Here is a 115,343-nt window from a genome sequence, read left to right as displayed (position 1 = left end):
CATATCTTTACCGAAGTCACCGCCATAAGCATAATATTCTTTTCCATTCTCATCTTTTACAAGAATACCCTGGTCTACCCAGTCCCAGATCCAGCCCCCCTGAAGGTTCGGATATTTGTAGATAGCTTTCCACTGTCCCCAAAGGTTACCTGTCGAGTTACCCATTGCGTGAGCATATTCGGACGGAGCAACCGGACGGTCGCTGCCTTTTGCACCGATCTCTTCCAGCCATCCGGCACTCGGATACTGAGGAACATACATATCCGTATTCCATTCCCAAAGGGCACGTTCGTAGTTGACCGGACGGTCCATCAAACCTTTTTCTTTGTTTTTCAGGTAAAGGTAAGTCTGATAGAAGTTATATCCGTTACCGGCTTCGTTACCCAGTGACCAAATGGTTACTGACGGGTAGTTCTTGTTGCGTTCATACATATTCATTGTACGATCCATGTGCGGCAACAACCATTCCGGGTTGTTACCCAGTGAACCGCCTTTGCTCAGGCTGTAATACATACCGTGTGATTCCACGTTTGCTTCATCATACACATATAACCCGTATTCGTCGCAAAGTTCATAGAACCGACGGTCCTGCGGGTAGTGGCACAAACGAACCGAGTTGATGTTGTTCTTTTTCATCAGTTCGAAGTCTTTACGCATCAGTTCCTCTGTCACATAATGACCAGTCAGGGGATTGTGTTCGTGGATATTCACCCCTTTGAACTTGATCGGCTGTCCGTTGAACAACAGTACGGTGTACGGTTTGCCGTTACCAGCGATCTGGTCGATCGGTTTGATCTCGATACGGCGGAAACCGACGTTGTACGGGATGACTTCTGTTACTTTGCCATCTTCCTTTACAGTCATCAATAACTTGTAAAGGTTCGGATGTTCGGCACTCCAGGTAGCTACGTCATTTAGATTTTTTTCAAAAGAGGCTGTCTTGATGCTGTTGGCTCCGACCCACAGCTTATTATCTGCTGTAGCAACAGTCTGACCTTTTGTATCCAGCAGTTCATAAGATACGGTGATGTCTTTCGCTTCTTTCGTATGGTTTTTGATGTCTACAGCCAGATTGAAGATACCATTCTTGTACGTATCGTCCAGGGTAGAGATCACGCGGAAATCGTTTACCGCAATCTTGGGCTGTGACCACAGGAATACGTCACGTTCAATTCCGCTGATGCGCCAGAAGTCCTGGCATTCCAAATAAGAACCGGTACTCCATCTGAATATCTTCAGTGTCAATACATTTTTTCCCGGTTGCAGATAGTTATTGATCAGGAACTCCGCCGGGTTCTTGGAATCTTCGCTGTAGCCGACTTCTTTCCCGTTGACATATACATAAACTCCCGATTTAGCACCGGAGATATGCAGATACACATCGCGTCCGTCCCAGTTTGCCGGGATTTCGAAGTCGCGGCGGTAAACACCTACCGGATTTGCTTCAGGCAATAGCGGAGGTTGCGGATTACGTGGTTTGAACTCATAGCCATGATTGGTATAGATGGCTGTGCCGTGTCCCTGAAGTTCCCAGTTTCCCGGTACGGTGATATCATCCCAGGATGCAGTGCTGGTGGATGGGTCAGTGATATTTGCCGGAAGATCCTTGTATGAATCGACATAATAGAATTTCCAGGTTCCGTTCAGTAATGAATAGTAGGGACTCTTTTCAAAACTGGAAGTGAGAGCTGTCGAACGGTCGCCATACGTCATGAACGAGCTGCGCGGCAGTTCTTTGTTTACGGCAACGACCTGAACGTCCTGCCAGTACGGCTTCGTATCCGGTGAGTCTGTCGCATGAGCGGCAAAAGCAGAACCCAGAAGGAAGCAACCGAATGCTCCGGTGAGCATTGCTTTCTTAATAGAGTGTTTCATTTGTATTTATTTAGGTTGGTAGTATCTTATTGAAAAATGGGAGGCAGGTAATTATGTGCATATACCAATTACCAGTCTCCCATTTTAAGTGTTGTTTTTTATTTAGCAGCGTAGAAAGAGTAGCCTTCAACTACCTGACGGAATGCCAGAACGCCTGCCTGATTCAATTCAACGTTCATTTCCTTACCGTCCGGCAAATACATGACAACTTCGTCATTGTCGGTGAACTTTAACAGCTTAGTTGCTTCACCGTCAGCTTCTACGCTCCAACTCTTGTCTGTCTCGTCGAATACAAGGTCGATTGCTTTTTCTTCACCTTCTTTTTGGATATGATATCCGTCTTTCTTGGTTTCAACAGTGTATACACCGTCTTTTCCATTGATTGTCTTTACGGTTCCTGCATCTGCAACAGGATTGTTTCCGCTCCAAAATTCGATAGAGTTCAGAACCAGTATATCTGCAAGAGCAGAGATTTCATAAACGGGGACAATCCAAAAAGCGACAAATACCAATTCGTTGACGAACTTACTGTCGATATTTCTGTTCCAGTCCAGGAGTTTGTTTGTCAGTCCGAATGATCCGATGCAAGATGAAAATAGAACACTGCTGGCCAAGGTTGTAGCCACTAATAATGTTAAACTTTTTTTCTTCATGAGTGATATAATGTTAATAGTTATTTGGCTACGAAGATAATAATAATTTGTTTATTTGCTTACTGTTCTTTTATTATTTCGGCTTGCGGTAATCAGCTCATCCCCGTTTTTTACAGGTGCGGTGAGCAGTTCGGGCAAGTTGAATGTACGGGTGAAAGTGAGGTAAAAATCCGGGTCTTGCTGAGGCAGGACGAACGGCTTGCCGGCTGTACCCGTTTGAGAGTCGAACTTCGCGATATAGGGATGTGCCCACAGACCGTCCATCCGCTTGCTGCTGAACACGAACCATTCGCCGGTAGACGACCAGGTGTGGAAGCTCTCTACATCCGCACTGTTTACCTCTTTCATATTGCGTATTTCGTTGCTTTCCAGGTTTAACAGATACAGTTCGCTTTCCGGATGCCAAATGGAAAAATTTCCATAATTGGAACAGGTGAACATCAGATATTTGCCGTCCGGCGAAATCCGGGGGAAGGAGACGCTTTTCCCTTTTTCGGAAGCCGGATAGATGCATTCCGGCGTGCCGAAAGTGGCTTTTTCCGGGTCAAAGGCAATGCGGTAAAGATCATATCTGATACTGTCCAGAGGCGTTTGCGGATCGACTGCCTTACTTCGGCAGAAATAGAGCATATTACCATCGGGGTTCCAGGAGGGGAATGTCTCCATCCATTCTTCTCCATAGATGGCGGGTGAGGTGAGCAACCGGTTGGTTTCCGTGTCCAGCACGATTATATCCGATTCCAGGTCGGATACTTCAACAGCTTTGGGACCGGTTGAGTGGATGAATTGTTGGATTTCGTTGACGGAGAAGGCTAGATAGCGTCCTGTCGGATGCCAGGCGGCATATGTCCCGCCGTTTTTCATGTCCGGTGTCTTGATGTCCAGTCGGCTGGTCTGTCCCTGGCGGTGTATCAGCGTGCCGCCTACTGCTCCTCGGATATGTATCATCATGGTCTCCGGATTGTTTTGGCAGAAGGTATGGCAGTTCAGGCAACCCTTTTCGACCGACTGGTTTTCAATTAGCGGAGTTTCCTTGTAAGTGGTCAGGTCGCGCTGGTAGATACCCATTTCGTTCCAAAGCTCATAGCCCGGATAGATAAGTCGGTACATCAGATAAGGATCGATGGGAGAGGAGGATATAATGTTTGTAATCTCCGGAAATTGTATCCATTTTCCGTTCTGAAGGATACAAATGCGAATATAGATGCTACTGCCGGCAGCCTGTTTGAGCAGCTTTTCCCATTTGTCGGGCGGAAGGATGACGGAAGAGGCCTGGCTACGGACGGTGATGAATGTCCGGTTGCCGCTCCCGATTTCGGTGTAATAGGCTTCTCCCTCTTCCATGATTCTGAAATTGGGCGGTGCGATGTTGCATGGGAAGGTGACTCCGGTATAGTCGGGAAATAGTGCCACCGGTTTGTTGGATTGTGCATTCGGCGTGATAGCTGAATGGCTGCAACTACACATCATACTTTGCAGCAGGATGGCAATCAGCAGATAATGTATAGATTGTATAAGGCTCATCTTGTTCATTTGTCTATTATTTTATTACCATGCGGGCTGATATAGTGGAGGTAATACCAATAAGTATTGCCAAACTGTCTTTTCAGTTCTTTCAGATCGTTCCGCTGGTGGAGTGAGTAATATCTTTTGAATTTTTCTTCCGTCTCCGGACGTATGGTGAATCCGCATTTTTGGAAAGTTTCTTCATCCGTTCCCAAGCGATAGATATAAAGAGCCTCTTCGTATATACGCGGTAGGTCGGGATAGTTGAAAGCGTGTATCTTGTCCAGGTTTTCTACGAAACGTATCAACCGGTTACTGAGCAGCAGGTTGCTCATCAGGTATTCGAAAGCCATCCGGTTGGTCGAATCGCGGTAGCTTAAATAATAGAGTTCAGGCAGGATATTGAATACGTTGGAGAAGCGTACCGGCTCGTTCGTGTCATGAGGCAATGCTTTGAGTCCCGCTAGTTTGCCGGATGAAACCTGCTGTTCCAGTTCTTCTGCCTGCTTGCGGTAGAAGAGCGACTGTCGGAGTTGGCGGATAAACTTCATGGCTACCTTGGGGCGTTGGTTCACAATGTTATAGCGGGTCAGGTTGATCAGATGAGGGGCTGTCTCACCGAATACGACCATCGCTTCAAACTCCCAGCGGTGTGCCTCGTTGATATGTCCCAGTTGCTCATACAGATAATGGCCGTATTCACTTTGGCGGCTGTCGCTTTTCCAGGGTAGATAAAGGGATTCCGCTCCCAGGGTCTGTTGTATTTCGAACAGGTCGTATGGCATTCTGCCGGTATGATAGAGTGCCATATTATAGAAGTACAGGACGAGCTGGTTATTCCCCCGATAGCGGCGGCAGCAGTCCATCACCTTTTCCCATTCTCCGGCTTTCAGATATATTTCAGCTTCGATAATGCGTCGTTCGCGCATATTGTAAGAGGTCACGAAGAAATAAAATGTCGTGCCGGCATAGATGATCAGGCAAACGGTCATGACCGACAGTTGCATGATTTTCTTTGCTATATAACGATCGGTCAATAAGGCGAATGCCGACGAAACAGCCAGATAGCCCAATGCTACGACCGGATATTTCCATCCGCAAATGAAATACAACACGATGACGGCCATCGCCACCCATAAATATCTCCACCGCCGGTTGCGAATCAGACTGACCGGATAGAAAAGCAATAGGCAAAATACCAGACCGACCGAATGCGTCAGTGGAAAATCAATCGACACATGCCGCACCAATAAATAAAGCGGCAACAGAAGTCCGGAGAAGAACAAATCTTGTTTTTGTATTAGATTTTTAACAGTAAGCGTATTTAACAGGAAAGGAAGGGATAATAGTAGCGCAAAGACCAGTTTGCCGATATGAGTCAGGTAAAAGAATTGAATACAAAAATCGGTCAGATAGTCCAACAGCTGACCTGGATGGGAGAGGTGTTTTTCCAGATAAGCCTGGCTAAAAAGAAATAGATGATGCTGTTCATGATAATAAGGAATATGAAACATAGGCCCTTCCAGTAAAAGGAAACAGATAAAAAGCAACAGGCTGAAAATGATATATTGGATATACTTCATTTTATACGAGGTTATTTAAAGGAAGGAAAGAGGTTGTGTCAAACCCAAGGGGAGAGTTTGACACACCTCTTGCAGATGTATTATAGATCTAAAATAGGGATCACTTTGTCGGATAACCCGGATTCTGGGTCAACGCTTTGTTCAAGTCGATTTCGCTCTGAGGTATCGGATACAGATAGTTATGCTCTTCATACTTACTGCCGGTCAACTTGATGTTTTCGCCTTGATATAAGATACATCTCTTGCCTTCATCTTCTGCCGGAGCATTCGGATCGTCAACAATTTTGTATTTCATACCCAGGAACGGAGCGTTCAGCACTTCGCTGGCGATGTCCCAGCGGCGGATGTCCCACTGACGTTTTCCACCTTCCATAGCAAACTCAACACGCCATTCGTTGCGGATACGCTGACGCAGTGCATCCTGTGTGCCGCAATAAGTCGGCTTGCTGGCATCCGTGTTTTGCAGATCCGGCATACCGACACGGCGGCGTACCTGGTTGACAGCGTCGAAGGCAGAAGCATCCAGTCCTGTCACTTCATTTTTAGCTTCGGCGTATGTCAGCAATACTTCCGCATAGCGGATGACATGCCAGTCTTTTCCCATATCCCAACCATCAGATGACGGGTCGATGCTCGGATCCAGATATTTCTGGTTATAATAACCGGTTGCCGTAGCGTCATTATGCTGTGCGACACCTGTATTACCGCTTGATTTCATCGGAGCAGTCTTGATGGTTACGCCATACATCTCTTCGCCGTCGTGCAATACGCAAACTTCCAGACGCGGGTCACGATTTGTAAATGGATCTGTTTCGTCATACAAAGGAGAAGTGGTGATAGGCGCTCCGTCTGTACATTCGAAAGCATCTACCAGGCTCTGAGTCGGGTTGATACCGCCCCATCCCTTTGTCGGGAAACATCCCCAACCAATGATGTAGTTAGTCAGTGTAGGTGCGTTGAACTGGCGAACTAAAATGGCTTCTTTGCAAGCTTCCTGTTCTTCCCAGAATAATTTGGCATACTGTCCGGTATTAGCCGCGTCAAACAGTTCATATTCTCCGGAATCCATTACCGCTTTAGCAGCATCGGCTGCTGTGTCATAATGTTTGAAATAAAGGGCTGCACGTGCTTTCATGGCATTGGCTGCTCCTTTAGTAGCACGTCCGTAGTCGCTGCTGCCCCATTGTGCAGGCAGATGGGCGATAGCGTAATCGAAGTCTTCCATGACTTTGTCATACACTTCTTCCACCGGTGTGCGGGTGATTTCACCCATTTCTTTCAGATCGAGCGGCTGGTCCACGTAGGGAACTCCACCGTAACTCTGAATCAGTCCGAAGTAAAGATACCCACGCAGGAAACGGGCTTCCCCAATGGTTGCTTCTTTGTCTGCCTGGTCGTAATCGGGAATATCTTCGATTTTATTAATCAAGACGTTGCAGGCGCGAATAGCCTTGTAGTCGCCACTCCATCCCATATCGGCCGGGTCGTAGATACCTTTGGATACGTTACCGGCTGCCCATTTGATACCATGAACGGCGTTGTCGGAGTTGATGTCGCTATCAATATCTCCTGTATCACCTCCGGGCAATGTCTGACGATACACATCGGCGATAAACATTTTAGCATCTTCCGGTGTTTTCCAGAAGCTGCCGTCAGACAATTCGTCATCCGGAATACGATCCAGGAAGTCGCTACAAGAACTGAAACTCAAAAGTGTTGTAGCCAGAATTGCTGTTATATAGATAAATTTCTTTTTCATATTTCTGATTTATAATCTGTTATTTAAAAACCAACTTTAAGACCGATTGATATTTTGCGAACGTTAGAGTAAAGTCCGCCGCGTGAGTTGCTTGGTGCCGATTCCGGGTCGAGTGTTGTCATACCGGTAATAGTAAATAGGTTTTCACCTGTCAGGAAGATCTTTACACGATCCAGATTCACCTTGCTCAACAGGGCTTTCGGAACATTGTAACCAATCGTCAGGTTCTTTAGACGTACGTAAGAAGCATCTTCCAGCCAGTAGGACGAGAACTCGTAGTTTGTCTGGTCGGCAATCGTGATACGTGGATAAGAAGCATCGTGGTTAGTCGGTGTCCAACGATCCAGATGGCGTTCCAATACTTTACCACCATTGAAGAAAGCATAAGCTGCTTCACCATTTACGTATGCATCCACATCGAATGCACCCTGGAAGAAGAAAGATAAGTCGAAATCTTTGTAATACAGGTTCGCGCCTAAACCGGCTGTCCAGCTCGGGAACTCTTTACCGATAACGGTACGGTCGTTGGCAGCATCGATTTTGCCGTCTCCATTCAAATCCTTGTATTTGATGTCACCCAACTTTTCTGTTCCCAAACGTTTCGGACCCTTCAGGTCTTCTTCTGTATTATAGAAACCATCAGCTACATATCCGTAGTAAGAACCGATAGGATGACCTTCCAGGAACCAGAAATTGCCACGTCCGTCGCCAGGTTCTTTACCTTCCGTACCTTTCAAGTCAGTCAGCTCGTTATGAACGTACGCAACGTTGAAATTGATGTCGTAACGGAAATCTTTGCTGACTGTATTGTTGTGGAAGATGTTCAAGTCAAAACCTGTGTTTTGAACTTGTCCGGCATTCTGACGCGGAGCATCCATACCTAAAACACCCTGCACCGGCAGATACAGCAACATGTCATTGGTTGTCTTTTTATAACCGGCCAGTTCGAATCCGACTTTATTATTCAGGAAAGAGGCTTCGATAGCACCTTCAATACTGTTTACAGTCGCCCATTTCAAATCGGTGTTTGCATAACGGCTTTCGTAAGCAGTTGAATAGAGCGTATTGTTAAACATATAGCTTTCGTATGCATACGAAGGGATGTATAGGTAAGCTTCGCTTTCGCTCAACTCCTCATTACCGGTTTGTCCCCATCCGGCACGCAGTTTCAAGTTGCTCAACCAAGTAATATCTGCATTCTTCATAAATTCTTCTTCTGTAATTCTCCAACCCACAGATACAGCCGGGAAAGCCCCCCAACGATTGTCTGAAGAGAAGCGAGAAGAACCGTCGATACGCACATTAGCTTCAAGCAGATATTTATCGGCAAAGCCATATTGAGCGCGGGCGAAATAAGAACGGTGAGCTATTTCATATCTGGATTCTTTATTGGTTTGAGAAGAGGCATCCAATGTGCTGAGTGATTCCTGCAACTCATTATTGCCACCGCCTTTACGTTCTGCTTCCAGATGTTTGTAACGGTAGTCGATCTGTTCGAAACCACCTAACAATCCTAAATCATGCTTGCCCCATGTTTCGTTGTAGTTGATCAATACCTGTGTAGTGTACCAGTTCCACCAAGTCTGTTTTTCGAATGCTTCACGCAGATTAGCACCACTATTTCCATATTCGACTTGTGCTTTGAATCCTTCTTCACTTCTTTCGTCATTACGTACGGAGAATAAGGCTTTTGCTGTCAAATTAGGCAATATATTTACCTGTCCATACAACGTTCCGTTTACCTGTTGATCCATGGTTCTTCTGAATCCGTCGCGTCCTAACAAGGCTACGGGATTGTCTTTACCATGATACAGGAAGTCGCCGTTTTCATCGCGGACACCTTCTATTGGCGTTGCACGATTGGTAAATTGTGTCATGCTTGCCACAGTGTTCCAACCATCCATCAGAGTTCCTCTGTAGCCAGATACGTTCAAACCGGCAGAGAACCATTTGTTGATCTGTGAATCAATGCTTGTACGGGCATTGAAACGTTTATAGTCGTTCGCATCGATCAAACCGTTCTGTTGTGTGTAACCGACAGAAGCGCTGTAACTGGTCTTTTCAGAACCACCGCTGATTGAAAGGTGATGCATGGTTTCAATCGCATTCTTATTCATAGTTTCTTCATACCAGTCGGTATTGGGATGACCGTAAGGATCGGTACCATTGCGGTACAGTTCGATATCGTTGTCTGAGAAACGAACCGGGTTATTGGGGTTATCATTCAGGGTTGCTTCATTATATAATATAGCATAATCAGCAGAGCCCAGGAATTTAGGACGCATTGTTGGAGTAGACCAACCCACACTTCCTGAATAGTTTACGCGTGTGCGGTCTCCTTTTTTACCCTTTTTAGTTGTAATCAAGATAACACCGTTGGCAGCCTGTACACCATAGATAGCGGCTGAAGAAGCATCTTTCAATACAGAAAGCGTTTCAATATCAGACGGGTCGATTGTATTCATACTACCCGGCACACCGTCAACGATTACCAGTGGGCTGGCTGCATTCACAGAGTTCTTACCGCGGATTGTAATCGTACCAGTCTGGCTACCCGGACGTCCGGAACTTTGAATACTGGTAACACCCGGCATCTGTCCGGCCAATGCTGCCGATACACTGGATACGGGTCTTGATTCCAATGCTTCAGCTTTAACTGTAGATACGGAACCGGTCAGGTTGACTTTCTTTTGTACACCGTAACCTACTACAACCACTTCATCGAGTGCTTGTGAATCTTCTTTCAGAACGATTTTTCCATTTGCCGCTTCCGAGGCTTTAATTTCAAGTGTTTTGAAACCAATACTACTGATGACCAGAATGTCGTTAGGATTAGCATCTAAGGTGAATTTACCATCCAGATCTGTAACTGTTCCGTTTGTCGTTCCTTTCACGACAACGTTGGCGCCGATAAGTGGCTCATTCAAACCACCGTCAAAGACTACTCCACTTATGGCTTTTGTCTGTTGTGTAATAGATACTTCTGTTGCGTTGGCGTACAAGGCAGAAGTGGTTACCGAAACAGGAAAAGCAAGTGCAATTAAAAGCAAAGGGAATCTGTTTTGCTTCAAAAAAGACCTGTAATTCATGCGTTTTTTAATTATGATTAATATTAATACTGCGTAATTAGTATGGAGTTCCTGCAGAACTATATCCTTTATGTGTTGGTTAAATTATTGTTATTTAGTGGTTTAATGTTTTTGGTACGTTCTTTAGTTAAAGCAGGTTAAGTTAAATGATGCGTGGTTATTTAACGTTTGAATATGTTTTTCTGAAGAAAGAATCTAAATTTTAAATATTTATAGCATATATATTAAAAAAGCGCTATATTTGCAACGTAATTATTAAATAGTTCTGCAGGAACTAAGTCAATTACTGGACTTCCTTTTTATTTCTCGTCGATTTGAAAAAACAATAGTATTTCAAAACATCCGATTATCAAAATGTCACTAGCATGCCATGTATTTGAGATTAATATACCGAGTAATTTGAATTAGTATACCGGGTAATATATTTTAACAAATCAATTTGAGGAAAAGAGCATTGATTGGTTAACATATTGTCAAAATAGAAATTGTATCTTTGTGCCCGTAATACAAAATAAATATGATTTCGGTTGAAGGACTAACAGTTGAGTTTGGCGGATTTACGCTTTTTGATGACGTATCGTTTGTAGTAAATAAGAAGGATCGTATCGCGCTGGTCGGAAAGAACGGGGCGGGGAAATCTACGATGTTGAAGATTTTTGCAGGTTTGCAGACTCCGACATCCGGTACGGTGAGTGTTCCTAAAGAAACAACGATCGGTTATTTGCCACAGCAGATGCAGTTGACAGATAGCCGTACGGTTCGCGAAGAAGCGGAACAGGCTTTTGGTCATATTCAGGAAATGGAAAAAGAGATCGAACGGCTGAATCTGGAACTGGCTGAACGGACCGATTATGAGACTGAATCATATCAAAAACTGATAGACAAAGTAACGCATCTTTCCGAACATTTTCAGCTGATGGGAGGAAGCAACTATCATGCGGAACTGGAGCGGACATTGATCGGGTTGGGATTTAAGCGTACTGACTTCGACCGTCCGACATCCGAATTTAGCGGTGGATGGCGTATGCGTATCGAGTTGGCGAAGTTATTGCTTCGTCGGCCGGATGTCTTGTTGCTCGATGAGCCGACCAACCACCTGGATATTGAATCTATCCAATGGTTGGAGAATTTTATAGCTACCCGTGCCAATGCGGTGATCCTGGTTTCACACGACCGTGCCTTTATCGATAACACAACTTTCCGGACGATCGAGATCGAACTGGGAAGCATCTACGATTATAAAGTCAAATATTCAGAATACGTGGAGCTCCGTAAGGAACGCCGCGAACAACAGCTTCGTGCTTTTGAGAACCAGCAGAAGAAACTGGCAGATACGGAAGCCTTTATTGAACGGTTTCGCTACAAGGCTACAAAATCCGTTCAGGTACAGTCGCGTATCAAGCAGTTGGAAAAGGTAGAACGTATCGAAGTCGATGAGGTCGATACGGCGATGTTAAGCCTGAAGTTCCCGCCTGCTCCCCGGTCAGGTTCTTATCCGGTAATCATGGAGAATGTGGCAAAACGCTACGGTGATCATCTGATATTTAAAGATGTGACATTGACTATAAACAGAGGGGACAAGGTTGCTTTCGTCGGTAAGAACGGAGAAGGTAAATCTACGCTTGTGAAATGTATCATGGATCAGATCGACTATGAGGGTAAGTTGCAGTTGGGACATAATGTGAAGATCGGTTACTTTGCACAGAACCAGGCACAGTTGCTGGACGATAACCTGACGGTATTCGATACGATTGACTATGTGGCAGAAGGAGATATACGTACGAAGATTCGCGATATACTCGGGGCTTTCATGTTCGGTGGTGAAGCATCTGATAAGAAAGTGAAGGTATTGTCCGGTGGAGAGCGGAGTCGTTTGGCTATGATCCGTCTTTTGCTGGAACCTGTCAATCTCCTGATTCTCGATGAGCCGACCAACCATTTGGATATGCGTTCGAAAGATGTGTTGAAGGATGCACTGCGTGAGTTCGACGGGACTGTGATCGTCGTTTCCCATGACCGTGAATTTCTGGATGGCCTGGTAGATAAGGTTTATGAATTCGGAAACCAGCGTGTCGTAGAACATCTGGGCGGCATCTACGAGTTCCTGGAAAGAAAGAAGATGGATAGCTTGCGTGAACTGGAACGCACAGCACAGGTTGCTTCTTCTACAGCGGATACGGAAGCCCAGCCTACGCAGAACAAGTTATCGTATGAAGCCCGTAAGGAGCAGAGTAAAGCGATCAAGAAGGTAGAAAAGGCTGTCGCTGAAGCCGAAAATAAAATAACTGAACTGGAAAACTCCATTGCTGCTATCGAAGCCAGGCTGGCTACTCCGGAAGGTGCATCCGATACCTCTTTATATAATGATTATTCTTCATTGAAAAAAGAGTTGTCCGACACGATGGATACATGGACAGAGTTGACCATAGAGTTGGAAGAATTGAATGAGAAAGCGTCCCGGTAATCCGGTGGCGCTTTTTTTTGAAATATATTGATTAAAGAGGGATAGCATTAAATAAAAAGTATTTACTTTTGTCAGTGGCAAACTTTGGCTTATTATACCATGAGTTAGAGCCGATCGATAAATAACAAACGCCTAATTTATATAGACAAAATATTATGCTGACTCAAATTATTAACGGTCGTATCCTGACACCACAGGGCTGGATGAAAGATGGCTCTGTTCTGATTAGCGATAACAAGATTCTGGAAGTGACTAACTGTGACCTGGCCATAGTTGGTGCAAACCTGATTGACGCCAAGGGAATGTATATCGTTCCCGGTGGAGTGGAAATCCATGTTCACGGTGGTGGTGGACGTGACTTTATGGAAGGAACGGAAGAGGCATTCCGTGCTGCTGTAGCAACTCACATGCAACACGGGACTACCAGTATATTCCCCACATTATCTTCTTCAACAATCCCGATGATCCGTGAAGCGGCAGCTACAACCGAAAAGCTGATGGCTGAAAAAGACAGTCCTGTTCTGGGGCTGCATCTAGAAGGGCATTACTTCAATATGAAGATGGCGGGCGGTCAGCTTCCGGAAAATATCAAGAATCCGGATCCGGAGGAATACATCCCTCTTTTGGAAGAAACGAATTGTATCAAGCGCTGGGATGCTGCACCGGAATTGCCGGGAGCCATGCAGTTCGGTAAATATATCACTTCTAAAGGCGTACTGGCTGCTGTCGGTCATACACAGGCTGAGTATGAAGATATCCAGACTGCTTACGAAGCCGGCTATACGCATGCTACACACTTCTATAACGCAATGCCCGGTTTTCATAAACGTCGGGAGTATAAATATGAAGGTACAGTAGAAAGTATCTATCTGATCGACGATATGACAGTGGAAGTGGTGGCCGACGGTATTCATGTTCCTCCGACGATCCTCCGACTGGTATATAAAGTAAAAGGTGTGGAACGTACTTGTCTGATCACGGATGCACTGGCTTGTGCGGCAAGTGACAGCCAGGTGGCTTTCGATCCGCGTGTAATTATTGAAGACGGAGTTTGTAAACTGGCTGACCGTTCGGCATTGGCCGGTAGTGTAGCTACTATGGACCGTTTGATCCGTACTGTAGTGCAGAAAGCTGAAATTCCTTTGGAGGATGCTGTCCGTATGGCTTCTGAAACGCCTGCCCGTATCATGGGGGTTTATGATCGGAAAGGTTCTTTGCAACGTGGTAAGGATGCCGACCTGATGGTATTGGACAAAGACTTGAATGTACGTGCCGTTTGGGCAATGGGTAAATTGGTTGAAGGAACGAATAAACTGTTTTGATTATGCTGACACAAATAATAAACGGACAGATACTGACACCGCAAGGCTGGTTAAAAGACGGTTCAGTCCTGATCAGTGATGGTAAAATACTGGAAGTAACAAATAGCGACCTGGCTGTGATAGGGGCTACTGTGGTGGATGCCAAAGGTATGTATATTATTCCGGGTTTCGTTGCTATGAACGTACATGGTGGCGGTGGATATGATTTTAAAGAATGTACAGAAGAAGCTTTCAACGGGGCAGTGAACTCCCACATGAAATATGGTGCAACTTCTATTTTTCCGACGTTGTCTCCGCTCCCAATGACAGAAATTCAGAAAGCTGTAGCCTTATGCGAAAGCGTAATGGCTAAAAAAAATAGTCCTGTTATGGGATTGCAACTGGAAGGACCGTACCTGAATCCGAAGATGGCGGGTAGCTTATTGACGGATGCGTTGAAAAATCCGGATCCGGATGAATATAAATCATTACTGGAAAGTACGACTTGTATTAAACGTTGGGATGCGAGTCCTGAATTGCCGGGGGCATTGGATTTTGCCCGTTATGTCCGTTCAAAAGGTCTTTTGGCAGCCGTATCTCATACGGAAGCTGAATTTGACGATATTAAAGCGGCTTATGAAGCAGGTTTCACTCATGCGGCCCATTTCTATAATGCGATGCCCGGTTTCCACAAGCGTCGTGAATATAAATATGAAGGAACGGTAGAAAGTGTATTCCTGGAAGATGATATGACGGTAGAAGTGATAGCCGATGGTCGTCACTTGCCTTCAACGATCTTGCGTCTGGTTTATAAGTTGAAAGGTGTGGAACGTACTTGTTTGTCTACCGATGCATTGGCTTATGCTGCTAACGAAGGAAAGCCGGTAGATGATCCCCGTATTATCATCGAAGACGGCGTTTGTAAGTTGGCCGACCATTCTTCATTGGTGGGAAGTATTGCCACGATGGATGTTCTGGTTCGTACGATGGCGCAGAAAGCCGGAGTACCTTTGGCTGACGCAGTCCGTATGGCTTCCGAAACCCCTGCCCGCCTGATGGGTGTAGACGATCGTAAGGGTTCTTTGCAGCGTGGTAAAGATGCCGATATTGTTATTCTGGACCGTAAGTTGAATGTCCGCTCTGTTTGGTCGATGGGACATTTGGTGGAAGGAACGAATACGCTGGCATAATAGGAGTTTTTTTTCTTCCGAATGAAACTTTAGTTTCTTCCGAATGAAATGGAAATTTCTCTCGGAAGGAACTAAAGTTTTTCTTTTTTTATACCTACCTATAGGTAAATAGATATTTTTGATAGGGTTCTTTAATCTTTATTTGACGAAGAATTGTTATATTTGTAATTCAAGTAAAAAAGTTGTACTAAATCGTAATTAAACATGAAGACGAACCTTAGTTCTCAAATTACCCTGACGCGCATACCGACCCGGTATTATCGTCCGGAAAACGCTTATGAGCAATCTGTTTTAACCCGTTTGGAAAAGATTCCGACAAACATCTACGAATCGGCAAATGAAGGCTCCTTCGCGATAGCAAAGGAACTGGCATCACAAATACGTAAGAAACAGGAAGCCGGAGAGCCTTTTGTTCTTGCTTTGTCCGGAGGCCGTTCTCCTCAGAGTGTTTTTAAAGAATTGATCCGTATGCACAAGGAAGAGCAACTGAGCTTCCGTAATGTGATTGTATTTAATGTATATGAATTTTATCCGCTAAGTGCTTCAACAAACAGCAATCTCGCTTATCTGAAAGAGTCGTTGCTGGATCATGTGGATATCGATCCGAAGAACATCTATTCTCCTGACGGTTCTATGCCGAAGGATGATATATTCGAATTCTGCAGACAATATGAACAACATATCCAGAGTTTTGGTGGCATCGATTATATCCTGTTGGGTGTAGGTCATGCAAGTAATATCGGCTTTAACGGTCCGGGTTCTTCTGTAAATGTAGGTACCCGTCTTGTATTACTGGATAACGATGCCCGTAAAGAAGCTGCCCGTACATTCAAATCAATTGAAAATGTTCCGGCAAGTGTGATCACGATGGGTATATCAACCATCATGAAAGCCAAGAATGTAATTCTGATGGCTTGGGGTGAAGATAAAGCGCGTATCATAGCCAATACGGTTGAAGGCAAAGTGAGCGAAACAGTTCCTTCTACTTACCTTCAGAATCATATGAATGCAAAAGTGGTTATCGACTTGTCTGCTGCTTATGAACTGACAAGAATCAGTCATCCTTGGTTGGTTACCAACTGCGATTGGGATAACAAGCTGATCCGCCGTGCTATCGTATGGTTGTGCCAGTTGACGGGTAAACCGATCTTGAAACTGACAAACAAGGATTATTGCGAACATGGCCTGGGCGAACTCTTGGCTCTGTACGGTTCTGCTTATAATGTAAATATCAAGATTTTCAACGATATTCAGCACACCATTACCGGCTGGCCGGGTGGTAAACCGAATGCCGATGATTCCAACCGTCCGGAACGTGCTACTCCGTATCCAAAGAAAGTGATTGTTTTCAGCCCGCATCCGGATGATGACGTGATTTCTATGGGTGGAACATTGCGTCGTTTGTGCGACCAGCATCATGACGTGCATGTGGCTTATGAAACTTCCGGTAACATCGCTGTCGGTGATGACGAAGTAATCCGTTACTGCGAATACCTGCGTGATGTTTGTGACAAATATTCTCCGAATGATACAGCCGTTAAGGATAAGGCGGAAGAGATCATCAAATACCTGCGTTTCGAGAAAGTGGAAAACGGGGAGCCGGAAAAGAGAGACGTTCTGTTTATGAAGGGGACTATCCGTCGTGAAGAAGCTCGTCATGGTTGCCGTTATTCGGGTGTGAAAGATGAAAATGTTCACTTCCTGGATCTGCCGTTCTACGAAACAGGTCTTGTGAAGAAGAACGATCTGGGAGATGCCGATGTAGCTATCGTTAAGAAATTGCTGCAAGATATCCAGCCGGATCAGATGTTTGTAGCCGGTGACTTGGCTGACCCGCACGGAACACATAAGGTTTGCCTGGATGCCGTATTGGCTGCTATCGACGAATTGAAAGACGAAGAATGGCTGAAACATTGCCGCGTTTGGATGTATCGCGGAGCATGGGCAGAATGGGAAATGGACCACATCGAAATGGCAGTTCCTATCAGTCCGGAAGAATTACGCTTCAAACGTAATGCGATCCTGAAACACCAGTCACAGGCAGAAAGCGCACCGTTCCTGGGTGACGACGAACGTTTGTTCTGGCAACGTGCCGAAGACCGTAACCGTGCTACAGCCGAGCTGTACAAGGAACTTGGTTTGGCTTCTTATGAAGCGATCGAAGCATTCGTTCAGTATATGATCCCATTTGATAAATAAGAATAGTATTCTAAAAATAGAGAAGGTATCCTGAAAAGGATACCTTCTTTTTCAATTAATAGGTTGTTCCCTGGAAAATGTTTGATTGAGAATATGGGAGCAATGTGCCTGTCATTGTCAAGTCTCTTCCTGAGAAGTTCGGGTCTACCGTTACGGTTGCTCTGTTGCTGCCGTTCATCAGTGTCAGATTTACTGTGGCAGAGATGAAGATACCCTGAACACTCATAGACAGATAGACATTCCCGTCTTTATCCTGCTTGGTCTGAATGTTTGATGCGCTACCCTGAACTGTTACGCCACCTAAGCCGTTAGGACCTGGATACGGAGAGTTGGATGCGATCTGTACCATTGCCTGGCCATTGTTTAAAGAGACGAAGTTGGTGTTTGAGTTCACATAGTAAACCATTCCGTTCATAGGTTGTACGGAGTTGGCTTCCAAAACAAAAGACTGGTCGCTGATAGCTTGCATGGCTGTGTTGAACTCCTGCTCATCCATGATAGCATCCTTAGCTTCTCTGGCTTCTCTTTTAGCTTCTCTTTCTAACTTTTTCTCTGCTTTTTCTGCGGCTTTACTCTGAGCCTGTACATGTGTCATTCCCCCTATAACAAGAGTGAAAACGACGATAAAAGATACAATTCTTTTCATACGATTTAGTTTAAAACGTTTTCAAAATGTAGTAAAAAAACAAGCGGATGATGAAAAGGTTTCTAATAAATAGACGATTGTAGATACTATAACATTTTATCAGGGTAATTTGGTTAATCCTCATTTTTATTATAGAATCTTTTATATTATAGGTAGTTGCAGAGTATTCGAATTAGGTATTCAGCGAATTATCCAGTACTTTTGTGAATGATATAGGATGATAAAAACGAAATGATTATGAATATTGATGTTTGTTTTTCGCCGGCGCTGTATCCGGTATATCATAACCCGGAGGCGATCGTTGTCGTGGTGGATGTATTCCGTGCAACGACGACGATGGCAGCGGCTTTTCAGAATGGAATAAGTAGTATCCGCCCGGTTGCCTCCGTGGAGGAAGCGATGGAATATAAGAGAAAAGGCTGGTTGGTCGGAGCCGAACGCAATGTGAAACGATGTGATTTTGCCGACTTCGGAAATTCACCGTTCGACTATACGCCGGAGAAAGTGGTCGGAAAGGATGTAATCTTTACGACGACCAACGGAACCAAAGCGATAACGATCGCTAAATCGGCTTATCGTGTTATCACCGGAGCATTTATCAATTTGCAGGCAGTGGCGGACTTTTGCCGGAAGCATGGGCGGGATGTTGTCGTATTGTGTTCCGGCTGGCAGGATAAGGTGAATATAGAAGATACTTTGTTCGGAGGTGCTTTGGTCGATGCCCTTGTCGCTACCGGTGAATATGAACCGGCTACCGATGCGGCGATCATTGCCCGCGATATGTGGACGAATAACCGGGATAACTTACTGGCTTATATCGATCCGACGGATCATATGGCTCGTTTGAAAGCAAATCATTTGGCAGATTCGGTTCCGTATTGCCTGACTTTGAACAGTGCGGCGGTAGTGCCGGAGTTGACGATAGAAGGAGGTGTTTTAGTTTTGAGAACCAAAGAATACTGATATTGATAAACGATTGAAAGATAAGAACAATGACAACGAATAACAAGATACGTTTCGGTGTAGTCGGAACGAATTTTATAACAGACTGGGTGATTGCCGGGGCACGGCAGGATGAACGTTTTGAGTTGGCGGCCGTTTATTCACGAACACAGGAGCGGGCGGATGAATTTGCTGCCAAACATCAGATTCCTTATACTTTTACCTCTTTGGAGGAAATGGCACAAAGTCCGCTGATCGATGCTGTTTATATTGCATCTCCTAATTTCTTGCATGCGGTACAGAGTATCCTTTGCATGAAATACGGCAAGCATGTCTTGTGTGAAAAACCTTTTGCCTCGAATGCGCTGGAAGCGAAAAAGATGATCGAGGCTTCCCATACATATAACGTAACGTTGATGGAGGCGATGAAGCCGACATTGACCCCGAACTTCCGTGCCGTCCGTGATAATCTGAGCCGTTTGGGAACGATACGCCGTTATTTCTCTTGCTATTGCCAGTATTCCTCGCGTTATGATAAGTATAAGGAAGGGATTGTATTGAATGCCTTTAAGCCGGAATTGTCGAACGGGGCGATGATGGATATAGGTATCTATACGCTTTACCCGATGGTGGTCCTGTTCGGACGACCGAAGAAAGTGGAAGCAACGGGTATTGTACTTTCCTCCGGAGCAGACGGACAAGGGGCGGTGAATTTCCTGTATGATGAGATGAATGCGACTATCCTTTATTCAAAGATTGCTAATTCCTATCTGCCTACGGAGATACAGGGTGAGGAGGGAAATATCAATCTGGATCGTATAAATATAATAGGAAAGGTTACTTATACCCCCCGCATCCCGGCGGGTGCAGGAAAGACAGCTGTTTCTGAACCGGTAGATATAAGTGCGGTGACAGATAAAAATGAATATTATTATGAAGTGGCAGAGTTTTTGAATCTTATACAGGCCGGAGAACGCGAGTCGTCTATTAATAGCCATGACAATTCATTGATTACCCTGGAGATTATCGACGAGATACGGAGGCAGTTGGGGATTGTTTATCCGGCTGACAAGTAGTGGAGGGGGATTCACTATTTGTCAATTTTGAACCTATTCAGATCGTATTAGGGGACGCAGATGACACAGAATACGCAGATGCTCGCAGACTTTTTATTTTCTTTAAAACAATATATTATCTGCGTTTATCTGCGCTCGTCTGCGTCATCTGCGTTCCTTAATACAAACTGGATAGATAGCTCATATCTTGCTAATAATTATTCTTACACCTCTCTTATAAAATACTTCGCCAGGAACTCCCAGTTCCCATGAATAATCTCTTTTCCGCGTTCCGGGCTGTACAGGCTCTTCGTCTGTGCATCTGCCAGCATACCACGTTCTTCTAGGGCTTTCAGCAAGTCCATGCTACAATGTTTGACGATGAAGAAAGCAAGTGCCTGTTCGGATGCCTTTTTCTCATTGTAGAAAGGATTCTGTTCGTCTTTGATGTATTCGATACCATCCACAACTAATTGCAAACCCTCTTTCGGAGATGCATATATGGCAAATTTGTCGAATTCGATACAGTTTGCCAACGGAGTATATTCGCTATCTTCCAGTTTCAACTGCTGAGAGGCGAAATCGATGAACTCCTGCTTGCTCTTCATGTAGAATAACAACTTACCGTCGGCAACTGCGGTGAATTTGTCGTAGGCAGCCTTGTTGCTTTCTTCCCTTTCCTTGATGGCCGGGTCGATGAAGTTTTCTGCTTGCTCTGCCTGTTCAGCGAAGAAAGCGTGAGCAGGATGCGTTTCCGGCAGGATGAGTGACAGCCATTTGGGTGAAGTATAAGCCAGGAGTGCCGTACGATCAATATGGGCCAGAGAATTATGGATCGTCATGATTGCCTCCGTATTCTCCTTATTGCCCGGGTTCTGACGCCAGAACTCCTTGATCGTTTCGCTCAGGTTATATTTCGTGTCCGTGAATAAATACGAATCGTAATGGAACCAGTGCAATAATATTTCATATTCTTCCGCTGTCTCATAGGACGTTTCCGAGGCGAATAAAGCCTGCATCTTACTGTTTTCCGGGGCGGTAGTCCACTCCTGGCAGAATAGCTGGTAGATCAAGCGGCCTGTCTCTTCGTTCGTCGGGTTATCCGGGTTGACGAAAGTTCCTTTCTTGGCTCCGTGATACTGCTGGGTGTAGTGCCAGAGTAGGAAACGGACATCTTCGAGGTTAGCTTCGTCATCGTAATAATGGTCACTGACGGTATAGAAAGGGAGATAGTTGCCTGTCTGTTTCTTATATTCCGTGATGAAAGAATGCCATATGTTGAGGCCGGAGATTACATCCTCGAAATAAGCCGCCATACGCATACTGATCTGGATAACATCTTCTTTGTCGAACGAGTTTGCCAGATCGGTATGTAACATTATATCGTGTATCTGATTGGCGATACGGGTATAATAAAGGTCGGTTGGTCCGGATTGTTTATATGGATGCAGTTGCAACCAGTCTTTTGGGAAAATCTTTGTGTTCTTCATCTTATAATCGTCATTTACGCTTTTGATTAATAAAGATGCAAATGTAGTAAATTTATTTGTCAACAAATCGTAACACTCGTTACCGTATTGTCATCCCTTCTAAATTTAACTGAAATATTTCGCCTCTACTTTTGCGGCAAATAAATGTAACAACAAGTAAAAGAATGAGAAATAAGCGTGAAAAGAGAGGGCTGTTGATGCTGGTCCTCCTGCTGTTCGGAAGTTTTCTTGCGCTGACGGCCCAGGCACAGACAGGCGTTATCTGCGGGACTGTAACGGATGCTAAATTTAAAGAACCATTGATCGGGGCAACCGTATCCATTGAAGGAACGACTATCGGAGCTATTACAGATATAGACGGGAATTTCCGTATTGAAAAGGTACAGCCGGGTAAGTATACGCTGGTTGCATCTTACGTATCTTATAAAACGCAAAATATAAAAGATGTGGCGGTAGTAGCCCATCAGGAAGCAGTCGTACGCATCGAACTGTCGGATGCCGACCTCCAACTACAAAATGTCGTGGTAGTTGCCCAGCGGAAACTGGGGACGGAGACGGCGGTATTGAATACAGTCCGCAAAAGCCTTCCCGTCGTAAGCGGAATATCCGCCCAGCAGATCAGTAAGACGCAGGATAGCGATGCTGCCGAGGTACTTCGCCGTATTCCCGGTATCACGATCGTGGACGACCGTTTCATCGTAGTCCGCGGTCTGGCACAGCGTTATAATAATGTCTGGCTGAACAATGCCACCACCCCGTCGAGTGAGACGGATAGCCGTGCCTTTTCCTTCGATGTATTGCCTTCTTCGCTGATCGATAATATGATGGTCTATAAAAGTCCGTCGGCTGAACTGCCTGCCGATTTCTCAGGTGGTTTCGTACGATTGATGACGAAGAATGTCCCTGAGGGGAATACCTTCAATGTCTCTTACCAACTGGGCTTTAATACGAATGCTACTTTCCGTGATTTCCAGTTGACGAAAGGACATGCGATCGACTATCTGGGTTTCGGTGCCGGTAAACGTGCGCTGCCTTCCGGTACGCCTGCCCACCTGAACGATGTAAGCACTTTGGATGCCGCCGCCTTTACCCGCCGGGTGAATACGGGCTGGGACATCAGCCATTTCACCGCACTGCCGGAACAGAAGCTGACCTTTACCATGAACCGCCTGTTCAATATCGGCGATTGGAAGATCGGAAATATCACCAACGTAAATTATAGTACGGGATACGATTATTACGAACTGAAGAACAATAACTACCTGTCGTATGATATGACGAACGACCAGTCGTCTTACCGTTATAAATACGACGACGTGCAATATAAGAATACGACTAAGCTGGGCGCTTTGTTCAATTGGTCTTTCCTGAAAGGGAACACGAAATATGAGTTCCGTAACTTCTTTAACCAGCGCGGTTCGTCTTCCCTGACGCAACGCCAGGGTACGGACTATTATTCGGAAGAAAATATCCGCAAATGGGAATCGCTCTACACCGGACGTACTACCTATGCCGGTCAGCTGGCCGGTGAGCACCGCTGGAATGACGACGTCGATAAGGTGGACTGGACGGCCGGTTATGCCTATGCTGCCTACAATGAACCCGACCGCAAAGTGGTGAAGTCGATGGAACGCAAACAGGACGGTGAACTGAAGTATTACGTATCCGACCCCACCCGTTACTATCAGGATCTGAAGGATAACAGCTTTTCCCTGGCAACCAACTATGAGCATATCTTTACCGTGTCCGATCTGTTCAAACCGACCTTGAATGCCGGTGTATACGGTGAATATAAGAAACGTAATTTCGATGCCCGTCGTTTTGTCTACAACCTGTTGGGTAACGGTTACAACCGCTTTGCCGAATGGGATTACAGTTCGATCTTCTCGGACGAGAATATCTCTGCCGACCGTATTTATATGAAAGAGAGTACTAACAAAAGCGACTCTTATACCTCCGATAATCTGTTGGGATCGGCTTATGTGTCTGCGAAGTTGAATTACGGGGAGAAATTGAATGCAAATGTCGGTGTCCGTATGGAGTACTACCAGTTGAAGCTGGACGGTTACGAGTCGGATGGCATTAAACCGGTGCACCTCGACCAGAATTCGACCGAGTTCTTCCCTTCCCTGAATGTGGCTTACAGCCTGACGGACAAGCAGCAGGTGAGGGTGGCGTATGGCCGTTCGGTGAACCGTCCCGAGTTTCGCGAGGTTGTTCCCTATGTGTATTACGACTTTGCTCTCGATGCCAATATCACCGGAAATGTAGATTTGAAGAATGCTTATACCAATAGTGTGGATCTGCGTTACGAGCTGTATCCTTCCCCGGGCGAGACGGTGACGATAGGCGGTTTCTATAAATATTTTGCCGATCCGATCGAACAGACCTACCGTGAGGCGGGTTCGGGTTTGCAGTATACCTATCACAATGCCGATCATGCCAAAGCGTTCGGAGTGGAAGTGGATATTAAGAAGCACCTGGACTTTATCGGGCTGAAAGACCTGAGCTTCGTGTTCAACGGTGCTTATATCCATAGTAAGGTCTATTTCCCTGAAGGTTCTTTCGAACGCGACCGGGCTATGCAGGGACAGTCGCCTTACCTGATCAACACAGGGCTTTTCTATCAGAATGACACGAAAGGGTTGTCGGCCTCGGTTCTCTACAACCGGATCGGCAAGCGTATCGAAACGGTGGGTGTACCGGCGCAGAACCCGAACGACGATATCCCCGATATCTATGAGATGCCCCGCAACTCGCTGGACCTGAGTTTCTCGAAGAAGCTGGGTAACTATGTGGAACTGAAAGCCGGTGTCAAAGACCTGTTGAACTCGAAGATCGAGTATAAACAATTCCTGGAGCTGACAGATGCAGCCGGAGCGAAACGCGAAGTGGAGCAGTTGGTCCGCAGCTATCGCCCGGGAGTGACGGTCAACGTGGGAGTATCCGTTAAGTTTTAATTGAAATCACTTATACAAACTAAATTAGTTTTATTATGAACAAGTTTTTATTGAAAGGTGTGGCTGCCATGTTGTGTATGGCCACGATGTTTGGAAACGTAGCTTGTAGCGACGATGATCCTGTACAAGGAGGTGAAACTCCGGAAGAAAGCAAGGACGTTGTACTGGAAAACGAAATTACTTCGGATATGACTTTGAAAGCAACAGATAACAATCTGTTGAGAGGCTTTGTTTATGTAACGAAAGGAGTAACCCTGACTATCGAACCGGGTACGGTGATCAAAGGAGAGAAAGCAACGAAGGGTTCATTGATCGTTGAACCGGGTGGTAAGATCATTGCCGAAGGTACGGCAGAAAAGCCTATCGTCTTTACTTCCGACCAGGCTGCCGGTTCGCGTGATTATGGCGATTGGGGTGGTTTGATCCTCTGTGGTAACGCTCCTGTGAATGCCAACGAGCCGCAGATTGAAGGTGGCCCACGTACAGTCTATGGTGGTGACAATCCCGAAGATAATTCTGGTATTGTGAAGTATGTACGTATCGAGTTTGCCGGCTATCCGCTGGAACCGAACAAGGAAATCAACGGTCTGACTTGTGGCGGTGTGGGTCGTGGTACGACACTTGAATATATCCAGGTAGCTTTCTGTGGTGACGACTCTTTCGAATGGTTCGGTGGTACGGTGAATGCAAAGCACCTGATTGCTTACAAAGGTTGGGATGATGAGTTCGATACGGATTATGGTTATAGCGGTAAGTTGCAGTTCCTGTTGGGCGTACGTGACCCGAAGGTGGCCGATACTTCCAAGTCTAACGGCTTTGAGTCGGATAACGATGCGAATGGTTCAGGTAATGAGCCGCTGACCAACCCGATCTTCTCGAATGTAACGTTGATCGGCCCGTTCTATGGCGAGTCGGCCGGAAAGGCGGAAAGCGAAATTCTTTATACAACGGAAGATGCTGCCAACGGTGCGAAGGGGGGCCAGTTCCAGGCTGCTATGCATATCCGTCGTAACTCTGCCCTGAATGTATATAACTCTGTATTCACCGGCTGGCCTTATGGTTTGTATCTTCAGGGTGCAAATGCTGGTGCTACGGTGAAGAACGTGATCTTTGCCGGTATGTGGGAAAACTTCAAGGATGATGCAAGCAAGAGTTATTTCGAAACAACAGGCCTGAACAATCAGGTGTATGCTTCCAGCAACGATCTGATAGCGAAAAATGCCGATTACTCTTCCGTTGTAGTGGATAAGATCGGTGGTGCAGATTTCTCCGATTCAGTTTTATCCGACAGCTTCTTCGATAAGGTCACTTACAAGGGGGCTTTCGACGGGACAAACGACTGGACGAAAGGTTGGGCAAACTGGGATCCGCAAAACACAGCTTATTAATTTACTTCTGTTGCTTATCGTAATTTTAAAATAATGGAGGAGGGGCCGGAATATGTAACAGTTTCCGGTACCCTTCCTATGTATTAGGATGGTAACAATAATAAATACATGCAAATGATAAAGAAATTATTACTGACCTCTACACTGGTTGCCGGTTCTGCTCTGGCTATTCATGCACAGGATCTCGTCCTCAGCGAAGGACAATATTATACGGATGCCACACAAACCACCCCATACACCGGACGTTACACCGAATTCTACGATGACGGTATGTTGAAGATGGAGCTGTTTTTGAAAGATGGCCGTCCCGAAGGCACATACGTCATTTATTATCCGGACGGAAAGATTGCCGAAGTACGTTCTTATTACCATGGTGTCTTCCACGGGGAATGGCGTACTTATAACGAAAACGGGCAGTTAGTGGGGCTGGCCAGTTATAAAGATGGTCAGAAAGACGGTCCTTGGCGTATCTGGAATGAAAAGGGTGTTTTGCGCTTTGAAATGTTCTACACCAAAGGCAAGAAAAGCGGTATCTGGCGTACCTGGAATGATGAGGGAAACTTGTTGACAGAAGAGAAGCAATAACTGTCATACTATCATTTTTGACTTTCTGGGAATTGAAATACAACGGTTACGGACTATGATAGTTCGTGTGATAGTTCCATTTTCAACCATCATACTATCATAAAATAGCCCAGCAAAACCGATTGGGTATATGACTTATTTTCAGCAAAGTAGGGACTTCTCTTTTTTGAGACCCGGGTGTAAAGGGTATTGGGACCCGGGTCTTAGCATCGTTCAAACCCGGGTGTAAAAAGGCCTGAAAAGGGGATCTCAAGGAGAAGGATAAGTAGTTTTCGTGAAAATAACAGCCATATTTGAGCAAAAGATGTAGGGTATTATCGGAAAACAGTAGGCATCTGATCTTTTTTAATCCCCTTTTTTGCGCTGCATTACCTCAGACAGGTCGTTTTATGATAGTTCATGATAGTTGAATTTTGTCCTTTATTTTCATTCTTCATCATTCGAATCAAAATCGAAATCAAAGTCGAAGCCGTCGTCCATTACTCCCGGATCAGTGAACTGTTCCAGTTCGCGACGGTCTTTCTTTGTCGGGCGGCCCAGGCCACGGGCGCGGTCTACGAAGCCGGAGATTTTGTTCATTTCCAGTATTTCATATTGGTCTGGTGTCGTGACATTTTCCAGGTAGTCCGGAACCAGTTTGGCTCCCATCCGGCGTTCCGTCAGTGCCAGTACTTTGAAAGAGAAGGTTACAGGCGGCTTGCGCACCTGAATCACTTCGCCGACTTTGATCATGCGGGACGGTTTTACGGTGACATTGTTTATCATGACCCGGCTTTTCTTGCAGGCTTCCGCTGCGATTGTCCGAGTTTTAAAGATGCGGGTTGCCCACATCCATTTGTCTATTCTTACTTCGTTCATAACTTTTTACTTGTTATTAAACTGGTTCATCGTGATCTGTACTCCCGCCAGGCAGAAGCTCTTGACGATCTCGATGGCCCGTTTCAATTTTTCCGGCATCAGTTCCAGTTCTTCAGGCGGAAACTTGCCTAAAACGTAATCTATTTGTCCGCCGCGGGGAAAGTCGCTGCCTATACCGAACCGCAGGCGGCTGTATTCCTGTGTGCCCAGGAGCTGCTGGATGTTTTTCAGTCCGTTGTGACCAGCGTCGCTGCCCTTCGGTTTCAGGCGTAAAGTACCGAAGGGGAGAGCCAGGTCGTCTACTACGACCAACAGATTCTCTACAGGAATGTTCTCTTTTTGTAACCAGTAGCGGACAGCATTTCCGCTCAGGTTCATAAATGTATTCGGTTTGAGCAGGATCAGCTCGCAGTTCTTTACCCGCATCCGGGCAACTGCTCCGTAACGCTCTTCCGTGAAAGGCACTCCGGCTTCTTCAGCCAAAGCATTCACGACACGGAAACCGATATTATGCCGCGTACCCCAGTATTCAGAACCTATATTACCAAGTCCGGTTATCAGATATTTCATGATTTTTGCATTATTATATAATATAAGAAAGGGAAGAACATTCTCCTGAACATTCCTCCCTCACGTTATTTGGTATTCTCTTTTTCAGATTACTTACCAGCAGTAGCTTGAGCACCACGAGCGGCACGAGTCAACTGAACGGCGCAAACAACAGCGTTCTTTGCATTGGTCAGTTCCAGACCTTCGAAGTGTAAAGCACCCACCTGCATAGACTTACCTAAGCCCAGGTGATCAACGTTGATAGTCAGTTTTTCAGGGATCTGAGTGTAAACAGCTTTTACTTTCAGCTTTCTCATACGTAATGTCAGCTTACCACCGGCCTTAACACCTTCGGCGTGACCAGTCAGAACAACAGGAACTTCCATTGTTACCGGTTTGTTTTCTGAAACTTCCATGAAGTCCATGTGTATGATAGCATCGGTTACTGCCTGGAACTGGATATCTTTAACGATAGCCATAGTCTTTTTTCCGTCGATGTTCAGTTCAACAGCGAAGATTTCCGGAGTATAAACCAGTTTACGTACACTGTCGACAGTTACTGTAAAGTGAGTTACTTTTTCGCCACCGTATAATACAGCAGGGATTTCCTGATTTTTACGCATAGCTTTCAAAGCTCTTTTCTGATCAGAAGAAGTAGCAGCTACTTCTCTTCCTTTTCCTTCTAATTGGAATGTCTTCATTTCTTTAATTTTTTGTGTTACTCAAAATTAGTATTTATGCTTCCTAATTTTCCCATCACACGTACGGGGGTTAAAAGCGGTGCAAAGGTATGTTTTTTATTAATACGTTCCAACTGTCCCGTGTATATTTTTTTAATCCAGTAGATTACGGGAACGAAGCAATGTCTCCGTATCGTCCCAGAGCTTGACTTGTGCCGGATGGTTTCGGATACGTTCCGACAGCTTTTTCTCTTTGCTGTTGGCGTAGCATGCACCACTTTTATCGTTCACATCTTCCGACAGAGCAAGGTGTATGGCTGTTGCCGCTCCTTGCAGCGGTGTTTTGATGAAAGGACGGAACAGGATATCTGTCAGCGGGTCGAACCAGGCATTCATCGTGATCATATTCGTACTGACGATACCTGGGTCGGAGGCGTTGACGGTAATTCCTTTTTCTTTTACCCTTTCTGCTAGTTCGCGTGTAAAGAGCAATAAGGCGAGTTTGGTATTTCCGTACACCGATATCCGGTTGAAGCGTCCGTTCTTCCCTTTGGTGAAGAAGTCGGATTCTATTTTACCGATGGCATACGTGCAGGATACTGTATTAACGATACGGGTTCCCTTATGCATCAGGGGAAGCAGTAACCGGGTGAGCAGATACGGACCGACGTAATTAACGCTGACAATCGTTTCCAATCCGTCTACTGTAGGACGGATATGGGTGGTCAGAACTCCGGCATTGTTCATTAACCGGCTGACCGGGCGTCCTTCCGCCAGTATCTTTTGTGCGAAAGCATGGACGGATGATAAAGAGGAGAGGTCTATCCCGCGGACCTCTATTTGCTTATTCCCGCTTTCTTGTTTTATACGTTCGCAGACCTGATATGCTTTCTCCGGTTCTTTACATGCCATGATGATCTGAAAACCGTCTTTGGCCAGTGCCAGGGTGATCTCTTGTCCCATGCCCCCGTCGGCACCGGTTATAATGGCTATTCCTTTTTCCATTATTATTTATACTCCAGTTTTTCTATTTCTTTGACAATACTTTTAGGTAGATTCTGTATATGTTTATGGCAAGCCATTTCCAGTGAATACATACGGGCAATGCAATAGTTGCTGTGACCGCAGTCGCAACGGGCCTGTTCGTCTTCTTTCATATGGTTGACGAAAGCCGGGTCGTTGAGCAGTGCACGTGCCATGCTGACAAACTCGAATCCGTGGCCGAGCACTTCCTCTATCTTTTCACGGGAGATAAGGCCGCCGACATATACAAGGGGCATTTTCAGGGCTGCCCGGAACTTCAGTGCATCTTCCAGGAAATAGGCTTCCTTGAACGGTTCGGTAGGTATCATCAGGTGACCTGCCATCCGAACGCCAATGGGCAACCAGCCGTTTGGCATGTAATGGGTCATTGTACGGATAGGCATGGCTCCCCGCATGACGTACATAGGAGCACGGCTTACAAATCCCCCGCTCAGTATCAGGGCATGTACGCCGCATTGGTTTTGCAGGGTACGGGCGACTTCCAACGTCTCGTCGAGTTCCATGCCGCCTTTAAAGCCGTCGCGCATATTCATCTTTACCAGGACTGCCATATCCGAACCGGCAGCTTTCATTACCTCTTCCATACACATCTTCATGAAACGCATCCGGTTTTCCAGGCTTCCGCCATATTCGTCTTTCCGGCGGTTGGTATAAGGAGAGAGGAACTGGCTGATCAGATAACCGTGTCCGGCATGTACTTCGACGGCATCCATTCCTGCTTCGCGGGCGAGGTGAACTGCCTGGCCGAAGGCTTTTGCTATGGCTGCTATCTCTGATTGTTTCATCCCACGAACGAAAGTCGGAGAATAGATGTTGAATCCCGTAGAGGCGGAAATAGGAGTGCATCCGCAGATATTTTTGTGGGACATATTCCCGCAATGTCCGATCTGTATGGAAGCGGCAGCACCCTCTTTATGGATGGCATCTGTGATCTTCTTCAGACCGGGTATAATTTCAGGGCGTAACCACAACTGACGTTCGAATGAAAGTCCGCTTTGCGTTACGGCGGCATAGGCTAAAGTAGTCATGCCGATTCCGCCGGCAGCCACAGAGGTATGGTAGTTATATAACATTTCCGACGGAGCGTTCCCCGGGCACATACTTTCGAAAGCGGCCGCTCTGATCGTACGATTTCTGAGCGTGAGCGGGCCGATAGATGCCGGGGTGAATAGCATAGATTCTTTATTCATATTAATAACCAGTTATTTGTTGTCGTATTTTGTATAATCACATCAGTAAATAAATGGGATAATTCGTTTCCGGTTCCCGACTTCTTTGCCGAACATGGCTTTGTACTTGTGCCAGATCGTATTGGCACGCGGAACCAGGTTGGCAAATGTCCACCAAGCGAACAATGCTCCGCTGGCGCTCCAGGTTAGGATGGCAAAACCACACCATTCCACCAGTTCGCCAAAATAGTTGGCGGAGGTTACGTAGTTGAACATACCTCCTTTGGGAAGATAATGATTGGTGTCGCCCGGCTTGCGGAGATGGCGGACGATATAGTCAGACCGCCAGTTGATCCACATGCCGCTGAAGAACATCAGTGTTCCGATAATGAATTGCGGAGTGGTCAGCCATTGGCTCGAATACATATTTTCGGGGGCGAGGTAAAATATCCACATGCCTTGTATGTAACCGTTCAGCAGGTTGAAGACAATCCCCATTGTCATAATGCCCACAGGCATTTTGCTCTTACCTTTGATCAGTAAGGGGAATATAAATGCCCGTTGCAGGTAATGCAGTTCGAAGAAGAGGAAGAAGAGTAGGGGAACGGTTTCAAGTTGCCGTTCGGACTGGCTCCAGAGGAAGAGCATCACCCCAAAGACTGGTGCTTCCATACAGATCCAGGCTATTTTGTTTGGAATAGGGATACCCCATTTTTTGTCGAATAACATGCCGTATCCGGCTTCTACGAAGTAAAGGGTAACAAAAACAATGGCGGCAATGACCGCCATTATAATCAGCAATATATTAAACTCATCAAGGGTCATTTTAAATCGAGTAATAAGATTATGCTTCTTTATGTAATGTTTTATAGTGGTTGTATTTCTCGAATACAGCCTTTTCGAGTTCCTTAAATGTACAATCCAACGCACGGTCGGAGATACAAATAGGCGATCCGTAGTATTGAAGCTTCAGTTCCAGGGAACGCTTCTTGCTACGTGTGGGCTCCCGGTCAATATATTCGTTCGGATTTTTTACCTTCAGCACGATATATTTACGTTTCAGGTTGCTAAGGTCGTCCATTATTTTGATATTGTCAACATCTTTCCACAAAATTGTGCCTATCCGGTTGCCTGTCGATATATCATTGATCCCCTCGTCGGAGATATAGATCGCCTTGAAACTTTCGCGGGTTAGGAATGAATAGCTGATTAAGCAGAAGAATGTCGTGAGTAAAGCAAAGACACCGATGAAGATAAAGACAAAACGTCCTTCCCCGTATTTGAGGTCATGAGCAGCATACAAAGCTCCGGCACCGATCAGGGCAGAGAGGAGCGTTGTCAGGAACAATCCTCTCTTTTTATGCCTGCTCAATTTGAATGTGATTGTAGAAGGTGCTTCCATAACCGTCAAATTGATTTTTCAATGTTCCATACGAATGCACGTAGTCCCTGGGCTTCTGTCTGCATATCCATTTTGTGGAGCAGGTCCAGGAAAGGATCGACTTTTTCGTCGTCTACCATTGCCAGTATGGCTGAGTTGAGGGTTGGCCAGGCATGGCTACCGTAATGAGGTTCGCCTTTTTGGCTGCCGCGTCCCTGCACTGTTTCCCAGAAAGTAAATCCGCGAATGTTGCTGCGATCCATAATACTGAGGATCATTTCGTAGTAAGCCTGATTGAATGATATGAATATAGCTTTCATTGTTCTTGTATTTTAATGTTATATTCGGGAATAACCGGTTCCCAGCTTAGGGAGTGGCTGTCTCTCTTATCTGGGAAATACCTATTCCCTGATAAGGGAGATTGTCACTCCCGGTTCTGTTATTTTATAATTGTTCCAGATGATTCAACCTGGCGATCTTACGGCGGCGGCGTTTTACACCGTTTCCGGCAAATACGCAATATACCGTCGGTACGATAACCAGTGTGATCAAAGTGGATACTGAAAGTCCCCATGCAACCGTCATACCCATCGAGCGCCACATTTCAGCACCTTCACCTGTACCGATAGCCATCGGGATCATACCGAGTACGGTAGTCAGGGTGGTCATCAATACCGGACGGAGACGGGATTTACCGGCAGCAACTGCAGCAGTAAGAATACTCATTCCGCGTTCGCGGCACAGGATCGTGTAGTCGATCAGCACGATACCGTTCTTTACAACGATACCCATCAACATGATTACACCGATCAAAGCCATCACCCCGAGTGGCGTCTGTGTGATTGCCAATCCCAGAATTACACCGGTAAAGGCGAACGGGATGGAGAACATGATCACGAACGGGTCGGTCAACGACTCGAACTGGGCTGCCATCACAATAAATACCAGGATGATGATCAATACCATCAATATACCCAGGTCGGTAAAGGTATCCTGCTGGTCTTCGAATGTACCTCCCAGCTGCCAGCTTACATCAGACGGGATATCCATCTTCTTCAGCTCGGATTGAACGGCAGACACCAGGTCGCTTAATGCAGCACCCTGACCGACAACGGCAGATACTGTGATAAGACGTTCACGGTTCTTACGCTCGATAGTCGGCGGTGTCATACGTTCTACAACTTTACCTACATCGCGGATACGAACCCCTTGTCCGGCATTGTTATAGATCATGATATTTTCGATATCTTCGATAGACTGGCGGAATTCGGGAGCATAACGTACTTTGATATCATACTCGTCACCGTCTTCACGATACTTGGATGCGGTGGAACCGTTGATACGGTTACGCAGATACAAAGAGGCTGTCGTAACGTTCAGGCCGTTCATTGCCAGTTTTTCGCGGTCGAAGTCTACCTGGTATTCCGGGATATAATCTTTACGGCTGATGTTAACCTGTGAACATCCCTTCAATCCTTCCAGACGTCTTGACAGATCTGCAGCAACAGCATCGGTCTTGGCAAAGTCGAAACCGTAGATTTCTATATCCACAGCGTTCTCACCACCCATAGAACCGGACTGGCCGCCAGCCAAAACCTTGTACTCTTTAATCTCGGAGTATTCAGCCAGGTCCTGACGCATCATATCACAAATCTCGATCAAACCTCTTTCACGGTCGCCGACACTGCTCAGGTTGACATTCATTTCTATGATGTGCGAACCGTTGTCGCTCAACTGGGCAAATGTGTTATCCGTATCAGCCTGTCCTTCGGTGAAGTTCAGTACCAGAATTTCCGGGTATTTCTCACGGAACTGTTTGTCGATACGCAAAGCTAGATCGCGTGTGATCTCCTGGCGGGTACCGATGGGCATTTCGATCGTGATACCGATACGGGCATTATCCTGGGTCGGGAAGAACTCAGTCTTAATCATAGGGATCATCATCATGCTGCCAGCAAAGATCAGGAAGGCACCGGCAATAACAGTTTTACGATGACGTACTGCCCAGTCCAGGAAACGTGCATAAGCAACATCCAGTGCATTCAGTGCTTTTTCAATAGGAGTGAAGAACAAAACGTACAAACGTCCTTTCTTCGGATCGAGACGTAACAACTGCGAACAAAGCATCGGTGTTAAAGTCAAAGCTCCGACTGTCGATACGATCATGATGATACTAACGATCCAGCCTAACTGTTTGAAAAGGATACCGGCCATACCGGTCACCATTGTCAATGGCAGGAATACTGCCAACATAGTCAATGTGGAAGCAATTACGGATATAGCCACCTCGTTGGTTGCGTGTACGGCTGCCTGCTTCGGCTTACTACCTCTTTCAATATGCGTCGTGACATTCTCCAATACCACAATGGCGTCATCCACCACCATACCGATTGCAATAGACAATGAACTTAACGAGATAATGTTCAGTGTATTGCCGGATGCCAGCAAGTAGGCGAATGCGGCGATCAGTGAGATCGGGATCGTCAGGATAATGATAAATGTCGCTCTCCAGCGTCCCAGGAAGATGAATACCACCAACATAACGACAATGAAAGTGATCATGATCGTTTCCTGCAAACTGTCGATTGTATTCAGGATGTTGGTCGAGGTATCGACGATCACACCCAGTTGTACGTCGGATGGCAAACTGGCCTGTATTTCCGGCAGTTTTTCGTGAACTTTCTTAGCGATATTCACCGAGTTTGCTCCGGACTGCTTCTGGATAACGATCATACCCCCCTTACCTCCGTTGTTGAAGGTTTCCTGGGCACGTTCTTCGATATAGTCTTTTACCTGTGCAACGTCGCGCAGATACACATTTTTACCGTTGTTGCTTCCTACCACCAGGTCCAGCATTTGGTTGGCATTGGTAAATTCACCTTGTACACGGAGCGTATAGGTGTTTGAACCGATATCTATGCTACCACCCGGCGTATTGCGGTTCTCCTGTGCAATGATAGAGGAGATTCCCTCGATGGTCAGCCCGTAAGCTTCCAATTTGTAAGGGTCGCAATATACCTGTACTTCACGGATTGGAGCACCGGAAATAGATACGGCACCTACTCCGCTGATACGTGCCAGCGGGTTGGATACTTTATCGTCCAGGATTTTGTAAAGGGCGTTGGTACTTTCCTCTGCTGTTACCGAAAGCAACAGGATTGGAATATCGTCGGTACCGAACTTAAAGATGATCGGGTTTTCCACGTCATCCGGCAGAGACGATTCTACGATGTCCAGTTTATCCCGGACGTCGTTGGTCGCGACATCGATATCGGTACCGTATTCAAATTCCAGTGTAACGATAGAGATGTTTTCGCGGGATTGTGAGGTGATATGTTTCAAGTCACTCACACTGTTCAATACGTTCTCCAATGGTTTGGATACGTTCATTTCAATATCGGTGGCGCTGGCTCCGGGGTAAGCCGTCATGACCATGATCATGTTGGTCTCGATCTCCGGGAGCAAGTCGACTGATAATCGGGTTAAGGAAAAAAGTCCCATAATCACCACAGCCACGAATACGAGGGCGGTGGTTACTGGCTTTTTTACCGCTGTTGCATATAAACTCATATAGTATTATTTCTTACTTGTCAATTTCTACTTCCATTCCATTACTCAAACGGTTCTGACCGGTTATTACTACCTGGTCGCCATTTTCTACGCCGGATACGATCTCATATTTGTTTCCCATGCGGCGTCCCAGTTCTACCTTCTGGTAGGATACTTTTCCATCTTTGTAAACATAGATGTAGCGGTCACCCGATCCGGATTGTTTTACAATGGACTGGTCCGGTGCAACAACATGGTTACGTGTACCGAAATTCATCGTTGTACGTGCAAACATTCCTGGACGTACGCGTTCGTCGGTGTTGGCAATCTTAATCTCTACCGGGAAAGTACGGGTGGAAGAGTCGATGGTCGGGTAGACCAAGCTTACTTTACCTTTGAATACTTCGTCGCCATATACATCCAGCTTGATATCTACTTCATTGCCTTTCTTCACTTGTGTGAAATAACTTTCGGAAACGTTCACGAACAGTTTGACCGGGCGGATCTGTTCTACTGTATATATAGGATCACCACCGCTGTACATATCGCCGCTGTCGTAATTACGGGCAGTGATGATACCGCTGATCGGACTTAGCAACTGAGTGTTATCCTGCAGGTTCTTATAACTTGCGCGGCTTACGTCCAACTGTGTTTTTTGGGCATCCCAGGCCGATTTGGAAGCTCCGCCGACTTTATACAATTCGTCGATGCGCTTGAATTCAATTTCCTGATTGTCCAATTGTATTTTGGCCTGTTTCAGGTTTGTTTCGTCCATCTTGACAAGTACCTGGCCTTCTTTTACATGGTCACCCACTTCTGCGAACAGCTTCTCAATACGAACCGGAGACTGAGGCGCAATGTTGTTCTTTATGTTTGCCTCTACGGTTGCAGTAAATTCCGCCAGCTGGTCTACATCCTGAGCCGATACCTGCTCAATCTTCACTTTTACTTTTTCATCATGGGTATCTGCCTCAGAGTCTTTCTTTTCACCTGTACATGACATCAGCAGGGCTAATGTTACGAGCGGTACAACTTTCAGCATTTCACGTGTTTTCATATTGTAAACTGTTTTTATTTTTGTTCTCATTCTTGTTTCTTAATTCGTTTGTTCCTGACCTAAGACTTTTTCCATATCCGATTTAGCTACCATATAATTGTAGATGGACTGGTTCAGATTCAGTTTCGCTTGTGTCAGTGCCAGTTCCGCATCGTTCATTTCAAGCAATGTACCGGCTCCTGTGTCATAGCGTTTCTGGGCGATCTTATATCCTTTGTTTGCCTGTTCGACACCTTTCTGGGCGGCATCGAATTGTTTTACGCAGGTTTTCATATTATCCAGATATTGTTTGATAGCCAACTGCAGGTTGCGTTTCGTATCGTCGCGCTGCAAATCCATCTGATGCATGGATACCTGCGTCTGCTTGATCTTATGATATTTGCTGCCTCCGGAAAAGATAGGGACCGTAAGCGATACACCGACAATCGAGTAAGGAGTCCAGTTATAGTTCTTGAACTTGAAATCATTGTTCATGGCATTCCACTGGTACATACCTGTGAGCGATAATGTAGGCAGATAGTCGAACTTCTGCATGGTCAAAGTCTTTTTCAACTGTTGCATCTGCAGATCGATCTGTTTCAAATCGGTGTTGCCTGCCAATGTCGTATCGGTTGCCATATAGTCCGCAAACAGGACTGATTCGAAATCGGCCAGTTCTCCTTCGCAGTCGATAGCCATTTCCAGATCCATTCCCAGGAGTGCCTTTAATTGCCATTTAGCCAATGTGAGCGAGTTTTCTGCCTGGAGCATATTCGGTTCACTGTTCTTTACGGTCACGTCTGCACGGATCAGATCGTATTCGGCTACCGTTCCCTGGTCATATTTCTTTTTGATATCCAGATAGTTTTCCATCGCGTTGTCATAGCTTTCCTTGAAAACACGATAAGAATCGTTTGCCAGTAAAACGGCATAGAAACCTTTCTTTACCTGGTTTACCATCGATATTTTGGATGACCGTGCCTGCTCTATAGACAGTTCCACGTCGAGGGCGGATATGCTGAGGCTTTTCCATAATGTAGCGTTGACAAGGGGCATCGATAGATTGAAGCCGGTAGTCCAGTTGTTATCACGGCCAACCTCAATACCTTTGCTCATATCGATACCTTCCATACCGGGCGTCGATTCGTCACTGCCGCCACCCATATCGAAACCATCCATATACATCACCTGCTTTTTCAATGTGCGGGTATAATCGGCTGTAAAATTAATCTGAGGGAACAGAGCGGCATAGGTGCCTTTCTGTGCATACTTTTTCTTTTCGATCTCTTTGTCAGCGACTTTTACGGTCGGGCTTTCACTTAACGCTATCTCCAATGCTTTTTCCAGGTCGAGCTTCAGGACATCCTGTGCTTTCACCGTAGAAAAGACCAGAGAAGGCAGCAACATCATGACTACCCACATCATCTTCTTAGTAATTAATACTCGTTTCATTTAAACTAGATTTGATTTTGAATAAAATTCCTATTACTCTTCACTTAATAATATATCCTGCGAGTGTTTCAAAGCATAACGCTCCAAAATCGTCAGGCCTTTCTCTGTGCATATACCCCGGAGGAAGGTAAACAATACCGTCTGGAATACTTCTGCCACCGAATGGTTCAGAAATGTTTTCGACGGGCGGATCATTTTCAATTGTTCTTTTGCCACCAAAGCTAATATTTCGATATTTACATCTTTCTGAAAAACACCTTCTTTAGCTCCCCGATTGAGTAACTTGATACATCTTTTAGTGAAATCCGCTTTGTCTTTCTCGGCTTGTTCCAATGCTTTCGGATAACGTTTCAGATCATCATAATATTTTTTATTGTACCAACGGGGGCGTTTCATAAAATCTTCGTAGAACAGGACGAAAACATCGAGAGCCGTGTATGGACCTTTTTCCAGTTCGGCAAGTGTGCTTCGCATGCTATTATTATAGGATTTAATAGCTTCCTGTAATAATGTTTCCTTGTCTTCGAAGAATTCATAGATCGTACGTTTTGAAATACCGATATTCCGGGCAATATCGTCCATGCTCACACTCTTGATACCGTATTGTGAGAACAGATCCAATGCCGTCGTCATAACTTGTTCTTTTGTCATATTTATTTTTTTGAATCACTTGCCATTATGCTCGGTGACAAAGATCTGCCTAATTTAGAAAACTCAAAAGGTTTATTCTGTTACAGGATTGGTTTGAAACGAAAGGAGTATTTTCTGTTTTGGGCTATATAGGGAGGAAAACTGTGTGAATTGGTGAAAAATGAAACAAACTTCTTTGATCGAATATAAAAATGTCTATCTTTGTGCAGACTATAATGATGAGTAAAATATAAAATTATGGAAAATCTCCCTTTGATAAAGTTTGCTGAGTTAAATAAGGGTATAATAATCCGCGATAGTTTCCAGGATATTTTTCTGATAGCCGATATTGATGGCAATCAGGGTGTGGACGACCAGGAAGTGTATGAACATACTATGCCGATGCGGTTGGATGCATTATTGATGGTCTTAGTGCTGGAAGGATCTTCTGAAATAGCGCTGGACTATGTACCTTATACTATAGAAAGCAATAGTTTTACTATTATTATGCCGACGCATACGATACAGCTTAGTAAGATTAGTAAGGATTTTAAAGGGAAATTACTGGTTATTTCACGTGAGTTTCTCGATGAGTGCAATACGGCGAAACGTAGTCCATCGATGGCTAATTATATGCAATTGAGGAAAAATCCATGCACTACTTTTGAACCACAGGAAACTGAGTTGGTAGACAATTACATCGAGTTGTTAAGGAGTAAAATAAAGAACCGGGCTCATTTTTTTCAGAAAGAAGTGATGCAGAACTCTTTTGTCGGATTCCTTCTGGAGATAGCCAATATATTTATGGGGAAAAAAGATGGTCTGTTAATGCCGGCTCTTTCCCGCAAAGAAGAACTTTTCGAACAGTTCCTTCAATTGCTGTTTGAACATTGTAAGGAGCAGCATGTGGTTACTTTCTATGCAGAGAAGCTTTTTATCACTCCGCAATATCTATCTTTGATCTTAAAGGAACTGACCGGAAAATCTGCTAATAAATGGATTGACGATGCTTTGATCGTTGAGGCGAAGATCTTGTTGAAAGCTCCGCAGGCAACGGTACAGCAAGTCGCAGACATTCTTCATTTTTCCGATCAGTCTACGTTTGGTAAATTCTTTAAAAAGCATATGGGTATTTCTCCGATGGAATACCGCAAGTCTTAATATTTTCCTCTTTTATCTTTGGCGGAATTTATACCAGTTGATCAATTCTATAACTCCATAGAAGATACTGGCTACGCCAAAGATTACAAATGTGTTCGCCGCAGCTCCGAACGGATAGGCGATGATCATAATACCTGTCAATAAAATCAATGCAGGCATGATGTAGAATCCAAACGGCACTGTACTCCATTTGCGGGCAGATACCAGCATAGCTATTTGCTGAATTCCGGCAATAACCAGTAACGCTCCCAGGATATACATTAATATATTGACGAAAAACTCCGGCATGATCACAAGCCATGCTCCGAATAAAATACTTCCGGCGCCGTCGATAGGGAACATAGGAGAGGGTTCACCTTCCACTTTCTCCCGTGTGAAATAGTTCAACAAAGAAAACAGGCCGGGTATGATGAAGCAGATACCTATGGCAATAACCAAATAGGTAATGGCAGCTTCCGGCCATAAGACCAGTACAAATCCTAAAATCATAGCAAATGCACTTCGTAAAACTGAGTTGTTAATTTTTTTCATCTGAATATCTTTTAGTAGTTCTTTTTATATATAACAACGAAGATACCTCATTTTCTTTTTACGATAAAATAGTATTCGCTTTATTCTTCTGGAAACTTCATTTTGGGATGTTTTTATTTTGACAATCTGTTTCTCTTTTTAGTCCTTCCGTAATCAAATAGATATGTTAAAATATATTACCTGGTCAGGTAATCTTAGTACATGACAAAATTTTGAGTGCGATCCAAAATAACTTCGACTTGTTAGGATTCATAAGTGTCTGTCCAATAAACTCAAGTCCGTATTTAAAGAAAGACTTAACCCTTCTACCATGTTTCATAATCTTGATCTCTTTCTGGTGCTCACTACGATAAGCTCCTGTAATATAAGCCCATGTAAAAACGATCATGACAATTGCAAGTAGCTTTTCCACTCTACGAATATCTCTTAAATGAGTCGCCTCAATATTAAATCCACTGGATTTAAATCTTCTGAACATTGTTTCTATTTGCCAACAGTCTCTATAGAGTTCCAGGCTGTTATGATTATTTTCAAGGGAGATTATTACCAATAAATCCTTTTGTCCTTTATCGTTTATAAAGCAAAGAGCAGACAAATAACATTCATTTCCGTGTATAATGAAAGATTCAGGGATGAATTGTACATGATTCACTGCCAGTCGATTAAATATCCCCCTAATATGTATTCTTTTTCCATTTCTGCTATTTATCGTTACTGATTTATCCTTTATACGAATAAAATATTTTATTTTTTCCACATGAAGAAAACTAAGCCAGGATTCACCGGTAAATTTCCTGTCGGCCATTAAATGTAATATCGTTTGTTTTCCAAATAAGTTAATATATCGTTCGATTAAAAGAATCCTTTGCTCTGATGAAGATGCTCCTTTTCCGGGCAATAAAGAAAAAAGAATAGGGAAACTGATACCTTGGTAAGCTATAGAAAGCATTAAAACATTAATTTCTGTCGATCCTCCTGACTCCAATTTGTTCGATCCAACAGTAGACTATAAGGAGGCCTGTGGGGTAATAAGGTAAAAATAAGCCGGGTTAAGAGATCGACAGATAAAGCGTATTGGGAGATGAAACGCTGGATCCTTGAAAAATTTATGTAAAGAGGAATATAAAAACTCTTTATAAGTAGTTTCTTTCAATTATCAAAATGACACTACCCTACCGGCAAAATCGGATTAATATACCGGGTAAAATGAAATACCCGACCAAGTAATATATTTTAACATATCAATCCGACTGCTAAACACTTGAATAATGAACATTCTGTTATTTAACAAAATATGATAGACAGATTCATTGTGTTGATTTACAAGAAATCGATAAATAATTTCTTCCTTTTTTTACCTGTGAAATTTTATACTATATATTTTTGTCATGTACTGTGTTGGGGAATTTGAATTATTCGGTATAGTAACCGTAAATATATGGTAGGATAGTTACATTTTGATAGATGGCTAGTTCTGTCTAAATAGTTATTGCATTTCTGACTAATAAAAATTAGTTTGAATTGCATAAGTATGTGTTTGATGTGAAATAATGATAATGAAAAATTAAAATATGTATTATTGTTGTTTTGTATTAAAATAATGCAGTTATTTGTCATACAAATAGTATAAATAGTATTTAATCTTATAATATAATGCATATGGATAAGCTTAAAATATACAATCAGAATATAACTTTGGTAGATCAGGTAGAAGATAAACTACTTAATTATTTTAAAGAGAATGATTTACGTACAGGCGATTCTATCCCTAATGAGCTAGAGTTAGCAGCAGCATTGGGTGTTGCCCGAAATGTTTTAAGAGAAGCGCTTAGTCGTTTGAAAATGATGGGAATGGTAGAATCACGTACGCGGCGAGGTATGATTTTAACAGAACCTTCCATTTTGGGAGGAATGAAAAGAGTTGTAGACCCGCGTATATTGAGTGAAGAATCCCTGTTCGATATATTAGGATTTAGAATAGCTTTGGAAATTGGTATTTGTAGTGATCTTTTCAGAAATATAACACCAGAAGATATTGCAGAACTTGAAGAGATTGTGAAAATGGGAGTTATGTTTGAAAATAATGAATATGCGCCAGTGAGTGAATTTACTTTCCACGCAAAGCTTTATGAAATAACTGGGAATAGAACTATTTCTGAATTTCAGGGAATCATTCATCCTGTAATGGTCTTTGTAAAAAATAAATTTAAAGACTTGTTAGAGCCGATCAATATTGAGATGAAAGAAAAAGGTGAGATTGTTACGCATGAAGATTTACTCGTGTTGATTAAGAAAAGAGATGAAGAAGGATTTAGGAAAGCCTTAGAAAAACATTTTGCAGTATATAAAATATTTATGAATAACAGAATTTGATACTTAAGGAGGATTTATTAACCTGTTATCTAATATTTTGTCAATATAATCTATCTTTTGTTCATTCTATTTTTCTCTCTGCTATAAGGGAGAGAAATTTCAAAAATAATAACTTTAAATATAGACAAATGAAAAATTACCAACGTTTCAAAGGGTTGATTGCCGCATCTTTTACTCCTATGGATGTATTTGGAAAAATCAATTTATCCGTGATAGACAGGTATGCCGATTTAATGGCAGAGTCCGGTTTATCCGGAGTTTTTGTGTGCGGAACAACAGGTGAATCTCATTCGTTAACAACGGATGAAAGAAAAAAAGTACTCGAACGATGGGTGGAGTCTTCCCAAGGGAGGTTTAAGGTAATTGCCCATGTAGGAAGTGATTCGCAAATAGAAGCTATGGATTTGGCTTCTCATGCTTATGAGGTTGGTGCTGACGCTTTTGCGGCTATGGCTCCGTGTTTTTTTAAACCAAGCACTGTAAAAGATCTGATTACTTTTTTTGAACCGATAGCTCGAAGTGCGGAAGAACTGCCTTTTTACTATTACAATATGCCCTCTATGACTGGGGTATATTTATCCGTCCCGGAATTTTTGAAAGAAGGGAAACAAGTTATGCCTAATCTGGTTGGAACAAAATTTACTCATAACAATTTAATGGAAATGGGAGAATGTTTGTTCTTGAATAATGGCGAATTTGAAGTTCTTCACGGTTATGATGAAATCTTGATTTCCGGTTTGGTTTTTGGTGCCGTAGCGGGTGTTGGTAGTACATATAATTATATCCCGAATATTTATCATGGGATAATAGCTGCAATAGAGGTTGGCGATATGTGGACTGCAAAACAACTGCAAATGAAGTCTATCGAAGTCGTTAACATTATTATAAAATATGGCGGTGGAGTTCGTGGTGGAAAAGCTATTATGAAATTGATCGGGTGCGATTGTGGAAATTGTAGACCTCCCATATCTTCATTTACAAATGAAGAATATGCTTCTCTAAAAAATGATTTATTAAGAATCGGTGTATTAAAATAATATGGTAAAGGCAAGCGTACTTTGCTGAGAAACTTGCCAATACCATATATCTTAAAATTGTTCTAAAAACATACAAAGATGAGATTTTTTTATAAAACGATCACCATTTTTGCGTTACTATTTTGTGTCGCAATAGTTTTTGCACAGGAAATGTCAGTTTCAGGTGTTGTAGAAGATGAGACTGGAGAACCCCTTCCCGGAGTATCGATAACAATAAAAGGAACAGCACTGGGAGTGATTACTGATGCGGATGGGAACTTTACTATTCATGTTCCAAAAGGAGCTATTTTATCTTTTTCTTATGTCGGTTTTGCTTCTAAAGAGGTAAAGATTGAGACAGCGATAGTTAAAGTTGTTCTGAATTCATCTTCTGTAGAATTGGATGATGTTGTTGTGGTTGCTTATGGAACACAGTCTAGAAGAACATTGACCTCTTCTGTATCAAAAGTGAATACAAAAGATTTGGAGAATATGTCTGTCACAAATGTTATGGATGCTTTGAAAGGGAAAGTGGCTGGAGCTCGTATCTATAGTAATTCAGGACAACCGGGAGAAGCTCCTAGTATTATAATACGTGGAGGATCTTCAATTAATAAAAGTAATTCTCCATTGATTTTGGTTGACGGTTTTGAAAGGGGATATAATGAGATTAATCCTGCGGATATTGAGTCTGTTCAGATATTAAAAGATGCTGCATCAACGGCACTGTACGGTTCACGAGCATCTAACGGTATTGTACTGATAACAACAAAAAGTGGATCTATGTCTTCAAAGCCACGAGTTACATTCCAGACAGACTTTTCTTTACAGAATATTGAACGATATTATGATTTGTGTAATGCGGAAGAATACCTCTCAATTATTCGCCCTAGTGTGGCTAAAGGGCCGAATCCCAAATGGAATGAGCAGAATAATTATGGGTTTAGTTCTGGTAATACTGAAACGTCTCCTTTTACAACGCATTATTTGCAGCCCGGTGAGACGGTTCCTGTTGGTTGGAAGACAATGCCGGATCCCTTAGATCCTTCCAAAACTCTTGTGTTTCAGGATAATGATATGGTTGATGTTGCTTTTAGCCCTGCATTACGTCAAAATTATTATTTAAGTGTAGATGGGGGAGATTCAAAATTGAAATATTCGGCATCTGTTGGATTTACTGATGATGAAGGGGTTGGTATGTCTACTAGCTGGAGTCGTTTTTCTGCACGTGGAATGGCCGATTATAGTATAAGGAAAAATTTGAGATTGTTTTCAAATATCAATTATCAACGGAGTACGACTGAAGATTATAGCAGCCAGGCTAATGCCATATCCCGATCTTTATATTTGCCTCCGACTCAAAGAGTCTATAATGATGACGGAACTCCTTCGAAAGGTTATAATGCAACTGCTGCTCCATTACCGTGGTGGGTAAATGCGCATCAAAGGGAGACGGTATTGCGTCAAACAACTATCTCTGGAGGTTTGGATTGGGGTATTACCGATTATTTGATAGCAACGGCAACTGCTACTTCTTATTTCTCAACAACAGAGTTTGATGGATTTCAAAGAGCAAATGAATATAATAGTTTGCGTCCAGCTTCCTCTACTTTGGATAATACGGAAAGAGTACAATATGAAGGGTTATTGAAGTATGACAATAAATTTGGTAACCATAATTTATCAGGTTTATTGGGGCTGTCGTATATGAATACTCAGATAAAGGCTCTTACTGCTGCTGCTCAAGGGGCAAGTTCAGATAAAATAGAAACGCTGAATGCTGCACCTGAGAAAACTGATGCAACGACGACGAAGACAGAAGAAGTTTTAGCAAGTGTTTTTGCAAAAGTTTCTTATAATTATGCCAACAAATATCTTGTGTCTGCTTCTCTAAGACGCGATGGATCTTCCCGCTTTGGAACTAATCATAAATGGGCGTATTTTCCCGGTGTATCCGTCGGATGGGTTATTTCAGAAGAGAATTTTCTAAAGAGGAATCAAACATTATCTTTTTTGAAATTACGTTCAAGCATTGGGCAAACTGGTAATAATGCAGCTGGAATTTATACGGCACAAGGAGCTTATGATGCTTCTTATAAATACAATAGCCTGGCTGGTATTGTAAATACTTTGATGCCTAATCCAAACTTGACATGGGAGACAACTACTCAGATTGATTTAGGTATTGATGCAGGTTTTCTTAAAGACAAAATATTGTTGAATATAGACTTGTTCAACAAAAGGACTGATGATTTGATTTTCAGTAAACCTTTACCGAATACCTCCGGATTTTCTTCAATAGAAACAAATGTTGGATCAGTTCGATTTTATGGTTTTGATATTGAGTTAACTTCGAAGAATATTCAGTCAAAAGACTTTTCATGGGAAACTAGTTTCTCTTGGGGATTTGTTAAAAATAAGGTCGTTTCATTACCGGATAACGGTCAGGTGAAAAATAGAATAGGAGGAACTTACTTGCCTGATGGAAAGAGTTTTGGAGGTATAGCAGAAGGAGAACCTCTTTATCGGTTATATGGATATAAAGTAGACTATCTGATTGATACGGAAGAACAGGCAGCAAATGCAAGATATGATGAATTGGCTAAAGGATGGGATTATAAAACCCAGACTTTTACAAAAGGTAAAAAATTTGCTGGGGATTATGAATGGAAAGATAGGAATGGAGATGGCAAAATCACAGAGGTTGACCAATTTGAATTAGGAGTTACTGTACCTCATTCTACAGGTGGATTGACAAATACATTTACTTATAAAGACTTTTCATTAAGAATATATCTAGATTGGGCAATAGGGCATACATTGATAGATACAGATTTCAAATATCATATGATGTCGACATTTAGTGGAAATACGAATCTTTCTCGTGAAGCCCTTGACGCATGGATGCGACCGGGTGATGCTGCAAACACAAAATGGGCTCGTATAGCTGCACATGATAGTAATGAAAACTGGAACTATCGTCGGGATAGTGACATTGTAACATTTAAAGGTGATTATCTCTGTATAAGGGATGTCTCTTTAGGATATAATCTGCCAACTGATTTGACAAAGCGAATAGGGATGCAAAGTGCTACAGTTTTTGTTTCTGGAAATAATCTTCATTATTTCACGGCTGTTCAGGCGACTCCTCCGGAAGTCGGTAATATTAATAGTTCCAGTACAGGTTATCCACCTATCCGGCGTTTTTCTTTAGGTTTCAAGGTTCAGTTTTAATCATAAATAAATAGAAGTATGAAAAAGATATTAGTATATGGTTTTCTGTCATTTTTGATGATTTTCTTCGTCTCTTGTGATAGTTGGCTTGATCTGAATCCCAAGAGCTCGATAACTGTAAGTTCTATGTGGAAAAATTCAAGTGATGCGAAAGCTGCATTAAATGGAGCTTTTAATCGTTTTCGTTCCGCTTTCCAGACAAATTATATTGTTTGGGGAGATTATAGAACCGGATTTTATGGGAATGGGATTGATAATGGCTCTGTGGACAGAGGTAATGTTTGGAATAATTTATTGATACCAAGTACAGTTGGAACCAATTGGGCTGGTTTATATACTGCTATTAATGATTGTAATTTAATACTTAAACATACTCCGGATATAATTTTTGAAAAAGAAAGTGACAAAGATTATATTTTAGGTAGTGCTTATTACCTGAGGGCTTTTATGTATTACTATATAGTTCGCATTTGGGGAGATGCTCCTGTGTTAACAGAGGGATTTGAATCTGATAATCAAGAAGGATTGTTCCCTACAAGAGATGTGGCTTCTAAGATTTACGAACAAATAGAAAAAGATCTGCAAAATGCTTACGATCTGATTTCTTCCAGTGGGGGAGGAAGTTCTCCTTATGGCATTTCTAAAGCTGCAGTAAATATGCTTCAGACTGATTTTTATTTATGGGAGGCAAAAGTAAATAAAAAAAAGGATGCTTTAGGTAAAGCAGAAAACGCTATTACTTACGTCTTAAATTCCGGATTACAACTTTCGGATAGTTATGAGAGTGTTTTTAGAGACGATATTAATAAGGAAATCATTTTTTCTATAGCTTTCGTTGAGGCTGAAAATACAAGTTCGTTTGCTGGGGATTTTCTGCTAAAAGTAAGTAATGTCCCTGTAGAATATCAAAATAATCCGGTTCAAATAGGTAGTAGTGCACAATGGGTTTCAATGACATCGGAACATAAGAACTTTTTGTGGGGAGTCGAAAATGATACTCGGGCTAGTGTAAATATTTTAGATTATACGACTCCTGATGATCAATATTATTCATGGATTAATAAGTATTTAGGCACTTGGAAAGAAGGTACCCGTATCTTTGATTCTGATGTTCGTGTATATCGTTTTGCGGAGGCTCTATTGTTTAAAGCTGAGATCGAAATAGCTCACAACAATAACTCTGAAGCGTTGAAGTATATCAATCAGGTTGCAAAGCGTGCTTATGGAAAGGATAATTATTATGCAGGATCTTATACCCGACAGGAAATTGAGAATATTTTGTTGGATGAAAGGCTGAAAGAGCTGGCTTCTGAAGGAAAATCTTGGTTTGACCTGATACGCTTAGGGCAGGTTTTCAATAGAGTTAAGAGTCTTCATGGGCGAGAAAATGAATTAAATATTTTACTGTGGCCTGTAAATAATGCTTCAATAAATACTAATCCTGCAATTACTCAAACTCCGGGATATGAATAAATGATTTTAGGAACCTGTTTCTATTTTAATAAAAACAGGTTCCTGTAAATATTCTAACATTAAAATACTGATATGAAACCAATAGTTTTAATAAAGATCTTATGGCTATTTTTTACATGGTCTTTATTGTCTTGTTCTTCATCTCAACCGCCTGAATTCTCTAAAACAGTAGTTTGGGAATCAGGAGAGGGGAATGTTGAAGGGTATAGAATTCCTGGGATTGTTGTGACAGGAAAGGGGACAGTGCTTGCTTTTGCTGAAGCACGTGTTGATTATAGAGATGAAACTCCTAATCACTTAGTTCTGAAAAGAAGTGAGGATGGAGGGAAAACATGGTCTAATACTATTTATATAGAAAAAAGTGATGGCTCTTATTGGGCTGAGCACAAAGATGAAATAGCATCTGTTGATAATGTTTTAAAAAAAGAAGTTTGGACAAATGTTGCTCCGATTGTAGATAAAGTTACTAACCGTATTTTCTTCTTTTATGCTCTTAATGAGGGGAGTATTAATGGTAAAAACTTACAGAGATATACGAAAGTATTTTATAAATATAGCGATGACGACGGTTGTACATGGTCTGTTCGTAAAGAAATAACGGATCTTTTAAATGTAAACGAGCTGGGTAAATCGAACCTGGATGAAAATGGAAACCCAGTTTTGGATATGAATGGATTCCCTTGCGATTATAGAGGTCGTGCATTTCACATGCCGGGACCGGGACATGGCATTCAGTTGTCATCAGGTCGTTTGTTATTACAAGTTTGGAGTAGGACTGCTTTAGGAAAAGTAGATGAAGCAGGTGTATTCCAGTCTATCCCCATAGAAGAAAGAAGGTATGGAATGTCAACTTTGTATAGTGATGACCATGGTGAAACCTGGCAATATGGTTCTTCTTTTGGTGAAAATGTACGTATGGGAGAAGCTCGAATGGTCGAACTGGATAATGGTGATGTTTATATGAATAGCCGTTATACGAGTGAAGAAAAAAATAACTATCGGGCAACGGCGATCAGTCATGATGGCGGGAAAAAATGGACCGATATAAGCATCGATAAGAACTTTCCTTTATCTAACCAGTGTGACGCGGGATTAATAGAGTTAAAGATTAAAGAGACTTCTTATCTTTTATATTGTAAAAATGAATCGACAGAGGGACGAAAAAACTTAGTACTGAAATATAGTTCAGATAATGGTAAGTCATGGAGTACGGGTAAATCTATTGATCAGGGATCTGTTTCATATAGCGATTTGGCTGTTTTGCCGGATAATACAATTCTGATATTGTATGAAACTGGGAAACAGAAACCTATGTATTGTGCAAGAGTAAATATGAGTACGATTATCCAACAGTCTCCAAAAGTCATTTGTAATACAGGGGATATACCTGATATTCCGTTAGTATCAGGATTGGGTGGTGCATTTTCGGGAGTGCATAATGATGTTTTGATAGTAGCCGGAGGCTCCTTTTTTGATAAACCTGTATGGGAAGGAGGTAAAAAGATATATACGGACTCAATTTACGTATGCGTAAAAGAGAAGAATAAATATGTGTGGACGGGAGTTGGTAAATTACCTCATTCTGTTGCTCATGGAGTATCGGTACAGACTGAAAATGGTTTACTTTGTATAGGAGGAAAGACGGATAAACAATTTTTTTCTGATGTTTGGTTGTTACAATGGGATGTTGTTGGTAAAGATATAGTAATTAATAAATTGCCTTCTTTGCCTGAAGCATGCGCATTTCCTGCCGGGGCAATGATGAATGGCTATGTTTATGTTACGGGTGGTTGTTCTGAAACTCCTATGAAAAATTTTTGGCGATTGGATATTAAATGTGAACATGGAAAATGCTGGGAGACATTGGATCCTGTTCCGTGGGCTGAACGATACGGAGCTATTTTAGTAGAACAGTCGAATGGGGAGAATAACTGTCTTTATTTACTGGGCGGACAAAATATATCTACATATCTAACGGATATGTATTGTTATAATCCAAGTAAACCATCCTCTTTACGTTGGGAAAAAATGCCTGAAATCCCTCGCCCTGTTTTTGGAGCTCCTGCAATAAGCTATAAAACATCAAGTTTCTTTGTTTTCAGTGGATCAGATGGGCATGATACTGATAAAGTGAATGACCTAAAGGACCACTATCAGTTTATCTCTGATATCTTGTCTTTTAATACTATAACCAAACAGTGGTATGTTGCAGGAAATTTACCTTACGGAATAGTAAATACTACCCCCGTTTTTTGGCAAGATAAAATTTATTTACCGGCTGGAGAATTACGACCTAGTGTACGGACTTCAAGTATTATCTCTGTTTTGGTGCAGGATAGAGAAAAAGCTATCTTTACGTTTGCAGATTATGTTTCTTTAATAACGTATTTAATATTGATAGTTTGGCTGGGGTACTATTTCTCTTCCAAGAATAAGTCTTCCAAAGATTTCTTTTTGGGCGGACAGAAAATCCCATTTTGGGCTGCGGGTTTGAGTATGATGGCTGCTCAGGTTAGTGCAATTGGATTCATGTCTATACCAGCAAAATCATTTGTCACCAATTGGAGCTACTTTGCTGGGGTATTGACCTGGTTTATTGTTGTTCCTTTGGTTATTTATGCTTTCGTACCTTTTTACCGTAGATTGAATGTGACCAGTGCATATGAGTATTTGGAAAAGCGATTTAATGTTTTCATCCGAAAGTTCATCGCAGCATTGTATTTGTTGTTCCAATTGTTAGGGCGTTTAGGGGCAGTTATATTTTTACCGGCTTTGGCCCTGTCTGCTGTTACTGGTATGAATACAATAGTATGTATTGTTATTATTGGAGGTTTGTCAACTCTATATACGGTAATGGGTGGAATGCATGCTGTTATCTGGATTGATGTTATTCAGGCCTTAGTTTTGTTTGGTGCTATTTTTTTATGTATCGGTTGTGTTGTGCTTAATATAGAAGGTGGTGTTGGTGAAATTATTAGAATAGCAGCATCTGACGGTAAGTTCAGTTTTGGACGTATGGATATGGATTTAACTGCGGCTGTTTTTTGGGTAATTGTCATAGGTAATATATTTAATAGGCTGGGAAGTATGGCAACAGACCAATCTGTTGTGCAGCGATATTTGACAACCCGAAATGAAAAGGAAACAGCAAAGGCTTTATGGACAGATGCTCTTGTTTCTATCCCATGGGCTTTATGTGTATTTGGATTAGGTACAGCACTGTATGTATTTTATAAGGTTCATCCTGATTTATTGAATCCTTCCATTACCAATGATGAAATAGTTCCATTTTTCATTGGACAGAATCTACCAGTAGGAATCAGTGGTATTGTGATTGCCGGAATATTTGCGGCATCCATGTCCAGTGTAGATAGCTCTATTCATAGTTCTACTACTGTTATTATGAGGGACTTTATGCAAGGGTGTTTAACTTGTATGACTGAAAAACAGAATGTTTACACAGCTCGTTGGATAACAGCGGGAATAGGTATAATGGGGACATTGATTGCATTGATAATGACATTTTTTGATATAAATTCCGTTTGGGATATCATATTGGAATTTGCCGGATTATTTACAGGTGCAATGACTGGAGTTTTTATTCTGGGAATATTCTCGACCAAGGCGAACGGTGGAGGTGCTGTTATCGGAACTTTGGCAAGTGCAATACTTTTGTTGGCTATTAAAACTTTTACAGCATTAAACTTCTTCCTTTATAGTGGAATAGGTATTGTTAGTTGTATTGTGATCGGATATTTAGCAAGTTTTATGTTTAAATCCCGTAAATCAATTGAAGGGCTGACAATCTATAGTGTCGAATTTAATAAGAAAAATTAAAAACAAAGGAATTATGATTTTTAATAAAGAGATAGAAATTACAGATAGTTATGATGTCGTTGTGTGCGGCGGTGGACCTGCCGGATGTACGGCAGCTCTTTCTGCGAGAAGATCAGGAATAAGAGTACTGCTGATTGAAGGAATGGGACAATTGGGGGGGATGGCTGTTTCCGGTCATGTATCTCACTGGTTAGGCGGAAGAACTCAGGAAGGAGAATGGGTTGTTGGAGGGCTATTTCGGGCATTGGCTGAAGAAGCGGCAGAAAGAGGGTTTGCGGTGATACCTTTTTTGGATCCTCTTCATAAATATCATCCTTACGGATGGTTTAATTGGTTCATTCATGGTATACCATTGGATCCTTTTTCTATTGATTATTTTTTTGATGAGAAAATGGAACAGGCTGGTATCGATGTTCTTTTACATACGAATTTTGTAGATACAGTTGTTGAAAATAACCGTATAACTCAGGTTGTCTTGCATAACCGTAGTGGATTATTTGCTGTACAGACAAAAGTTGTCATCGATGCAACAGGTAATGCTGAAATTGCTTATAAAAGTAATTGTGAGACAGTTAAAGGACGGCCGGAAGATGGGAAAATGGCACCGTCATCATTAATATTCCATGTATATAATGTGGATACGGAAGAGTTGATGTCTGCAATAGAAGGGAGCAGGGATCCGAAATTCAGAGATTTGATATCACAGTTGAAGCAGAATGGCGAATGGAATTTTCCATATGATATTTTTATTTGTACACAATTGCCGGAAAAAGGAGAGTTTTATATCAATACTTGTCGTCTGATCGGTATTGATGGTACTGATGGTAAATCGATTTCTGATGGCATGAGGCAGGGACGCAAAGAAATGTTTTCTTTGATGGCTATTTTCCGGAAATATTTTCCGGGTTTTAAACATGCTAAAATTAAGTCTGTAGCGACTCAATTGGGAATTCGTGAGACACGAAGAATCATAGGTGATTATATAATGACTGTTGATGATCTGCGTAAAAACAAGAAATTTAACGATTGTATAGGATTCAGTATGTATGGATGGGATTTGCCTGATCCGGATAAACCGAGTATACAACCATTTGCTGATGATAAAAAAAGTGGATTTAAACCTAAAATAGAGAAAGGATTGACTACTCCTTTACCATATAGAATCATGGTACCCAAAGGTCTTGATAATTTAATTTGTCCGGGACGTGCAGTCAGTGTAGAAGGGCAAGTGTTGGGACCGGTTAGGGTAATGGCTCCCTGTATGGCTATGGGAGAGGCTGCCGGGATAGCGGCTTGCCAGGTTGTTTCATCTAATATTTCTTTTTCCAATGTAAATATACAACAATTACGGTCTGAATTAGTGCGATGGGGAGCTATCATAGAAGAGGAAATGCTACCTCCCGTATATCCAAGGATCGATCAAATATAGGAGAATATATATATGAAAAATATTGTAAGTATAATTTTTGTGATTTTATTATTATTTTGGAATAGTATATCAGCTCAACAGGTTGTTCCGACGATTGATATTTCGGGGCAAAAAGAACGTCAGGTTATAATTGCTTCCGGAGCGGAGGATATTTATCAGGGACATCCGACAACAGTATTAATGCCGGATGAAAAAACTATATATTGCGTCTGGACTTTTGGACATGGTGGTGTATGTGGTCCGATGGCTAAGAGTTCAGATGGAGGAAAAAGTTGGACACAGATTGTAACACCAAAAGATTGGAGTACAATGAAAAATTGTCCAAGTCTTTATTTAATGGCAGATCATACAGGCAAACAAAGACTGATGATTTATGCTTCTGAGCCGCTGATGGCCCAGGTTTGTAGTGAAGATTATGGTGAGACATGGACATCTGTAAAAAGTTTGGGAATACCGTGTGTGATGGCTTTTACCAGTATGGTTCGTTTAAAGAATGGAAATTACCTGGCAATGTATAATTGTCGTCCTGAAGGAATAACCGGGCCTCCTCAAAATGAAGTATGGCAAGCAATTTCAGAAGATGGAGGTTTATCTTGGGGTAAAACTAAATTAATTATACCTAATACTATGGATAATATTCCGTGTGAACCATGTGTTTTTGATTCTCCGGACAGAAAAGAACTAGCGTGTTTGATTAGAGATAACAAACGTGACGGGCATTCTTTGTTGATTTTTTCTTTAGATGAGGGTGAGACGTGGTCTGAGGTTAAAGAAGCGCCGTGGGGACTAACAGGAGACAGACATGTTGTGAAGTATGCCCCCGATGGACGTATGGTTGTGGCTTTTAGAGATATGGCTCCATTCAGTCCGACAAGAGGGCATTTTGTTATTTGGGTAGGGAATTATAATGATTTGAAAAAGCAGTCGGGAGGACAATATAAAGTAAAGTTATTGCATAGTTATGCGGGTTCAGACTGTGGTTATCCGGGATTGGAAGTTTTACCGGATGGAACTTTTGTTGCAACGACTTATATTAAATATGAAGAAGGGAATAAAAAGCATTCGGTGGTATCAGTCCGGTTCAAATTGGAAGAAACAGATAAAATATTGGGGTATGCAAAGTAGATATTTATTATTTGTTTTGTTAATAATATTGGGAGCATGTAATCCGTATTCGGAGCATATTGAGGTTACTATAAAGCAGCCTGTTATCCCTGTCCTGATCATGAAAGAAACAAATCCGGTATTAATGATAAGATTAATAAAAGATATGTCTTATGATTGTAATGTGGAGAAAATTGTTTTATCGCTGGAGGGTACATCGAACTTGGATGACATAGAGTCTGTTTCTTTGTATGGTTTGGATAAACAATATAGAATACGGGATACAATGTTATTGGGAAGCCCACAGCGTCCAGCCAATGAGATTCTATTTCAGGATAATTTTTTATTGAGCCGGGATACTACAACATTGGGGGTATCTGTTAAATTAAAAAGAAATGCAGGACTTTCTCATCGTATAAATGTAGTATGTAAAAGTATACAGACAACAGATGGAAAAGTTAAAGTACCGTTATTACCTCCATCCTCCGGTTTACGGGTAGGAGTAGCTGTCCGTCAACATAAACAAGATGGTGTGGACACCTATCGTATTCCGGGATTAACCACATCGAAGAAAGGTACTTTATTGGCTATTTATGATGCTCGTAGGGATAACTCCAGAGATTTACAGGGAAATATAGATATTTGTCTGAATCGAAGTTTAGATGGTGGTCAAACATGGGAACCCTTGCAAACTGTTTTGGATATGAAAGAATGGGGTGGATTACCGGAAAAATATAACGGAGTTAGTGATGCTGATATTCTAGTGGATGAAAAGACTGGAGATATCTATGTGGCAGGTCTTTGGATGCATGGTGTTTTGGACGGGAATACAGGTAAGTGGGTACAAGGATTGACACAAGACAGTACCCGTTGGATTCACCAATGGAGAGAAAAAGGTTCTCAACCTGGATTGGGAGTGAAAGAAACTTGCCAGTTTCTGATCACTAAAAGTATGGATGACGGCTTGACGTGGAGTGCCCCCGTTAATATAACAGCACAAACTAAGCAAAAAGATTGGTGGCTTTATGCTCCGGCTCCCGGACATGGAATTACTTTAAAAGATGGAACTTTGGTTTTTCCGACTCAAGGACGTGATTTGAATGGACTACCTTTTTCTAATATAACTTGGAGTAAAGACGGTGGTAAAACTTGGAGAGCAAGTAATCCGGCTTTCAGTGATGTAACAGAATGCATGGCTGTGCAACTATCGGATGGTCGTGTTATGTTAAATATGCGTGACAATCGTAATCGTATAGAGAAAGAAAATGGACGCCGTATTTGCGTAACCTCTGATTTGGGAGAGAGTTGGATGGAACATCCGACATCCCGTAATGCATTGATAGAACCAGTTTGTATGGGTTGCATTCATAGGCATGCTTATAAAGAGAACGGAATGGAAAAGAGTCTTTTACTCTTTTCTAATCCTGATTCAAAGACAGACCGTAATCATATGTCGGTTAAAGTCAGTTTTGATGATGGTAACACATGGCCTGAAGAACATAAAATAGTATTGGATGAATATAATAGTTTTGGATATTCCTGTATTACTTCCGTTAACGATTCTGTTATCGGAATCCTTTATGAAAGTAGTCAGGCGCAAATGGTTTTCCAACAGATTCAATTGAAAGAACTTTTACCTAGATAAATTTCATGTTAATTTATTTGATATAATCTTAACAACTTTCCCTTTATTTTGTTTTATAAGAAAATGGTCGTAAGACATACTACAAAATAGGAAGTTGAAATTTATATCATAAACAAATATGAGCTTGAAAGAATCGTACTGGAAATATTCCCTGATAATTATTATTCTGGTAATGGGGATAATACTTTTTATTGAATTTATCCCGTTCTTGGGAGGGATACTGGGAGCTTTTACCATTTATATCTTATTGCGGAAGCAATTACAATACCTGACAGAAAAGAAGCGGCTGAACCGAAGTCTGGTCGCTATCCTGTTATTGCTGGAAACCATTCTTTGTTTTCTTATTCCGTTGTCGCTGGCAGTCTGGCTGTTCGTTAATAAATTGCAGAATATAAACCTGAACCCATCCGAACTGGTGAGTTCCTTTGAGCATATTGCCGACCTGATCCGTGAGAAGACCGGGTTTGATGTACTTGAAAAAGATAATATAGCCTCCATTGTATCTGTATTGCCTAAGGTAGGTCAGGCTTTGATGGGAGGGATCAGCGGTTTTGCCGTAAATGTGGCAGTTCTTGTCCTTATTCTTTATTTTATGTTGATTGGAGGAAGTAAGATGGAAACATATCTCTATGAGATCCTCCCTTTCAGTAAGGAGAACAAACGTGAAGTGTTGAAAGAGATCAACATGATCGTAACTTCCAATGCTATCGGTATTCCTTTACTGGCAATTATTCAAGGAGCTATTGCGATGGTAGGATATTGGATATTTAATGCCCCGAGTCCGTTCCTGTTCGGTTTTCTAACCTGTTTTGCTACGATTATCCCGGTTGTTGGAACTGCTTTGGTTTGGTTGCCGCTGGTGGTGTATATGGCGCTGACCGGTGATTGGGTGAATGGGCTGGCTCTGATGGCTTATGCATTGATCGTTATTACCAATGTGGATAATTTGATACGTTTCGTTCTGCAGAAGAAAATGGCGGATACCCATCCATTGATCACTATCTTTGGAGTAATTATCGGCTTGTCCCTGTTTGGTTTTATGGGGATAATATTCGGACCGTTACTGATCTCTGTCTTTATACTTTGCTTTAGCATGTTTAAGAAAGAGTATCTGGATAAGGACAGATAATAGTTGACAGTTTGCGTACAGAATGAATTGCATTAAAGGCGATGCATCGAAAGTCTGTATTAAAGAACGCAGAATACGCAGACAAGGCGCAGAGCAGCGCAGACAATATTGATTTTAATAAACATAGTCTGCGGAACTCTGCGTATTCTGCGTTGTCTGCGTTCAGTAATTGCTATTTTGATACAGCCTCTTTGATACTAATAACTGAACGGTGTCATTTTAGCATACGCTTTATAGTCTTTGATCATGCCGGGATAACCTTCTTCGGCACGCGGCAGATAACGGAATCCGGAGATAGTTACATTTTCACGCAGGTCTATGACTACCTGGTGAGGATATTTCGCCTTTCTCGCCGTACTCCAGTAAGTAGATTCCTGCAGGTCGAATATTTTATCGGCTGTGAAATTACCACCATAAGTTTCTTCACTGTCTGCATAAACTATTTTCCAATGTTGACGGGAGAGAGGTTTGCCGTTTTCGTCCAGCAGATAGAATTCAGCAAGAGCAGCAATGTCTTTACCATCCTGTGCATTGAGTGCTTCCAGACAGAAATGACGAGCCTGTACAGGTGTATCGAATTTTACTTCCTGCCAACCGTTACCAGGCTTTAAGGAACCTTGTCCGACCGGTTTTTCATTTTTCAGGTTCAGGTTTTGTCCTTCCTTCCGGTTTGTCAGCGGAGCTTCCGGTCGCAACATATCGAGGATAGGGGTCTTTAAACCTTTGACAGATGCCTTTTCCGGTCCTTTCAGGTCGAGAACAATAATTTCATTTTCTCCTTTTTTGAGCCAGCAGCCCGGCATGAACAACGTCTGTTGAGGACCGATTTCCCAAAAACGTCCCATTGCCTTTCCGTTCACCCATACCATACCTTTTCCCCATGTCTGCATATCCAGGAATACATCGCCGGGAGTTTCCAGATTGAAAGTTGCCCGGTAATAAGCCGGTCCGTCTACTTTTGTTCCGGGTGCATATTTTTTATCTTTAACGAATGAATAGTCTACAGGCAAGTTGTAAACCGTCCAGTCTTTCAGTTCCTCTGCAGAGTTCTCGGTGATCAGCGCTACTTTATTCGTAATACCTTTCCGGTCATGGATTGCCTTGTCAAAGTTGACGCGTCCCATCGCTTCGATAAGGATATCCAACTGAGCTCCGGCTGCAGAGGCTGGCAGTTTGATCGTGTTTTCTCCGCGGCGCCGATCCAGGCGACCGACCAGTTTACCGTTAATGAAAACCTGTGCCCAGTCGTGCACCTCGTCTATTAACAGGGTTGTTCCGGCTTTGACTGCCGGTAAGGTCGTGCGATACAGGATTGAACCCCAACCTTGGTCGAACTCTTCCATAGGCTTGATGTCGTGAGTCTTTTTGGGTTCCGGCAGGTTGTCGAATAACAAAGCTGTCTCTTTCATTTCAAACTCAGGGATTTCAATGACAGGAAATGCTTCCGGTACTTCCGATTGAACTTCACCCGGTTCCATATATTTGGCCAGAAGCTCACGCAATTTGTAGTATTTCGGAGTTGTCCATCCGGCTTCGCTGATCGGTGCATCATAATCATACGAGCTGCACATCGCTGAATAGGCAGGACTGTTTGCACCTCCCCAATGTCCGAAAGTGGTACCTCCATGAGTCATATATAGAGAGAAAGAGATATTCCGGTCCAGCATATCTTTCAATCCGGCAATCATTGTTTCCGCGTCACGTGTTTCGTGTTTCCTTCCCCAATGGTCGAACCATCCGCTCCAAAATTCACTACACATGAGCGGAGTGTTCGGACGTACTTCTTTCAGTTTTTTGAATTGTTCTTCTATATTGGCTCCGGTTCCGAAATTGACGGTCCATACCAGGTCGTCGAGTGCATTGTTCTGGAAGTTGGAACTCCAGTCGCATTGGAAAAGCGGAACATCGGTAAATCCGGCTTCACGCAGAATATCCCGGTTTTTGGCAATATAGGCTTTGTCGGTAGCATATGCACCATATTCATTTTCAACCTGCACCATGATGATATTACCACCGCGGCTGATTTGCATGTCAGCCAGCTGTTTCCCTATTTCATTCATGTATAAACGCACGCGTTCAATGAAATACGGATCGTTGGTACGCAGTTGTATGTCTTCTTTCTTCAGCAACCACCAGGGGAGACCGCCCATTTCCCATTCCGAGCAAACATACGGACCGGGACGTAGCATGATATACATACCGTGTTTTTGAGCCAGACGGCAGAATGCCGCGATATCATTTTGTCCGGTAAAATCGAACTCTCCGGGTTTCTGTTCATGGATGTTCCAAAAGGCATAGATACAAATCGTGTTCATGCCTAAAGCCTTACACATCTGAATTCGGTGTTCCCAGTATTCGACTGGTATACGGGTGTAGTGAATCTCGGCAGCCTTGATGGTGAAAGGCTTGTCGTTCAGGAGAAAAGTCTTGTCTCCAATCTCGAATTTTCCTTTTTCTCCGGAGCTGCTGTTGCAACCGGCTAACAGAAAAAGGAGTAAGGTCATCAGAATTGTCATGTTCTTCATAAGGTGATTCTTGATAAAATTAAGTTTATAAATACTTTCGGATGGTAAAAGTAGATAAATTTGTGAATATTATCGGTATAATAATAGTTCATATTGGACTAAAATCGGTTCTATTCTTCTGAATTTATGTACCTTTGCGGCATAATTCAAGTAAACGTTGAACAAAAATGAAGAAGTTAATAGTAATTCCGTTGGTAGCCGTCGGCATGATGGCAATGGCGGGGTGCAGTAAATCACCTGTGAAGGAAACTGCAAAAGTGGACGCCATCAATCTGGCAAATTTAGACACAACAGTCGCTCCCGGCACTGATTTTTATGAATATGCTTGCGGGGGATGGATCAAGAGTAATCCTCTGAAACCGGAATATTCACGTTTCGGAACATTCGATCAGTTGCGTGAAAACAACCAGGAGCAATTACGTACGCTTATCAATGAGCTGGGAACTACTTCGCAGGAAGCAGGAAGTGTAGCCCAGAAAATCGGAATGTTGTATGAAATGGGTATGGATAGCGTCAAGCTGAATAAGGATGGCCTGTCTCCTGTAAAAGAACAACTGGATGCTATCCAGCGTCTGGGTACAAAAGCTGATGTTGCTAAAATGGTCGCCGTTTTGCACAAAGAAGGAATGGCTCCATTCTTCGCTTTGTTTGTCGATGCGGATGAGAAGAACAGCTCGATGAATATCGTTCAATTGTATCAGGCTGGTTTAGGTATGGGTGACCGCGATTATTACCTGCTGGACGATGATGCGACGCTAAAAGTGCGTGATGCTTACAAACAATTTATCGGACAACTGTTTACATTGACCGGAGCATCTCCGGAGCAAGCCGATGCTGCTGTAAATGCAGTGATGAAGATCGAAACCGGTATTGCTGAAATCTCTTTCAGCCGTGAGGATTTACGCGATACGCAGAAAAACTATAATAAGATCAAACTGGATGAATTCAAGGCGAAGAATAATCCTTTGGACTGGGATGTCTATTTTGAGAGCATGGGTCTGATGGAAATAGAATATCTGGATGCCAAACAGCTTCCGTTCTATGAAGCATTGGGTGAATTCCTGAAAAACGTATCTATCGACGAACAAAAATATTATCTGGCATTTAACCTTCTGAATGCGGCAGCCCCTTATCTGAGTGATGATTTTGTAGCTGCTGAATTTGATTTTTACGGAAAGACAATGTCAGGAAAGCAGGAACAGCAACCTCGTTGGAAACGCTCCCTGTCTACAGTCAACGGTGCTTTGGGTGAAGCTGTCGGTCAGATGTATGTTGCCAAATATTTCCCGGCTTCGTCTAAAGAAAAGATGTTGGAGTTGGTCGGTAACTTGCAGAAAGCATTGTCCGAACGTATTGCCGGCCTTGAATGGATGAGTGATGAGACAAAGGCTAAAGCACAGGAAAAATTGTCTGCCTTTATCGTAAAGATCGGTTATCCGGATAAATGGCGTGATTATACGGCTCTGGAAATCAAAGACGACTCTTACTGGGCAAATGTTTGCCGTTCGAATATCTTCGAGATGGACTATATGTTGCAACAGGCAGGCAAGCCGGTTGACAAAGCCCGTTGGGGAATGACACCGCAGACAGTGAATGCCTATTACAACCCGACTACAAACGAAATCTGTTTCCCGGCAGCGATCCTTCAACCTCCTTTCTTTAATCCGGATGCTGACGATGCTGTCAATTATGGTGCTATCGGTGTCGTGATCGGTCATGAAATGACTCACGGATTCGATGACCAGGGACGTAACTATGATAAGGACGGTAACCTGACTGACTGGTGGACTGCCGAAGATGCCGTTCGTTTTACAGAACGTGCCGACCGTTTGGTACAGCAATATGATAATATCATTGTCATCGACAGCGTTCATGCCAATGGCCGCTATACCTTAGGTGAAAACATTGCCGACCAGGGTGGTTTGTTGGTATCTCATCTGGCTTATCTGAACTCATTGAAAGGAAAGGAAACTCCGGCTCCGATCGACGGGTTTACGAATGAACAGCGTTTCTACCTGGGATATGCAACCCTGTGGGGACAGAATATCCGTCCGGAAGAAATCCTGCGTCTGACGAAGATAGACCCGCACTCTTTGGGTAAATGGCGTGTGAATGCTGCTTTGCGTAATATCGATACATTCTATTCGGCTTTCGATATTAAAGAAGGTGATCCGATGTATATGATGCCGGCTGAACGCGTAGTGATTTGGTAATGCTGGAATACAGATAGTATATATATAATGTATAAAGCGGGATAGTCGTTACGATTATCCCGCTTTTTTATACCTGAAACAGTTGTTCAGGCAAATATAAATTTCAAAAGGAACAGAGCTGCCAGTATATACATGGTAATACTTATATCCCTGTGTTTTCCGCAAAACAACTTGACCAGTACATAGCAAAGTAATCCCAATACCATTCCGTCTGCGATAGAGTAGGTGAGTACCATCATGATAATGGTAATGAAAGCCGGGAGTGCTTCGGATATATCATCCATATCGATCTTTGATACCGAGTCCATCATAAATACCCCGACAAGCACTAAAGCTCCGCTTGTTGCTGCACTGGGAATAAGCAGGAACAACGGAGCAAAGAACAAAGCCAGGATAAACAGCAATCCTGTTACCAAGGAGGTAAAACCGGAACGTCCTCCTTCAGCAATGCCCGAAGCACTTTCCACATAAGTGGTAATGGTCGAACTACCCATCATCGCCCCGATCGTTGTACCTATTGCATCAGACATCATCGCCTCTTTCACATGTGGAATATGTCCGTCTTTCCCCATGATCCCGGTTTTGGAAGCCAGACCGACCAGTGTCCCTACCGTATCGAATATATTCATAAACAATAAGGTGAAAATAACGATCGCCATATCCAAAGTAAAGAACTCGGTGAAATCAAATTTGCAGAAAGTCGGCTCTATCGAATGAGGCATGGAGACTGGAAGAAAACCTTCCGGTATTTCCGTCACTCCCAGCGGTATCCCGGCCAACGTACAAATCAGGATACTGTAAAATAAAGCACCCTTCACCTTCTTTACAACCAGGATTCCGCTCAGTAGGATACCCGTCATTGCCAGGACGGAAGACGGCGTGAACTCCCCGAACATAACGAACGTTGCCGGGTTCGGGGCAATGATCCCTGCATTTTTTAACCCTATAAAAGCGATAAACATACCGATCCCGGCCGAGATGGCATATCGCAGGTTCATCGGGATGCTGTTGAGAATAATCTCCCGGATGTTCAGGAAAGTGATCAGGATAAATATCACCCCTTCGACAAACATCGCCGTCATTGCTGTTTGCCAGGAATACCCCATTCCCTGCACCAGGGTAAAAGCGAAAAAAGCGTTTAACGCCATACTCGGCGCCTGTGCAAACGGAAGTTTGGCCATAAAAGCCAATAGGAAAGTCGCAATAGCGGAAGCCAGTGCCGTTGCTGTGAAGACAGCCCCTTTGTCCATTCCGGTAGTGCCCAGGATAGAAGGGTTGACGGCCAGGATATAACTCATTGTCAGGAAGGTCGTTATTCCTGCGATCACTTCCGTACGGATTGTCATGGTCTGTTTGTCAAACCCCAATAGTTTTTGTATCATATATTTTGGATTAATCGAATGTCCACTTTATCGCCAGTGTCGGAATGGTATAAAAACCGTTGCGACCGCCGAAGTTATGACTCAGTTCCACTTCACTTCCGACACTCAGCTTGAACTTATCATCAACACCTTTCAGCTTGTTTAAGTTCACCCATATCTGCGGTTCGGAAAGGAAAATAAAGTTCCCGTGGTCGTTCTTCTCCCGCCACCAGTCGGCAAACCCGCTGAATGTGCACAACCCGTTTTTAGCAAAATGAATATACCAGGTACCCGTCAATTGGAAATTGTTCGGGCTACGGTGTTTCTGGATATATTTGTACATAGGAGTAAAAGTAAACCCTTTGGAGAAGTCCTTATTATTATATGTATAGGTGAAACCTCCTAGGTAGGCATTATTATAGGAAGCCCCTTTCATCAAACCTCCGTTATACTCTATATGGACGGAGAAAGGCGGTTGCCAGAAACTCAGTTCGCGGGCAATCTCCCAGTATGCCGAAGCAACTCCGCTGCTTTTGTAATCCATATCTACAAAAAAATAGGTGCTTCCCCATTTGTCAGGCTTGAACATTTCCACGGTGGAAGTCAGTGCCGGGCGACCGTCCAGATCCTTGTCATAGAGAGCACCTCCGAAATCATAGTGTAACTGAATGTTTTGCGCTTTCCCACAGAAAACGGCGAGCAATAAAATCGCCAGAGTAAAAAACTTTCTCATGCTGATCGTTTAAAATAAATATGTATGGAAGCCACAAAGGTATAAAAAAAGCAAGACCTTCAAAAAGTCCTGCTTTGACATTCTCAGATCAGATCCCTGAGCAACCAGGCGAGGTAACAGAGGTACACCACAATCAGTGCCCACCCTTCGGCACGCGATATTTTCTGTCCGCTTTTTACCAGCGGTAGCAGAAGCAGTGTTAACCCCAGCATGACCAGTAGGTCGACATAGTTTACGTTCTTTGCAACGATCGGTTTGACCATTGAACTGGTTCCTGCAATTGCCAGGATATTGAACAGGTTGGAACCAACGATATTTCCGATGGCAATATCCGGATTTTTCTTGAGTGCGGATACGACCGATGTTGCCAGTTCCGGCAGGCTTGTCCCGGCTGCAACGATAGTCAATCCGATCACCGCTTCGCTGACACCCAGTTCCTGGGCTATCGATACGGCATTATTGACCAGCAGGTTGGAAGCGAATATCAGAATAACCAGGCCACCTACGATATACATTACATCTTTATACCAGGCTTCAGGCTGTTTTTCCAGCTCTCCCGCCAGTTCTTCCACTTTCTTTTCATGCTTGCGTGAGTAATACAGACTGAAAATCGTATAAAGAATGATGCCGGCTAAGAACAGGCAACCTTCCAATCTTCCAAGCGTTCCGTTCCAGAACAGCAGGGTGAAAACAACAGTGGCTACGATCAGGATAGGAATGTCCAGGCGTGTAAGCTGGCGTTTGGCCTGCAATGGCTGGATAACGGCAGAAATACCGAGAATAGCTGCTATATTGAAAATGTTGGAGCCGATGATGTTACCGACTGATATATCCCCCTGGCCCGATAAGGTGGCATTCAGGCTGACCACCAGTTCCGGTGCGCTTGTTCCGAATGCAACGATCGTAAGACCGATCACCAGGTTTGATATCTTTGCTTTCAGGGCTAACTCAGAACTCCCTTTAACCAACCAGCCCGCTCCGATATAGAGAGCAAACAGTGAAAGAATTAATAATGTAACGCTTGTTATCATGGTCGCAAATTTACTAATCTTTTATTACAATGTCTGGCTTCCTGTTGTCCGATAATCAAAAGATTATCGTAACCAAGTAAACAGCAAGTTATTTTTTAGGCAGAAAAACGTACCTTGGATAACCCCGGATCACTACGGAGTAACAGCAGGAAGCTACTAGACATTTTAGTTAGGGTTGTTAGGAATATTCGTATTAGTGATTTAATATTCGTATTCTTCCTTTGGCTCTTTAGCCGCTTGTCTCAACTGTATGCCTCGAAGTACGACCATACAGATTGTTACAAACCCCAGTACTCCCATTGTTACATCTTTAGTGACTGCATTGTCAAAATCGGTTGTACCGATTAATACCAATATGATAAACGATACCATCATGACAGCGTCTACCAGGTCCTTATTTATCTTCATTTTATTAACTTATTAAAGGTTACTTTTGTTCAATTATTTTTACTTTTTTTCTTCGACAGCTGTTTCTTCAGTAGAATCGGTGCCGCTCAGGCCTTTCATAATACCGAACAAACCATATCCCAAAGCAAACATTACAACCAATAACTTAATATAGTCATTAGGAATGATGGAGCTACAAGCTAATACGCAACCAATGATTGTGATAATAACCGACAGATAAATACGTGTTTTATTTGATTTTTTAGTAGACATAATATTTTAATTTTTAAATGGATAAATAAATGTAAAATTGCTTTTTTTGAACTGTTTCGTAGCAGCTGATAGTAACGTTATAGAACATAACATTCCCTTATCCTCTCTCAAGAGGAGAACAGTTACTTTCATCGCCCATAAGCCGAACCAGTCTGAATTCGATTAGACGGAGTTATCCTTTAAAAATTAAATAATGAGTTTCCGTAGGGCAAACACATGTTGTGCCGTACGGCAAAGGAGTGTAGACAAATTTATAGTTTGACATTCCGATACATTTTCCAACACTTTACGTTGTACATTCATTTCTTTCAGGCGGATATCCTGAAGAGCTTTCTCCGCTATTTTCAGCGTGCGTAAGTGAAATGTATTATTAGTCAGTTGAACCGTTCTGCGGGCATTCAGACCTTTGCTTTCTTTCAGGTCTGTACTTAATACATTGAGGTAGTATTGTACATCTGCAGAACTTTTTTCTTTCATGACAGCCTCTTTTTGAGACACAGCGATATCGTTGCTTTCGATCTCCTCTTGGGGAGAGAAAAGCAAGAAGCCGAAAAGCAGAGTCAGTATGAATAGAAAATTTTTCATGCTGCAAAGATATACGAATTCTTAATAAAAAAACAAATGATTGTGCTTTTTGTTTATACTTTTGTCCGTGAATTGTGAACGTGAAAAGATGGAACAGAAGAAGAGTCTTTTAAAATCATGGGTAGAGGCCGCGCGTCCTAAAACACTGCCGGCATCATTAAGTCCGGTGTTGTTAGCTTGTGTTTTAGCTTGGTGTGAAGGGGTATTCCGGTTGATACCTGCTATTTTGTGTTTTGGAGTGGCTTTGCTGGCACAGATTGCCAGTAATTTTGCTAATGATTATTTTGATTTTAAGAAAGGAGCGGACAGGGAGGATCGTTTAGGTCCTGAGCGTGCGGTGGCTCAGGGATGGATTACCCCAGGAGCGATGCTGAAAGCTACGTTTATAACGTTAGGCTTTTCTTGTTTATGTGGTTGTATGCTTTTGTTTTATGCCGGCTGGGAGCTTATACCGGTCGGAATTGCCATTGCTCTTTGCGTGCTGGCCTATTCTGCCGGACCTTTTCCTTTGGCTTATAATGGGTTGGGAGATGTCTGTGTGATATTATTTTACGGGGTTATCCCACTATGTTTTACTTATTATGTGCAGGCAGGTTCTTTTTCCATGCTGTCTTTCCTGTTGTCGCTGTCGCTGGGATTACTTTCTACGAATATATTGGTAGTCAATAACTATAGGGATTATGTGCAGGACAAAGCTGCTCGCAAACGGACTACGATTGTGCTTTTCGGTCGTGGCTTCGGTCGGATCTTTTATCTGATGAATGGAATAGTAGCTTTTTTGTTGGCTATGCCTTTATTGTTTGAAGCTCCTACATGGGTGTTACTTCTTTTTGCAGCATTCTTTACCTTGTTTATTAAAACCTGGAGGGAGTTATACCATTTTGAGGGAAAAGAATTGAATAAGACGTTGGCACATACTGCCAGAAATGTTTTCCTCTTTACTTTACTACTGTCATTATTGTTGTTGTCTTTTTGGCTTCATCAACCGGAATATGTAGGTTAATGTGTTGTTATTCAGATGATATATAGGTGACGCCGGAACTCTTTGGTGGCGTCACGGGTGGTTTTTTATTCTATAAATTGAAAAAGGCGATCTATACTGTATATAAGTATGAAAGTCATAGCTTTTAATAGCCTAATAAGTAATATATTATATATTCGACCTGGGGCAACTATGAATTTGACCTAGGTGAACCGTGGGTTTTACCCAGGTCGAATATGTAGTTGCCCCAGGTCGAAAGGTTAAAAGATAGTGAGTTTTATGTCAGAAAGCGCTAACTTTAAGTAAAGAAGTCGATAGGATATGACCTAAAAAGCATCAGAATATGGGTGACGCTGTTTTAATCATAGGTGTCACCTTTTAATAGGCTGGTAATTAATTGTTTATCTTAAATAAATAGGATGGTGACGCTGCTTGTGTATAACTTAATGTTGTCATCTCCTGTAATGTAAGAGTTTTCTACGGGTTTCTTTCAGTCTTTTTTGTATGGTTTTTGACAGAATGATCATTGTGACAGCAATGATTATGAGAAGGATACCGATAGCCAGATTGAAAGTGAATGGTTCGCCGAACAGTAACACACCTACAAAAACAGCGGTGACAGGTTCCATTGCTCCGAGTACGGCTGTGAGTGTACCGCCGATATTGTGTACTGCCAGTACAAGCGTAATGTTGGAGATGACTGTCGGAACAATGGCAAGAAGTATCAGGTTGATAACCGACATAGCGTCAGGGATGGGTTGTATGCCTTCGTTGGTACTTGCTTTGATGGTGAACAGGAGGGTGCTGACGATGAATACGTAGAAAGTCAGTTTCCTGCCGGTCATAGTATGTACCCTCGATTTGTTGACTGTGGTAATGTAAAGTGCGTAACCGACAGCTGAAAGCAGCACGATAAAAACGCCCAATGCACTCAGTTTCATTTCCCCTTCATTGATAGACAGGCGGGCAACCCCGCAGATCGCCAGGCAAATCGCCATCAACGTGACCCACGATGTCTTTTCGCGGAAAAACACCAGCATGAGGAGGGTGACGAATATAGGATAGGTGAAATGTAATGTTGTGGCTATCCCTGCCGACATGAAATTATATCCCCAGAAAAGGAACATGGCGGATGCCGTGTAAAAGAAGCCGAGCAATATCAGTACGGGAATATCTTTTTTGTCGATACGCATGGATTCTTTTTTCACCGCCATGATACCGACAAGGGCAATCGATGCAAAAAGGAAACGGTAGAACAGGATCGAATCGAACTGCATCCCCTTCGCCATCAGCGGCAATGTAAATAATGGTATCAAACCGAATGTAGCCGAAGTGGCAATGCCGTATACGAATCCTTTCAAATTGCTGTTCATCTTTTTACCTTTTTCTGATTGCTAAAACGGCTGCAAATATACGAAAATATTAGGGAACGCAGATGACGTAGAATACACAGAAGCTCGCAGATATTTTATTTAAAAGAAAAAATTAATCTGCGTACCTCTGTGTATTCTGCGTCATCTGCGTTCCCTAATATAGTCTTTGTTTTTTATAACAGCAACCCAGCCGCCACTTCTTCAGCCACAGCTTCGCTCTTAATAGCTGCAACTAAGGCAAGGGCAAAGTTCATAACCAATCCGGGACCTTTGCCGGTAATCACATTGTCGGAAACTTCAACAGCTTCACCGGTTACATTAGCTCCGATCAGTTTCGGTTCGAAGCCCGGATAGCAGGTAGCGTTACGGTCTTTCAGCAATCCCAGTCCACCTAGAACCATCGGAGCTGCACAGATGGCGGCAACGATCTTTCCTTCACGGTATTGCTGCAACAGGGCTTCTTTTACCGGCTCCGAATCATTCAGGTTGGCTGCTCCGGGCATACCGCCGGGCAGTACAAGTGCATCGGCTCCGGCCAGGTCTGCTTTTCCCAGCGTTGTATCAGCGGTAACCGGAACATTATGTGCTCCTATTACAACAGGATTGTCTGTGATGGAAACAGTTGTCACTTCGATACCTCCGCGGCGCAGGATATCGACTGTGCCCAGGGCTTCCATTTCTTCGAAGCCGTTGGCTAAAAATACAATTGCTTTCTTCATATTACCTCCTTTTTTAGTTGACAGTTGTCAACTTATTTAAGTTTATACACATAGGTTATCGTACCGCTCTGGTTGTTTGCCCCGTTGATGCTATTGAACTTAGCACGTTTGGCGGCATCCAACGCACTTTTACGCATGGAAGCGTTGTCGATGTTGGTACCTCTACCTATTTCTGTAAATATTACATTCCCTTTCGGGTCTACTGTAATGTTGATCACGATCTTTCCTTCTTCCTGGATCGTGTAAGCGGGGCGGGGCAAGCCTCCGGCTCCGATAGAACGACCGTTCAGGTTGAATGAACCGTATCCGCCTACGCCTTCGTTGGCTCCGTGGTCGGAGTTACCGAACGGACTTCCCTGGTTACCTGCGCCTGTTTCTGCATCGCCCTGGCTGTTTCCTTCAGCACCGCCGATACCGAATGCTCCGGCAACACGGTTGCTGATGGCCTGTTCTTTCTTGCGACGTTCTTCTTCCAGGCGTTTCTTTTCAGCCTCTTCCCGTTTACGGCGATCCTCTTCCTCTTTCCGTTTACGCTCTTCTTCCTTCTTGCGTTGCTCTTCTTTCTTTTTAGCATCTGCTATGGCAACACTCTCTTCGATGTCCTGCGTGATCACTTCCTCTTTCGGTGTTTCTACCGGCGGAGTGGGTGGCGGTGGAGGAGTGGTCGTCTCCTGGGGCAGTTCCTGTCCGGTGTATTTAGGTTCGAAGGTACCGGCGGCGGAGTTTACATTCCCGAAGTTGACAAGGACACCCCCGTCTTCTTCCGGAATTTCCGTACGTAGTACCGTGAACAACAGGATCAGGAAGATCGCCAGGTGAAATGCGACCGAACCGGTTATACTGTATATGTCATCTTTGTTGAATTTCATATCTGTTATTTCTGCGCACGGGTGGCAAGCACCATCTTGAATTTGTTTTCGTTCGCTATGTTCAGGATCTTTACGATTTCTTTATAAGGAACTGTCTCGTCTGCATAAAGGGCGACGAACATTTCGGGCTCTTTTGCGTAACTGTCTTGCAGGAACGGGGTGATCTCGTCGAACGTGACCTGCGTTTCCCGCTGGTTACCGAATGCTACGTAGTAATTCAGGTTGGCATCGATGGTAACCCGCGTGAGCGGTTTGGCTGCCGTCTGCTTCTTCGCCTGCGGCAATGTTACCTTGATGGCATTCGGAATGACTACCGTAGAGGTGACCATAAAGAAGATCAGCAGCAGGAATATGACGTCGGTCATGGATGCCATGCTGAAGGCTTCGTTTACTTTTGTTCTTCGTTTTAGTGCCATTCGCTTTGTTAATTAGCCGGTTCGTTCAATAAATCCATAAATTCCATGGTGCGGGCTTCCATCTTGTTCACTACGTTATCGACCTGTGAAACCAGGTAGTTGTAAGCAAACAGGGTGATGATACCGACTACCAGACCGCCGACGGTGGTTACAAGTGCTTCGTAAATACCTCCGGACAATAAGGATACGTCAACGTTCGTTCCGGCATTCGCCATATCGAAGAAGGCGCGTACCATACCGGTTACCGTTCCGAGGAAACCCAACATAGGAGCTCCGGCAGCTGTCGTAGCGATCAGCGGAAAGCCTTTTTCGAGTTTCGCAATTTCCAGGTTACCCACGTTTTCGATGGCAACGAGTACATCGTTCATCGGGCGTCCCAGACGGGTGATACCCTTTTCGATCATACGGGCGGAAGGGGTGTTGGTGCTACGGCACAGGTTCAGTGCCGAGTCCACTTTCCCTTCGTGGATATAGTCTTTGATACGGTTCATGAAATTCTGATCTTCTTTACCCGCACGGCGGATAACTAATAAACGCTGGATGAAGATGTAGCCTGCCATTAGTGATAACAGCAATAGTACAACCATGATCCACCCTCCTTTGAATGCAAGGTCTATTACATTGATCTCTGCTTCAGTGGGGACTGTTACTGCCGTCAGATCCGGCATCTGCTCTGCTGTCTGTGCCCCTACTGCCTGTAGGGAAAGTAAAATACTCATAGATTTGTATACTTATTCGTTAATATTAGTTCGTTCTTATTGTTGCAAGCATGCTTTATATAATGAAATGGTCTCCTGCAATCCGTGATACAACGCGTCGCAGATCAGGGCATGACCAATGGAAACCTCTTCCAGCCAGGGTATGTTCTGACTGAACCACGCCAGGTTTTCCAGGCTCAGGTCGTGGCCCGCATTGACTCCCATTCCCAAATTCTTTGCCAGTTGTGCGGCAGCAACGAAAGGAGCGATGGCTTCTTCCTTGTTTACCGGGTAATTGGTTGCATAAGGCTCTGTGTACAGTTCGATGCGGTCGGTACCTGTTTTTGCCGCCAGTTCGATGTTGGCCAGGTCGGTTCCAACGAAGATAGAAGTGCGGATTCCCTGAGCCGTGAACGTATCGACCAGTTCACTCAACAAGTCGAAGTTAGCCTTTACATCCCAGCCGGCATTGGAGGTGATGGCATCGGGTGCATCCGGAACCAGTGTCACCTGTGTCGGTTTTACTTTTAATACCAGGTCTATAAAATTGTTACAAGGATACCCTTCAATGTTAAATTCTGTCCTGATAAGAGGTTTCAACGCGTACACGTCACTGTATTTGATATGTCGTTCGTCCGGACGTGGATGGACTGTAATTCCTTGTGCACCGAAATTTTCGCAATCTTGAGCTACTTTTAAAATGTCAGGCATGTTACCTCCGCGTGCGTTACGGATGGTTGCAACCTTGTTAATGTTTACACTTAAATTTGTCATCGTATATCGTTATATCTTTTTTCTTTCATTACATTTGCACAAAAGTATCGGCAAATTTAGCAGAATTAAGGGAATTAACAGAATAATGTTGGTGAAAGATTTCATAACGAAGGAACTTCCCGTGTTAAAAAGTTTTGACACAGGGGAATACGCGTTGGCATTGATGGATGATTTTAAGTTAAAACATCTGCCTTTGTTGAGCGAGGGGATATACCGTTGCCTGATCTCGGAAAAGGATCTGATGGCTATGCCTGATCCTGCGGCAACGATAGGCGAGCCGGTTCTGTTTGCTCCCAGTGTGATGGAGAATACGCATATCCACGAGGCGCTTGCGCTGATCGCCCGCTACCAGTTGAGCTTGTTGCCGGTGGTCAGTCCGGAAGGGGAGTATCAGGGGGCGATTACAAGAGAGAAACTGATCGATATTCTTTCGGAATTGTGTAATGCCGAAACTTCGGGCAGTGTGTTTGTCCTGGAGGTGATGCCGCAGGATTATTCACTGACGGATATTGCCCGTTTGATCGAATCGAATAATGCGCATGTATTGAATCTGCTTTCGTACACGGATAAAGATACCGGAAGGTTACATCTTATTATTAAGATCGACCTGGAGGATGCTTCGCCGGTGATCCGTAGTTTCGAGCGTTTCAATTATACCGTCCTCTATTATTTCATGGAAAAAGGGATGGTGGATGATCTGTTGCAGCAGCGGATGAACGAGTTGTTGCATTATATGAACATTTAATAAATTGAAAATTGAGAATTGAGAATTGAAAATTAGTAATGTGTTCAGCTCTTAATTCTCAATTTTCAATTTTCAATTTTCAATTATATGAAGGTAGGTATTTTTGGCAGCGAGTATCAGGTCGAGAAACAAAGTCAGATAAAACGGTTGTTTGAAAAGCTGATATCGCAGGAGGCGGAGATCTATGTGGATGTCCGTTTTTATAATTTTCTGGCTGATGGCCTGAATTATGAACCTCCCATTGCAGGATTGCTGACGGACGATCATTTTGATCTCGATGTAGCTCTGAGCGTCGGTGGCGACGGTACGTTTCTGCGGACGGCGGCACGTGTGAACCGTCAGGATATCCCTATACTGGGTATTAATACCGGACGGCTGGGATTTCTTGCCGATGTGGGAGGTAATGATATAGAGGATACGCTGGACGAATTGTTCAAGAACTATTATAAGATAGAAGAACGCACGCTGTTGCGGCTTTATACGGAAGGGCGGGTATTTCGCGGTTACAATTATGCCTTGAATGAGATTGCGATCCTAAAGCGCGATACCTCTTCGATGATCACGATCCATACTTCCCTGAATGATGAATACCTGGCATCTTATCAGGCTGACGGTCTGTTGATCGCAACGCCGACAGGTTCGACTGCTTACTCTATGAGTGTGAACGGTCCGATCATCATTCCACAAAGCAAGAACCTGGTACTGAGTCCTGTTGCGCCCCACTCCCTGAATGTGCGTCCGCTGATCATACCGGATAACTATACGATCACGCTAGGGGTAGAAAGTCGTAACAAATCCTTTCTGATCTCCCTGGACGGTCGTTCGGAAGTTTTTCCGGCAGGTATCCAGTTGACGATAACAAAAGCCGATTATACCACGAAGGTGATAAAAAGATATAATCATACCTTCTATCAGACACTTCGTGAGAAGCTGATGTGGGGAGCCGATGCAAGAATGAAGTAGCGTTAGAAGAGGTCAAACTGTTCTAGAAAGATGTTTTATAGCATGTATTTGTTAAACCTGGTTAAATAAATGAGATTTCCAAGTGAAATATTATGCTACATAACATAAAACCTCTATATTTGCATCGTGTTTTTCATGGTATTAGATTTAAGGTTAACAATGAAGATTGGCTGTCCGTGATGGATAGCCTTTTTTTGTTTATAGCCTATCGGTCTTTATATCCGTAGAAAAAACTTATCTTTGTACCCCTGTTAAACGTAAATGCTTCAAATAAAGATATGAAAAGAATATTCTGCCCCAAATGTGATAATCAGTTATCGTTCGATGAAACCAAATATCCGGATGGAAAGATTTTGGCTTTTGTATGTCCGCAATGCGGATCGCAGTTCAAGATAAAGCTGGGACGTAAGACGGTCCGTACGGAGTCCGGCCAGGAAAAAGAGGTGAAGGAGCCTGATTTTTCTTGCGGTTATATTACTGTGATCGAAAATACGTTTGGTTTTAAACAGGAACTGCCGCTTGTGATGGGCGATAATATGATAGGACGAAGGAATAAAGATACGGAAGGTGTGGATGTGCCTATCATTACCAGTGATCCGAGTGTGGGACGCAAACATTGTATTATTAATGTAAAAGAAGATAAGCAGGGAAAATTGATTTATACCTTGCGTGATAACGAGAGTATGACCGGTACATTCCTTCGCAGTGTACTTTTAGGAAAAAAAGAACAGGTGCGTATCGGGGGAGGAGCTATTGTGACGATCGGTGCGACTACTTTTATACTTCATGTTCCGGGAGGGGAAGAAGAGGAAGATTTTTAAATTAAACTTAGATACTGCCCCGGAGTGAATGATCTCTTACATCAGGGCGATAAGGGAGATAGGGGGAATTGGCGTAGGTTTCGGGAGAGATGGATACAAGATTACCTTTCATCTCCGGCGCAGCTCTAAAGTTTAAATCTCATTATTCATGTTTTTTGTTTAGTTGTTCAACGATAAAACAACCATAAGGCTATTTAGCTCACGGCAATTTACGTAAAGAATCAAAAAGAACTGAAAGAAAAGTTTTGTTAAAAGAGTGCCGAACTGAAAGTCGGATTATGAAACATAGGTCTTGTGTGAAATGGATGGAAACAAATGTAAATGTTAATTGATAGATTTTTACAACTCCAAAAAGAAAGAAAATACACTATTCCCCGACAAATCCCCCTGTAAATAAAAAGTAGCGATATTAGCAATCCGTTGTTTTTATATGTAATTTTGCGGTCCAATCAGGCAATAAGGTTAACAAATGGGACAAAATAGAGTAGAACCGGTCAGTGGCATTACTTTCCGGATATTGGTAGCGTTAAGCATTTCACATTGTATAAATGATTCGTTGCAATCCGTCATAACAGCCGTTTATCCGTTATTTAAAGATGATTTAGCGTTGACATTTGCACAGATCGGGTTGATCACGTTGGTATTTCAGTTAGCAGGATCTGTTTTTCAGCCGCTTACCGGATTATATTTTGACAAACGTCCGTCTCCTTGGTCATTACCTATCGGAATGACTTTTACGCTGATAGGGATGCTTTCACTTTCTGTGGTCAATAGTTTCCCCGGAATTTTATGTTCTGTAGCTTTGATTGGTGCGGGATCGTCCATATTCCATCCGGAGGCTTCCCGATTGACTTCTTTAGCATCAGGGGGAAAGAGAGGACTGGCACAATCGTTATTTCAGGTCGGGGGAAATCTGGGGGGATCGCTGGGACCGTTGCTCGTGGCTATTGTGGTAGCTCCTTACGGACGTAGTAACATTGCTTTTTTCTCTATCCTGGCTTTTATCGCTATTCTTGTCATGACATATGTGGGGCGCTGGTATAAAGGGCTGCTTTTACGGTTTAAACAGGAAGATATGGGGGTAGCCAGACGACATGTCGAAATGCCTTTGTCACTGGGAAAAACAATATTCTCCATTTCTATCTTGTTGATTCTTATCTTTTCCAAATATATTTATATGGCAAGTTTAAGCAGTTATTATACCTTTTATCTGATAGAGAAGTTTGGGGTCAGTGTTCAATCCTCCCAGTTGTTTTTATTTATTTTCCTGATAGCAACTGCTATTGGTACATTGATGGGAGGTCCTATAGGAGATAAAGTTGGACGTAAATATGTTATTTGGGCTTCCATTCTCGGGGCGGCTCCTTTTTCTTTGCTAATGCCTCACGTAGATAGTTTGTATCTGACTGCGGTTCTGAGTTTTTGTGTCGGTTTGGTTTTATCGTCTGCGTTTCCGGCTATTTTAGTGTATGCCCAAGAGTTATTACCTTATAAATTGGGACTTATCTCAGGTTTGTTCTTTGGCTTTTCTTTTGGAGTAGCAGGGATCGCTTCGGCTGTACTGGGTAATCTGGCGGACCATTATGGTATTGAGACGGTCTATAATGTTTGTGCCTATATGCCACTGATCGGACTGGTCACCTGGTTCTTGCCTGACTTAAAGAAAGCGACCCAAAAAGGAAGTTAGCCCGCTGAACAATCCCGGAGAAGGGGTTGTTATTAATCATAAATTTCGCTCAAACTAAATTTAAACGCATTTATGATTAATAACTTAACGCATTTCAGTATTGGCTTGCTGCTTCTTTTTCCTGCCGTGACTTCTGCTCAGACAACAACGATCGACCTCAGTCTGGAACAGTCGATGGAGTTGCTTCAAAAAGGAAACCGGAGTATCCGGATGGCAGGGAAGGAGGTTGAACTGGCAAAAAACGAGCATCAGAAACTTAACTCGTTCTGGTATCCGTCAGTGGGTGCAGCCGGTGCCTTTGTTCACATGTCGAATCCGGTCGAGGTTCGTCAGCCTTTGGACCAGTTTACCGATCCTGCCAAGGATTTTGTTCATTCCATTCTGCCCGACGACCAGTTTATCTCTTCCATTCTGGATAAAATCGGCCAAAATACACTGACACTTCCGCTTATTTCACAGAACATTACTTCTATCGACGCCAGTGTGACCTGGCCGGTCTTTACCGGAGGGAAACGAATCTTCGCCAGTAAGATCGGAAAAACGATGGTCGGTATTGCTGAAGTGAACCGTGAACAGGTCAACGCCGACCAGCAATCGAAATTGATCGAATGTTATTTCGGTTTGCGTTTGGGCCAGCGGGTCTTAACGGTGAGGGAGGCTACTTATAATTCGTTGAAAACCCATTATGACCAGGCACTTAAACTGGAACAGAACGGGATGATCAACCGGGCGGAACGTCTTTTTGCCCAGGTGAGCATGGATGAAGCCAAACGCGAACTTGAATCGGCACGCAAAGACCTGGAAGTGGCACAACAGGCGTTGAAAAGCCTGATAGATATGGATGCAGACAAGGAGATCAGTACGACCACCGCTCTTTTTATCAATGAAAATATTCCTTCAGCCGATTATTTCAGGGAGTTGGTTCCGGTCAATAACTATATGGTAAATCAGTTAAAGTTACAGGAGAATATTGCCGGCAACGAGCTGAAGATCGGGCGTACCGGATACCTTCCTACTATTGCCTTGTTCGGAAAACAGACACTGTATTCGAATGGCATAGATAAATATCTTATGCCCCGTACGATGATCGGGGTCGGTTTTACCTGGAATATTTTTGATGGTTTGAACCGGGAGAAGAAAATCCGGCAGGCACGACTGACCAGCCAGACATTGGCGATCGGGAAGGATAAAGCCGTTACCGAGTTGAAAGTCGGTGTCGATAAATACTATACTCAAATACAGAATGCACTCGATAATGTAAAGGCACTGAATACGACCTTGGAAATGAGTGAGGAACTGGTCCGTATCCGTCAGAAATCGTTCCAGGAGGGAATGGCTACTTCAACGGAAGTGGTCGATGCTGAAGTCATGCTCTCAAAAGTAAAGACAGCTTTCCTGCTCGCCTATTACCAGTATGATGTCGCATTGATCAACCTGCTGTCGATCTGCGGCATACCGGAATCGTTCCAGCAATATCGCCTGGAAGGGACAACAGAGATTATATAGAAAGAATCAACAATAAACACAAATAATAATTATGGACAAGACTAAAAAATACCTGACGATCTCCTTTATTGTGGTGCTGATCGCCGTAATAATCATATCTGCCGTCGGCATGCTGTTGCTGAAAAAGAAGCCGGTTATCCTGCAGGGACAGATTGAAGCAACCGAAATACGAATCTCCGGCAAGTTGCCCGGTAGAATAGATACGTTCCTCGTAAAAGAAGGACAAAACGTGAAAGCGGGCGATACGCTTGTTATCATTAACAGCCCCGAAGCACAGGCTAAATACCAGCAGGTAAATGCCCTCGAAGATATTGCCAAATACCAGCATCAAAAGATAGACGACGGTACCCGCAAACAAATCATCGCCACTGTCGAACAACTCTGGAACAAAGCAAAATCAGACTTGCAACTGGCTAAAACGACCTACGACCGCATCCAGGCCCTTTATAAAGACAGCGTAGTCACTTCCCAGCGAAAAGACGAAGTGGAAGCCCTCTACAATGCTGCCGTAGCGAATGAGCGTGCCTGCCATAGCCAATATGAGATGGCTCTTGACGGTGCGCAGATACAAGATAAGGAAAGCGCCCGCTCACTGGTAACAGCTGCTCAGGGAACCGTCAATGAAGTGGAAGCCCTTCTGCAGGATGCCCGCCTGGTGGCTCCCGAATCCGGTCAGATATCGACCATCTTCCCGAAACGCGGAGAGCTGGTCGGTGCAGGCATGCCGATTATGAATCTGGTGGTCATGGATGATGTGCATGTGGTACTGAATGTCCGCGAAGACCGCTTGCCTTTGTTTAAGATGGGCGGAACTTTCCGTGCCGATGTCCCGGCAATTGCCACAAACGATATTGAGTTCAAGATCAACTACGTCAGTCCTCTGGGTAGTTTTGCCACTTGGAAATCGACCAAGCAGACAGGCAGCTATGATTTGAGAACCTTCGAGATACACGCCCTTCCGGTAAAACCGGTTGACGGATTGCGTCCGGGCATGTCGGTGCTGGTGCGAATTGAAAATGGAGAATTGAAAATTGAAAATTAAGCATGATGAGCATGAAGAATTTTCAATTCTCAATTTTCAATTCTCCATTGGCTCGCGTTGTTCAACGCGAGCTACGCCGGATGGTTTCACGCAGGCTTTATTTCGGAGTCTGCATCGTGTTGCCGCTGTTTTGTATCTTCTTTATGTCTACGATCTTCGGTAACGGGCAGATGGAGAACATTCCGGTAGGTATTGTCGATCAGGACCAGACTGCTTTATCCCGTGAATTGACCCGCCAGGTCGAAGCTGTCCCGACTTTCCGTGTCACACATCATTATGCAGATGCCGAAACAGCCCGGAAAGCGACACAAGCCAAAGAAATATATGGCTATTTGGTTATCCCGAACCGTTTTGAAGAAGACGTGACGGGTGGGAGGCAGGCTACTTTATCTTATTACTATCATTATGCATTGCTAAGTGTCGGTGGAGAGGTCCGGGGAGCTTTTGAAAGTCTGCTGCGCACGTTTTCAATGGCTCCGATCGTAGTGCAGGCGACCGCTATGGGGATCAGTCAGAAAGAGGTATCCACTTTCCTGGTTCCTATCCAGGCACAGAACCATCCGTTGTTCAATCCGGATTTGGATTATTCAGTGTATCTGAGTAATCCGTTCTTCTTTATTTTCTTCCAGGTGATCATTTTGCTTACGACAGTCTATGCCGTGGGAAGTGAAATAAAGTTCCGTACCGGCGATGAATGGCTGGCAACGGCAAGGATGAACATGGTAACGGCTCTTTTTGGGAAATTACTTCCTTATACGATTATCTTTTCCCTGATGAGTATCCTGGGAAATTATGTCATGTTCGGTATAATGAATATTCCTTTCTCGTGCGGATTCTGGCCTTTGAACCTGACTTCGATCCTGTTTGTGATTGCTTCGCAGGCTTTGGCTGTATTCCTTTTTTCCCTCTTTCCGGCAATCAGTATCATTATCAGTATTGTGTCGATGGTCGGATCGTTAGGGGCAACCTTGTCGGGCGTAACCTTTCCGGCCCCATCTATGTATGCTCCGGTTTATTACACTTCGTTCCTGTTTCCGGTACGTCATTTTGTGGAGATCAATCAGAATCTTTTGTACGGCGACTATGGGTTTGCCTATACCTGGTGGAATTTCAGTGCCTTATTCTGTTTCATCCTGGTAGCGTTCCTGATGGTGCCGCATTTAAAAAGAGCAATTTTAAGTCATAAGTATGAAAACATCAAATAACATAAAAGCAGGTCTGAGTAATATATCTTCCATCATCCTGAATGAGTTCAAGACCATTTCGGGTAGCTTTGCCATCGTTCTCGTGCTGATGGGAGGTATATTCATGTACGGTCTGCTATATAATTATATGTATGCTCCCGACGTGGTGCGTAATGTACCTGTCGTAGTGGTGGATAATTCGAAAACGGAGTTGAGCCGCGAATATATCCGCCTGCTGAATGCAACGCCCCAGGTCGATGTGATAGCCACCGGAGAGGATTTCCCTCAGGCGCAGGAACTGATGAAACGTGATGAGGCTGCCGGTATCCTGTATTTGCCCTACGACTTTACCGATCGGGTTTCGCGTGGTGACGAATCGATCTTTATCATGTATGAAACGACCAGTGCTTTCCTTTATTATCTGTCGATACAGGAAGCGTCGGCAGGTTCGATGCTGGCACTCAACGATCGTTTCCGTCCTGAGATGATAGTCTTTCTTCCAAGCAAGGATGCGGCACAACTTTCGGTTACCCAACCGATTAATGTGGCTGGGACTGCTTTGTACAATTATACGGAGGGGTACGGAACGTACCTGATACCTGCCGTGCTGATCGTCATTATGTTCCAGACGTTATTGATGGTGATCGGAATGGTCAGCGGGGAAGAACGTCAATTCCGGCTGTTGCAGGGAAATCGTCCTTCGTTCGGGCAGGCGGCAAGATTGGTGACCGGAAAGACGTTTGTCTATATGATGCTATATGCTATCTTCTCGCTATTCCTGTTGGGATTGATCCCGTTGATCTTCGACCTGCCGGATATAGGGAATGTGTGGAATATCATCATGTTGCTCATCCCATTCCTGATGGCGACCAGTTTCTTTGGCTTGGCGGCTTCCGTTTTCTTTACCGATTCGGATGCTCCTTTGTTGATGATCGCCTTTTTCTCCGTAGGATTGATTTTCCTTTCCGGTGTATCTTATCCTTTGGAACTGATGCCCTGGTACTGGAAATTATCGCATTTCCTGATCCCGGCTGCCCCGGCAACCCTGGCGTATGTCAAATTGAATTCGATGGGAGCTTCTATGGCTGAGATTCATACGGAGTATGTTACTTTGTGGATTCAATGCGCAGTATATTTTGGGTTAGCATGTTTAGCTTATCGCTATAATATAAGGAAAGCATATCATTGAAAGTGCCAATGATACGCTATGTGTCAATCGTCAGCTACTTAAACAGAACTATAACAGTAGCTGACGATAAATTTATACGCAGACAATATGTACAAAGACAATAAAGTATTACATTTGTCGGCATATCTGATAACATGAGAAAAGAAATGAAACAAACACTATTACTACTTATTTTAATTTGTTGCCACTTATTACCGGCAACAGCACAGAAGAACGCCGCTCCTAAATGGATGGAAAAAAGTAAAAAGGCCGTTGTTTTAATCACTACATACGGAAAAGACGGAACTAAACTGACTTCGGGGACAGGTATCTTTGTTTCCGAAACGGGAGATGTTCTCACCGCCTATGAACTGTTCGAAGGGGCGGAGAAGGCTACGGTGACGGACGTGGAAGGAAAAACTTATCCGGTTACACATATTGTCGGTGCAGACGAGTTGTATGATGTCATAAAGGTAAAAGCGGAAACGCCTAAGAAAGTTCAGTTCTTACCTGTAGTAGCAGATCCGCTGGCAGTAGGGGCAGTTGCCTATTTGTTGCCTTATACAACAGAAAAGAAAGTCAGTTTCGAACAGGGAACGATCACGGAAGTGAGCAAGCTGAAAGATCCGTATAGTTACTACAAATTATCCATTCCGTTGGAAGACGCCCACGTAAATTCTCCGATATTGAATGCCGAGGGAGAGGTTTTCGGTTTGGCGCAGGCGGACGCTTCCGGAAAGAAGGATATATCGTATGCTGTTTCAGCATCTTATGTGAACAATTTGGCTATAACTTCTACCGATTTTCTAAATTCCGTATATAATAGTATAGCTATAAAGAAAGCGTGGCCGGCAGATGTGGAACAGGCTCAGGTTGCTTTGTTCCTGAAAAGCAGTACACAGGATGCCAAAACATATTTGGAAACATTGAACGATTTTATCGCGACTTTCCCGAATTCGGCAGACGGTTATCTGAACCGTGCCAGCCATTATGCCGGACGGCGTGCCGAGCTGGCTTCTACTCCGGCCGAACAGGAAAAATTTCTGAAACTGGCGTTGGATGATATTGGAACAGCCTCCAAATACAGTGATAAAAAAGGGGATGTTTATTACAACCAGGCGAAACTGATCTATAGCGTAGCTGTCACGGATACGACTTTGACTGACCCGGCGTGGACGGTACAGTCTGCTATGGAGACTATTCAGAAAGCTATCGGTGAAGAGGATCTTCCTGTTTATCATCAGTTAGCGGGAGATATTCATTTCTTCCTGAAAGAATATGACCAGGCTTATAATGAATACATGATCGTAAACAACAGTGACCTGGCATCGCCTACTTCTTACTATTGGGCGGCTAAGGCTAAAGAAAATACACCCGGATTCAATATCGGCGATGTAATTGCCCTGTTGGACGGTGCTGTAGAAAAGTGTGGGTTACCTCTTACTTCTGAAGCCGGTCAGTATATTCTGGAACGGATAGACTGGAAGCTTCGTTTGTCACAGTATGCCGAAGCAATAGAAGATTACAATTTGTATTATAAGGCAATGAACGGCAGTGTGGGCAGTGATTTCTATTTCTATCGCGAGCAGGCAAAGTTCCGTGCCGGAGATATGGATGGTGCACTGGCCGATATCAAAGAAGCTGTTCGCTTGAGTCCGGATATTCCTGATTACCGTGCAGAAGAAGCGTCTGTATATGTTCGTTTGAAAAATTATACGGAAGCGCTGACATGTATTGATGCGGCTTTGAAGGTGGCTCCGGATTTTGCTGCTTGTTATCGTCTGAAAGGTATCTGTTATGTGCGTATGGAAAAGAAAGCGGAAGCCTGCGAAGCATTGAACAAGGCAAAAGAGTTGGGGGATCCGTTAGCAGAAAGACTGATAAAAGAACATTGTAAATAAGACCGGATATGAAGAGTGTGAAAAGTATTTTCATTATGGTAGTTGTTAGCTTTTGCCTGATCGGCACAAGCGGTTGTAAAGGCAAGTCTGGACAGGGAGGAGCGTCGGACAAAATTGAATCCCAGACAACGCTTCGGGCGACTCTCTTTGATAAATCGCTTCCCGAGATCAAAGAATTTGTTGATGGGAAATGGGAATTGATCAGCGGTCAGAATACCGGTCAGCTTTGTGAGTTCGAAAATACTTTCATCACATTTGACGGCGATAAATACGTCTGGTCAGAAGACGGCAAAGACGAACCCGGTGATTTGAACTGGCGAAAAGCTGATACAGGCGCAGGATACGATGCTTATCTGATGGATGTCTTCTATGCTACCAATCCGGCTTATCCGTTGTCTATAAACGGCGATACCTTGTTTATCCAGGATTGTTCGGAGACGGCGTATAAATATATGTTGGTGCGACGATAGGTATAGATTCCCTAAAAACTCGTTTTAAACGAACCCTCACTTCGTTTAAAGCGAGTTTTTTTTCGTTTAAAACGGACTGTAAGCTCATTTAAAACGAGTTTTCGCTCGTTTAAAACGAGATTTGGGCTCTTTGGTTGGTTGTGTTATGTAAAGTTATTGATAATTAGTAAATTAACTACTGTTTGGTATAAAGGTTGGGCTATCCCATTCCCGTGCCCGATATGGGGACAAGATAGTTCACTTTTGACAATATTTGATTTTTTAATCCCATAAACTGAGCTGTATTCCTCCCTTTCCCTTATCCTCTTTCTTTACAGGTTTTTTAGCATCACCAAAAACAGTCTTTCCACCATATTTATAAGACGTATCCCGTTCGTGCTGTACCCAATCATCAAAATATTTGCTTGGCGTATATCCTTTTTCTATTTCCTGTGATATCTTGGATAGATTCTTCAAAGCATCCGATTTCTCTTTATCCCCGAGACGAGCCTGTCGTATGGCTTTGTCGAATACTTCAACCGTCTCATCATAAACACTTGTCGGGACAGGAAACGGATGTCCGTCTTTTCCCCCGTGTGCGAATGAAAAACGGGCTGGATCAGAGAAGCGGGATGGAGTACCGTGTATCACTTCGCTGACCAATGTGAGCGATTGCAGTGTACGTGGCCCGACACCTTCCAGTAAAAGCAATGATTCCATGTCGGACACATTTGTCTCATGAGCTAACAATAGTGCAGCCCCCAGGCGTTTCAGGTTAACATCTTCCTCTCTTACCTCATGATGATTAGGGAGAATGATAGAAACTTCACGCATCAGCTTGTCGGGCGTCTCTTTTGTCAGTTCGACGATCCCCTCTTTAGTAGGAGCGGCCAGCTTATCCGTCAAGTTGAGTATCAATCCCTGGTTTCTGCCACAAACGGAAGTATGAGGCTCCTCCATAAACGAACGAAGCGAAGACGACAGCCAGTGATAACGCCGGGCCATACGCTCATTCGGGTTCATGCCTTGTTGTATGACAGACCAGTCGCCTTCTTTGGTGACGATAAACGTATGTAGATAAAGTTGAAAACCATCTTGAACGGCTGTATTATCGACTTTGGCCGCCAGTTTGCTGCATCTTACCAGTTCATTTCCGTTCAATCCGGTTTTATCGGCTACTTCCAGGAGTTGATTAGGTGTTTCTCTTGAAAATTTACCCCTTCCTCCGCAAATATAAACGCCCAGTTCTTCCGACCTGTAATTGATCGCTTTTCTCAGGGCATTCATGACGGATGTCGTAATACCTGACGAATGCCAGTCCATACCCAATACACATCCTAACGACTGGAACCAGAAAGGATCACTAAGCCGTCGTAATAAGGCCGGACGACCATATTCGATAATAATTGCTTCGGCAATGGCTCCTCCTAGCAAACTCATACGTTGAGCCAGCCAGGGCGGGACTGTTCCGTAATGTAATGGCAAATCAGCTGTACCTCGTTTCATAGATGCGAAGATAGATAAAAAACAAAATCAATTCAGTTAATGAAGTACTAATATGAACAACAAAAGAAATACCTGTGGTGTTATTATTTAGAAATCAATATAGTAACAGATATGTATTTGGAAGTAAATAAGAACGATCATGTTCAAGGTCCGGTCAATGCACCGATAGAATTAATTGAGTATGCAGACTATCAGTGTCCTTATTGCAGGAAAGCATATTATATAGTAAAGGATATACAGAAGAAATTCGGGAACAAGGTTAAATTCGTTTTCCGTAATTTCCCGCTTACGGAATTGCATCCGCACGCTTTGCATGCCGCTATTGCTGCGGAGATAGCGGCTTCCGACGGTAAGTTTTGGGAGATGCATGATCTTCTTTTTGAAAATCAGAATGCGTTGGATGATTATTACCTGTTGGAATATGCCAGGAAACTGGGAATAAACGCTGCTGAGTTTGAAACGGATTTCGGTAAAGACCGTTTCTACCAAAAAGTAAAAGATGATTATGATTCCGGATTGGAAAATAAAGTGGAAGGAACTCCGACTTTCTTTGTCAATGGTGAAGCCTTTGACGGGAATTGGATGACTTCCGAATTTATCGAATATCTGGAGTCTCTAATTTCAGAATAAAGATGAAGAAAATAAGTTTGATTCTATTGACCTCTTTCTTGTTAGTGGCTTGCGGAGCATACAAATATCTGGATTTGGGTATGCTGACTACTGGTATGACTGTCGCTGAGGTGGAGAACCTGATGGGGGCTCCTGACCGGGTCTTGGCTGTCAACAAGAAAGATGGTTATATACAGGAAGTGCTGGAATACCGGACAGCCCGTAATGAGGTGTATGCGCTGGAATTTTGGGATAACTATCTGACAGGGTATGAATATTTGTATGATGATGTAACTTACATTCCGCCTGTAGCCCCTCCAATGGTATTTCCTGATTATGGACGGCCTATCTATATTTATCCGCCGGATCATCATCCTAGTCATCCGAACCGTCCCAATCGCCCGGGTTCCAACCGTCCTGAATCGAATCGTCCGAGTCGTCCCGAATCAAACAGACCGAGTCGCCCCGAATCGAGTCGTCCTGAGAGTAGCCGTCCGACAACAACCCGCCCTCAGACAAAACCGGCAGAAGTAACCCGCCCGTCCAATTCCGGTTCAAGCAACCGTACGGAAAATAAAAGAACAACAAACAGCCGTACAAATTCCGGTGGAAGAAATGGAGGACGAAGATAATAATTTGAATATTTATTTCTCCAACTTTTGTGAGAGAGTGACTTTTGTGGTAAAATGTTTATTTCAATCTTATTTGTGTGTCAATGAAATATAGCTTGTCATCAATACCATAAAGCACATTATTGGGAACTGCATCAAAAATTTCATATTGTTCATTATGGTATTCTTTATTGGTATTGTTTTCCACAAAAAAACATGTTCAATTGAAGAAATCAAATAAGAAGTATTTTTTTATTAGCCAAAAAGGAGAAGTAAATAAGTTATTTCCATAAACAAAAAACTCCCGCAACCCAAAGATTGCAGGAGTTCATATATAAGTAATTTATCAGATTACTTCTTCATAGCTTCCTCGATAGCAACAGCTACAGCAACAGTAGCACCTACCATCGGGTTGTTACCCATACCCAAGAATCCCATCATTTCTACGTGAGCAGGAACTGATGAAGAACCGGCGAACTGAGCGTCACCGTGCATACGGCCCATTGTGTCGGTCATACCGTAAGAAGCAGGACCTGCAGCCATGTTATCCGGGTGCAGAGTACGGCCTGTACCACCACCTGAAGCAACAGAGAAGTAGTTATGGCCATTTTCCATACATTCTTTCTTGTATGTACCGGCTACCGGGTGCTGGAAACGAGTCGGGTTAGTTGAGTTACCTGTGATAGATACGTCAACACCTTCAGCACGCATTACAGCAACACCTTCACGAACGTCGTCGCAACCGTAGCATTTTACTTTTGCACGAAGACCTTCTGAATACGGAGTTTCTTTAATCACGTTCAAAGCACCTGTTGCATAGTCGAACTGAGTCTGAACATAAGTAAAGCCGTTGATACGGGAAATGATCATAGCAGCATCTTTACCCAGACCGTTCAGGATAACACGCAACGGTTCTTTACGAACTTTGTTTGCCATTTCAGCGATCTTGATAGCACCTTCAGCAGCAGCGAAAGATTCGTGACCTGCCAGGAATGCGAAACATTTTGTTTCTTCGCGAAGCAGACGTGCACCCAGGTTACCGTGGCCGATACCAACCTTACGGTCGTCGGCAACAGAACCTGCGATACAGAATGCCTGCAGACCGATACCGATAGCTTCGGCAGCGTCAGCAGCGCTTGTGCAACCTTTCTTGATAGCGATAGCAGCACCTACAACGTAAGCCCATGCAGCATTTTCGAAACAGATAGGTTGAGTTTCCTTACACATTGTATAAGGATCAATACCTTTAGCGTCGCAGATAGCTTTTGCATCTTCGATACCGTTGATACCATATTCTTTTAAAACCGCGTTGATATGATCGATACGACGGTCGTAACTTTCAAATAAAGCCATATTATTTTTACTTTTTTAAATTCTTATTTACCAGGAATAAAGATATTAGAAAGTTGAAAACAAGTACACCGCCGCAACAGGCCATATAAAATGCCATCCAGGGACGGTCCGGCTTCATGATGAAGTAGGTGATTACCGTCGCGATAACAGTTATGATAATTAGCCCGATCAGGACGCGTGTCAGTGTTTTCTTATTCATTACGAGGATCGATATATTTTACAGCTTCTTTGAAACGACCGTAAGAACCCTTAGCTTTTTCTAATGCTTCGTTAGCATCGATACCTTTCTTTACCATTTCCATGAATTTACCCAGGTGGATGAATTCATATCCGATTACCTGATCGTCAGCGTCTAATGCCATACGGGTACAGTAACCTTCTGCCATTTCCAGGTAACGAGTACCTTTAGCCAAAGTACCGAACATAGTACCAACCTGGCTACGCAGACCTTTACCTAAGTCTTCCAGACCAGCTCCGATAGGCAGACCTCCTTCTGAGAAAGCAGACTGTGTACGTCCGTAAACGATCTGCAGGAATAATTCGCGCATAGCTGTGTTGATAGCGTCGCAAACAAGGTCAGTGTTCAATGCTTCCAGAAGAGTTTTGCCCGGAAGGATTTCTGATGCCATCGCAGCAGAGTGAGTCATACCAGAGCAACCGATTGTTTCAACCAGAGCTTCCTGAATGATTCCTTCCTTTACGTTCAGTGTCAGTTTACATGCACCTTGCTGAGGAGCACACCAACCCACACCATGAGTCAAACCTGAGATGTCAGTGATCTGAGTAGATCTAACCCATTTTCCTTCTTCAGGAATCGGAGCACAAGGATGGTTGGCTCCCTTCTTTACAACACACATGTGTTGAACTTCATGTGAATAAATCATAATCGCTAATTTATTATATTAAAGTGATAATAAAACTTTATGCTAATTTCTATGTAATATCGCCTTTGTTAAAGCCGCACAAAGATAGAGTTTTTAATTTTTCCATGCAACAGGGCAGGTTTGTTATTTCTCTGTGGAATCAACATTTAGAGGTGTTCCGTTGAGGATGATATCCCAGGTGACAGGAGCTATCTTTTTCATCATAAGCGTTACTCCGCAATACTTTTCTTGTGATAAGCGGACTGCTTTCACTATTTTGGCGCTGTCGGCTGGGTTGGCAACAACATGGTAAGTCACATGAAAGCCGGTGTAGACCATCGGAATGCCGTCGGATGTTTCTGCGGTGACGTCAATGGAGAGACTTTCAAAATGTACCCGCATCTTCCGGAAAAGGGGGGCTACATCCATGCCTGTACATCCGGCCAAGGCAACCAACATCAGAGCTTTGGGGCGCGGCCCTTCATCGTTACCCCCGTTTTCTACGGAGGTATCGATGATGATCGGGTGGCCGTTCAACTCGGTTTCAAAAGTAGAATCTTTTTTCCACTTTAATGTGATCTGAGCGGACATATACCTTATTTATTTAGAGTCTCCTGTAGTTTGGCATCTATCTCTTCACCATGAATATTCTTGGCGATGATTGTACCGTCTTTGTCGACCAGAACCGTATGAGGAATGCTGTTTACTCCGTATAGAGCGGCACCTGCATTCTGCCAGCCTTTCAGGTCAGACAGTTGTGTCCAGGTAATGTTCAGGTCTTTTACGCCTTTTGCCCATGCATCGGCTTTACTATCCAATGAAATACCAACGATTTCAAAACCTTTATTCTTGTATTGTTTGTATAGCTCGACTAAATGCGGTGTTTCTTTACGACAAGGAGGACACCAGGATGCCCAGAAGTCGATCAGGACAACTTTACCATTACCTACAAATTCAGACAGTTTGTGAACTTCACCTTTAGGATCAGCCATTTCGAAATCTACGAACTGTTTGCCGACAGCTACATTTTTCAGTATTTCGAGGCGGCTCATCATTTTGTCGATACCCGGGAATGCCTTGAAAGTTGAGTCAGCCTGTGCGATGATTTCACTCTGTTGTTCTTCACTCAGATTGTAACGGTTGTCAAACGTATATTTAGCAGACATTTTTTGATCCATATGGGCCAGGATATAGTTACAAATTGCCCGTGTGATCTTTTCGCTGAATTCGTCATACTTCTTTTCTGCGGCGTTGGCTATATCTTTATCTTCAGAACGGATGGCATCCCCCAGTTTACCCATTTCATCATAAATCGGAGCGATCTCATCTTTCAATGCCTTTTCTGCATCATTGGCCGGTGTTCCGGTCACAACAGAGAATGTATCGAGGTTGGCGATGATTTTTCCGTTTTCAAGGGTGAAGGTTGTTTTAAACAAATTGGGTTTGCCACGTTCTTCGGGAACAACATCCGTCGAGAACTGAAGAGTAGCAAGCAGCGAACCCTCTTGTGTCCCTTGAAATCTGAAAGTGTTGTTTTCCACTAATGCACTGTCCAAAGGTGGGACATCCGGATTTCCGTACTCATAGAGGTATACATACTTTCCATTCAGATCGGCGTTTGATACTGTACCGGTTATTTCGTAACCCGGTTTTTCGCTGCAGGCAGCAAGAAGCAGTGCGGAAGCAGCAAGAGGTAGATACTTTTTCATATATTATATGTGTTAAAACGATATTATCACCTTCGAATATGCGAAGTTATCGCTTTATTAATAATCCTTTATTCCTTTAAGCTTAAAAAGTTTTAATATTACGGAAAAGATGGATTATATTTGTCGTCTGATCAATAATAAACATAATAATGACTCGATTCCTATCAATACGATTTCTATTATTGGGCTTATTCCTGCTGTGTCCTTTTTTTAAAGGAGCGGCATCGATGGCGTTCCATAAAGCGAATAATATTGATTTGTCGAATAATGCGATAATAGATATTTATCAGGATACTCATGGTTATATATGGCTTGGAACGTATGACGGATTGAACTTGTATAATGGGAAGAATACCTATGTTTACCGTTTTGAACCTGATAATAAAAATACACTTTGCAGCAATATTATTCATAAGATTTCGGGAGGTGGCGGAGAATATCTATGGATCTCGACCTCGATGGGGCTGAACCGGTTTTCATTGAGAGAACGCAAAGTGACGGAGTCGTATATGGAATATCCCGAATGCCGCCTGATTGTTGCTGACGCTCTGGAAAATACGCTATTGGTAAGCCGGAAGAATTTTATTTCTTGTTATACCGCCCGGGCTGGTTCTTTTCAGGATATTTATACAGAAGGGATAACACCGGATGCAGTAAAAGCCTTGTTTACCGATGAGCAAGGGGATTTTTATATCCTTTCGTCTGACGGCTTTCTGAAAAAGATCATTCCGGATTATTCTACTTTACCTCTTAAATTACAGATAAAAGAAAGCAAAATACATGATAAAGAGATAAGGCAGGCTTTTTATGAAGAAGGTGTTCTCTATTATGTGGATACTGAGAACAAATTGTATCAATATGGAATGAAGGATAAAAAGGAAAAATATTTGTCTGATCTTTCCGTATGGATGAAGAAATATGGGGATATATCCCGTATTGTTTCTTTTCAGTCGAAACAATACCTGGCGTTCAGGGATGGTTTATTGATGGATTTGGATGATCCGGAAGGAGCTTTCGATCTGAATATCGGTATTTTTAGTATGATTAAAGACAATAAACAGAATATTCTTTGGATCGGAACGGACGGACAAGGTGTCAGGATGTTTTACGATAAGTCTGAGCGTTTTGACGGGTTGTTGCTGGAAGATTTGCCTTTTGTGATGCGTAATCCTGTACGTTCGGTTTATACCGACGAAGATAAAACGTTATGGTTCGGAACAAAAGGCGATGGCTTTGTTCGTATAAAGGAGTATGATTCTTATAAGGGAAAACAGATACCTTCCGATAAGATAACTCGTTATACCACAGCCAACGGACTTTCTAATAACCGTGTATATTGTTTTTATAAGAGCCGGTATCATTCTTTGGTATGGATCGGAACGGATGGTCCGGGGCTTTCCTATTATTCGTATGAAGATGGGAAGGTGCATACACTTCCCAGTAAGATCGATACAAAATTAAGATATGTGCATTCTATTTGTGAGGTAAACGATTCTACTTTATGGGTAGCCACGACAGGGGATGGATTGATCGAGGTTATTCTGGAGAAAAGTAAATCGGGTCTGGTCGTCGAATACATTGATTCCTATCAACTGGAGAAGGATGGAAAAGTCTGTAACGAATTCTATTCGATGTATTACGACGGAAAATCGACTATATATCTGGGTAGTCGCGGCGGATACGGGATGGCACGTTTTGACCTGCTTACCCGGGAATATGACTTTATGTCGATGAATAATTCATCCAACCAGGCAATTGGTGACGTATTAAGCCTGTATTATAGTAGCGACTCGACTTTTTATCTGGGCGCCAGTTCCGGAATGACCCGTATGAAATGTAATTCATCAGGCACTTGTGATGTCAGGCAGTTCGACAGGAGTGACGGTATCAGCAACGATATGATCCACGGTATATTGGAAGACCGGGATGAATGTATCTGGTTAAGTACCAATAAAGGATTGACGAAATATAATCCCCGTAACAGTTTCTTTCATAACTATGGGTATCAGGAGTTGAAAGTTACTGAATTCTCGGATGACGCCTATTGGATATGCGAATATACCGGACGGTTGTTTTTCGGTGGTATCGATGGTCTCGTCTGGATCGACCCCCAAAATGACCAGTTGGAAAACTTTCGGCCGGACCTTCATTTCTTTGAACTGAAGATGGGAGGGGAGACGGTCAGTCTTTACGACTATACGGATGCAGAGTCTGCCCAGCTCGTGATTCCTCCGGATATCTCGACGTTTAATATCTCGTTTGTTGCAACAGATTATATTCATGGAGAAAACTATGAATACTCTTACCTGTTGCAGAATTATAATACCGGCTGGACGGAATTACAGAAGAATAACGAAATATCGTTCACCAAACTTCCTTACGGTAACTATGTACTGAAAGTCCGCTACAAAAACGATGTGTATGACTCGAATGCCCGCGAATACCTTTTACCATTGAAGGTACTTCCTCCCTGGTATCGTTCAACCTGGGCAATCGTATTATATGTGTTTGCATTTCTTCTTTTATTAACGGGGTTATTTTACCGTTTCAACCGGAGAATGGCAGAAAAGCAACAACTCGTTGCACGGAAGATCAGGGAAGAACAAAAAGAAAAACTATATGAGGCAAAGCTGAATTTCTTCGCCAATATCACACATGAACTTTGCACTCCGCTTACTTTGATCAACGGGGTGGGGGATTATATCCATACTTATGCGGAGAATACTTCGGATAATAAACTGATAAGATATATCCGTATATTGCGGGATAACGTAGTAAGCCTTAACGAACTGATCCAGGAAATCCTCGACTTCCGCAAGATTGAGGAAGCGGGAATGAACTATTTCAGTATTAAAAAGACTTCCGTTTCCGATATTATCCGCAGGCAATACGACTCCTTTACCCCTATTGCTGAGCAGAATGGAATAAACTTTACGATATCTCTGCCGGACTCTCTTAATTGGAATACCGATCCTACCGGTCTGAAGAAGATTTTGGTTAATCTGATATCCAACGCTTTCAAATATACGGACGAGGCCGGTAGCATCCGTATCTCGGCAACGATAGAGGATGATTCGTTAGTCATCAGCGTATATAATACTGGTAAAGGAATATCGGAAGCAGACCTGAATACAATCTTTGACCGATATCGTATACTGGGTGATCTGGATGGAAACAATTATACCCAAATGACTTCCAGAAACGGTTTGGGATTGTTTATCTGTCATAGTATGGTGCAGTCTTTGCGTGGTACGATAGAAGTGAAAAGTGAAGAAGGTAAATTTGCTGAATTTATCGTCCGGTTACCACATCTGGAAGTAGATGAAGACGGTACGGTGGAAGATAACGAAGAACCTGATACCTGTATTTTAGCGACTTCTCCGGATCAGGGTGAGATAGGGATACCGGTATCTGCGGATGACAAACCTTGCATCCTTGTGGTAGACGACAATAAAGATATTGTCTGGCTTATCAAAGAATCCTTATCCCCGGCTTATACGATAGAAGAAGCGTTCAGTGTAGAAGAGGCACTCGCTTTGATGGAGAAACAAACACCGGCTCTTATTATTACAGATATAATGATGCCGGATATAGACGGCCTGGAGCTGATCAGTCGCGTGAAGTCGGATAAGTTTACCCGGCATATCCCGTTGATCGTCGTTTCCGCCCGTATCTCCGAAAGCGATCAGGCTGAAGGATTGGACCTGGGGGCTGACGCTTACCTGACTAAACCGTTCTCGTCGGTTGTGCTCCGTTCGGTGGTGAATCGTCTGATGACAAGCAAGAAGGAACTGAAAGATTACTACTATTCACCGGAAAGTGCTTACGAGCAATCCGGGGGACAGTTGATCCATCAGGAAGACAAAGAATTTATGGATGAAGTTATTGCTATCATCACAGAGAATCTGGATAAGGAAACTTTGCGTCCCGAGCTGATTGCAGAGAAAATGGGTATGAATACCCGTTCGCTTTACCGTCGGTTCAAGAAAATATCTCCGCTTACTCCGACCGACTTTATTAAGGATTACCGGCTGACGTATGCTGCCCAATTGCTGGTAACGACCAATCTGAATGTACAGGAGATCATCTATAAAGTAGGTATCTCAAATAAATCCTATTTCTACCGCGAGTTCGCCTCCAAGTATAACCAAACACCAGGTGAATATCGGAAGAATTAACCCCTCGATCTTTTCGACGGTGTCGAGACGATCCTTTCGATGGCGTCGAAGCGACCGTCTCGACGACATCGAACCGAAGCATTCGACATTTCCTGTAAGAAACCATCAGTGTCCCGGATTACCAAAAGAGTGTCATAATCTACATCCGGCAGATTATGACACTCTTTTGGTATTTGAGGAATAACCGAGGGAAATGAAAACTAACTAATATTGCATTCGTGATTTATCACCGCCCTTGTTTGATAGGCATTTTCAGACAAAGGCGTTTTTGGGGAGTTGTTTTCTTTGGATAGTGAATGCATTATTGAGTTAACAGTAAAGTTGTGTTGTTATGAATAAATATGTAATTGTAGTAGTTAGCTTACTCTTATTCTCTGCATGTAGGGAAAATATCTCTGTAAATGTCCCGGAATTATCGGACGGAGATCCTACCACTTGTTATACGGGAGCGCAGGGCTTAAATAAAATCGTTTTTGATACTCAATGCAGCATTCCTATCCAAAGTTACAAACTCTACTCATCGGGAGAAACGCCGGAACACGATCCGGCAACCTGGACATTAAAAGGTTCGTACGACGGAACGAAATGGGTCGTGATTGACGAACGCAAAGACCAGCGTTTCTGCTCCCGCTATCAGGAGATACTTTGCACGATAGCTAATCCTTCAAATTATAAACAGTATATGTTGGAAGCGTCCACTGAGGGAAATGATATATTGATAATAGGCGATGTCTCTTTCTCAGAAAAGAACCTCCTGACGGACTGGAAAGATTTCAGATATCCCGAAGTAGACTTCGAGGTACTCGATCCTCAGACAAAGGGGGCGTCCATCTATGCCGACCTGGTGCAGGATCCGGACGCTTACATAAAATACCATGCCGAAAAGGTAGCGGAAATCCTTTTCTATACCGCCCAGGATACGATGAATGACGTGCAGACCATTCAATATACACTGAAAGACTACGACGGTGTATCTGCCAAATCCGGCAATCCCCCTGTTATTTCCATCGAATACAGTACACAACACATAGAGAAGTCAGCCAACGAGTCGTTGTATAAACTCGACTTTGAGACACGTGGCGTCTTATACCATGAGTTGGTTCATGCCTATCAGTTCGAACCGAGAGGTATCGGGAGTTATTCCACCAATAAGGAATTTTGGGCCTGTATCGAAGGAATGGCTGATGCAGTGCGGGCAGAAGCCGGTTTTTTTGATATGAATACACGCAAGCCCGGAGGTAACTGGATGGATGGTTACCGCACAACGGGTTTCTTTATCCAATGGCTGAAAACCAAAGATCCGGATGCTATACGTAAATTCCATCTGACTGTCCGCGACCTGGAAGTCTGGAGTTTCGATAAAGCGATAAAAAGTGTCTTCGGTGAAGATAGCAGCATCGAGGGCATGTGGAATGAGTACCAGGCGTTCCTGACGAAATAACAAATACATTATATATTATGAAGTCTTCAACATGTTTAGCCTTAATTCTGTCTGCTTTACTGGCAGGAGGAAATTTATTTGCTCAGCAGGATAAAGTCTCATTAGTGAACCCGATCATCGGAACGAACGGGATGGGACATACTTTTCCGGGAGCATGCGTACCGTTCGGACTGGTACAGTTGAGCCCGGATACCGATACGATCCCGCATAATGTGGACGGCAAATATCAACCCCGCGCTTACGAATATTGTGCCGGTTACCAGCATAAAGACAGCAGCATCGTCGGTTTCAGCCATACCCATTTCAGCGGAACCGGACACTCCGACCTGGGTGATATCCTGATTATGCCGACTACCGGCTGCCTGAAACTGAATCCCGGAACAGCAACCGATCCCGACGGCGGCTATCGTTCCCGATTCTCACACGACACAGAGATCTCCCGTCCCGGTTATTATGAAGTGATGCTGGCCGATTACGGTGTGAAAGCACAACTGACTACAACCAAACGGGCAGGAATACATAAATATACTTTCCCGAAAGAAACGGAGAATCAGCGTATTATCCTGGATATGATACATGGTATTTACAACTACGACGGAAAGGTTCTATGGACAAGTATCCGTGTGGAAAATGATACGTTAGTGACAGGATATCGTATAACCAACGGCTGGGCACGAGCCAATTACACCTATTTCGCCATGTCTTTCTCCAAACCGGTTATCCATTACGGCTGCGATGAAAAAGCAAAAGTCGATTACCGCGGCGGTTACGGCAAGTTCAATATGAAAGAGAACTTCCCGGATATAGGCGGACGGAAGATCGTTGCTTATTTCGATTTCGATCCTGCTTCTTCGAATGAACTGGAAGTAAAAGTAGCCCTTTCCGGTGTAAGCACCGATGGCGCTTTGAAAAACCTGCATGCCGAGGCTACCGGATATAGTTTTGACCAACTGGCTTCACGTGCTGCGGATACCTGGAATAAGGAACTTTCTATTATAGATGCGAAAGGTACTGACGATCAGATGGCAATGCTTTATACCTCTTTGTACCATACGATGATCAATCCTTGTGTCTATACCGATGTAGATGGTCAGTATCGTGGCCTGGATGGTAATATTCATAAAGCAGACGATTTTACTAATTACACGGTCTTCTCTGTTTGGGATACGTACCGGGCTTTGCATCCGCTGTTCAATATCATCAATCGCCAGGTGAATACCGATATTGCCCGTTCCATGCTGAAACATTGCGAACAAAGTGTACATAAGGCGTTGCCTGTATGGAGCCATATGGCAAACGAGAACTGGTGTATGATCGGTTATCATTCTGTATCCGTATTGGCTGATGCCGTGGCAAAAGGCTTGCCGCTGGATAAGGAGGAAGTGTTGAAAGCAATGGTCAGCAGCTCTACCATTCCTTATTATGACGGAACGAAAGAATTGATGGAGAAAGGATATGTCTCCCTCGACCGTAGTGGCAGTGCCGCTTCGTTGACACTGGAATATTCCTACGACGACTGGACGATTTACAACACAGCCCTTTTGGCAGGAAATCGTGAAGTGGCCGACCGTTATAAGAAGCGGGCTATGAACTATACGAATGTATTCGACACCAGTATCGGTTATGCCCGTCCCCGTTATTCCGACGGACGCTGGAAAGAGAACTTCAACCTCCTGAGCACACACGGCGAAGGTTTTGTCGAAGGCAATGGCCTGAACTATTCGTTCTATGTTCCTCAGGATGTAAACAATATGATCCGATTGATGGGTGGCGACAAGTCATTCATCACTAAACTGGACTCTCTCTTCACTATGCACCTGCCCGACGAATTTTTCGCCGAAACGGAAGATGTTACCAAAGAAGGTCTTCTGGGTGGTTACGTACATGGCAACGAACCGAGCCATCATATCCCATTCCTGTATATGTGGACTACACAACCCTGGAAAACCCAGTACTGGCAACGTGAGATCATGAACAAGATGTACCGCAACAATATCGACGGCCTGTGCGGTAACGATGATTGCGGCCAGATGTCTGCCTGGTATATCCTGTCGGCGATGGGCTTCTATCCTGTTTGCCCGGGAACCGATCAATATGTATTGGGTGCCCCTTATCTGCCTTACATGAAAGTCTCTCTTGAAAATGGAAAGACATTCGAAGTCAGAGCCGACAAGGTAAGCGACAAGAACCGTTACGTCAAATCCGTAAAACTGAACGGGAAACCATATACCAAAGCGTATATTACTCAACAAGATATAATGAACGGGGGAGAGCTGACCTTCGAAATGACATCTGCTCCAAACAAGAAGCGTGTCTTTGCCGAAGCTGACAAACCTTATTCATTGTCAACTACTTATCAGTAATTGTTAGAATTAAAACAACGGCAGAAGGAATAGGGATGCGTGTTCTTTTTATCATGTATCCCTTTCTTGCAGTTTCTCCTTTTCCTTTTTCGGAAGACTCCCGACTACGATCTCATACGATTTCTTCACCAGCTCTTTAATCTTCTGATCCGGCACATCCTGATTGAAATAGACACTGATCCAATACTTCTTGTTCATGTGCCACCCCGGCGTAATGCCTGCATACCTTCCTTGCAGTTCCCCCGATTCATCCGGATTGCATTTGATACAACAGAAATCAAAGACCTCGATATTCACAAAGCAAAACCATTTGTCCGCAATATAGAAACACAAGACATCCCGACTGTATTTATCCGCCACATTGGGAAACGGCATCTTTTCATGTACTCCTTTTAATGAAAGGCAATATTCTCTGAACTCTTCGATATTCATATCAACATGTCAAGGTAATTTTCATATTCATTTTACATTCATCCAGTTTTCGATATTGCGCTCTTCGGCACTGAAATTGGCACCGACTTTGATTAGTTGGCGGCCATCGGACTGGTAAGGGATGAGATAGCCCTTATCGTCGATCTGGCGGAGGGCTTCTTCTACGGTACCGTCGAGTTTGAACTCGAAGACGTAGATGTAGTCGCGGGTTTTCACCACGGCGTCGGCACGACCGCGGGCACTGCGCACTTCGGCCTCCGTGAACTGTCCCATAAGCTTGAAGACGAGATAGAAGACGGCCTGATAGTGGCGTTCGGTCTTGTCATTCAGTTCGTAGGGAATATCGGCAAAGAAGGCACGCAGGCGTTCCATAAAGGCATCTACGTCGCCCGACTCCAGTTCACGAACAAATTTTCCAATGTAGAAAGAACTCTCGGTAGAGGGGATAGCAGTATAGAATGGCACGATAAAATTCAAGAATCCGTATTTTACTTCTTCGTTAGGAAAGCCTAACGTATATAGTCGGAAACGTGGATCAAACCCTTTAATCGTCAGGTAACCGCTTTGATAGATCACCGGGATGGGACGTTGCACGTCGGCTCTATAATCGGCAAAACCATCGACTGCCATTTGTACGCCGTCGATGTCGCGCAGGTCGTAGTTAGTCTTTTTCAGCAGTTCGACGAGGAAGGTCGGGGTTCCGGTCTTAAACCAGTAGTTGTCGAATTGACTTCTGTCCAACACATTCAAGACGCTGAAGGGGTTGAAGATGCCTTCCTGCCCAAACATGAAATGGTAGCCGTCGTAGAGGCGTGTCATGGTTTCGCGCGTCTCTTCGGGAGTGAGGTCGTTGTCTTCGCCCAACTCTTTCAGTTCGGGTTCGAAATTGTCGGCTATCTCTTGCCAGGTGAGGCCGCAAATCTCGTTATAACGCTTGTCCATACTGATATCGTTCAGCTGGTTGAGGTCGCTGAAGACGCTGACCTGGCTGAATTTGGTGACGCCTGTCAACAGATAGAATCTCAGATATTGGTCGGCACTTTTCAGTACGCCGTAGAACGCTTTCAAGGTATCCTTGTAGGCTGAATGGAGTGCTTCTTTATGCAGCGATTGTAATAGCGGCTTGTCGTATTCGTCAACCAGGACAACGGCGGGGTGGCCTGTTTGCTCGGCAGCACGGCGTATCACCCCTTTAAAACGAAGGGAAAGGGTTGTTTCATCCTCCCCTTTTCCGTAGATTTCTTCCCATTGTGTCAGTTGGTTGCTGAGCAGGGCGTCCAACTGTTCGGGGGCGTCGAACTTTTCGGCATTCAGATCTATGTGCAATACCGGATAGGTGATCCAGTCTTTTTCCAGCTGCTCGATGGCAAGTCCCTCAAACAACTCCTTTTGTCCTTTGAAGTAGGCTTCGATAGTCGATATCAGCAAGCTTTTGCCGAATCGCCGCGGACGGCTCAGGAAATAAGAACTTCCGCTGTTGGCCAGTTCATAAACAAGGGCTGTTTTGTCGACATACAGGAAGTGATTGTCGCGGATCTTTTTGAAACTCTGCACCCCGATCGGGAATTTGCGTAAGATTGATCTAGCCATAGTCGTACTGCTTTATAAAGTAGCAAATATAGTTATTTAATTTGAATTCTGCCGCAGGTTGCTGCCGGCGCATTTGTCTATGCGGGCGATATTTCCTCTGCCTGCGGTGGCAACGAATACACCCTGTGTGTCCGATATCCCATCTTGATCACTATTCCATCCTTCGTAAACTGTTTCATATCCTCCGTAGCCCGGTAACGGCTGCAACTGTTCAGCGAGGCATAATCCGTCAGATTGATATACGGATTGTTTTGCAGGTATCTGAGCATTTTCTTTTTCCGGTCTTCCTGTTCGTTGGAAGTTACATTTTCCCTTTTGACTTTTATCGGTCGCTCCTTGTTGACCAATGCTTTCAATCGTTTGGAGCAACGGAAGTTTACCCCGTCAGCCCTCGCAAAGAAGACAGTCCGGCCTTTCTCATCTGTTTTCTGTAACGTTTTGAGGGCAGGGGAGAAGTGCCCGAACCCCTCCAGTTCCACACAATATCCATGCGATAAATTCCTACCTATATAAGTGGTCAATGCTTCGATCACTCCTTTTATATCCGCTGAGGTAAGCGAACTTGAATCTGAAAGATATTCACAAATCTCTTCCATTCTCATGGTCCCTTTGGATATAAGCCGGGCGCAAGACTGTTGCTCTGTCCCATTCCCTTTAGGAGTCTTATATACTCCGAATTTTATTCTCCCCATACTAGTGTCAATTAATCGTTATCTATATCTATAATTACTCGGACTTATCTTTGATTATGTCCGATCTTATCGTGTTTTTCTGCCGATGTAAGTTGTTGCCGACGCCCTCGGCAATATTGTTGAGGACGTCGGCAAAGCTGTCGAGGGCGTCGTTTATTTTGCCGAGGGCGTCGGCAACAACTTCCCCGCCTTCCAAAGATACTAAATATTGGGGCAGAAAGCAAGAAAGACAAGCTTTATTTTGTTTTTGTCCGAGGTAATTGCCATATCTTCCCAGGATGATGTATTTTTGTATCACCATAAAAAAGATTACCATGATGACATTATCTAATTTTGAGTATTATGTACTTCCCCGGATATGGGAACGCGGAGTTTCTTATTATAGGCAGGGGGCCGTGGAAAGTTTGGAAGAGGAGTTTCCTGACGAATGGAATGCGACTGTCCGGGGAACAGAGGAATATACAGTAGAGATAACTCTGGAAGATGACAAGATTATGGATTATTTCTGTGATTGCCCTTATGATGGAGATATTGAAGGATTTCTAATCGGTTTTTCGATATCTAAATGGAAGCATGGAGGTTCTGAAATTGATTTCAGGCCAATTCAGGAGAATCGGTTGATTAGTAAGTAAAATGTTTTTCTTGTATTTATAATAGTTTCAGCCCTTTGGCTATCCGGCATGCCTCGATGGAATTGCTTACGTGCAGTTTTTCCAGGATATTCTGCCGATGCCTGTTTACCGTATTTATGCTGATCGAGAGGGTGGAAGCAATCTCTTTGCTCATCATGCCCTGTTCTATTAGCTGTAGAATCTCTCTTTCTCTTACGGATAAAATATCGTTATAAGTCTGTTTCTGCAGTTCCAGGATTTGTCCGTTGGCGGAGTTGATGATGGCACTGTCTAAAGATGGATCGGCTGTCAGGTTGTAAAGACATAAAGACAACCGGATGCTGCCGTTGGATTGGCTGGCGATGTAGAACATTCTGTGTAATACATGGATATATTTGTCGGTATTATCACGCATCCGGATATGACTGACAATATGATAGTCGGCACGTTCCTTTTCCGGAATACTTTTCAGAAAGTCCAGGAACCGGAGTTCCTGGAGGTGTTTTTCCAGCAGGTCGTCGGGATGGATACGGCTGAAGATCTCTTCTTCCCAGATCGAGTGGATCGTTTTGTTGGAGCCTCGTTCGGTCAATCCCAGTTTCTCCGCCATTCCTCCGTAGTAGATATGGCTCGTGTTCGTTTTCATGTCACTTAGTACTGCGATCGAATTTTCAATCTGTGCATACGTGGATGCGATCAGTTTACATTCATTGAGCCGGTTCGATAACTGTTGCTCTTCTGTGAATGTCTGTTTCAGTAATTCGTCGTTCAGTTTGTTTACGATATCCATATCTGACGGGTAGAATGGTTATTAATCAGTATTGCATGTTTATCGGCAAGCGTCTACCTTTGCAAAGGTAAATAAAATGTATGAAAACAATGAAGAAAATGATCTTAGGCGTATTCGCCTTACTGGCAATGGAAACAATATCGGCACAGACACTCGAAAAGATGCAGTGGTTCAACGAACCTGTACAATGGGAGATCAAGGACAAGACATTGTCCATGTTCGTCACCCCGCAAAGCGATTACTGGCGTATCTCCCATTATGGATTTACCGTCGATGATGCGCCTTTCTATTATGCGACTTATGGCGGCGAGTTTGAAGCCAAAGTGAAGATCACGGGCGATTATAAGGAGCGTTTCGACCAGGCGGGACTGATGCTGCGTATAGACCATGAGAATTATATCAAGGCCGGTATCGAATTTGTAGACGGTAAATTCAATCTGAGTACGGTCGTTACCCATAAGACCAGCGACTGGAGTGTGATAACGTTGGATAAACCTGTCCCTTATATCTGGATCAAGGCTGTTAGGCGGCTGGATGCCGTCGAAATATTCTACTCCTTCGACGACAAGACCTACACCATGATGCGAAATGCCTGGCTACAGGATAATACGCCGGTAAAGGTCGGCTTTATGGGAGCTTGTCCCGACGGAAACGGTTTTAATGTAAAGTTCGAACATTTTCAGGTAAAGCATCTGCCCGATTTGCGCAGATTGGAGTGGCTGAAGAAAAATGCGGAATAAACCTCTGTGTTCCTCTTTCACGATTAAAGAAAAAATTCTATATTTGCACCGCTTTTAGGAGTAAATCAGATAATTTCTATATAAATCAGATTAAGAAATGACAAAGAGCGCATTACAAATTGCAAGAGCAGCTTACCAGCCTAAGGTACCCGCTGCATTGAAAGGTGCTGTAAAAGCCGTTGACGGCGAGTATACAGAATCAGTAGCCGATCAGGAAGATATCAAAAAACTGTTCCCTAACACGTACGGGATGCCGATCGTTACTTTCGAAAAGAGCAGCGAAAAGAAAGATATGCCTGCTATCAATGTAGGTGTGATCCTGTCAGGCGGTCAGGCTCCTGGTGGTCATAACGTGATTGCCGGTATCTTCGACGGTGTAAAAGCTACAAACAAAGACTCTCGTCTGTATGGCTTTATCCTGGGTCCTGGTGGTCTGATCGATCACAAATATATGGAACTGACTGCTGATATTATCGATGAATATCGTAATACAGGTGGTTTCGATATGATCGGTTCAGGTCGTACTAAACTGGAAACAAAAGAACAGTTCGACAAAGGTCTTGAAATCCTGAAAGAACTGGGTATCTCTGCTCTGGTTATTATCGGTGGTGACGACTCAAATACAAATGCTTGCGTATTGGCTGAATATTACAAAGCTATCAACGCTGGTGTACAGGTTATCGGTTGCCCGAAGACGATCGACGGTGACTTGAAGAATGAACAAATTGAAACTTCTTTCGGTTTCGATACTGCTTGTAAAGTATATTCAGAAGTGATCGGTAACATCCAACGTGATTGTAACTCAGCTCAGAAATACTGGCACTTCATCAAATTGATGGGACGTTCAGCTTCTCACATCGCACTGGAATGTGCTTTGCAGACTCAGCCGAATGTGGCTATCGTTTCAGAAGAAGTGGAAGCTAAGAACATGTCTTTGGACGATATCGTAACTTATGTTGCTGAAATCGTAGCAAAACGTGCAGAAGCTGGTAACAACTTCGGTACGGTATTGATTCCTGAAGGTCTGATCGAATTCGTTCCGGCTATGAAACGTTTGATCGCTGAATTGAACGACTTCCTGGCTAAACACGATGCAGAATTCAAGATGATCAAGAAGAGCGAACAGCGTGCTTATATCATTAGCAAGCTGACAAAAGAAAATTCTGACCTGTATGCTTCTCTGCCGGAAGGTGTTGCACGTCAGCTGTCTTTGGATCGCGACCCGCACGGAAACGTTCAGGTTTCTCTGATCGAAACAGAAAAGTTGTTGTCTGAAATGGTAGGCAAGAAATTGGACGAATGGAAGAAAGCCGGTAAATATAACGGTAAGTTCTCTGCTTTGCACCACTTCTTCGGTTACGAAGGTCGTTGCGCTGCTCCGTCTAACTACGATGCTGACTACTGCTATTCTTTAGGTTACACTGCTTCTTGCCTGATCGCTTCTGGTAAGACTGGTTATATGTCATCTGTACGTAATACGACTGCTCCTGCTGACAAGTGGATTGCCGGTGGTATTCCTGTAACAATGATGATGAACATGGAAAAACGTCATGGCGAAATGAAACCGGTTATCCAGAAAGCTTTGGTGAAACTGGACGGTGCTCCTTTCAAGAAGTTCGCTGCTAACCGCGACGAATGGGCATTGACTACAAGCTATGTTTATCCGGGTCCGATCCAGTATTTCGGTCCGACAGAAGTTTGCGACGAACCGACTAAGACGTTGCAGTTGGAACAGGCTAAGTAATAGCGTTCTGCGCATGATATAAAAGAAGAGACTGTCAAAAGTTTGTATTACCACAGACTTTGACAGTCTCTTTTATTTTTCTTGATTACGACAATGGCGTTCAGTGCGTCTATGCATTAGATGGTTAGTTGTTGACTATCAGATTGAGTTTCTCCATATTTTTCCTTTTTGTTACTCCGGTAATCAGGAACCAGTCGATGAGCCACCAAATCCCCAATCCGCCTCCGGTGAGAAGTTTACCGATCCCTTTCCCTATATTACCGACCAGGAAACGGTCCACACCAAACATTCCGAGGAAGATAGAAGCTAGAAGTATTTTACCCGGACTTTTAAAAGGAGTTGTCATTAAAAGGCATTCTTTTTCCGGGGTGAGATTTAGCAGACGATTGATAGGAATCTCATATTCCGGAAATTTATGTTCATTGGCCAGAAGGAACTGGTCTACTTTTTCAGCTTCCATATGATCGTGTTAGTAGATTATAAATGTTTTGCAAAGATAGTTATTTCTCCTGTCTTCTACAGACCTTTATGGATATTCCATATCCAATTCAGGAGCATAAGTAAGATTATCAGCATGAGAATGTATTTGTTAGCAAGAAGCTGTTCTGATCTTTTTAGCCAGTCACGGAACTGGCGGCTTTTTCGTATAAAATCGCAGGTAAGTCCGGTAGTGTAGAAAATAACCAGTAATGCCAATAGTAATCCGTAAGGATTGATCAGGACAGAAGTATAAATGTCTCCTTTCAACAGACTGAGTAAGGCACGTCGCGTGCCACATGCCGGACAGGGATATCCGGTAATGGTATGGAAGATACATGGGATTGATAATAAAGCATATCCCACCATAATAACTATGGCAGGATATGCATATTTATTTCTTATTCCCACAAGAAACAGGATTAAAGCATTAATACGTTTTGTAGCTGTTCCAGATTTTTCTTTTTAGTAGCATCCATGATGAGGAACCAGTCGATGATCGACCAGATTCCGCAGCCCCCCAGGGTCACTAATTTACCGACTCCCAAACCTATGTCACCTATCAGGAAACGGTCTATACCCAGTGATCCCAGGAAGACGGAAATGATAAGTATCGTTGTCGGATCTTTAAAATCGCAGGTTTGTAAATAAATCAGCTTGGATTCATCTAAGGCTAACAAACGATCTCTGATAAAAGGCATCTGACTGGCAGGCAATTTGCTACTGTTCGTCATGAGGAACATATCGACTTTTTGTGCGTCCATAATTTTGTAGATTGATTTACTAGTGACAAATATAATATTTTATATTATACTGAGGCATGCAGCGGATGTTATTCTTCGATATACGGCATCAGGAGATCACACTGTTCCAGGTAATCATGTAATGTCTCTGCTTCTTGCGGTCTTTTGTCGAGTAATTTACAACTTAATTCCCTGGCGGCGGACAGTTTCATTAATCCCGGCAAGCCGCTTTTTATCAGTTCTTTTTTCGGGAGATAGTCGTCTGGGAGGCTATCTTGGAGCAATTGGAAATAACTGATGGATAACGCAATCTCTTGCATTTGTTTTGCATATCCATTGCGACGTTTTTTTAAGGCGGCAATCGCTTCGATGTACATCTGTTGATGCATTTCGACGGCAGCCGGATAATCACCCGATAATATCAGTGTCTGCAACACAAACATACGGCATAAAGTTCGTTCTTGTTCCGGTACCGGTAGTTCGATCAGATATTCAAGTCCCGCTTTTGTCTCGGCAATAGTGAGAAGGCTTTCCGGTGGCAGAGGACGCGGTGTCTGTCTTTTTATCCAATGGTGGCAGGCGAGACTTATCATACAGCGATGGAGCAGACATGAGGGATCCTTTTCATCTCCCATGTAGGAAGCATACCGATCGGCTTCTGCAAACTCATTCTTGCTCATGCACTCGTACACCAGGTTCCTGTAAAACTCCGGACATAGCGTTTCGTCATCTTCATCTTCGTACTCGTCTTCATCATTCAGCCCTTTCCATAATTTATACGGTGCACTCCATTCCTCCAGGAAAGGCATCTCTTCCTCGTCGATAAAATCTTCGAAATCCATATCTCTGACATATTCTTCTGCGGCCTTAAAGGCTTCGGGGAAGGCAACGAGGCTGAGCATATTCTCAAGCTTTTCAGCTTCCGGCTGTTCGTCGTATCCTGTCATAATACAAATGATGGGAAAAAGTCCATACCAGAGTCCCAGTGTATCAACGGCAGTCTGGTCACCTTGGGCAAATCGTTCCGAAGCCAATGGTACAATGGTTTCTATCAGTTCAAAAGGTGAGAGCTCTCGGACTTCCTGTGGGTCCTCTGCCGGTAGGATACCGAGCGACAGTAGTTTTTTCCATAGTTTCGAACCGGCAGTGATGCAGCAGCGGTTTGTCTTGTGGTCAAAGTATGTTCCTTTGGCGAAAAAGCCACTTCGTTTCTTGAATTTCATTGCTTGGCTACGTTCTGGGTCCGGTAGTAGTTCCGGTGGTAGAAGGTAGAGGTATCCAAGTTGTACTAATTCATCACGTACCCGTAGCAGGGTGTATCCGCAATCGAATAGATCTTGAATTTGGTAAAGACTGAAGCATATGCTCTTGGCTAAAGGCGGAACGGGTGATGCAGTAGCGACTGTTTTCACTGAATATTCTACCAGACTTTCTATTTCGTGCATTGACATAATGACTGTAATTAAATGAGTTTAAAAGGTTGTCTGCACAAATTTACCCATTTTAAGGGAAAGTACACCATTTCTATCTATCTTTGGTGTTGAAAATATTAATTTAAATAATAAATAGACTATGTTCTCAGGAATTGTAGAAGAAGCAGCTCAGGTGGTTGCGTTGAACACAGATCAGGGAAACCTGCATATCACAATGAAATGTTCATTTGTAAATGAGCTGAAAATTGATCAGAGTGTGGCACATAACGGCGTATGCCTTACAGTTGTAAGTCTGACTGACGATACATATACGGTGACAGCCATTCAGGAAACTCTGGACCGATCCAATCTGGGATTGCTGAAGGTGGGTGATCTGGTCAATCTGGAACGAAGCATGCTGATGAATGGTCGACTGGACGGTCATATCGTACAGGGACATGTAGATCAGACTGCTGTATGTAAAGATGTACGCGAGGCTGACGGTAGCTGGTATTATACATTTGAATATACATTTGACAAAGCAATGGCGCAACAAGGGTATATGACGGTGGAAAAAGGTTCTGTTTGCGTGAACGGTGTCAGCCTGACTGTCTGCAACTCACAGCAAAATAGTTTTGAAGTGGCTATTATTCCTTATACACATGATAATACGAACTTCTGCCAGATCGAAAAAGGTACGGTAGTCAATTTGGAATTTGATATTGTAGGCAAGTACATCAGCAAAATGATGCAGTTCAAATGAAAGATTTCCTCTCATAAGCCAGACAACGGCAGAGCGACCGGGCATTCGACCCGGTTTCGTTTTGTCGATTCATTTCACGACACATCTTTTTTTCCAGATATCCATCTTGTAATATATATAGGTAATAAGCAACCCGATGGCAATACTGATCCCGATTGCCCACCAGATCCCTTGCCGCCCGTACCAGGCACTTAGTTGGTAAGCCAGCGGAATGCGGATCAGCCACAGACAGAGCAAGCTGGTAACCATCGTGAAAATGGTATCGCCTGCACCACGGAGTGCTCCGTTGTATATGTTCAAAGCACCGTGTACAATAAAGAATCCTCCGATGATCAGTAAATATTCTTTTCCGATAGCGATAACAGCCGGATCGTTGGTGAATGCGCACATCATCTCCTCTCCGAAAAAGTAAACGGCGGCAAAAGTGATCACGCTGAATATAACATTGACCAGCATGGTGAAACGAAGTCCCTGGCGAACACGGTCGAAACGACCGGCTCCGATATTTTGTCCGCAAAAGGCAGCCAGTGCTCCGGACAGGGTGAGAACGGCTTGTGTTATGATGGTATCTATTTTGCCTGCAGCACCATAGGCCGTCAGCGTATCAGTACCGAAACTGTTTACTATTCCGAGGAGTGCGATCAGCCCTAATGCGATTGCACACTGCTGGACGCTGGTCGGCAATCCTATTTTCAAACCTTCCTTGAAGAGTTTCATATCAAACAGTAAATCCTGTTTTTTGATGGAGAGCAGGGGATGCGTGTTGTTTACATATCCCAGAGCGACACACATGCCAATGCCCTGCGCGATGACAGTTGCACGTGCTGCTCCTTCGATTCCCCAGTCGAAGCCTGCGATAAAAAGTAAATCCAGGACGATATTCAGTACTGTCGTGATGAAAATGAAGATCATCGGACGGATCGATTCACCTACACCCCTTAATATGGAGATAATACTGTTGAATGTCACAAACAGGAAAGTTCCTCCTATATAAATCCTGAAATAAGCAACGGCACCCGGTATGACTTCTTCCGGTGTATTGGTCAGACGGAAGATCGGTTCTGCAAATATGATTCCGGCGATGGAAAGGGCGATGCCTGCCACCAGCATAAATATAAAAAAGGAAGAGAATGCCCGCTGCACTTTATCATATTGTTTGGCTCCGAAGAACTGCGAAACGACAACGGATGTACCGCTTCCGACACCGATAACCAATGATATAATAAAATAGTAAATGAAAAAAGAGGCGGAAACGGCAGCTAGTGCTTCTTTTCCCAAGAACTGCCCGACGATAATACTGTCCGTAATATTATAGAGCTGTTGCAGTAAGTTCCCGATAAGCAGCGGCAAAGCGAAACGAATGATCACTTTCCATACGGAACCGTGTGTCAGGTCTGAGGTGTTCATAGATCTTTGAGCAGGATATTATCGTTTGCTTTGATCATATCTTCCCGGGTTTTCAGTAATGCATGCCATTCTTTGGTAAAAAGTTTGGAAGTATCTATCTTGAAATTTTCGGAACCATATTCATCCATCTTTGCAAACAGGTAACCGACTGTTATCTTATTGATGTCGATGGCCGGTTGATAGTAGGCTACACGCTCATCGTCGCCGTAATTTACTTCGATGATGATTCCGAGTTCGGTAAGTAGATAAAGTATGTCTGTCGTGAGACGGATGGGAATGCGATAAGCGTCCGACAGCTCATCGGCCGTATAGGGTTTCTCTCCATTGACGAACCGTTTGATGATCAAGGAAGAGATAAGCAAGGTCAGGAAATCTTTGTATCTGCGGCTGATATTTTTACTGTCGCGCTCAAAACTAAACTTCTTCACATTCTGTGAGGCATAAGACAGTTCCGCTCCGAAAAGGCATATCAACCAGGATAGTTGTAACCAAAGCAGCAATAAAGGCAAAGCGGCAAAGCTACCGTAAATGGCATTGTATTTACTTACCCAAATCTGTCCGCTGATATATATGAACTGAAAGAACTGGAAAGCACAACCGGCAATCACTCCTGCAACCAAACCGTTGATGAACCTGACTTTTGTATTGGGAAGAGACAGGTATAAACCGGTAAAAGCCATGATCGTAATAATATAAGGTACTACATTCAGAGCAAGTTCCACGATCGGAGTGAAAAACAGATAGTTGCTCAAGAATGAATTTTGAAGCGTAGAAGCAAAGATGGAAAGCCCGCTGGAGGCCGTCATCAATATCGGTAATATGAGGAACAAAGCCAGATAGTCGGATATTTTCCGATACCAGGGTCGTGATTTCTTTATTTGCCAGATATCGTTAAAAGTATCTTCAATGGAAGAAATCAGGTTGATGACCGTATAGAATAGCAGAACAAGACCGATTCCGATGATAACGCCGCCCTGTGCCTGTGCCAAATAATTTTCCACATATTGAAAGGCTTTGTTCAGTTCGTTTTCATGTCCGGGAAAGTAATAGAGTAGTTCTTTCCTCACAGTGGCCTGGAATCCGAATCCTTTGGCTATCCCGACCAATACTGCCAAAAGAGGAACAATTGCCAGAAAAGTACTGTAGGTAAGGGCTGAAGCTTTGGTTTGCAGATTCTCGCTGTTGAATCCGCGTACAGCAAGTATGATTGTTTTGATCGTGTTGATATAAAGCTCTTTCAGACCGCTTACTTCATTCTCTGTGATTCTCCAGATGTCGTAAGTTACAAAACGAATGGTTCTTGTCAGCAAGGTGTTGATCCGTTCAATCAAAGGCTTTTTATCAGCAGTCTTTTTATCCGTCTTCTTCTTCATGCTGTGATTTGTAGGGGCAAAAGGTGTTTGCCTGATGAATAAAAAATGCAGCCTGCCTATAAGCCGGGTTCTGTACTCCCGTTTGCACGAAAGCGTCTGCCATTTATCTTGTCTTACCGTCACCGATAAGCTTTAGCGGTCTACCCCCCGGCATCGGACGAGCAATCCTACATGCGCCGGTATACATGACCTTACAACCCATAAGACGTACGGCATCCCGTATTACTACGGCATCCGGTGAGCTCTTACCTCACCTTTTCACCCTTACCGGACATGTCCGGCGGTTATTCTCTGTTACGTTACTCTACCCTCACGGACAGCTTCCCGTTAAGAAGTATGGTGCTCTGCGTTGCCCGGACGTTCCTCTCACCCGAAGATGAGCGACAGACCGGCAGGCTGCAATGCGACAAAGATAGGTATTTTAGTTGACAGTTGATGGTAGACGGTTGAGAATTTTGTCTCAATTGTCACTTGTCAACTGCCAACTTGATTGAACTTTCTGCCATTCTTTCTGTTATATTACTGAAAGCATGACCATTTGACCGGGGAATGATTGTTAAAAAGGTACTTTGCAATACACAGTACTGTTAAGTGCAGTTAACCCTGTATAATTCGCCGTTAAAAGTGATAAAAAATGAAGGTCAAATGGAATAATCGCACGTTTTTTGAGTTTTCTTTGTCGAAAGAAAAGTGTTAAATTTAAATGTTTGATAAAATAAAAAGAGTATGAGAAAAATGTGGAAAAATGTGCTTGGATTTGTTCTTGTAGCTGTTATTAGTACAGGAGCGGCAGTTGGGACGAGTGCTTATCTTATGAATAAAAATCAATCCGTATATAATGCCTCTAACTCAACAACGGCGAATACTTTTAATCAGCCTTACCGGTTGACTGGTCTGAATGCTGTAGCTGCAGAAAATACAGATTTTACTACAGCTGCGGAAAGTACGGTACACGGAGTTGTACATATCAAGGCAACGACGAATGCTAAACAGTCTGCGGGTGGCGGAGGCCAACAGCAGTATATGGATCCTTTTGAGTATTTCTTCGGATTTGGAGGACGGGGAGGTTTCCAGCGTCCACAGCCGCAGCCTCGCGTAGGAGCTGGTTCGGGGGTCATTATTTCTACAGATGGATATATAATCACAAATAACCATGTGATTGATGGTGCCGATGAGTTGGAAGTAACATTGAATGATAACCGTAAATTCTCAGCAAAACTGATCGGAACAGATCCTACTACAGATATTGCATTAATTAAAGTAGATGCCAAAGATCTGCCGACTATTCCGTTTGGAGATTCTGAAAAACTGAAAGTAGGAGAGTGGGTGCTGGCTGTAGGTAACCCTTTCAACCTGACATCGACTGTAACTGCTGGTATCGTTAGTGCAAAAGGACGCGGTATATCCATGGGAGGCGATAGAAGTAAAATCGAATCATTCATTCAGACAGACGCAGCCGTAAACCCGGGTAACAGTGGTGGTGCTTTGGTGAATACGAAAGGTGAACTGGTTGGTATCAATACAGCTATCTATTCTGAAACAGGAAACTTTGCCGGATATTCATTTGCAGTGCCTATCAGTATTGCGGGTAAGGTGGCAAGCGATTTAAAACAATATGGTACTGTTCAGCGTGCTGTTCTTGGAGTGTTGATGATGAGTGTGGGCGATATTGCCGATCAGTTGAGTTATCCGAATTTGGATAGTAAATTGAAAGAAGAGTTGACTGAACTGAAATCGAAGATTAAAGTTTCTGAGGGAGCTTGTGTATCAGATTTTGCTGAAAGAAGTTCTGCGAAAGAAGCCGGAATCGAGAAGGGTGACGTGATTATTGCTGTCAATGGAGCGAAAGTTAAAAATGCGAATGCATTGCAGGAACAAATCAGTAAATATCGCCCGGGTGATAAAGTTCAGGTCACTGTAGACCGTAATGGTAGCAGTAAGACATTTAATGTAGAACTTCGTAATGCACAGGGTAGTACATCTGTTGTGAAGAGCGCAGGTGATAACAGTGCAGATGTTCTTGGAGCCGCTTTTAAAGCGTTGACGGATAAACAAAAACGTGAACTTGGTGTAAGTTATGGTGTTGAAGTAGCAGGATTATTGAAAGGTAAATTAAAAGATGCCGGAATCCAGAAAGGCTTCGTTATCATGATTGTCAATGACCAGAAGATCTCTACACCCGAACAACTGGAGAAGTTGGTAGATAAGGTCTTGAAAGGAAATGCAGACGATCGTTACATCGTAGTAAAAGGTTTTTATCCGAACGGACGTACAAAAGTATATGCTATTGATCTAGCCGAATAATAAAATAAAGTTATATTCGTCTTATTTGGCGGGAAGATTGTTAAAGGTTTATAATTGGTCGGGTGTAGGGTGCACTCGACCAATTTTGTCAATAAAAATAATATTATCTTTGCACCCTGATATTTCTCAATTAAAAACATTGGATGAGACAGTTAAAGATCACAAAGTCCATTACCAATCGCGAAAGCGCTTCGCTTGATAAGTATCTTCAGGAAATAGGCCGCGAAGATCTTATTACAGTGGAAGAGGAAGTTGAATTGGCACAGGCAATTAAAAGAGGCGACCGGAGAGCATTGGAAAAATTAACCAGAGCTAACCTGCGTTTCGTCGTTTCTGTAGCTAAGCAATATCAAAACCAGGGGTTAAGTTTACCTGACCTTATTAACGAGGGTAACCTGGGATTGATTAAAGCGGCTGAGAAGTTTGATGAAACCAGAGGGTTTAAGTTTATTTCTTATGCAGTATGGTGGATTCGTCAGTCTATTTTGCAGGCTTTGGCAGAACAGTCTAGAATTGTTCGTCTTCCGTTGAATCAGGTAGGTTCGTTGAATAAAATCAGCAAAGCCTTCTCTAAATTCGAACAGGAAAATGAGCGTAGACCTTCTCCCGAAGAATTGGCAGACGAACTGGATATTCCTGTAGATAAGATTTCAGATACTCTAAAGGTATCCGGAAGACATATCTCAGTGGATGCACCGTTCGTAGAGGGCGAAGACAATAGTCTTTTAGATGTGCTTGTAAACGACGACGCTCCTATCGCTGACCGATCGTTGATGAACGAGTCATTGGCAAAAGAAATTGACCGAGCACTTGCTACACTGACCGAAAGAGAATGCGAAATAATCAAAATGTTTTTCGGTATTGGCTGTCAGGAAATGACATTGGAAGAGATTGGCGACAAATTTGGCCTCACTAGAGAGCGTGTCCGCCAGATCAAGGAAAAAGCAATCAGAAGATTAAGACAAGGAACACGTAGCAAGCTCCTCAAATCGTATTTAGGTTGACCTCGGGTAAAACCAAAGAGGTAAACAAAGCTCCATATCCAAAGGGATACGGGGCTTTTGTTTTTTATATATATACTATAATATAGATAATACAGGTTGTTAAGAAAATACTTAAAGGTTGCTGAATATTTTTTTCGTACTTAATAACCAGTACTTCAGTGTTATACTCTGTATGTGGCGACTCTCTATGAAAAATAAAGCATGAAAAGTTTGGAGTGTATGTTGTAAAGCACTACTTTTGCATCCGCATTCGAGAGA

Annotated in this window: 94 protein-coding genes and 1 other RNA gene (1 of these 95 running past the window's edge); 42 read left to right on the top strand and 53 right to left on the bottom strand. The window is 43.4% G+C overall.

The features are described from left to right. From DXD68_RS05210 to DXD68_RS05185, 6 genes are all read right to left on the bottom strand, one after another. Window positions 1-1,875: the 5' portion of a glycoside hydrolase family 2 TIM barrel-domain containing protein gene (locus DXD68_RS05210; RefSeq protein WP_122360615.1), read on the bottom strand. Its footprint begins 1,506 nt before the window's first position; the window shows 1,875 of its 3,381 coding nt (coding positions 1-1,875); its start codon is at window positions 1,873-1,875; its stop codon lies off the left edge, out of view. Between the two features lie 98 nt (window positions 1,876-1,973). Further along, on the bottom strand, window positions 1,974-2,528 hold the full coding sequence (locus tag DXD68_RS05205; RefSeq protein WP_122360614.1) for a DUF3332 domain-containing protein: 555 nt from the start codon (window positions 2,526-2,528) through the stop codon (window positions 1,974-1,976). Window positions 2,529-2,579: 51 nt separating this feature from the next. Further along, window positions 2,580-4,061 carry a TolB family protein gene (locus DXD68_RS05200; RefSeq protein ID WP_122360613.1) on the bottom strand — a complete coding sequence of 494 codons (1,482 nt, stop codon included), beginning with the start codon at window positions 4,059-4,061 and terminating at the stop codon, window positions 2,580-2,582. Further along, window positions 4,058-5,617: a DUF6057 family protein gene (locus tag DXD68_RS05195; RefSeq protein WP_122360612.1), complete on the bottom strand. Its 1,560-nt coding sequence runs from the start codon at window positions 5,615-5,617 to the stop codon at window positions 4,058-4,060. The genes DXD68_RS05200 and DXD68_RS05195 overlap by 4 nt, the downstream gene beginning before the upstream one ends. Before the next feature lie 100 nt (window positions 5,618-5,717). After that, window positions 5,718-7,376 carry a RagB/SusD family nutrient uptake outer membrane protein gene (locus DXD68_RS05190; protein WP_122360611.1) on the bottom strand — a complete coding sequence of 553 codons (1,659 nt, stop codon included), beginning with the start codon at window positions 7,374-7,376 and terminating at the stop codon, window positions 5,718-5,720. Window positions 7,377-7,399: 23 nt separating this feature from the next. Next, a complete protein-coding gene (locus DXD68_RS05185; protein WP_122360610.1) occupies window positions 7,400-10,465 on the bottom strand; it encodes a SusC/RagA family TonB-linked outer membrane protein in 3,066 nt (1,021 codons plus the stop codon). A gap of 517 nt (window positions 10,466-10,982) precedes the next feature. Here DXD68_RS05185 and DXD68_RS05180 point away from each other — a divergent pair. From DXD68_RS05180 to DXD68_RS05165, 4 genes are all read left to right on the top strand, one after another. Continuing rightward, window positions 10,983-12,929, top strand: a complete 1,947-nt coding sequence (locus DXD68_RS05180; RefSeq protein ID WP_122360609.1) for an ABC-F family ATP-binding cassette domain-containing protein — start codon at window positions 10,983-10,985, stop codon at window positions 12,927-12,929. 155 nt (window positions 12,930-13,084) lie between these two features. Then, the gene (nagA, locus tag DXD68_RS05175) at window positions 13,085-14,251 is read left to right on the top strand and encodes an N-acetylglucosamine-6-phosphate deacetylase (protein ID WP_122360608.1); all 1,167 of its coding nucleotides are present in this window, start codon (window positions 13,085-13,087) and stop codon (window positions 14,249-14,251) included. Between the two features lie 2 nt (window positions 14,252-14,253). Beyond that, complete coding sequence (gene nagA, locus DXD68_RS05170; RefSeq protein WP_122360607.1) at window positions 14,254-15,420, top strand: N-acetylglucosamine-6-phosphate deacetylase; 1,167 nt, start codon at window positions 14,254-14,256, stop codon at window positions 15,418-15,420. Between the two features lie 204 nt (window positions 15,421-15,624). After that, window positions 15,625-17,619: a glucosamine-6-phosphate deaminase gene (locus DXD68_RS05165; protein WP_122360606.1), complete on the top strand. Its 1,995-nt coding sequence runs from the start codon at window positions 15,625-15,627 to the stop codon at window positions 17,617-17,619. Between the two features lie 55 nt (window positions 17,620-17,674). Here DXD68_RS05165 and DXD68_RS05160 read toward each other — a convergent pair whose 3' ends face one another. Then, window positions 17,675-18,265, bottom strand: coding sequence for a DUF4251 domain-containing protein (locus DXD68_RS05160; RefSeq protein WP_122360605.1), 591 nt, complete (start codon window positions 18,263-18,265; stop codon window positions 17,675-17,677). A 237-nt stretch (window positions 18,266-18,502) separates the two neighbouring features. Here DXD68_RS05160 and DXD68_RS05155 point away from each other — a divergent pair, with 237 nt between their 5' ends. Both DXD68_RS05155 and DXD68_RS05150 read left to right on the top strand, forming a co-directional pair. After that, entirely contained in the window at window positions 18,503-19,228 is a 726-nt protein-coding gene (locus DXD68_RS05155; RefSeq protein WP_122361067.1) for a 2-phosphosulfolactate phosphatase, read from the top strand. A gap of 29 nt (window positions 19,229-19,257) precedes the next feature. Then, entirely contained in the window at window positions 19,258-20,283 is a 1,026-nt protein-coding gene (locus tag DXD68_RS05150; RefSeq protein WP_122360604.1) for a Gfo/Idh/MocA family protein, read from the top strand. A gap of 203 nt (window positions 20,284-20,486) precedes the next feature. On the opposite strand, the gene DXD68_RS05145 is transcribed toward DXD68_RS05150, so the two are convergent. Further along, entirely contained in the window at window positions 20,487-21,752 is a 1,266-nt protein-coding gene (locus tag DXD68_RS05145; protein WP_122361066.1) for a DUF3843 family protein, read from the bottom strand. A 164-nt stretch (window positions 21,753-21,916) separates the two neighbouring features. Here DXD68_RS05145 and DXD68_RS05140 point away from each other — a divergent pair, with 164 nt between their 5' ends. The 3 genes from DXD68_RS05140 (at window position 21,917) to DXD68_RS05130 (ending at window position 26,685) form a co-directional block, all read left to right on the top strand. Next, a complete protein-coding gene (locus DXD68_RS05140) occupies window positions 21,917-24,712 on the top strand; it encodes a TonB-dependent receptor (protein ID WP_122360603.1) in 2,796 nt (931 codons plus the stop codon). Between the two features lie 35 nt (window positions 24,713-24,747). Beyond that, window positions 24,748-26,100 carry a hypothetical protein gene (locus tag DXD68_RS05135; RefSeq protein ID WP_122360602.1) on the top strand — a complete coding sequence of 451 codons (1,353 nt, stop codon included), beginning with the start codon at window positions 24,748-24,750 and terminating at the stop codon, window positions 26,098-26,100. Window positions 26,101-26,214: 114 nt separating this feature from the next. Next, entirely contained in the window at window positions 26,215-26,685 is a 471-nt protein-coding gene (locus tag DXD68_RS05130; RefSeq protein ID WP_122361065.1) for a toxin-antitoxin system YwqK family antitoxin, read from the top strand. Window positions 26,686-27,111: 426 nt separating this feature from the next. Here the strand turns inward: DXD68_RS05130 and DXD68_RS05125 are convergent, their stop codons facing one another. From DXD68_RS05125 to DXD68_RS05070, 12 genes are all read right to left on the bottom strand, one after another. Next, window positions 27,112-27,543: an RNA-binding S4 domain-containing protein gene (locus tag DXD68_RS05125; protein ID WP_122360601.1), complete on the bottom strand. Its 432-nt coding sequence runs from the start codon at window positions 27,541-27,543 to the stop codon at window positions 27,112-27,114. Between the two features lie 6 nt (window positions 27,544-27,549). Further along, on the bottom strand, window positions 27,550-28,113 hold the full coding sequence (gene pth, locus DXD68_RS05120; RefSeq protein WP_122360600.1) for an aminoacyl-tRNA hydrolase: 564 nt from the start codon (window positions 28,111-28,113) through the stop codon (window positions 27,550-27,552). Window positions 28,114-28,202: 89 nt separating this feature from the next. Further along, window positions 28,203-28,793: a 50S ribosomal protein L25/general stress protein Ctc gene (locus DXD68_RS05115; protein WP_122360599.1), complete on the bottom strand. Its 591-nt coding sequence runs from the start codon at window positions 28,791-28,793 to the stop codon at window positions 28,203-28,205. A 132-nt stretch (window positions 28,794-28,925) separates the two neighbouring features. Then, a complete protein-coding gene (locus tag DXD68_RS05110) occupies window positions 28,926-29,777 on the bottom strand; it encodes an SDR family oxidoreductase (RefSeq protein WP_122360598.1) in 852 nt (283 codons plus the stop codon). Window positions 29,778-29,779: 2 nt separating this feature from the next. Continuing rightward, complete coding sequence (locus tag DXD68_RS05105; protein WP_122360597.1) at window positions 29,780-31,006, bottom strand: NADH:flavin oxidoreductase; 1,227 nt, start codon at window positions 31,004-31,006, stop codon at window positions 29,780-29,782. A gap of 42 nt (window positions 31,007-31,048) precedes the next feature. Next, entirely contained in the window at window positions 31,049-31,810 is a 762-nt protein-coding gene (locus DXD68_RS05100) for a DUF1295 domain-containing protein (RefSeq protein WP_199715418.1), read from the bottom strand. A 19-nt stretch (window positions 31,811-31,829) separates the two neighbouring features. Next, window positions 31,830-32,387, bottom strand: a complete 558-nt coding sequence (locus tag DXD68_RS05095) for an STM3941 family protein (RefSeq protein WP_122360596.1) — start codon at window positions 32,385-32,387, stop codon at window positions 31,830-31,832. A gap of 5 nt (window positions 32,388-32,392) precedes the next feature. Continuing rightward, the gene (locus DXD68_RS05090; protein WP_122360595.1) at window positions 32,393-32,686 is read right to left on the bottom strand and encodes a PG0541 family transporter-associated protein; all 294 of its coding nucleotides are present in this window, start codon (window positions 32,684-32,686) and stop codon (window positions 32,393-32,395) included. Between the two features lie 124 nt (window positions 32,687-32,810). Continuing rightward, window positions 32,811-35,936, bottom strand: a complete 3,126-nt coding sequence (locus tag DXD68_RS05085; RefSeq protein WP_122360594.1) for an efflux RND transporter permease subunit — start codon at window positions 35,934-35,936, stop codon at window positions 32,811-32,813. A gap of 13 nt (window positions 35,937-35,949) precedes the next feature. Next, a complete protein-coding gene (locus DXD68_RS05080) occupies window positions 35,950-36,972 on the bottom strand; it encodes an efflux RND transporter periplasmic adaptor subunit (RefSeq protein WP_122361063.1) in 1,023 nt (340 codons plus the stop codon). A 39-nt stretch (window positions 36,973-37,011) separates the two neighbouring features. Further along, a complete protein-coding gene (locus tag DXD68_RS05075; RefSeq protein WP_122360593.1) occupies window positions 37,012-38,403 on the bottom strand; it encodes a TolC family protein in 1,392 nt (463 codons plus the stop codon). A 33-nt stretch (window positions 38,404-38,436) separates the two neighbouring features. Then, window positions 38,437-39,054: a TetR/AcrR family transcriptional regulator gene (locus DXD68_RS05070; RefSeq protein WP_122360592.1), complete on the bottom strand. Its 618-nt coding sequence runs from the start codon at window positions 39,052-39,054 to the stop codon at window positions 38,437-38,439. A gap of 237 nt (window positions 39,055-39,291) precedes the next feature. Between DXD68_RS05070 and DXD68_RS05065 the strand changes: the two genes are divergently transcribed. After that, entirely contained in the window at window positions 39,292-40,194 is a 903-nt protein-coding gene (locus tag DXD68_RS05065) for a helix-turn-helix domain-containing protein (RefSeq protein WP_122360591.1), read from the top strand. A gap of 12 nt (window positions 40,195-40,206) precedes the next feature. Here the strand turns inward: DXD68_RS05065 and DXD68_RS05060 are convergent, their stop codons facing one another. Both DXD68_RS05060 and DXD68_RS05055 read right to left on the bottom strand, forming a co-directional pair. Then, entirely contained in the window at window positions 40,207-40,725 is a 519-nt protein-coding gene (locus DXD68_RS05060; protein ID WP_122360590.1) for an HdeD family acid-resistance protein, read from the bottom strand. Window positions 40,726-40,909: 184 nt separating this feature from the next. Then, a complete protein-coding gene (locus tag DXD68_RS05055; protein ID WP_122360589.1) occupies window positions 40,910-41,710 on the bottom strand; it encodes an IS4 family transposase in 801 nt (266 codons plus the stop codon). Between the two features lie 674 nt (window positions 41,711-42,384). Here DXD68_RS05055 and DXD68_RS05050 point away from each other — a divergent pair. The 9 genes from DXD68_RS05050 (at window position 42,385) to DXD68_RS05010 (ending at window position 57,965) form a co-directional block, all read left to right on the top strand. Then, window positions 42,385-43,098, top strand: a complete 714-nt coding sequence (locus tag DXD68_RS05050; RefSeq protein WP_122361062.1) for a FadR/GntR family transcriptional regulator — start codon at window positions 42,385-42,387, stop codon at window positions 43,096-43,098. A 128-nt stretch (window positions 43,099-43,226) separates the two neighbouring features. Beyond that, window positions 43,227-44,135, top strand: a complete 909-nt coding sequence (locus DXD68_RS05045) for a dihydrodipicolinate synthase family protein (RefSeq protein ID WP_122360588.1) — start codon at window positions 43,227-43,229, stop codon at window positions 44,133-44,135. Between the two features lie 78 nt (window positions 44,136-44,213). Then, window positions 44,214-47,348 carry a SusC/RagA family TonB-linked outer membrane protein gene (locus DXD68_RS05040; protein ID WP_122360587.1) on the top strand — a complete coding sequence of 1,045 codons (3,135 nt, stop codon included), beginning with the start codon at window positions 44,214-44,216 and terminating at the stop codon, window positions 47,346-47,348. 18 nt (window positions 47,349-47,366) lie between these two features. Continuing rightward, the gene (locus DXD68_RS05035; RefSeq protein WP_122360586.1) at window positions 47,367-48,821 is read left to right on the top strand and encodes a RagB/SusD family nutrient uptake outer membrane protein; all 1,455 of its coding nucleotides are present in this window, start codon (window positions 47,367-47,369) and stop codon (window positions 48,819-48,821) included. Window positions 48,822-48,893: 72 nt separating this feature from the next. Continuing rightward, window positions 48,894-52,658, top strand: coding sequence for a sodium:solute symporter family transporter (locus tag DXD68_RS05030; RefSeq protein ID WP_122360585.1), 3,765 nt, complete (start codon window positions 48,894-48,896; stop codon window positions 52,656-52,658). A gap of 13 nt (window positions 52,659-52,671) precedes the next feature. Further along, entirely contained in the window at window positions 52,672-54,087 is a 1,416-nt protein-coding gene (locus DXD68_RS05025; protein WP_122360584.1) for an FAD-dependent oxidoreductase, read from the top strand. A gap of 12 nt (window positions 54,088-54,099) precedes the next feature. After that, window positions 54,100-55,212 (top strand): sialidase family protein, encoded by a 1,113-nt coding sequence (locus DXD68_RS05020; protein ID WP_122360583.1) that lies wholly within the window; start codon window positions 54,100-54,102, stop codon window positions 55,210-55,212. Then, on the top strand, window positions 55,202-56,836 hold the full coding sequence (locus DXD68_RS05015) for a sialidase family protein (protein WP_122360582.1): 1,635 nt from the start codon (window positions 55,202-55,204) through the stop codon (window positions 56,834-56,836). Before DXD68_RS05020 ends, DXD68_RS05015 begins: the two co-directional genes overlap by 11 nt. Before the next feature lie 118 nt (window positions 56,837-56,954). Continuing rightward, window positions 56,955-57,965, top strand: a complete 1,011-nt coding sequence (locus DXD68_RS05010; protein ID WP_122360581.1) for an AI-2E family transporter — start codon at window positions 56,955-56,957, stop codon at window positions 57,963-57,965. A 197-nt stretch (window positions 57,966-58,162) separates the two neighbouring features. On the opposite strand, the gene DXD68_RS05005 is transcribed toward DXD68_RS05010, so the two are convergent. Next, a complete protein-coding gene (locus tag DXD68_RS05005; RefSeq protein WP_122360580.1) occupies window positions 58,163-60,490 on the bottom strand; it encodes a beta-galactosidase in 2,328 nt (775 codons plus the stop codon). A 167-nt stretch (window positions 60,491-60,657) separates the two neighbouring features. Between DXD68_RS05005 and DXD68_RS05000 the strand changes: the two genes are divergently transcribed. After that, window positions 60,658-62,703, top strand: coding sequence for a M13 family metallopeptidase (locus DXD68_RS05000; protein ID WP_122360579.1), 2,046 nt, complete (start codon window positions 60,658-60,660; stop codon window positions 62,701-62,703). An 86-nt stretch (window positions 62,704-62,789) separates the two neighbouring features. On the opposite strand, the gene DXD68_RS04995 is transcribed toward DXD68_RS05000, so the two are convergent. From DXD68_RS04995 to DXD68_RS04970, 6 genes are all read right to left on the bottom strand, one after another. Beyond that, entirely contained in the window at window positions 62,790-64,085 is a 1,296-nt protein-coding gene (locus DXD68_RS04995; RefSeq protein ID WP_122360578.1) for an NCS2 family permease, read from the bottom strand. A 10-nt stretch (window positions 64,086-64,095) separates the two neighbouring features. Then, on the bottom strand, window positions 64,096-64,797 hold the full coding sequence (locus DXD68_RS04990; RefSeq protein WP_122360577.1) for a DUF5020 family protein: 702 nt from the start codon (window positions 64,795-64,797) through the stop codon (window positions 64,096-64,098). A gap of 83 nt (window positions 64,798-64,880) precedes the next feature. After that, a complete protein-coding gene (locus DXD68_RS04985) occupies window positions 64,881-65,828 on the bottom strand; it encodes a calcium/sodium antiporter (protein WP_122360576.1) in 948 nt (315 codons plus the stop codon). A gap of 201 nt (window positions 65,829-66,029) precedes the next feature. After that, a complete protein-coding gene (locus DXD68_RS04980; RefSeq protein ID WP_122360575.1) occupies window positions 66,030-66,236 on the bottom strand; it encodes a hypothetical protein in 207 nt (68 codons plus the stop codon). A gap of 39 nt (window positions 66,237-66,275) precedes the next feature. Then, window positions 66,276-66,488, bottom strand: coding sequence for a hypothetical protein (locus DXD68_RS04975; protein WP_122360574.1), 213 nt, complete (start codon window positions 66,486-66,488; stop codon window positions 66,276-66,278). Between the two features lie 186 nt (window positions 66,489-66,674). Beyond that, window positions 66,675-67,073, bottom strand: coding sequence for a hypothetical protein (locus DXD68_RS04970; RefSeq protein ID WP_122360573.1), 399 nt, complete (start codon window positions 67,071-67,073; stop codon window positions 66,675-66,677). A gap of 88 nt (window positions 67,074-67,161) precedes the next feature. Here DXD68_RS04970 and DXD68_RS04965 point away from each other — a divergent pair, with 88 nt between their 5' ends. Further along, entirely contained in the window at window positions 67,162-68,076 is a 915-nt protein-coding gene (locus DXD68_RS04965; protein WP_122361061.1) for a 1,4-dihydroxy-2-naphthoate polyprenyltransferase, read from the top strand. A gap of 431 nt (window positions 68,077-68,507) precedes the next feature. Here DXD68_RS04965 and DXD68_RS04960 read toward each other — a convergent pair whose 3' ends face one another. The 6 genes from DXD68_RS04960 to DXD68_RS04935 form a co-directional block, all read right to left on the bottom strand. After that, the gene (locus DXD68_RS04960; protein ID WP_122360572.1) at window positions 68,508-69,428 is read right to left on the bottom strand and encodes a DMT family transporter; all 921 of its coding nucleotides are present in this window, start codon (window positions 69,426-69,428) and stop codon (window positions 68,508-68,510) included. 173 nt (window positions 69,429-69,601) lie between these two features. Then, a complete protein-coding gene (locus DXD68_RS04955; protein ID WP_122360571.1) occupies window positions 69,602-70,147 on the bottom strand; it encodes a DJ-1 family glyoxalase III in 546 nt (181 codons plus the stop codon). Between the two features lie 32 nt (window positions 70,148-70,179). Next, window positions 70,180-71,016, bottom strand: a complete 837-nt coding sequence (locus DXD68_RS04950) for an energy transducer TonB (protein WP_122360570.1) — start codon at window positions 71,014-71,016, stop codon at window positions 70,180-70,182. 5 nt (window positions 71,017-71,021) lie between these two features. Then, a complete protein-coding gene (locus tag DXD68_RS04945) occupies window positions 71,022-71,432 on the bottom strand; it encodes an ExbD/TolR family protein (RefSeq protein ID WP_007658774.1) in 411 nt (136 codons plus the stop codon). Window positions 71,433-71,440: 8 nt separating this feature from the next. Beyond that, a complete protein-coding gene (locus tag DXD68_RS04940; RefSeq protein WP_007658773.1) occupies window positions 71,441-72,151 on the bottom strand; it encodes a MotA/TolQ/ExbB proton channel family protein in 711 nt (236 codons plus the stop codon). A gap of 36 nt (window positions 72,152-72,187) precedes the next feature. After that, window positions 72,188-72,904, bottom strand: coding sequence for a pyridoxine 5'-phosphate synthase (locus tag DXD68_RS04935; protein WP_122360569.1), 717 nt, complete (start codon window positions 72,902-72,904; stop codon window positions 72,188-72,190). An 85-nt stretch (window positions 72,905-72,989) separates the two neighbouring features. Here DXD68_RS04935 and DXD68_RS04930 point away from each other — a divergent pair, with 85 nt between their 5' ends. The 10 genes from DXD68_RS04930 (at window position 72,990) to DXD68_RS04885 (ending at window position 84,391) form a co-directional block, all read left to right on the top strand. Further along, window positions 72,990-73,649, top strand: a complete 660-nt coding sequence (locus DXD68_RS04930) for a CBS domain-containing protein (RefSeq protein WP_122360568.1) — start codon at window positions 72,990-72,992, stop codon at window positions 73,647-73,649. An 87-nt stretch (window positions 73,650-73,736) separates the two neighbouring features. Beyond that, window positions 73,737-74,612 (top strand): NAD kinase, encoded by an 876-nt coding sequence (locus DXD68_RS04925; protein WP_122360567.1) that lies wholly within the window; start codon window positions 73,737-73,739, stop codon window positions 74,610-74,612. Window positions 74,613-74,890: 278 nt separating this feature from the next. Further along, window positions 74,891-75,433, top strand: a complete 543-nt coding sequence (locus DXD68_RS04920) for an FHA domain-containing protein (protein WP_122360566.1) — start codon at window positions 74,891-74,893, stop codon at window positions 75,431-75,433. 469 nt (window positions 75,434-75,902) lie between these two features. Next, window positions 75,903-77,120: an MFS transporter gene (locus DXD68_RS04915; protein WP_122360565.1), complete on the top strand. Its 1,218-nt coding sequence runs from the start codon at window positions 75,903-75,905 to the stop codon at window positions 77,118-77,120. Window positions 77,121-77,192: 72 nt separating this feature from the next. Further along, a complete protein-coding gene (locus DXD68_RS04910) occupies window positions 77,193-78,626 on the top strand; it encodes a TolC family protein (protein ID WP_122360564.1) in 1,434 nt (477 codons plus the stop codon). 31 nt (window positions 78,627-78,657) lie between these two features. Beyond that, window positions 78,658-79,668, top strand: coding sequence for an HlyD family secretion protein (locus tag DXD68_RS04905; RefSeq protein WP_122360563.1), 1,011 nt, complete (start codon window positions 78,658-78,660; stop codon window positions 79,666-79,668). Window positions 79,669-79,679: 11 nt separating this feature from the next. Beyond that, window positions 79,680-80,873 (top strand): ABC transporter permease, encoded by a 1,194-nt coding sequence (locus DXD68_RS04900; protein ID WP_122361060.1) that lies wholly within the window; start codon window positions 79,680-79,682, stop codon window positions 80,871-80,873. Beyond that, window positions 80,857-82,041, top strand: a complete 1,185-nt coding sequence (locus tag DXD68_RS04895) for an ABC transporter permease (RefSeq protein ID WP_122360562.1) — start codon at window positions 80,857-80,859, stop codon at window positions 82,039-82,041. Before DXD68_RS04900 ends, DXD68_RS04895 begins: the two co-directional genes overlap by 17 nt. Before the next feature lie 146 nt (window positions 82,042-82,187). Further along, window positions 82,188-83,921 carry a trypsin-like peptidase domain-containing protein gene (locus tag DXD68_RS04890; protein ID WP_122360561.1) on the top strand — a complete coding sequence of 578 codons (1,734 nt, stop codon included), beginning with the start codon at window positions 82,188-82,190 and terminating at the stop codon, window positions 83,919-83,921. 8 nt (window positions 83,922-83,929) lie between these two features. Continuing rightward, on the top strand, window positions 83,930-84,391 hold the full coding sequence (locus DXD68_RS04885) for a hypothetical protein (RefSeq protein ID WP_122360560.1): 462 nt from the start codon (window positions 83,930-83,932) through the stop codon (window positions 84,389-84,391). Window positions 84,392-84,652: 261 nt separating this feature from the next. Here DXD68_RS04885 and DXD68_RS04880 read toward each other — a convergent pair whose 3' ends face one another. Then, on the bottom strand, window positions 84,653-85,876 hold the full coding sequence (locus DXD68_RS04880) for a DUF763 domain-containing protein (protein WP_122360559.1): 1,224 nt from the start codon (window positions 85,874-85,876) through the stop codon (window positions 84,653-84,655). A 111-nt stretch (window positions 85,877-85,987) separates the two neighbouring features. Between DXD68_RS04880 and DXD68_RS04875 the strand changes: the two genes are divergently transcribed. Together DXD68_RS04875 and DXD68_RS04870 are read left to right on the top strand one after the other, a co-directional pair. Continuing rightward, window positions 85,988-86,506 carry a DsbA family protein gene (locus tag DXD68_RS04875; RefSeq protein ID WP_122360558.1) on the top strand — a complete coding sequence of 173 codons (519 nt, stop codon included), beginning with the start codon at window positions 85,988-85,990 and terminating at the stop codon, window positions 86,504-86,506. A gap of 2 nt (window positions 86,507-86,508) precedes the next feature. After that, window positions 86,509-87,117 carry a hypothetical protein gene (locus tag DXD68_RS04870; protein WP_122360557.1) on the top strand — a complete coding sequence of 203 codons (609 nt, stop codon included), beginning with the start codon at window positions 86,509-86,511 and terminating at the stop codon, window positions 87,115-87,117. Window positions 87,118-87,447: 330 nt separating this feature from the next. Here the strand turns inward: DXD68_RS04870 and DXD68_RS04865 are convergent, their stop codons facing one another. The 5 genes from DXD68_RS04865 to DXD68_RS04845 all read right to left on the bottom strand — a co-directional run bounded on the left by DXD68_RS04865 (window position 87,448) and on the right by DXD68_RS04845 (window position 91,021). After that, the gene (locus DXD68_RS04865) at window positions 87,448-88,449 is read right to left on the bottom strand and encodes a GGGtGRT protein (protein WP_122360556.1); all 1,002 of its coding nucleotides are present in this window, start codon (window positions 88,447-88,449) and stop codon (window positions 87,448-87,450) included. A gap of 7 nt (window positions 88,450-88,456) precedes the next feature. Then, window positions 88,457-88,648 (bottom strand): hypothetical protein, encoded by a 192-nt coding sequence (locus DXD68_RS04860; RefSeq protein ID WP_122360555.1) that lies wholly within the window; start codon window positions 88,646-88,648, stop codon window positions 88,457-88,459. Next, window positions 88,641-89,333 (bottom strand): iron-sulfur cluster assembly scaffold protein, encoded by a 693-nt coding sequence (locus DXD68_RS04855; RefSeq protein WP_122360554.1) that lies wholly within the window; start codon window positions 89,331-89,333, stop codon window positions 88,641-88,643. The genes DXD68_RS04860 and DXD68_RS04855 overlap by 8 nt, the downstream gene beginning before the upstream one ends. A gap of 123 nt (window positions 89,334-89,456) precedes the next feature. Further along, window positions 89,457-89,903, bottom strand: a complete 447-nt coding sequence (locus DXD68_RS04850; RefSeq protein WP_122360553.1) for an OsmC family protein — start codon at window positions 89,901-89,903, stop codon at window positions 89,457-89,459. A gap of 5 nt (window positions 89,904-89,908) precedes the next feature. Continuing rightward, a complete protein-coding gene (locus DXD68_RS04845; protein WP_122360552.1) occupies window positions 89,909-91,021 on the bottom strand; it encodes a TlpA disulfide reductase family protein in 1,113 nt (370 codons plus the stop codon). A gap of 149 nt (window positions 91,022-91,170) precedes the next feature. Between DXD68_RS04845 and DXD68_RS04840 the strand changes: the two genes are divergently transcribed. The 3 genes from DXD68_RS04840 (at window position 91,171) to DXD68_RS04830 (ending at window position 99,003) form a co-directional block, all read left to right on the top strand. After that, the gene (locus tag DXD68_RS04840; RefSeq protein WP_122360551.1) at window positions 91,171-95,199 is read left to right on the top strand and encodes a hybrid sensor histidine kinase/response regulator transcription factor; all 4,029 of its coding nucleotides are present in this window, start codon (window positions 91,171-91,173) and stop codon (window positions 95,197-95,199) included. A 331-nt stretch (window positions 95,200-95,530) separates the two neighbouring features. Beyond that, window positions 95,531-96,640: a basic secretory protein-like protein gene (locus DXD68_RS04835; RefSeq protein WP_075556743.1), complete on the top strand. Its 1,110-nt coding sequence runs from the start codon at window positions 95,531-95,533 to the stop codon at window positions 96,638-96,640. A 17-nt stretch (window positions 96,641-96,657) separates the two neighbouring features. After that, window positions 96,658-99,003: a GH92 family glycosyl hydrolase gene (locus DXD68_RS04830; RefSeq protein WP_122360550.1), complete on the top strand. Its 2,346-nt coding sequence runs from the start codon at window positions 96,658-96,660 to the stop codon at window positions 99,001-99,003. Between the two features lie 51 nt (window positions 99,004-99,054). Here DXD68_RS04830 and DXD68_RS04825 read toward each other — a convergent pair whose 3' ends face one another. From DXD68_RS04825 to DXD68_RS04810, 4 genes are all read right to left on the bottom strand, one after another. Then, window positions 99,055-99,435, bottom strand: a complete 381-nt coding sequence (locus tag DXD68_RS04825) for an MmcQ/YjbR family DNA-binding protein (protein ID WP_122360549.1) — start codon at window positions 99,433-99,435, stop codon at window positions 99,055-99,057. Between the two features lie 27 nt (window positions 99,436-99,462). Next, window positions 99,463-101,025 (bottom strand): ATP-binding protein, encoded by a 1,563-nt coding sequence (locus DXD68_RS04820; protein WP_122360548.1) that lies wholly within the window; start codon window positions 101,023-101,025, stop codon window positions 99,463-99,465. A 77-nt stretch (window positions 101,026-101,102) separates the two neighbouring features. Beyond that, window positions 101,103-101,717, bottom strand: coding sequence for an HU family DNA-binding protein (locus tag DXD68_RS04815; protein WP_122360547.1), 615 nt, complete (start codon window positions 101,715-101,717; stop codon window positions 101,103-101,105). 34 nt (window positions 101,718-101,751) lie between these two features. Continuing rightward, window positions 101,752-102,033, bottom strand: a complete 282-nt coding sequence (locus DXD68_RS04810; protein ID WP_122360546.1) for a hypothetical protein — start codon at window positions 102,031-102,033, stop codon at window positions 101,752-101,754. Between DXD68_RS04810 and DXD68_RS04805 the strand changes: the two genes are divergently transcribed. Continuing rightward, window positions 102,032-102,349 carry an SWIM zinc finger domain-containing protein gene (locus DXD68_RS04805; protein WP_199715416.1) on the top strand — a complete coding sequence of 106 codons (318 nt, stop codon included), beginning with the start codon at window positions 102,032-102,034 and terminating at the stop codon, window positions 102,347-102,349. The two genes, DXD68_RS04810 and DXD68_RS04805, sit on opposite strands and share 2 nt — an antisense overlap. 16 nt (window positions 102,350-102,365) lie before the next feature. On the opposite strand, the gene DXD68_RS04800 is transcribed toward DXD68_RS04805, so the two are convergent. Continuing rightward, a complete protein-coding gene (locus DXD68_RS04800; protein ID WP_122360545.1) occupies window positions 102,366-103,118 on the bottom strand; it encodes a response regulator transcription factor in 753 nt (250 codons plus the stop codon). An 89-nt stretch (window positions 103,119-103,207) separates the two neighbouring features. Here DXD68_RS04800 and DXD68_RS04795 point away from each other — a divergent pair, with 89 nt between their 5' ends. Both DXD68_RS04795 and DXD68_RS04790 read left to right on the top strand, forming a co-directional pair. Continuing rightward, window positions 103,208-103,858, top strand: coding sequence for a DUF1349 domain-containing protein (locus DXD68_RS04795; protein WP_122361059.1), 651 nt, complete (start codon window positions 103,208-103,210; stop codon window positions 103,856-103,858). A 97-nt stretch (window positions 103,859-103,955) separates the two neighbouring features. After that, entirely contained in the window at window positions 103,956-105,602 is a 1,647-nt protein-coding gene (locus DXD68_RS04790) for a diphosphate--fructose-6-phosphate 1-phosphotransferase (protein ID WP_122360544.1), read from the top strand. A gap of 124 nt (window positions 105,603-105,726) precedes the next feature. Here DXD68_RS04790 and DXD68_RS04785 read toward each other — a convergent pair whose 3' ends face one another. From DXD68_RS04785 to DXD68_RS04770, 4 genes are all read right to left on the bottom strand, one after another. Beyond that, a complete protein-coding gene (locus DXD68_RS04785) occupies window positions 105,727-106,062 on the bottom strand; it encodes a TM2 domain-containing protein (protein ID WP_122360543.1) in 336 nt (111 codons plus the stop codon). Between the two features lie 56 nt (window positions 106,063-106,118). Continuing rightward, window positions 106,119-106,490 (bottom strand): DUF2752 domain-containing protein, encoded by a 372-nt coding sequence (locus DXD68_RS04780; protein WP_122360542.1) that lies wholly within the window; start codon window positions 106,488-106,490, stop codon window positions 106,119-106,121. A gap of 11 nt (window positions 106,491-106,501) precedes the next feature. After that, complete coding sequence (locus tag DXD68_RS04775) at window positions 106,502-106,843, bottom strand: TM2 domain-containing protein (protein WP_122360541.1); 342 nt, start codon at window positions 106,841-106,843, stop codon at window positions 106,502-106,504. Window positions 106,844-106,911: 68 nt separating this feature from the next. Continuing rightward, a complete protein-coding gene (locus DXD68_RS04770) occupies window positions 106,912-108,273 on the bottom strand; it encodes a hypothetical protein (RefSeq protein WP_122360540.1) in 1,362 nt (453 codons plus the stop codon). Between the two features lie 121 nt (window positions 108,274-108,394). Between DXD68_RS04770 and DXD68_RS04765 the strand changes: the two genes are divergently transcribed. Next, complete coding sequence (locus DXD68_RS04765; RefSeq protein ID WP_122360539.1) at window positions 108,395-108,997, top strand: riboflavin synthase; 603 nt, start codon at window positions 108,395-108,397, stop codon at window positions 108,995-108,997. A gap of 69 nt (window positions 108,998-109,066) precedes the next feature. On the opposite strand, the gene DXD68_RS04760 is transcribed toward DXD68_RS04765, so the two are convergent. The 3 genes from DXD68_RS04760 to rnpB all read right to left on the bottom strand — a co-directional run bounded on the left by DXD68_RS04760 (window position 109,067) and on the right by rnpB (window position 112,177). Continuing rightward, complete coding sequence (locus DXD68_RS04760; protein WP_122360538.1) at window positions 109,067-110,404, bottom strand: MATE family efflux transporter; 1,338 nt, start codon at window positions 110,402-110,404, stop codon at window positions 109,067-109,069. Then, window positions 110,401-111,777 carry a YihY/virulence factor BrkB family protein gene (locus DXD68_RS04755; protein ID WP_122360537.1) on the bottom strand — a complete coding sequence of 459 codons (1,377 nt, stop codon included), beginning with the start codon at window positions 111,775-111,777 and terminating at the stop codon, window positions 110,401-110,403. Before DXD68_RS04755 ends, DXD68_RS04760 begins: the two co-directional genes overlap by 4 nt. A 43-nt stretch (window positions 111,778-111,820) precedes the next feature. Then, an RNA gene (rnpB, locus tag DXD68_RS04750) (RNase P RNA component class A) lies at window positions 111,821-112,177 on the bottom strand. Window positions 112,178-112,503: 326 nt separating this feature from the next. Here rnpB and DXD68_RS04745 point away from each other — a divergent pair. Together DXD68_RS04745 and DXD68_RS04735 are read left to right on the top strand one after the other, a co-directional pair. Continuing rightward, complete coding sequence (locus DXD68_RS04745; RefSeq protein WP_122360536.1) at window positions 112,504-114,081, top strand: Do family serine endopeptidase; 1,578 nt, start codon at window positions 112,504-112,506, stop codon at window positions 114,079-114,081. A gap of 143 nt (window positions 114,082-114,224) precedes the next feature. Further along, complete coding sequence (locus DXD68_RS04735) at window positions 114,225-115,085, top strand: RNA polymerase sigma factor RpoD/SigA (protein ID WP_005641668.1); 861 nt, start codon at window positions 114,225-114,227, stop codon at window positions 115,083-115,085. Window positions 115,086-115,343: the final 258 nt, after the last annotated feature.

The sequence above is a fragment of the Parabacteroides sp. TM07-1AC genome (assembly GCF_003480915.1).
Taxonomy (GTDB): domain Bacteria; phylum Bacteroidota; class Bacteroidia; order Bacteroidales; family Tannerellaceae; genus Parabacteroides; species Parabacteroides chongii.
This window is presented reverse-complemented; position numbering and strand designations above follow the sequence as displayed.

What these genes read in the sequence shown, in the direction of transcription:
- DXD68_RS04840 (WP_122360551.1), top strand. Translation starts at nt 91,171, where the DNA reads ATGACTCGATTCCTATCAATACGATTTCTATTATTGGGCTTATTCCTG.
- DXD68_RS04860 (WP_122360555.1), bottom strand. Translation starts at nt 88,648, where the DNA reads ATGAATAAGAAAACACTGACACGCGTCCTGATCGGGCTAATTATCATA.
- DXD68_RS04995 (WP_122360578.1), bottom strand. Translation starts at nt 64,085, where the DNA reads ATGATACAAAAACTATTGGGGTTTGACAAACAGACCATGACAATCCGT.
- DXD68_RS04945 (WP_007658774.1), bottom strand. Translation starts at nt 71,432, where the DNA reads ATGGCACTAAAACGAAGAACAAAAGTAAACGAAGCCTTCAGCATGGCA.
- DXD68_RS05010 (WP_122360581.1), top strand. Translation starts at nt 56,955, where the DNA reads ATGAGCTTGAAAGAATCGTACTGGAAATATTCCCTGATAATTATTATT.
- DXD68_RS05065 (WP_122360591.1), top strand. Translation starts at nt 39,292, where the DNA reads ATGGAAAATCTCCCTTTGATAAAGTTTGCTGAGTTAAATAAGGGTATA.
- DXD68_RS04960 (WP_122360572.1), bottom strand. Translation starts at nt 69,428, where the DNA reads ATGAACAGCAATTTGAAAGGATTCGTATACGGCATTGCCACTTCGGCT.
- DXD68_RS05070 (WP_122360592.1), bottom strand. Translation starts at nt 39,054, where the DNA reads ATGACAAAAGAACAAGTTATGACGACGGCATTGGATCTGTTCTCACAA.
- DXD68_RS04895 (WP_122360562.1), top strand. Translation starts at nt 80,857, where the DNA reads ATGAAAACATCAAATAACATAAAAGCAGGTCTGAGTAATATATCTTCC.
- DXD68_RS05095 (WP_122360596.1), bottom strand. Translation starts at nt 32,387, where the DNA reads ATGGAAGCACCTTCTACAATCACATTCAAATTGAGCAGGCATAAAAAG.
- DXD68_RS05045 (WP_122360588.1), top strand. Translation starts at nt 43,227, where the DNA reads ATGAAAAATTACCAACGTTTCAAAGGGTTGATTGCCGCATCTTTTACT.
- DXD68_RS05190 (WP_122360611.1), bottom strand. Translation starts at nt 7,376, where the DNA reads ATGAAAAAGAAATTTATCTATATAACAGCAATTCTGGCTACAACACTT.
- DXD68_RS04870 (WP_122360557.1), top strand. Translation starts at nt 86,509, where the DNA reads ATGAAGAAAATAAGTTTGATTCTATTGACCTCTTTCTTGTTAGTGGCT.
- DXD68_RS04820 (WP_122360548.1), bottom strand. Translation starts at nt 101,025, where the DNA reads ATGGCTAGATCAATCTTACGCAAATTCCCGATCGGGGTGCAGAGTTTC.
- DXD68_RS04875 (WP_122360558.1), top strand. Translation starts at nt 85,988, where the DNA reads ATGTATTTGGAAGTAAATAAGAACGATCATGTTCAAGGTCCGGTCAAT.
- DXD68_RS04955 (WP_122360571.1), bottom strand. Translation starts at nt 70,147, where the DNA reads ATGAAGAAAGCAATTGTATTTTTAGCCAACGGCTTCGAAGAAATGGAA.
- DXD68_RS04830 (WP_122360550.1), top strand. Translation starts at nt 96,658, where the DNA reads ATGAAGTCTTCAACATGTTTAGCCTTAATTCTGTCTGCTTTACTGGCA.
- DXD68_RS04770 (WP_122360540.1), bottom strand. Translation starts at nt 108,273, where the DNA reads ATGTCAATGCACGAAATAGAAAGTCTGGTAGAATATTCAGTGAAAACA.
- nagA (WP_122360608.1), top strand. Translation starts at nt 13,085, where the DNA reads ATGCTGACTCAAATTATTAACGGTCGTATCCTGACACCACAGGGCTGG.
- DXD68_RS04915 (WP_122360565.1), top strand. Translation starts at nt 75,903, where the DNA reads ATGGGACAAAATAGAGTAGAACCGGTCAGTGGCATTACTTTCCGGATA.
- DXD68_RS05100 (WP_199715418.1), bottom strand. Translation starts at nt 31,810, where the DNA reads ATGACCCTTGATGAGTTTAATATATTGCTGATTATAATGGCGGTCATT.
- DXD68_RS04790 (WP_122360544.1), top strand. Translation starts at nt 103,956, where the DNA reads ATGACAAAGAGCGCATTACAAATTGCAAGAGCAGCTTACCAGCCTAAG.
- DXD68_RS05080 (WP_122361063.1), bottom strand. Translation starts at nt 36,972, where the DNA reads ATGAAAACACGTGAAATGCTGAAAGTTGTACCGCTCGTAACATTAGCC.
- DXD68_RS04920 (WP_122360566.1), top strand. Translation starts at nt 74,891, where the DNA reads ATGAAAAGAATATTCTGCCCCAAATGTGATAATCAGTTATCGTTCGAT.
- DXD68_RS05040 (WP_122360587.1), top strand. Translation starts at nt 44,214, where the DNA reads ATGAGATTTTTTTATAAAACGATCACCATTTTTGCGTTACTATTTTGT.
- DXD68_RS04885 (WP_122360560.1), top strand. Translation starts at nt 83,930, where the DNA reads ATGAAGAGTGTGAAAAGTATTTTCATTATGGTAGTTGTTAGCTTTTGC.
- DXD68_RS04935 (WP_122360569.1), bottom strand. Translation starts at nt 72,904, where the DNA reads ATGACAAATTTAAGTGTAAACATTAACAAGGTTGCAACCATCCGTAAC.
- DXD68_RS04805 (WP_199715416.1), top strand. Translation starts at nt 102,032, where the DNA reads ATGATGACATTATCTAATTTTGAGTATTATGTACTTCCCCGGATATGG.
- DXD68_RS05105 (WP_122360597.1), bottom strand. Translation starts at nt 31,006, where the DNA reads ATGAATAAAGAATCTATGCTATTCACCCCGGCATCTATCGGCCCGCTC.
- DXD68_RS05180 (WP_122360609.1), top strand. Translation starts at nt 10,983, where the DNA reads ATGATTTCGGTTGAAGGACTAACAGTTGAGTTTGGCGGATTTACGCTT.
- DXD68_RS05075 (WP_122360593.1), bottom strand. Translation starts at nt 38,403, where the DNA reads ATGAAACGAGTATTAATTACTAAGAAGATGATGTGGGTAGTCATGATG.
- DXD68_RS04985 (WP_122360576.1), bottom strand. Translation starts at nt 65,828, where the DNA reads ATGATAACAAGCGTTACATTATTAATTCTTTCACTGTTTGCTCTCTAT.
- DXD68_RS05030 (WP_122360585.1), top strand. Translation starts at nt 48,894, where the DNA reads ATGAAACCAATAGTTTTAATAAAGATCTTATGGCTATTTTTTACATGG.
- DXD68_RS05155 (WP_122361067.1), top strand. Translation starts at nt 18,503, where the DNA reads ATGAATATTGATGTTTGTTTTTCGCCGGCGCTGTATCCGGTATATCAT.
- DXD68_RS04965 (WP_122361061.1), top strand. Translation starts at nt 67,162, where the DNA reads ATGGAACAGAAGAAGAGTCTTTTAAAATCATGGGTAGAGGCCGCGCGT.
- DXD68_RS05000 (WP_122360579.1), top strand. Translation starts at nt 60,658, where the DNA reads ATGAAGAAGTTAATAGTAATTCCGTTGGTAGCCGTCGGCATGATGGCA.
- DXD68_RS05035 (WP_122360586.1), top strand. Translation starts at nt 47,367, where the DNA reads ATGAAAAAGATATTAGTATATGGTTTTCTGTCATTTTTGATGATTTTC.
- DXD68_RS04850 (WP_122360553.1), bottom strand. Translation starts at nt 89,903, where the DNA reads ATGTCCGCTCAGATCACATTAAAGTGGAAAAAAGATTCTACTTTTGAA.
- DXD68_RS05085 (WP_122360594.1), bottom strand. Translation starts at nt 35,936, where the DNA reads ATGAGTTTATATGCAACAGCGGTAAAAAAGCCAGTAACCACCGCCCTC.
- DXD68_RS04735 (WP_005641668.1), top strand. Translation starts at nt 114,225, where the DNA reads ATGAGACAGTTAAAGATCACAAAGTCCATTACCAATCGCGAAAGCGCT.
- DXD68_RS04855 (WP_122360554.1), bottom strand. Translation starts at nt 89,333, where the DNA reads ATGATTTATTCACATGAAGTTCAACACATGTGTGTTGTAAAGAAGGGA.
- pth (WP_122360600.1), bottom strand. Translation starts at nt 28,113, where the DNA reads ATGAAATATCTGATAACCGGACTTGGTAATATAGGTTCTGAATACTGG.
- DXD68_RS04900 (WP_122361060.1), top strand. Translation starts at nt 79,680, where the DNA reads ATGAAGAATTTTCAATTCTCAATTTTCAATTCTCCATTGGCTCGCGTT.
- DXD68_RS04925 (WP_122360567.1), top strand. Translation starts at nt 73,737, where the DNA reads ATGAAGGTAGGTATTTTTGGCAGCGAGTATCAGGTCGAGAAACAAAGT.
- DXD68_RS05150 (WP_122360604.1), top strand. Translation starts at nt 19,258, where the DNA reads ATGACAACGAATAACAAGATACGTTTCGGTGTAGTCGGAACGAATTTT.
- DXD68_RS05020 (WP_122360583.1), top strand. Translation starts at nt 54,100, where the DNA reads ATGAAAAATATTGTAAGTATAATTTTTGTGATTTTATTATTATTTTGG.
- DXD68_RS04930 (WP_122360568.1), top strand. Translation starts at nt 72,990, where the DNA reads ATGTTGGTGAAAGATTTCATAACGAAGGAACTTCCCGTGTTAAAAAGT.
- DXD68_RS04990 (WP_122360577.1), bottom strand. Translation starts at nt 64,797, where the DNA reads ATGAGAAAGTTTTTTACTCTGGCGATTTTATTGCTCGCCGTTTTCTGT.
- DXD68_RS05145 (WP_122361066.1), bottom strand. Translation starts at nt 21,752, where the DNA reads ATGAAGAACACAAAGATTTTCCCAAAAGACTGGTTGCAACTGCATCCA.
- DXD68_RS04890 (WP_122360561.1), top strand. Translation starts at nt 82,188, where the DNA reads ATGAAACAAACACTATTACTACTTATTTTAATTTGTTGCCACTTATTA.
- DXD68_RS04845 (WP_122360552.1), bottom strand. Translation starts at nt 91,021, where the DNA reads ATGAAAAAGTATCTACCTCTTGCTGCTTCCGCACTGCTTCTTGCTGCC.
- DXD68_RS04940 (WP_007658773.1), bottom strand. Translation starts at nt 72,151, where the DNA reads ATGAGTATTTTACTTTCCCTACAGGCAGTAGGGGCACAGACAGCAGAG.
- DXD68_RS04745 (WP_122360536.1), top strand. Translation starts at nt 112,504, where the DNA reads ATGAGAAAAATGTGGAAAAATGTGCTTGGATTTGTTCTTGTAGCTGTT.
- DXD68_RS05015 (WP_122360582.1), top strand. Translation starts at nt 55,202, where the DNA reads ATGCAAAGTAGATATTTATTATTTGTTTTGTTAATAATATTGGGAGCA.
- DXD68_RS04835 (WP_075556743.1), top strand. Translation starts at nt 95,531, where the DNA reads ATGAATAAATATGTAATTGTAGTAGTTAGCTTACTCTTATTCTCTGCA.
- DXD68_RS05090 (WP_122360595.1), bottom strand. Translation starts at nt 32,686, where the DNA reads ATGAAAGCTATATTCATATCATTCAATCAGGCTTACTACGAAATGATC.
- DXD68_RS04785 (WP_122360543.1), bottom strand. Translation starts at nt 106,062, where the DNA reads ATGGAAGCTGAAAAAGTAGACCAGTTCCTTCTGGCCAATGAACATAAA.
- DXD68_RS04950 (WP_122360570.1), bottom strand. Translation starts at nt 71,016, where the DNA reads ATGAAATTCAACAAAGATGACATATACAGTATAACCGGTTCGGTCGCA.
- DXD68_RS04865 (WP_122360556.1), bottom strand. Translation starts at nt 88,449, where the DNA reads ATGGCTTTATTTGAAAGTTACGACCGTCGTATCGATCATATCAACGCG.
- DXD68_RS05135 (WP_122360602.1), top strand. Translation starts at nt 24,748, where the DNA reads ATGAACAAGTTTTTATTGAAAGGTGTGGCTGCCATGTTGTGTATGGCC.
- DXD68_RS05195 (WP_122360612.1), bottom strand. Translation starts at nt 5,617, where the DNA reads ATGAAGTATATCCAATATATCATTTTCAGCCTGTTGCTTTTTATCTGT.
- DXD68_RS04760 (WP_122360538.1), bottom strand. Translation starts at nt 110,404, where the DNA reads ATGAACACCTCAGACCTGACACACGGTTCCGTATGGAAAGTGATCATT.
- DXD68_RS04980 (WP_122360575.1), bottom strand. Translation starts at nt 66,236, where the DNA reads ATGAAGATAAATAAGGACCTGGTAGACGCTGTCATGATGGTATCGTTT.
- DXD68_RS04810 (WP_122360546.1), bottom strand. Translation starts at nt 102,033, where the DNA reads ATGGTAATCTTTTTTATGGTGATACAAAAATACATCATCCTGGGAAGA.
- DXD68_RS05115 (WP_122360599.1), bottom strand. Translation starts at nt 28,793, where the DNA reads ATGAAGACATTCCAATTAGAAGGAAAAGGAAGAGAAGTAGCTGCTACT.
- DXD68_RS04800 (WP_122360545.1), bottom strand. Translation starts at nt 103,118, where the DNA reads ATGGATATCGTAAACAAACTGAACGACGAATTACTGAAACAGACATTC.
- DXD68_RS04970 (WP_122360573.1), bottom strand. Translation starts at nt 67,073, where the DNA reads ATGAAAAATTTTCTATTCATACTGACTCTGCTTTTCGGCTTCTTGCTT.
- DXD68_RS04765 (WP_122360539.1), top strand. Translation starts at nt 108,395, where the DNA reads ATGTTCTCAGGAATTGTAGAAGAAGCAGCTCAGGTGGTTGCGTTGAAC.
- DXD68_RS04880 (WP_122360559.1), bottom strand. Translation starts at nt 85,876, where the DNA reads ATGAAACGAGGTACAGCTGATTTGCCATTACATTACGGAACAGTCCCG.
- DXD68_RS05185 (WP_122360610.1), bottom strand. Translation starts at nt 10,465, where the DNA reads ATGAATTACAGGTCTTTTTTGAAGCAAAACAGATTCCCTTTGCTTTTA.
- DXD68_RS05205 (WP_122360614.1), bottom strand. Translation starts at nt 2,528, where the DNA reads ATGAAGAAAAAAAGTTTAACATTATTAGTGGCTACAACCTTGGCCAGC.
- nagA (WP_122360607.1), top strand. Translation starts at nt 14,254, where the DNA reads ATGCTGACACAAATAATAAACGGACAGATACTGACACCGCAAGGCTGG.
- DXD68_RS04975 (WP_122360574.1), bottom strand. Translation starts at nt 66,488, where the DNA reads ATGTCTACTAAAAAATCAAATAAAACACGTATTTATCTGTCGGTTATT.
- DXD68_RS04775 (WP_122360541.1), bottom strand. Translation starts at nt 106,843, where the DNA reads ATGGACGCACAAAAAGTCGATATGTTCCTCATGACGAACAGTAGCAAA.
- DXD68_RS05060 (WP_122360590.1), bottom strand. Translation starts at nt 40,725, where the DNA reads ATGAAAAAAATTAACAACTCAGTTTTACGAAGTGCATTTGCTATGATT.
- DXD68_RS05140 (WP_122360603.1), top strand. Translation starts at nt 21,917, where the DNA reads ATGAGAAATAAGCGTGAAAAGAGAGGGCTGTTGATGCTGGTCCTCCTG.
- DXD68_RS05130 (WP_122361065.1), top strand. Translation starts at nt 26,215, where the DNA reads ATGATAAAGAAATTATTACTGACCTCTACACTGGTTGCCGGTTCTGCT.
- DXD68_RS05110 (WP_122360598.1), bottom strand. Translation starts at nt 29,777, where the DNA reads ATGGAAAAAGGAATAGCCATTATAACCGGTGCCGACGGGGGCATGGGA.
- DXD68_RS05005 (WP_122360580.1), bottom strand. Translation starts at nt 60,490, where the DNA reads ATGAAGAACATGACAATTCTGATGACCTTACTCCTTTTTCTGTTAGCC.
- DXD68_RS05200 (WP_122360613.1), bottom strand. Translation starts at nt 4,061, where the DNA reads ATGAACAAGATGAGCCTTATACAATCTATACATTATCTGCTGATTGCC.
- DXD68_RS04905 (WP_122360563.1), top strand. Translation starts at nt 78,658, where the DNA reads ATGGACAAGACTAAAAAATACCTGACGATCTCCTTTATTGTGGTGCTG.
- DXD68_RS04910 (WP_122360564.1), top strand. Translation starts at nt 77,193, where the DNA reads ATGATTAATAACTTAACGCATTTCAGTATTGGCTTGCTGCTTCTTTTT.
- DXD68_RS04795 (WP_122361059.1), top strand. Translation starts at nt 103,208, where the DNA reads ATGAAGAAAATGATCTTAGGCGTATTCGCCTTACTGGCAATGGAAACA.
- DXD68_RS04825 (WP_122360549.1), bottom strand. Translation starts at nt 99,435, where the DNA reads ATGAATATCGAAGAGTTCAGAGAATATTGCCTTTCATTAAAAGGAGTA.
- DXD68_RS05125 (WP_122360601.1), bottom strand. Translation starts at nt 27,543, where the DNA reads ATGAACGAAGTAAGAATAGACAAATGGATGTGGGCAACCCGCATCTTT.
- DXD68_RS04755 (WP_122360537.1), bottom strand. Translation starts at nt 111,777, where the DNA reads ATGAAGAAGAAGACGGATAAAAAGACTGCTGATAAAAAGCCTTTGATT.
- DXD68_RS05050 (WP_122361062.1), top strand. Translation starts at nt 42,385, where the DNA reads ATGGATAAGCTTAAAATATACAATCAGAATATAACTTTGGTAGATCAG.
- DXD68_RS05160 (WP_122360605.1), bottom strand. Translation starts at nt 18,265, where the DNA reads ATGAAAAGAATTGTATCTTTTATCGTCGTTTTCACTCTTGTTATAGGG.
- DXD68_RS05165 (WP_122360606.1), top strand. Translation starts at nt 15,625, where the DNA reads ATGAAGACGAACCTTAGTTCTCAAATTACCCTGACGCGCATACCGACC.
- DXD68_RS05025 (WP_122360584.1), top strand. Translation starts at nt 52,672, where the DNA reads ATGATTTTTAATAAAGAGATAGAAATTACAGATAGTTATGATGTCGTT.
- DXD68_RS04815 (WP_122360547.1), bottom strand. Translation starts at nt 101,717, where the DNA reads ATGGGGAGAATAAAATTCGGAGTATATAAGACTCCTAAAGGGAATGGG.